Consider the following 115343-nt stretch of genomic DNA (forward strand, 5'->3'; position numbering starts at 1 on the left):
GAATAGCACGTCGATCTCGTGAATGTCGGCATTCACGGGCATGTGGTATTCGGCGAGATTGTGATTCATCTGCCGTCCGAGCACGTGATCGACCTGGCCGTGCTCGTGCAGCGCCATGCTGATGCCCCACACGACGCCGCCCGCGATCTGATTGCCCGCCGTCTTCGGATTGACGATGCGCCCCGCCGCGACCGCGCTGACCACGCGCGTCACGCGCACGGTGCCGAGCGCTTCGTCGACGCGCACTTCGGCGAACACCGCCGAATGCGTGCCCATCGAATATGCCTGCTGCTTGACGTGCGGCTTCACGCTCGCCTGCTCTTCGAGTTCGTCGAGGCCCGCGCGTTCGAGCAGCGTCGCGATCGCGATCGAGTCGTCCGCGTGCGGGCCACACACGAGCCGGTTGCCCTCGCGCCGCACTGCTTCGCGATCCACCGACGCGAAGCGCGCACCGCCATGTTCGCGCGCGAGTTCGACGAGACGATTGTGCAGGCGCGTGCAGGCCGCATCGACAGCGCTGCCCACTGACGACACCGTCCACGATCCGCCCTCGATCGGCGCCTTCGGCAGCCGCGTATCGCCGAGTTCGAAGCTGACGTCCGCGAGCGGCACGCCGAGGGCATCGGCGGCGATCTGCGTCATCGCGGTGTAGGTGCCGGTGCCGATATCGGCGGTCGAGCTCGACACCCTGACGCAGCCATCGGGCGTCAGCACCGCACGGGCGTCCGCTTTGTTCTGCATCGCGTCCCATGCACCGGTCGCCATGCCCCAGCCGATCAACTCGTTGCCTTCGCGGCGTGCACGCGGTTCGAGCGGCCGCCCCGCCCAGCCGAAGCGGGCCGCGCCTTCGCGATAGCAGTCGCGCAGCGCCTTGCTCGAAAACGGCAGGTTCTTGTTCGCGTCGCGCTCCGCATAGTTGACGAGCCGCAATTCGAGCGGGTCCATCCGCAATGCCTCGGCGAGTTCGTCCATCGCGACTTCGAGCGGAAAGAGCCCTTGGGTCGCGCCGGGCGCGCGCATGTCGGCCGGCGTCGGCACGTCGAGCTTCGCGACCTTGTAGCCCATCGACACGTTGTCGCATCGATACAACTGCCCGGCCCAGTTGACTACCACGTCGCAGAACTCCTCATAGCGCGAGGTTTCCGACACCGCCTCGTGGATCACCGCCTGCAGGCGGCCATCCGCCGACGCGCCGAGCGCGACGCGCTGCACCGATTGCGGCCGATGCGCGAAGGTGAACATCTGCTGCCGGGTCAGAGTGACGCGCACGGGTTTCTTCAGTTCGCGCGCGGCCATCACAGCGAGCGCCAGATGATATTGCGGCCGCAAGCCGGAGCCGAATGCGCCGCCGACGAACGGCGACACCACCTGCACTTCGTCGTCTTTCAAACCGAACACGCGCTGCAGATAGCCCTTCGTATTGACGACGCCCTGAGTCTTCTCGTAGACGGTCAAGTGTCCTTGCGCATCGGGCACCACGGTGCAACCGTGCATCTCCATCGGATTGTGGTATTGCGCGGGCGTGGTGTAGAACGCGTCTACGCGCACCTTGGCATCGGCCAGCGCTTTGCGCGGCTCGCCGCGCTCGGGCGGCGGCGGATCGAAGCCGCCCTTCTCCGCCGACGGCGGCACGGCGCTCATCAACGCCGCCTCGATATCGGTCTGATGAGAAGCGACCTCGTAGCGCACCCGCACCAGCGACGCCGCGTAGCGCGCGAGTTCGAGCGACTGCGCGACCACCAGCGCGACCGGCTGCCCGCTGTACCACACGCGCTCGTCCCACAGCGGTCTCAATGGCGTGCCGGCCGGCGCGATCATGTCCTTGAACGCATCGACGTCCGACGGCAGCGCCGGGCGCTTGCGATGCGTGAGCACGAGCAGCACGCCGGGCAGCGCTTCGGCGGCCGAGGTATCGATCGAGACGATCTTGCCCGAAGCGATCGTGCCCGACACGACGACGCCATGTACGAGCCCTTCGGCGCAGAACTCGGCCGCATATTGCGCGGCTCCGGTCACTTTGGCGAGGCCGTCGACACGCGAGTGCGGCACGCCGATCGCGTGCTTCGTGCTGCCTGTCGATGGCAAGGTTTCGGCACGGTTCATCGTGCGGCCTCCTCGAACGAACGTTGTGTGGCCTCGCCGAAGGCGCGCACGATCACGCGCGCCGCGAGTTCGATCTTGAACGCGTTGTCGCGCTGGGGGCGCGCATCGCGCAGCAGCGCCCCCGCGAAATCGCGCAAGGTCCGCGCGTTCAGCGTCTCGCCGCGCAGTGCGGCTTCGGCGGCGGGATCACGCCACGGCTTGTGCGCGACGCCGCCGAGCGCGCAACGCGCATCGACGATGCGCGAGTCGTCATCCAGTTCGACACCGACCGCGGCCGACGCGAGCGCGAACGCATACGATGCGCGGTCGCGCACCTTCACGTATGCGTGATGCGCGGCAAAGCCTTGCGGCGGCAACTCGATCGCGGTCACGAGTTCATCGTCGCGCAGGTTGGTATCAAGATGCGGCGTGTCGCCCGGCAGCCGGTGAAAATCCGCGAACGGCAGCGTGCGTGCGCCTTCGTTGCCGATCAGATGCACGGTAGCGCCGAGTGCCGCCAACGCGACGCACATATCGGACGGATGCACGGCGATGCAGTGTTCGCTCGCGCCGAGGATCGCGTGAATGCGGTTCACGCCGTGCAGCGCCGGGCATCCGCTGCCGGGTTCGCGTTTGTTGCACGGCGTACCCACGTCGTAGAAGTAGTAGCAGCGCGTGCGTTGCAGCAGATTGCCGCCGACCGTCGCGACATTGCGAATCTGCGGCGACGCGCCGGCCAGGATCGCTTTCGCAAGCAGCGGGTAGCGCGCTGCGACGGTATCGTCATACGCGAGCGCGCTGTTCGTTACGAGCGCGCCGATCATCAGGCCGCCTTGCGCCGACGCTTCGATCCGCCTGAGCGGCAAACGGTTGATGTCGACGAGCAAAGCCGGCCGCGCCACGTCTTCGCGCAACAGGTCGACGAGATTCGTGCCGCCCGCGATAAACGCGGCGGCCTCGTCCGACCGATGCCGTTCGAGCGCATCCTGCACCGCCTCGGCGCGCGTGTACGAGAAGCGGTTCATGGCCGCACTCCGCGTTGATTCGCGACTGGACTGGCTTGCCTTGCATCCTCGTCGCCGAAATGCGCCGCGTCGAGAATCGCGGCGACGATATTCGTATATGCGCCGCAGCGGCACAGATTGCCGCTCATCTGCTCGCGCACGTCGTCCGCGCAGCGCGCATGGCCTTCTTCGAGCATCGCATACGCCGAGCAGATTTGCCCCGGCGTACAGTAGCCGCACTGGAACGCATCATGTTCGATGAACGCTTGCTGCAATGGATGCAACGTATCGCCGTTCGCGAGACCTTCGATCGTCGTGATCGATGCACCGTCGTACACGACCGCGAGCGCGAGGCAGGTATTGATCCGCTGACCGTTGACGAGCGCCGTGCACGCGCCGCATTGGCCGTGATCGCAGCCCTTCTTGGTGCCAGTCAGGTGCGCATGCTCGCGCAGCAGATCGAGCAGCGAGGTCCACGCTTGAACGTCGAAGTGGCGCGTCTCGCCGTTGATCTCGAACGTCAATGCATGCGACGCGGGCGCGTCGGCCTGCGCGGTTTCAGCATCGGGGGTAGCCATCGGATTTCCTCCTCACAAGGCGTCGCGCAAGCAACGCGGCGCGCGACGAAACTCCATGCAACTCGAACCCATGCAAAACGGCGGCAGCGCGCGAGCGCGATGCCGCCGCGGCGTGCGGCGCGTCGCAACGCGGCTCGACGCGCCCGGCTGAACGCTTATTGCCCCGCCGCGCTTCCCGCGCGCGGCGGCGTCGCGCCTTTGAAGTGTTTGTTGGTGGTGCGGCCATTGCCGCCGCCGGCGACACCGTTGGTCGCGCCCCCCGACTCGCCGACGTTACCGTTCGCGTCGTTCGTGCTGGTCGTATCCGGCGTGCGCGATTCTTCCAGACTTGCGCCGGGTTGTGCGGCGGACTTGCCGTGTTGCGTAGACGGATTGGAACCGGTCTGCGCGAAGCCCGCCTGCGCAAAACCTAGCGCAAGGCAGCCCGACACGAGCGCGGCCCCCAGTTTGACGGATACATCGATCTTCATGTCGCTCTCCCTTATGACGTTATGGAAACCACTGCGAGAAGCCGCCATGCGCTCGCCGGCAGCCTCGCCGCCTTCGGTTCGACAACCTAAATAATCGGCGCGCCGCCTGTCACGGCAATCGTCGCGCCCGAGATGTAGCTCGCTTCGTCCGACGCGAGCATCACATACGCGGCCGCGAGCTCCGCCGGTTGTCCGGGGCGCTTCATCGGGACCTGCTTGCCGAACTGCTCGACCTTGTCGGGCGGCATCGTCGATGGGATCAGCGGCGTCCAGATCGGTCCCGGCGCCACGCAGTTCGCGCGAATACCCTTTTCCGCGAGCAATTGCGCGAGGCCGCCGGTGAAGTTCTGAATCGCACCCTTGGTGGTCGCATAGGCGATCAGGCCGGGGTTCGGATGATCGGCATTGATCGACGACGTGTTGATGATCGCGCCGCCCGGCTTCATATGGCGGACCGCCGCACGCGTGATCCTGAACATCGCGCCGATGTTGGTATCGAAGGTCTTGTCCCATTCTTCGTCGCTGATCGCGTCGAGCGACGGATAGCTCATCTGATACGCGGCGTTGTTGACCACCACGTCGAGCCGGCCGAAAGCCTCGATCGCCTTGTCGACGATCGCATCGCAATGCTGGCGATCGCGGATATCGCCGCCGACCAGCACCGCCTTGCGACCGCCGTCCTCGACCCAGCGCGCGGTCTCGCGCGCATCGTCTTCTTCGTCGAGATAGGCGATCAGCACATCGGCGCCTTCTCGCGCGAACGCGATCGCGACCGCGCGGCCAATGCCGCTGTCGCCGCCGGTCACGATCGCTGCCTTGCCAGCGAGACGCCCCGAACCTTCGTAGGTTTTCTCGCCATGATCCGGTTGCGGGTTCATGCCGGCCGTGCGGCCGGGCGTCTGGTCCTGCTGCTGTTCAGGAAACGGCGGTGCCGGGCGTTGCTTGTCGCTCATGTCTGATCTCCCTCGTTGCAAATGACCCTCGGCGGCGCGCACGAGCGCGCCGCGTCATCGGTCTTTGAGCAACGAGTGGGCCTGCGTGTGCGAGCGAAGTGAAAGCCCTGCTTGAACTGCAACGTAGGGGCTCGCATGGCTAAGGAAGCTGCGGCGGATAGAACGGTGGCAGCCAGATGGCAGATAAATGACAAATAGATTCGCACCGCGCCGAGTGCGATTTCCGACGACGACCCTGCAGAAATGACAGAACGGTCAGCAAGTTTTCGCTAACAGCCTGATTCAGATGATGGCTCCGCCGCATGCAACGCGGCCGCCGATTCGAGCACGCGCAACAGACGCTCGGGCGTCAATGGTTTCGCGCAATGCGCGTCGAAGCCAGCCGCCTTGGCGAGCGCGCGATCCTCACGCGACGCGAACGCGGTACACGCAACCAGCAGCATATGCGCAGTCTGCGGATGCGCGCGCAGACGCCGCGCAAGTTCGAGCCCGTCGAGCCCCGGCATCTTGATGTCGAGCAGCACCGCAAACGGCTGCCACTCGCACGCGGTCTGACACACGGCATACGGATCGTCGAGCGCACGGCACTCGAAGCCGTCGGCCGTCAGTAGCATTTGCAGCGCGTCCGCTGCTTCCCGGTAATCGTCGACTACCAGCACGCGACGATGCGCGGCCATCGCATAGCGGATCGGCCGCCATACGAGCACGTCGTCGCTGCTGTCCACGTTGTCGTTGAACACAGTCATTTTTTCTCGCCCTTTTTCATTCGCCCTGAAGGGCATCTCGCGCCACGCGCGCAAGATTCGATCCCATTGCGTCTGCCGGACTACGGCCAGGTTTTTGCTATTTCCGCTTCATTCGGACGATGCGCGGCCGGCACGCGTCGTCCCGCACTCCAGCGTTGCAATTACCTGGTATGCGGGATTCAGCGTGCCCATACATCACGGCGTTTGAATGACGGCGACTGCGATGTGCGTGCTGCGCAACATCGTCTGACGCACTGTCGTTGTGCGATCCGCCTCACTCAGGGGCGTCGCACGACATCGGTATTCCAACGGATAGAGGGGCCACGCAATGCATGCCGCGAGCGCTCTTATGGCGCGAATCGATGACGCGGTCATAAACAAAGCATAAGCGACGATGCCGATAAAAAAATGCTCGACGTGTTAGGGGTTTGTGCTCTGCGGGTTATCCCGCACGATTATCGATAAAGCCTTTCAGCATCGCGAGCGTGTCGGCGTCGTCGATATGCTTGTCGGTACGCCAGCGCAGCATGCGTGGAAAACGCACGGCCACGCCTGACTTATGGCGCGAACTCGCTTGTATCCCTTCGAAGCCGATCTCGAACACGAGCGTCGGCGTTACGCTGCGCACCGGGCCGAATTTATCGACGGTGGTCTTGCGCACGATCGCATCGACGCGATGCATCTCTTCGTCGGTAAGCCCTGAATAGGCCTTCGCGAACGGCACGAGCGTGCGCACGCCGTCGGCTTCGTCCCACACCGCGAACGTGTAGTCGGTGTAAAGACTCGCGCGACGGCCATGACCGCGCTGCGCGTAAACAAGCACAGCGTCTACCGCATAGGGCTCGATCTTCCATTTCCACCACGTGCCCGATGCCTTGGTGCGGCCGACGCCATACATCGATTCGCGCTCCTTCAGCATCAAGCCTTCGACGCCGCGCGCGCGGCTCTCTTCGCGCAAGGCCGCGAGCGCGCTCCAGTCCGCGCCGTGGACGAGCGGCGATACGCGCAGCAGACCGCGCGCGAGCGTGCCATCGACCGAAGCGCTCAACGCATCGAGCCGCGCGCGCCGATCAACGAGCGGGCTCATGCGCAGGTCCTGGCCGTTCGCTTCGAGCAGGTCGTACGCGAGCAGCGCTGCCGGCGAATCCGCAAGGATCTTGCGAGTCAGCGTCTTGCGCGCGATGCGCGGTTGCAGCCGCGCGAACGGCAACGGCGCGGCCGCGCCGGGTTCCCACGCGAGAATCTCGCCATCGATCACATACCCATCGGGTAAGGACTCGCCCAATGCCGCGACCTCGGGAAAACGATCGGTGATCAGATCCTCGCCGCGCGACCATAACCACACGCGCCCGCCGCGTTTGACGAGCTGCGCGCGTATGCCGTCCCACTTCCATTCGATCAGCCAATGCGCGGGATCGCCGAGCGTCGCCGGATCGCTCTGCAACGGATGCGCGAGAAAGAACGGGTACGGCAGGCCCAGGTCGCTATCGTGTTGACGCGCATGAGCTTGCGCTTGCGTATCGTCGTCGGTCTGCGGCGCGATCAGACGCAGATAGCGCGCCGCATCGGGCTTCTGTCGCGAATCGGTCCAGCCGACCATTCGTTGCGCGATCCGCTTGTGATCGACGCCGGCCACTTCGGCGAGCGCGCGCACCACCAGTTGCCGCGCGACGCCGACACGAAAGCCGCCGCCGATCAGCTTGGTCAACAGGAAGCGGCCGCCCCAGTCGAGTTCGTCCCAGTAACTGAGTAGACGCGTGCGCAATTCGTCGGGCGGCAGGCCGCGCAACGGCAGCATGCGTTGCTCGATCCATTGCGTGAGACCCAGCTCGGAGTCGCGCGACGCGGGCGGCAGGATATGCGCGATGGTTTCGGCCAGATCGCCCACCGCGTGATACGACTCCTCGAACAGCCACTGGGGCAAGCCGGCGCGCTCGCGCGCGATGTCGGTCAGCAAACGCGTCGGCACCAGTTGACGCGGTTTGCCGCCGGCGAGGAAATACGACGCCCATGCCGCGTCTTCAGGCTCGGCCACCGAGAAATAACTGGTCAGCGCCGCGAGCTTGTCGTGCGTCGACGTGGTCGCATCGAGCGCGGTGTAAAGGGCCGCGAAGCGTTTCATACGGTATCCGTCATGATTCGCTCGCCACCGGCGCTTCGTCGGCGCCGGCCGCATCGGCTTCGACGGTATCGTCGCCGTATTGCGTGTCGAACGCACTCGCCTGCAGGCCCTGCTCGTTGAGCCAGCGCACCATCGGTTCGATCGAGCCATGCGTGACGATCACACGCGAGGCGCCGCTTTCGCGGATCGCCGTTTGCAAACCCGGCCAGTCCGCGTGATCGGACAGCACGAAGCCACGATCGACGCCGCGCCGGCGCCGCGCGCCGCGCAGGCGCATCCAGCCCGACGCGAATGCATCGCTGTAATCGCCGAAGCGCTTGAGCCACGCGCTGTTCTGCGCGGACGGCGGCGCGACGATCAGCGCCTGTCTGAACACGGCCTTGTCTTTCGCGGCGATCTCGCTGACGAGATTGACCGGCGGCAGACGCACGCCCGCGTCGCGATACGCGCGATTGAGCGGCTCGAGCGCGCCGTGGCAGAAGATCGGCCCGATCGCGGCATCGACGCTCGCGAGCACGCGTTGCGCCTTGCCGAACGAGTAGCAGAACAGCACCGACGCGCGCCCCTCGGATGCGTTGTGACGCCACCATGAATCGATCGAATCGAACACGCTTTGCGGCGTATCCCAGCGATAGATCGGCAGACCGAACGTCGATTCGGTGATGAAGGTATCGCAATGCACCGGTTCGAACGCGGCGCAGGTCGGATCGGCTTCGAGCTTGTAGTCGCCCGATGCGACCCATACGCGACCCGCGCGTTCGATGCGCACCTGCGCCGAGCCGAGCACGTGCCCGGCCGGATGCAGCGACACGCGCGCCGCGCCGACCATGAGCGGCTCGCCGTAGTCGAGCGTGTGCAGTGCGATGCCGGGCAGCCGCGCCAGCAGCACGCTCGCGCCCGCGCGCGTCGCCAGATAGCGCTGATGACCAAAGCGCGCATGGTCGGAATGCGCATGCGTGATCACCGCGCGTTCGACCGGCCGCCATGGGTCGATGTAAAAATCGCCGGCCGGGCAATACAGTCCCTCGGGCCGCGCGACCACCAGATCATTGGCTTGCGGCGCGGTGTTGTTCTGACGGGGCGGCTGATCCATCGGCTGTCCTCGGGGATGGCGGGCGATCTTTCGAACGCGGCCAAGCAAACCGTATGCCGCGCCATTGATGGCCCCGTTTCTGCTTACGGTATATAAAGCACACAGGCGTGTCGAGAGCGGCTGCCATCCGGCAGCGCCCGGCGCGCACCGCGAGGCCTCATGCCGATCCTGCTCGACCAGCATGCGCTGTTTATCGCCAGGCATCCCGGGCGCTTCCTGCTGCAAACGCTGAAAGCGTTTCGCGCGAACCAGGGGCTGCTGCTCGCGGGCGCGGTCGCATACTACGCGTTGCTGTCCATCGTGCCGCTGCTGATCCTGGTCGTCATCGTGCTGTCGCGCGTGGTGCCGCAGCAGCTGGTGCTCGAAGCGCTGTCGCATCTGCTACGCTGGCTCGTGCCCGGGCAATCGGCCGCGCTGGTGCGTGAGCTGTCGAACTTTTTGGAGCATCGCGCGGTGATCGGCTGGGTGCTGCTGCTGACGATGCTGTTCTTCAGCTCGCTCGCTTTCACCGTGCTCGAAAACGCGATGTCGCTGATCTTCGTGCACCGCGTCGTCGTGAAGCGGCGCCACTTCCTGGTCTCGGCGTTGCTGCCCTACTGCTACATCATGTTTCTCGGCGTTGGCCTGCTGATCGTCACGTTCGTATCGAGCGCGCTCGACACGATCGGCGCCGAAGGTCTGCAACTGTTCGGCCTGCATGTGTCGTTGCAGGGCTTCACGCGAGTGCTGCTGTATCTGCTCGGGCTCGCCGGTGAAATCTTCGTGCTGACTTCGGTGTATCTGGTGATGCCGGTCGGACGTCCGTCGCTCAAACACGCGTTGATCGGTGGCGTGGTGGCCGGCGTGTTGTGGGAGGTCACGCGGCACGTGCTGGTCTGGTATTTCGCCACGCTGTCGCAGGTGAGCCTCGTGTATGGCTCGCTGACGATGGCGATCGTGATCCTGCTGAGCTTCGAATGGCTCGCCACGCTGCTGCTGTTCGGCGCGCAGGTGATATCGCAGTACGAGCGCTTCGGCACCGAACCGCTCGACGCGCCGCAGCCGAAGATCAAGACCGGCTGAGCAAGCCAGTCGCAAGGAACAGCCCTTGCTCGTTCGATACCGACCAAAGCCGTCCATTCCACGCGGCGGCATCGACTCGATATCGAGGGAGCGAGGATCATGGCTGAAACCGTTGGCGATTTCATCATCGGGCGGCTGCATGCATGGGGCGTGCGGCGTATCTATGGCTATCCGGGCGACGGCATCAACGGCGTGTTCGGCGCGTTGAACCGCGCGCAGAGCGAAGCGAAAAAGCGCCATAGAGGCACGGATCAGCCCGGCCCGATCGAATTCATCCAGGTCCGCCACGAAGAAATGGCCGCGTTCATGGCCGCCGCGCATGCCAAGTTCACCGGCGAACTCGGCGTGTGCATCGCCACCTCGGGGCCCGGCGCTTCGCATCTGCTGACGGGCCTCTACGACGCGCGCATGGATCACATGCCGGTGCTGGCGATCGCCGGTCAGCAGGCGCGCGCGGCGATCGGCGGACACTATCAGCAGGAGCTGGATCTGCCGGCGATGTTCAAGGACGTGGCCGGCTCGTTCGTCGGCTTTGCGACGATGCCCGCGCAGGTGCGTCATCTGGTCGATCGGGCGGTGCGTATCGCGCTTGCCGAGCGCGCAGTGACCGCGCTGATACTGCCGAACGATCTGCAGGACATTCCGTATGAACCGCCGGGGCGCAAGCACGGCACGCTGCATTCGGGCATCGGTTACGCGCGTCCGCGTGTCGTGCCGGGCGACCAGCAGTTGCGCCAGGCCGCCGACGTGCTGAACGCCGGCCGCAAGGTCGCGATCCTGGTCGGCGCGGGCGCGCTGCACGCGACCGCCGAAGTGATCGCGGTCGCCGAGAAACTCGGCGCCGGCGTCGCCAAAGCGCTGCTCGGCAAGGCGGCGCTGCCCGACGATCTGCCGTGGGTGACCGGCTCGATCGGCCTGCTCGGCACCAAGCCGAGCTACGACATGATGACCCATTGCGATACTTTGCTGATGATCGGCTCCGGCTTCCCGTACTCGGAGTTTCTGCCGAAGGAAGGCGACGCGCGCGGCGTGCAGATCGACATCAAGGCCGACATGCTGAGCCTGCGTTATCCGATGGAAGTGAACCTCGTCGGCGATAGCGTCGAGACGCTGCGCGCGCTGCTGCCGCTCATCGAGCAGAAGCAGGATCGGCTGTGGCGTGAGCGCATCGAAGGCTGGGTGTCCGACTGGTGGAAGACGCTGGAAAAACGCGCGCACGAACCCGCGAAGGATGGCCTCAATCCGCAGCTGTCGGTATGGGAGCTGTCGAAGCGCATACCGTCGAACGCGATCGTCACCAGCGATTCGGGTTCGGTCGCGAACTGGTACGCGCGTGATCTGCAGGTGCAGCGCGGCATGATGTGCTCGCTGTCGGGCGGGCTCGCGTCGATGGGCGCGGCCGTGCCGTATGCGATCGCCGCGAAGTTCGCGTACCCCGAGCGGCCCGTGATCGCGCTGGTCGGCGACGGCGCGATGCAGATGAACAACATGGCCGAGCTGATCACGGTCGCGAAGTACTGGCAAGGCTGGAGCGATCCGCGCTGGATCTGCATGGTGCTCAACAATGGCGATCTGAACCAGGTCACGTGGGAGCAACGCGTGATGGAAGGCGATCCGAAGTTCGAGGTGTCGCAGGACATTCCTTCCGTGCCGTATCACCGCTTTGCGGAGTTGATCGGTTTGAAGGGCATCTATGTCGACAACCCCGAGCAGATGGCGACCGCCTGGGACGACGCGCTCGCGTCGAATCGTCCCGTCGTGATCGAGGTGAAGTCCGATCCGAACGTGCCGCCGCTGCCGCCGCACGTCACGCTCGCGCAGGCCAAAGCGTTTGCCGAGACCTTGCTGAAGGGCGATCCCGATCAGGGCAACGTGGTGGTCGAGACGGCCAGGCAGGTGCTCGGTGCGGTGCTGCCGGGGCATCACGACAAATGATGCGGTAGCGGCTCGACGACGTGTGCGCGCGCCAACGGTTCGACAGAGGACGTGACTGGTAAAATGGCGCGCGCTTCGTGCACGCGCTCATTGGGCCTGCTTCAGCGCAGCCCATCACGCCGCCCCTTATCTCATGCTCACACACGTCCTCGCCGTTTTCGCGGCGGCCCATTCTGCGTCATTCGCGCAAGTCGCATCATTTGCATCACCTGGCATGGACGCTCTCGCCCATGCTTGACGAAACCCGCATCGCACGCGCATTGACCGCGCGCGGCATCACGCCCGATCCGCGCCAGCGTGAGGCAATCAGCGCACTCGTCGGGTTGCTCGGCGCGCAGCAGCGGGCACGGCGTGCATGGTCCACCGCCGCGTTCGGGCCGCAAGGCGTCTACTGTCATGGCTTGCCGGGGCGCGGCAAGAGCCTCGTCGTCGATACGCTGTTCGAGCTCGCGCCGTGCCGCAAACGGCGCCTGCATTTCCACGAGTTCCTGCGCGAGATGAACCGCCGGCTCGTCCAGGCGCCGCGGGGCGACGACCGGCTCGGCGACGTATCGCGGCAATGGCTCGACGGTATCGAGCTGCTGTGCTTCGACGAATTCCATGTGCACGATATCGCCGACGCGTTCCTGATGGGCCGCTTTCTCGACACCGCGATCAACCTCGGCAGCCGGATCGTGCTGACGTCGAACTACGCACCGGACGATCTGCTGCCCGACCCCGAGTTTCACGAGCGCTTTGTGCCGACCATCGCGCAGATCAAACGCGCCTTCACGGTGATCCATTTCGATGGCGCGCGCGATTACCGCTTCGGCGGCGAAGCGGCCGAGGTGCCGCGCTTTTTCGCGCCGCTCGATGCGTCGAGCGAGGCCGCGTTGCGCGATATCTTCTTGAGCCATGAAAGCGGCGCTGCGATCGAACCGGTCAACCTGAGCGCGGCGGGCCGTCCGCTCGTAGCGCGCGCGGCCGGCAGCGCGCTGCTGTGGGCGGACTTCGAGCAGCTATGCGTCGCGAGCCGCTCGCACCTCGACTACCTCGATCTCGCCGAGCAATGGCAAGGCTTGATCGTCGATCGTCTGCATGCGGAAGCATTGAGGCAGTCGCATACGCTGCAGCGCCTCGTGTGGCTGATCGACATCTTCTACGACCGCAAGCGCGCCCTCTTCATCGCGTCCGATCAGCCGATCGAGACCGCATTGATCGGCCTCGAAGGCGCGCATGATCTGTCGCGTACGCTGAGCCGGCTCGCCGAGATGCAATCGCGCGCGTATCGCAGCGCGCTCGAGCGAGGCGGCGAGGACGAAGCGCAAGACGGGATCGACGCCGAAGCTTGAAAGCCGGGCATCCACCCTGCGCATTTCTGCAATTCTTGCAAGGCAGCGGTAAAGCGTGCCAACGCCCTTTCGCATCGACGCACGCGCGACGCCGCCGCGCGCTGCGCCGGAGCGACAACGAAGCGACCCGCTGACCCGGCCCGCCGCTTGCGCGGGAATGGGTTCTGCTACCGCCGAGCGCAGACCCCATTGTTCAGCGGATTACCGCCGCTCGCGCCCGTCCATGCTCAGAACCGCTTCCGTAGCCGCCACGTTGTGCGCGGCCTGCCTCACGTCCGCCTGCGTGCATATCGGCCCCTCGCGTCTGAAGGCCGATCAGGTCGACTATGCGCGGGCACTCGGCGACGCTAAGAAACGCGCGATTCTCGCCGCCGTGATCGGTCTGCGCTACGGCGATGCGCCCGCGTTCCTGACCGTCAGCAGCATCATCGCCGCCTACACGTTCGACACCACCGGCGGCGCGACGCTCAACGCCGGCTCGGGCACCATGCCGAACTACGCGCAGGCGACCGGCAGCGTGTCGTACTCGAACCGGCCGACCTTCACGTTCACGCCGACCACCGGTGAAGCGTTCGCGTCCGCCTATATCCGGCCGCTCGCGCCGGCGCTCGTGTTGCCGCTCGCCGAGGGCGGCGTGCCGATCGATCTGCTGTTGCGCATCACCGCGCAGTCGATCGGCGGTCTGCGCAACGGCGATGTGCTCGGCGGCAACAACAGCGCGGGCGCGCCGGGCTTCTTCGAATTGCTGCAGGCGTTGCGTCGTCTGCAACTGGCGGGCGAACTGAACGTCGAGACACGTCAGCTCGATGTGAAGGCCGATCTCAAAGGCGGCCAAAGCCCCGCACTGGCCGTGTTCCTGTCGATCGGCGCGACCACCAGCGGCGAGTCGCCGGACACGGCCGCCGATGTCGCGCGCGTGCGCAGGCTGCTGCATCTGTCTACGAAGACACGTAGCTATGAGGTCGTGTATGGGCCGTCGTCGACGTCCGGGAAGGGCGAGCGCATTACGATGGTCACGCGCTCGGTGCTCGGCATCCTCAGCGATCTCGGCGCGCAGGTGCAGGTGCCGCAGGAGCGCATCAGCGACGGTTCGACGAAGCCGACCGTCGGGTTGGTCGGCGGTGAGACCAGGCCGACGATCATCGTGCACTCGGGCAACGCCGCGCCGGCCGATGCTTATGTGTCGATCGCATATGGGCCTTCGGTGTATTGGGTCGAGCGTAACGACTTCGACTCCAAATACGCATTTACGGTCGTGCAGAATCTGATGGCGCTCGCGGAGTCGGATACGAGCAGTAAGGCGCCGGTGGTGACGATTCCCGCGAATTGACGAGCGAATGTAAGCCGCTCACCCGCCGCTCACCCGCCGCTCTTTCGCGGCAAAGGAGAAGCCATGGAAAAGATCCCAGTTACCACCGCCTTATTCATCGCAGGCTTTGGCCCGATCGTGACCGAGGCCCAGCCAAGCCGTGATCTCTATGGCCGGGCCTTCGGTATCCCCTTCAAGGAAGAGAACGGCGGCTATCTCCATACGGAGAGTCTGAACGGCGCAAACTCTTTCGCGTTGTGGCCGCTCTCTCACGCGTCTCAGTCTTGCTTCGGCACCGAATCGTGGCCTCCCGACGTACCCATCCCGCAAGCCTGGATCGAGTTCGATGTCGACGACGTCGAAGCGGCAACGGCAGAACTTGAATCGCAAGGGTATCGAATGCTGGTCACAAACCGGAATGAGCCATGGGGCCAGACTGTCAGCCGCTTTATCGGGCCGGAAGGATTGCTGATCGGAATCACGTATACGCCCTGGCTGCGAGACAAGGAATGATGGCGGCCGCCGCGCAGATCAGGGACGAGCGCGCATCGAATTGCCCGGTTAATTCCTGAAATCGATATTCACCATTGTGAATAATGCGCATAACTATCAGCCTTCGCTTTCCTAAACTTGGAGTCTCGCGACCCTGACGGAAACGTACGTGAGCATCGTTTGCGTCGATATCGCAATCCATTAAAGGAGAAGCGCTTCATGAACAAGGCAACCAGCACATTGATCGCGGCCGTCGCCGCACTGATGCTGTCGGGCGGCGTATATGCCCAAAGCAACAACACGCTGGCGACTCCGTCCACGAAGTCGCCGGCCGCTCCAACGAGTGGCTACGGCACGCCTGGCGCCACCGGCTCGGACAGCGGCTCGGCATCACCGAACTCGGGCCAGCCGATGAGCACGATGAGCACGGAAAGTAGCTCCACGTCCCGCCAGCCCGCTTACGGGGTCAACAACTCACTGGCGACCCCATCCACGAAGTCGCCAGTCGGCCAATAAGCGGAAGCTCGCGCGACTTCGGTGGACGCTGACCTAGAATAAAAGCATGGTCGCAACCCAACGAGGAGGCTGCCATGACACTCACGCTAACGTCGCAAGCCTTCCGACAGAGCGGCGAGATTCCGGTGCAGCATACCTGCGAGGGCGCCAATGTATCCCCGCCGCTCGCGTGGTCCGGCGTGCCCGCGAACGCAAAAAGCCTGGCGCTGATCGTCGACGACCCCGACGCGCCGGACCCCGACGCGCCGAGAATGACCTGGGTGCATTGGGTGCTCTACAACATCCCGCCGACAGCAACCGGGTTACCCGATGGCGCTAATGCACAGCCTTTGCCGGGCGGCACGCTCGAAGGCACCAATGACTTCAAGCGTGCCGGTTACGGCGGCCCTTGTCCGCCCGTGGGACGCCACCGCTATTTCCACAAGCTGTATGCGCTCGACACCGTACTGCCCGATTTGAAAAGCCCCAGCAAGGCCGCTCTCGAGAAGGCCATGCACGGGCACGTACTCACGCAGGCCGAACTGATCGGCACCTATCAGAAGCGATGAGCGCTGGCATCAGTGCGACGACACATAAGCCGTATCAGCGAATACAGCCGGGATCGCGAAGCTCTCGCGCATCCGCTTAGCCTCCGCTGCCGGCGTCAAGCCAAACAGACGCCTGAATTCCCTGCTGAACTGGGACGGGCTCGCGTAACCCACAGCGTGTCCCGCCGCCTCCGCGGTCAGGTCCTGGCGCACCATTAACAGGCGAGCCTGATGAAGGCGCGTCGACTTCACGTATTGCATCGGCGACACCTGTGTAATGGCCTTGAAGTGGCTGTGGAAACTCGGAATGCTCATACCCGCTTCGTCGGCCAGTCGCCTTACGTCGAGAGGCTGCGCATAGCTTGCATGAATCACGCGGAGTGAGCGGCCTATCTGGCCGAACTGTCCTCGCATCGCCAAGGCCTCGCGCAACGAGCTTCCCTGGGCCCCGGTGAGCACCCGGAAATACAGCTCACGCAGCAGCCCGGCACCCAACACAGCAGCTTCGAGTGGCCGATGCATCGCCTCGAGAAAGCGCAGCACGGACGCTTGCATCGCGTCATCCATCGGCGTCGACATCATGCTCCGAGGTGCTGGTGTGCGCTCAGCCACCCCTTCGCGGTCGATCCGCTCCGCAAGTTCGGCGGCCAAGGCGAAATCGAGGTGCAGATACAGCGCGAGCAGTGGTCGCTCCTCGGTTGCGTCGGTCTCCATGCTGAATGGCACTGGCACCGATACGGCCAGATAGTGATGCTCGTCGTACAGGTACAGCTGGTCGCCGAAATAGCCTCGCTTGCGGCCTTGGCAGACGATCACGATACCGGGGTCGTACAGAACGGGCGTGCGCGATAGCGCCCGGTTCGACCGCAAGATGCGCACGCTCGGCAGCGCCGTCAGGTTGTAGCCCTCGTCGGGCGCCAACGCGCGCAGCAGCGCAACCATGCGTTTCTGGCTGCGCGAGGATAGAGCTGGGTGCTGGGTCGAAGCGCGTAGCGTGCTCATAGTTTTGTGCAAGAAACTCAGCGGAATTCGGCTTATTTTGCCTCGTTTGTCAGATTAGTATGCACTCTCCAATCGACTTTCGGGAGAAGTTTCAATGGCATCCAGCAAAACTCTGCTCATCACCGGCGTCAGCAGCGGTTTTGGCCGCGCGCTCGCACAGGAAGCGCTGGCGACGGGTCACAAGGTCGTCGGCACGGTGAGAACTGCTCAGGCCAAGCGCGAATTCGAGTCCCTGTCCGCGAACGCCGCTTGGGGACGTGTGCTCGACGTGACCGACTTCGACGCGATCGACGGCGTGGTGGCGGAAATCGAGGCCAGCGTCGGACCCATCGATGTGCTGGTCAACAATGCCGGCTACGGTCACGAGGGCATCATGGAGGAATCGCCGCTCCCGGAGATGCGCCGACAGTTCGATGTCAACGTGTTTGGCGCGGTCGCGATGATGAAGGCCGTCCTGCCATTCATGCGTGAGCGCCGCCGCGGTCACATTGTGAATATCACATCGATGGGCGGCTACATCACGATGCCGGGAATCACCTATTACTGCGGCAGCAAGTTCGCGTTGGAGGGCATCTCCGAGGCGCTCGGCAAAGAGGTCAAGCCCTTCGGTATTGCCGTGACGGCGGTGGCTCCGGGCTCGTTTCGCACAGACTGGGCGGGTCGCTCGATGACGCGGACACCCCGCTCGATTCCGGATTACGACGATATTTTCGATCCCATCCGCCAGGCCCGCGAGGAAAAAAGCGGCAAGCAACCGGGAGATCCCAGCAAAGCGGCGCGCGCAATACTGGCCGCCATTGCAGCGGAACATCCTCCCGCGCATCTTTTGCTCGGTAGCGACGCACTCGGTCTCGTTCGAAACAAGTTGTCGGCGTTGAACGCGGAAATCGGTGCGTGGGAGGCTATCACCGTTTCGACGGATGGCTGATGAACGCCGTCTTGTTGACGCGGTCGGGCGGCCTCACTGTCAGGCGGCGTCGATTGGGCTTTTTCGCAGCTGCGACCCGGAACGTCCACTTCGCGTTCCGACAATTTGCACACTGGAACCCGGCCAGTCATACGTCATCGAGCTTTGAAGATCAGTTGCGCTTCGGACGCTTCGGTGGCATTGTCACTCTCGACGCTGGCCGAAGTTGCCGCCGAAGCAGGCACGGTGACAAGCATTGGAGGTAATTCGCGAACGCTTTGAATGTGTGCGATAGCGCACCAAATCGTCCCGACATTCGGGGGGAGCATTGCGAGGCACCCTCTACCCACCGACCGGCGCCGCCGGTTGTGGGCACTCGCGTGTTGTTGTGGCGTTAGGCTCCTCACATAGCCCTGTGCAGGTTGCTACGGAATCGAAATTCAAATGCTGAACATCGATCTCAGGTCACAACTGCAGACGTATTTGCGAAACCTTCGCAGACCCGTCGAATTAATCGTGTCGCCGGGCGGTAGTCAAACATCGCACGAAATGCTGGCGATGCTGAACGAAATTGCGTCGTTGACCGACCTGGTCACGGTCGTCGAGGAGCAGCACGGCGACGAGCGCAAGCCCTCGTTTTCAATCAGGCAGGTGGGAGCAGATGCCTGCATTCAGTTTGCCGCCACCCCAACAGGGCCTGAATTTTCGTCCCTTGTCCTTGCAATACTCCAGGTTGGAGGGCATCCCGTCGTAGCCGACAGTACGACCATCGAACGGATTCGAACACTGGAACGTGACTACTATTTCGAAACCTATATTTCGTTGTCGTGCGGAAGCTGTGTGGACGTTGTGCAAGCGCTGAACATGATGGCGGTGATCAATCCACGGATTCACAACGTTACGATCGACGGCGGAATTTTTCAAAGTGAGCTGTCCGCGCGTGAAATTAGCGTCGTGCCGACGATCTACATGAACGGCGAGGTCTTCGGCGAGGGGCGCAGCAGCTTCGTGGAGCTCGGCGCAAGACTTCTCGACATAGAAATGAGCATGAGAGCGGCACTGCGTGCGGCGAGCAAGTCGTAACCGAGCCGTCGCACAGAAAACCAACCTTTGATGAAACCTCGCGCGCGAAGCCCATTTCATGGATCGCGAGCAGCGTCGTCATGCCCTCGCTCGCGAGATCGCGTACGATCAGATTGATCCACGCGCCACCGAAATGAGCTTCGAGAGCGCCGACGCAAGCACCGCTACCGCGATCCCGTGGATGCAAGCGCCATGATGCGAAGCACGGGCCGACCATCGACGTTCTTCAGCGGGAAGTAAGTGCGGTGTGTCGCGGGATCGACGCCGACGACATGGGCGTTGGGTCCTACCCTGCCCTCACCTGCTTTCGATACGGCAGACCCCGAGACGCGGAACATCGACACGATGCCGGCTTCGCCGGCCACGTAAAGCAGATGCGCGCCCGGATCGTAAGCGAGCACATCGGGCCCGCCGCCGACGTCGAAAGTCTGAGTGACGCGCCTTGTCAGCAGGTCGAGCACGATCAGCTTGTCATTGTCTTCACACGCGATGAACGCGAGATGCACTTGAGGGACGATGGCGAGGCCGTGGTTGCCTTTCGCACCAGGCAGATCGATCCGGCTGATAATCGTGTCGGTCGACGGATCTATTTCGACGAGCTGCCGCCGCGTCTGCACATTGACGAAGATATGGTGCGAGTCGGGGTCGTACTGTGTGTTGCCCGCTTCTCCACCCAACTGGATAGTGCTCTTTCGCTGGTTTGTGTGCGTATCGATCACGGTTACCGTGCCGCCCGTCTCATCCGACACATAAAGTTTCTGGGAGTTGGGCTCATATGCGATGCCGTCGGGGTAGACGCCGCCCGGCACACGTGCCACCACATGCATGCTGGCCTCGTCGATCGCGACGACCTCGTTGGTGCCGGTCGCCGATGCATACACCCGCCCGAGTTCCGGCACGGCCAGTACCCCATGTACTGACGCAATGTCGGCGACGCGGGACACAACGCTCGACCTGAGCGTATCGAACACCACGACTTCACTGTCGCCAAGATGAGCGATGAACAGCAGGTGCCGGTCAGCGTCATGGCTTACGTAGTCCAGACGCGTGGCGCGGCCCGGCAACGGGACGTCGGCGATGTGATCGAGCGGCAGGCGGGCCTCCGACTGCGCGGCGCTCGCTGCTGAAATGACGTGTACCAGAATGCCTGCCGCCGCCGACACTACGAGCAGGATGACGTAAAGCGATATGGCTGGTGGCCCGCAGGGGCGCGTGCGCGTCATGGCGACCCTCCTTCCGGTTCGATGTGGCGAAACGCTGCGAGCAGCGATAGATCGTAGGCAATCTTGAGCACGCCGCAAGCGACAAGCGGAGCGCCCAGCCATCCGAGGCCAAGCAACGTACCCGACAGCACAGGCGCGAGCGCTGCCGCAAGACTTCGCGGGACGGCGGTGAAACTCGCGGCGGCAGGACGTTCCATGGGCGTCACTACCGACATCACATAGGCGCTGCGGGTCGGCACGTCCATCTGCGACAGGGCACTTCTCGCGAGAAGCAGCGCCAGAGTCAGTGGGAGCGACGGCGAGAACGCGGCCGCGATCAGGCAGACGCTGGATGGCATATGCGTGAACACCATCGTGTTCAGCAGACCAATTTTTCGCGAAAGCGGCGCTGCGACGAGTTGGGACCCAGCGCTCAACATGCCTGCCCAGAAGAAGAACTGGCCCACTGTGCCGGGCGAAAGCCCGAACCGCTGGATCAGCCACAGCGCGAGCAGCGAGTTGACGAGAAGACCGCCCGCGAACGCGTCGACACTGAAAAGCAGTGCGAGGCGAATCACGATCCCGCGTGACGGTCCGAGCGGCGCACGCACAACACGCGCCTGCGGCACGCGCGCGGGCAAGCGCAGGTAGAGAAGCCAGATGGCAAACCCCGTCAGCGCATAGACCACGAACATGGCTCGCGTCGCGGACAGTGACGAGACGGCCAGACCCGTAGCGATCCTGTCCGGCAGTGCGGCAGCGAGCGCGCCCACCGCCGCCGACAATGCGCCGATCAGGCTATAGCGTGCAAAGAGCGAAGTACGCGCGTCGCCACTAGCGGATTCCGCGAGCCGTGCATGTTCCAGGGGAAGGAACAGGCTTACGTCGCCGGAACCCGGATTCAGGGTTCCGATAAAAGCGACGACCAGCAGCGGCCACAACGAAGAAAGGCTGGCGAACGCGAGACCTGTACCTATCATCAGCGCCGCAGCAAACAGCAGCAACAAGCGCAGGGCGACGCGATTGCCGACAAAGCCGATCAGAACCGTGGCGAGAGCAGAACCGAATAGCGTTGTGGTGCTGATCAACCCGACAGTCAGTTGGCCGAATCCGAGCCGGAGAAGATAGACAGGCAGCAGCACCGCGACGAATCCATCGCAGATACCCCGCAAACCGCGAGCCGCAAGCAGTGTCAACGCGCCACCTTCCACGCCGCCCGGCAGAACCAGACTGGAGAGCCGGGAGTGAAGCGTCGCCGATGAGACGTTGCATCGCATGACAGTGCTATGCGCGCGTCGCTGCCTTTAGCCGCGAAGCCGCGTTCCCAGTTGGTGATGTTGAAAAGCTGGCTGACGTACTGGCGATTTGACCACGCGTATAGCCGGGCACGTGTGCGCTCGTCGTGCTCATGGGCGCCTTCCCGTATCGCTGCCTTTTTCACTGGCCGCGAAATGCGTGTACATCGCGTCGAGCACGGGGCTCATCGCGGCCAGCAACTGGTCGTCGTCAGCCGTGCGCTCGCGCGAGCCGGCCATGACCGCTTCGAACCCGATGGCTTCCGGCACGCTCACACCGCCGACGTCGAGCGCGTGAACCATTGCGCCGAGCCGCACGAGCGCCGGATTCGTGTCCAGACCGAAGCTCCCCAGTAGTACTTCGAACGTGACGCGTTCTCCGGCATGGGTAAAGGCGGCGCCATCGAAATCGAAACCGAGCGCGTCTGGCGGACAGGCTTCGGGTGACGGTAACCAGATAAAACGCGCGTCGCGGTCGATGAAACGGCGGATCAGCCATGCGCTCGCCACACGGTCGACCCACATGCGTCGCCGGGTCGCCCAACTCCGTCCTTGATAGTCCTCGACAGAAAGCGAGCGGATTACGCGGGCTGCGGCGTGTGGCTCGCCAGGCGACAGCACCGTGTCGACGTGCGCCAGAAAATCCTGCCAGGCGGCCTCGGCACGCGTTGCCGTTTCGCTCGAAAAGAAGTCGATGGCGACGATGGTCTCGTAGTCCTTGCGCAGGCGTCGCGACAGTCTGGTCAGATCTGCGGCGGACTGGCCGGAAACCGTCTTGCGCACGTCGGCGAGCGTGCGGATGAAGCCGTCGTACTCGTCGGTGCGATCGAACAGGGCGCGGAATTCGGCCTCCTGCGATGCGTCCAGGCTGGGCGCGCGCAACAGATGCGCAGTGCCGCCGCTTTCGCCTATCGCGACCGATAGTTCACGCAACGCGCGCTCGCGCTCCTGCGTGTCAGGCAGCAGATATATGCCGTCCCGAAGGACAGCGCAGCCACGGGCTTTCAGCGCACGCCAGTAACGCATCCGCGCGGTGGCGTTCTCTGTCGGAAGAGTCAGCACCAGTAGCAACCAGGTTGAAAGCGTGCTCATGTAGATTACGTTACGCCGCAGTAACGATTTCTACAAGCACGCTTTTGGCTGCCTGCTGCGAGTTTGATCCGTCACCCCAGCAATGGTCTGTAAACTATCTCTTCTGCTGCGAACATGAGGTTGAAGTTGTGAAATCAGGATACGCCGCGATATTCACCGCCTTGGCCGCTGCGGCGCTGTTCGGCGCCGCGACACCGCTGGCCAAGGCGCTGCTCGGCTCGGTCAGCCCATTCATGCTCGCAGGCCTGTTTTATCTCGGTAGCGGCCTGGGGCTTGGCGTCGGCATCGCGTGGCGCGCCTTCCGATCGCGCGGGCGTCAGTCCGGCGCGCACCACCGCATCACCCAAGGCGAGCTACCCTGGCTGATCGGGGCAATAGCGATGGGCGGCGTCGCCGGGCCCGCATTGCTGATGCTGGGCCTGTCCACCACACCAGCGGCAACGAGTTCGTTATTGCTCAACCTCGAGGGCGTGTTGACCGCAGTGATTGCCTGGGTGGTCTTCCGGGAAAATGTCGACATTCAGGTTTTTCTCGGGATGGTGGCGATCGTCGCGGGCGGCGTGCTTCTGTCGTGGCATCCGGGCCAGACAGGCGTGCCGGTAGGTGCGTTACTGATCGTCGGCGCGTGTCTGTGCTGGGCAATCGACAACAACCTGACGCGCAAGGTCTCGGCGAACGACGCGATGGTGATCGCGTGTCTCAAAGGGTTGGTGGCCGGTCCCGTGAATCTCGGCATCGCGCTCGCGGCTGGCGCTTCGCTTCCTTCAGCAGGAACCATGGCGGCGGCGATGCTGACCGGGCTCAGCGGTTACGGCATCAGCCTCGTCTTGTTCGTTATCGCGCTTCGGCATCTCGGTACGGCGCGTACAGGCGCGTACTTTTCTGTAGCGCCGCTTTTCGGTGTGATCCTTTCGCTGATCATATGGCCCGCCCTGCCCAACCTGTCTTTCTGGATTGCCGCGGCCCTGATGGCGCTGGGTATCTGGCTGCATGTGCGCGAGCGGCATGAGCATGAGCACAGTCATGAGTTTCTCGAACACACGCACCGGCATCGTCATGACGAGCATCATCAGCACGAGCATGATTTTCCTTATGCCGGTGACGAGCCGCACACGCATCCTCACGTGCATCTGCCTGTGACCCATTCGCACGCGCATTTCCCCGATATTCATCATCGGCATCCGCATTAGGGATGCGCACGGTTTGAAGACCGCATATGGCTCCCACGCCAGGTATCGGCAACAGGACGTTCAGGGTCGGATTGAGGCGGACGCTGTGGGGTTTGGTAGGGCCAGGTAGGGTCATTCGCTCGTACCGCCGGTCGGACATTCCGACAGCGGCTCAGAATCTGCAAACGGTCACTCGTCGCACTCGGAGCCGACTGTGCGAACGACATGGAACCCGGCGCCCCGATGGGAGGCCCCCCGCTGACGCGACTACAACAAACTACCCTACAGAGTTGCCGTGCGGGTCGGGCTAGCGCCGTCGCATGCCGCCGAAGCCGCGCATGCCGCTGGGCGCTTGCATGCCGCCGAAGCCACGCATGCCACCGGACGCTTGCATGCCGCCGAAGCCGCGCATGCCACCGGACGCTTGAACGCCGCCGAAGCCACGAATGCCGCCGCTCGGGAAAGGTCCGCGGTGAAAGCCCGCGCCCATCGGGTTGCCGAAGTGGTTGTGATCCAGTTGATGGAAATGACGGAAGTGGTGGAAGTGATGGAAACGATCGACGAAGATGAAGCTCACACCCGCGCCGATGAAAATCGGCGGCCCCCACCACCACGGGTCAGGATATGGGTAGGCGGCAACCGAATACCACAACACCCCGCCATCGGGACTCTGCTCGAACTGCCATGTCCCGTCACTTTGCAGGCACGCGCGCCCGATGATCTGTTGCATCGAACCGTCGATGTTCGCCTGCCCGGCGACCGCGCGGCAATTGGTGCTGTTGGCCTGTATGGGTAAACCGTCATATGCTTGCGCGAACGCGGGGGCAGAAAAGCTGACGTAGACGAGTAATGCCCCAAAGCCAAGTATCTTGTCCATGATGGACTCTTGCATGTATCGCCGACGTTTCGACGCGCGAAGTCGTCGGCGTCGCCCGGCACATCGGCGTGCTTCACAAATTCAAACCGCCACGAAAAAACGCGCGGCCGAGGACGTGGTTGCCTCACGATTAAACGATGCAGCAAGCTGGGTTATTCCGGAACGAAAGTCTGTCCGGCAGGGTCAGTTTATCCAGGTGATTCAATAGTTGAAGCCATCAAGCGAACTTCCGCACCGACATGAAGCGCGTTATTAAGCTCCTTGTTCACAACGGCTGACTGAGACGTTGCAAGGTAACGCCGCCAATCTGACGGCGCTGCCGTTTCCAAGGGTGCCAATTTATTCAATCGGTCCTCCGTTCCCGAGATTAGGAGCCTTGAAAGCGACGAACGCCGCCATGATCGGGGCCCCTCAGTGTTTTCACACAGTCTTTTATGGACACCGCCCGGCTTGCCATCCCGCGCTGACGCACGAATGTCTGCTCGAGTCATGGCGGTGCCCCCCACGCTGTGGCTTAGGACATCGTTGTATTGACGGTTCATGACAGATCTTAAGCGTTGAATGTGATTGAGAAGTCGCCTACAAATCGAACCGGAAAGCCAAAAATGCAACTCGAACCCCGAAAAGGCTCATTCGCGCGCGCTATGTGCAGAGCGTTACTGACGGATCTAATTGAAGGTAGAGCGGCTGTATAGCGCAGACATCCTCACGCGATCGACATTAGTTATTTCGCTCTTCACTCTCCCGCGCAGGCGGCGTAGCAGGCTGTGATTGACCCGGTGCGACCAACATCGACGTCAAGCGAAACCGGCTTTACTTCTGGCTAACCCGTCATGCTGAACCACGCTGACGTGGCGGACGCCCAAATTGCGCAGCCAAAAGCAAGACGCTGGAAGAAACAGTGACCGCCGACTGCATCCGGATCGGGACCTTTCGCGTATATCCCAATGCAGAAGGGGAAGGTCGATGTTGGGTTGGCGATTCGTACCGTTGGTAGCCGCGCTTGTCCTGCTCTCATGCGAGAGTTGGGCGAAACCGTATGTACCCGAAAGCGACGGCGTGGTGCTCGAACACCTTCCAGAGAAAAACGATCCGGCGCTTGCGCAACTGAAGCGCATGCGCGCGACGCTGATGATGAACCCGCGCGATCTCAATCTCGCAGCGTCCGTCGTGCGTCGCGCTCTCGAAGCTGGGCGGAGGCTGGGCGATCCGCGCTTCTTCGGCCAGGCGCAGGCGGCGCTGGCGCCGTGGTGGGGCGCGGAGGATGTGCCGCCGACCGCGTTATTGCTGCGCGCGACGCTCAAGCAAAGCCAGCATGATTTCGAAGGCTCGCTTGCCGATCTGGATAGGTTGCTGGCCGCGCATCCAGCGCTCGCGCAGGCGCGACTGACGCGCGCCACAGTGCTCAGCGTGCGCGGGCGCTACGCGGACGCGCGGCACGATTGCGAGCAACTGAAGGGACTCGTTGCACCCATCGTCGTCATGGGGTGCGATGCGACACCGGCGAGCCTGACCGGCAACGCAGCGAGCGCATACGGGGCGCTCGTGCAGGTGCTTGCGCAAGGTGCCGGCAGTCTCGATCTGCGCGAGTGGGCGTTGACGCTCGCCGCGGAAATTGCCGCTCGCCGCGGCGACTTCGATGCAGCCGAGCGACATTTCCGCGACGCACTTGCGCTCGACCCGCATGACGCTTATCTGCAGGGGGCATACGCCGATTTTCTGCTGGATCGCGGTCGTCCGCGAGAGTTGTTGCCGCTTTTGCGTGACGCTACAAAAAACGACGTGTTGCTGCTTCGTTTAGCGCTGGCCGAGCAACAGCTGCCGGAATTGCGCGAGTCATTCGCTGCGCACCGTGAGGATCTTTCGGCGCGCTTTGACGCTGCGCGTCGCCGCGGGGATAGCGTGCATCGCAGGGAGGAGGCGCGCTTTCGTCTCACAGTGGAACATGACGCCAAAGCGGCACTCATTCTCGCGCGCGAAAACTGGTTGGTCCAACGCGAGCCGTCCGACCTGCGGATTCTGATCGAAGCCGCACGCGCAGCCGGCGATGCTGATGCCCTAAAGAACGCATCCGATTGGGTCGCCGCAATGCATCTCGAAGATGCGGCGATCGTCACGCTGCTGCAGGTACGGCAATGAAACGGGTCCTCCTCGCCTTAATGCTCGCGTTGCTGATAGCGCCCGCGTTTGCGCATAAGGCAAGCGACGCCTACCTCACGCTGGAGCGCAGCGGGCAAGCGCTGCGCGGTCAGTGGGATATCGCGCTACGCGATCTCGACAACGCGCTTGGGCTCGATGAGAACGGCGACGGGGACATCACGTGGGGAGAAGTACGTGCGCGAAAGCGCGATATCGCGGCATATGCGCTTGCACACCTCAAGGTGTCCTCTGCTGGCAAGCTTTGTGCGCTCGAACCGGCTGGGCAACTGATCGACTCGCACACTGATGGCACCTACGCAGTGCTGATGTTCACAGGACAATGTCCGCGGGCGAGCCCAACGCTTTCTATTGATTACCGGCTGTTCGAAGGCCTTGATCCCCAGCATCGGGGACTTCTCAACTTCGTCGAGAATGGCCAGAGCCGAAGCGTCATATTTAGCGCTGACGCGCCGCACCGCATTGTCGGTACCGATACCGGCGGGCCGTTGACGCAGTTCGCGATATATCTGAACGAAGGCGTCTGGCACATCTGGACCGGATACGATCACATCCTGTTCCTGCTCTCGCTGCTGCTGCCTGCGGTGCTGATTCGTGAGGGGCGTGCATGGCAGCCGGGCGCATCGTTTCGCCAGGCATTCGTCGATGTCACCAAGGTTGTGACCGCATTTACGGTGGCGCACTCGATCACACTCACGCTGGCGGCGCTATCGATCGTCGTGCTGCCTTCGCGACTCGTTGAATCGGGCATCGCCTTGTCGGTAGTACTGGCGGCGCTGAATAACCTGTTTCCGCACGTGACGAACGGACGCTGGATGGCGGCGTTCGGTTTCGGGCTGCTGCACGGATTGGGTTTTGCGGGCGCGTTGCACGACCTCGGCTTGCCGGCAGGTTCGCTTGCGTTGTCGCTCGCCGGATTCAATCTTGGCGTCGAAGCAGGACAACTCGCCATCGTATTGGCTTATCTGCCACTGGCGTTCTCGTTGCGGGCAACCTGGACATACCGGCGCGTGGTACTTGCCGGCGGCTCAGCGGTGACCGCGACGATCGCCATGATCTGGCTAGTCGAGCGCGCACTTAACGTCGCCATATTTGGCTCGTTGGCCGCCCCGTTATAACCTGAAGGAGAACACCATGAGATCTGTTGCCCGCATCATGGCAGCCGTCGCGCTTTGCGCGGCGGCGCTTTGGAGCAGTGGAACACTCGCTGCCAGTCACCGCGAGGCCCCCCTGATTGCGAACGACCCGACCGCCGACAACACCGACTTTTACATGTTCCGGAGTTGGACGAACCCTAACAACGTCGTTTTCATTTTGAACGTGATTCCTATGCAGGACCCTGACGCCGGACCGAACTATTTCAATTTCGGCGATGACGTGATTTATCGCATCAACGTCGACACCAATGGCAACGGCAAGGCCGACGACCTCGTCTATGAAATCCGCTTCAAGACCGAATTGCGCGGGGATCTGGCGAACCAGCAACTGCCGCTGTCATATGCCGCGCTACCGCCGATCACTGCGCTCGACGGCCCGGGCTCGGACGGTCTGATCCTGCGCCAGAGCTACACGGTGACGCAAGTGCGTCACGGCGAGCGCACCAATCTGGGTACCCAGACGATGTTCGCGGTCCCGTCCAACGTGGGACCGCTAACGATGCCGAATTACGAAGCCCTGGCCGCACAGGGTATCTACTTGCTGGCGAACGGCGGCAAGGTCTTTGCCGGCCAGCGCGGTGAGACGTTCTACATCGACCTGGGCGCAGTGTTCGACACGGTGAATCTGCGCCGCACGCCACCTGTGTTGACACCGGCGGAGGATGCCAACGATCACGTGAATCCTTTTGGCAATGACACGTTCTCCGGCTTCAACATCAGCACCATTGCGATCGAAGTGCCAATCAGCACGGTGACGTCCAGACCCAATGCCGTAATCGGCGCGTACGTGTCCACATTGCGTCAGGAAGGCCGCGGAATGGACCGCGATGAGGACAAAGCCGGCCGTTGGGTGCAGGTGTCCCGCATGGCCAATCCACTCGTCAACGAATTGATCATTGGGACCGACACGAAAGACAAATGGAACGCGACCGATCCGGCTAACGAAGCGCAATTCCTGGGTTTCTATCACAACTCCAGGCTGGCGACTGCGCTCAACCTGCGGTTCGGCTTGACGATTCCCACGACTAACCGGACCGATTTGGTCAATGTGCTTCTCAAGTATCCGTCCCAACCGCAGACTGGGACGTGCGGCGCACGCGATTGCTCGGAGCTTCTGCGGCTAAACCTGGGTGTTTCTCCCACACCACCTGCGCAGCAGCGTCGTCTCGCCGTTCTTGCTGGGGACAACGCCGGCTGGCCCAATGGGCGGCGCCCGAATGACGACGTGACCGATATCGCACTGAGGGTCGTTGCCGGCCGGCTGATAGGCGCGCCGACGGGCAATCTGTTGCTGGGTGATGGCGTGAACTTCAACGTCGGTGCCGAAGGCAGCAACTTGACCCCGAACGGCATCTACACGATCTTTCCCTACCTGCCGACACCGCACGCAGGGAGAAATCGCCGCCACATCGACTGCGGTGAAGCAGGTGCCAATCCCTGCTGAATGGTGATTGAGGTCCGCCGCGATCCGGCACAAGGTGTTCGCGGCGGTCGGCAATTGCACAAAACATCACCAATGCTTAAGCAGAGAGACCTGGCAGGCACTGTGATCTGGAAGATCGTGCGCGCGGCGAGTTCGCGCTGGCCCACAATTGACTGCGGCCGGGCAAGTCCACACCGGCCGTTCCAACGAGCGCCCGAGGAAGACGCTGGACTACGAAACCCCGGCTGAACGATTTCATCGAACCGTTGCGTCGACCGGTTGAATCCTCATCCGTAACCGGCCGTTCGATCCGTGACGATGCAAGCCTATTCATCGGCCAATGCCGGGGACCGTGCCTTGCGGCCAATCCAACTTTGAACGGCTGCGCGGTAGGCTGATGGCTAGGCGGCTGCAACTGGTCTGTGCGTTCGATCCGTTAGTGAAAATGTGCAGCCGCCCAGGGTTTCCGAGCTTGTGGGCACGTAACGCCTTGACTAGAAAAAAAGTGCTCACCACTCACTCCAGTCGGAATCGTCCACGGCGCCCGGAGCCCTCGCCCACGACAATGTCATTGCGATGGGCATCGCCGTCGGGCCGCCTGGCACCACCGCTTTCGACGATCTCGCGTGAAGTTTGCCATTCATCCTGCGGGGGAGGTCATCATGTATCACAAGCAGCTAATAACCGCATGCCTGCTCGCGGTCCTCGCATTCGCTCCCGCGCTCGCCCAGCACGAAGAACACCCCGCTGCGCCGCCGACTGGCGGCAAGTTCGGCACCGTGAAGTTCCCCACTTCGTGCAGCCTTGCGGCACAAAGCCAGTTTGAGAAGGCATTGGCGATGCTCCATTCCTTCTTTTACCCTTCGACACTCAAGGCGTTCGAGGCCGTGACCCAGATCGATCCGCAATGTGCGATTGCATACTGGGGCATTGCAATTGCCCAGCGTCCTAATCCGCTGGTCCCGCCGTTTGACGAGACGGCACTCAAGCGCGGATGGGAAGCTGCGGAGAAGGGATTGGCGCTGGATCCGAAGACCGAACGGGAGCGCGATTGGCTGCTGGCTGCCGAAGCATTTTACAAAGACTACGACAAAGTCCCACAAAGCCAGCGCACGTTGGCATACGAGCATGCGATGGCGCGCCTGACGCAGAAATATCCCGACGATACGGAAGCCGCGATTTTCTATGCGCTTGCGCTCAACGAGGCCGCGGACCCCAGCGACAAGACGTACGCCAACCAACTCGAGGCTGCAACGATCCTGGAGAAAATCTACCGTGAGCAGCCCGACCACCCCGGTGTCGCGCACTACCTGATCCACAGCTACGACTACCCGCCGCTCGCGAAGCGCGGACTGCCGTTTGCCAACAAATACGCGCAGATCGCCCCGGCGGCGCCGCACGCCCTGCACATGCCCTCGCATATTTACTCGATGCTCGGCATGTGGGATGCATCCATCAAATCGAACGAAGCGGCGCTGAAGGTGATGCAGGAAGAAGCCGCCAGAAGCTGGCCGGGCGCCACCCATACAGGGGCGCCCCATTCCTGGGATTTCATTGAGTACGCCTATCTACAGCTGGGCCAGGACGCGCATGCAAGACAAGTGCGCGATGACGCCAATGCTGCCACGAAATTTCCATTTGACCGACTGGCAGTCTACACGGCGCTGGCTGCCATCCCGGCGCGCTATGCGCTCGAGCGCGGCGACTGGCAGGAGGCTGCCACGCTCGAGCCGCGTGGCAGCCGCTGGCCGCAAGCTGAGGCAATCACGTATTTTGCCCGTGCACTAGGCTGCGCTCGCAGCAGCAAGGCGGACATGGCGCAGACCAATATCGACATGCTCATGCAGTTGCGCGCCAAGCTCGAAGAGGCCAAGCAGCCATACTGGGCCGATCAGGTCCAGATTCAAATCCTCGCCGCCTCGGCGTGGCTGGATCATGTTCAGGGCAAGGACGATCAGGCGCTCAAGCAGATGCACGCCGCCGCCGATCTGGAAGACGGCAGCGAAAAGCAGGTCGCGATGGAGAACCGGCTTTACCCGATGCGGGAGTTGCTGGGCGAAATGTTGCTCAATCTGAAGCGACCTGCCGATGCGCTGAAGGAGTACGAGGCATCGATGCAAGCAACCCCGAACCGCCTGCGTGGCCTGTATGGTGCGGCGAAAGCAGCAGACCTGGCGCACGATAAGAAGGCGCAACTCTACTACGCGAAGCTTGTCACGCTCACGCAAAACGCGGACACGGTCCGGCCGGAGGTACGACTGGCCAAGCTGTACTCGACCAGCATTGACCGATGCACCTTGAAAGCTGTCGTTAAGGCGGTGTTGCATCGAGCGTCAGAAACGGGTCGAATTGTGCGTTTGCATCGAACGCACGCGGCGATCATCCTTGCGCTCGGTCGTCGGGCTCTGGTCGGCCAGGAAAGGACCTTCGACACCAGCGCGAAAATCGTCAACAATCGAGTCGATCCAATAGTTCTCGCAGAAGAGGTAGCCTCTTCGCGACAATCCTTTCAGGGACCGCTCCCGGTGAACATTTCCTTCTGTAATGCAACCCTATCGGATGCAGATACACTCGTCGCCATTCGTATCGCCGCGATGCGCGAGAGCTTGGAACGAATCGGTCGTTTCGACCCGCAACGTGCTCGCGAGCGCTTCCTCGCGTCGTTCGACCCCGCGCTGTGTCGATTCATAGAGGTCGATGGTGTTCAGTCAGGTTTTGTCCAGATTCGCCCACAGGAAGATCACTGGCTCCTGGACCACTTTTACATTCTGCCGGAGCACCAAGGAAAAGGAATTGGCGCGGCCGTCTTGCACGAAGTATTCGCGACCGCCGACGTGCAGCGCATGCCAATCCGCCTACTTGCGTTACGCGGCAGTGATTCAAACCGCTTTTACCAGCGTTATGGCTTCATACGTACGGGCGAAGCAGAATGGGACATCCACTATGTGCGCCAGCCAAGCTAACCTGAATTCGGAAGCTATTATGCATCGGCAGTCATAGGGCGCGGCCGGGCGTCGGTGCAAATCAAAGGGCACAGATCAAGCAGTCGATGGACCGCAACATCGTCGCTCCGCTAGTGCAATCGGGCAAGGTCACGAGGTACAAAGCTACGCCAGAGTATCAAGGGACTAGCTTTATTCCGATAGCCATCAACGTAGAAGCGAGTGAGCCTGGGCAGTTCTCGTCCACGATCAAGATTTGGGGCGAAGCGCTTCGTCGCCAAGATTGATGACCGTTGCCGGTGTGACCGAGGTCCGCTCGGGGTGGGCACGGGACCGGTGCATCAGGCAGACGTCGGCCAGTATCGGCCGTTCGCACTGGGGGCGCCCGGGACCCTCGAACGGCTGCCTTACTCTGAGAGGCGTCCTACCCACGGCTGGTCGGTCAATCATGCCAGTGTGGCACGACGAGCCCAGGCCGGACGCAAGCCCCGCTGTACGGGAACTAGACTTCTCCGAAACCACCGCCCCCCGGCGTTTCCACCACGAACACATCTCCCGCCTCCATCTCGACGCTCGCAATATGACCTAAAGCGACGATCTGACCATTCGCGCGCTCGACGCGATTGCTGCCGCGTCTTCCCGCCCGTCCGCCACCCCCGCCGAAAGGCGCATGAATGCGGTTATTCGACAAAATCGAAGCCGTCATCGGCGTGAGAAAGCGAATGCGCCGGATCGCACCGTTACCTCCGTGCCAGCGTCCCGCGCCACCCGATTCCGCACGGATCATATGCGATTCGAGCCTCACCGGGTAGCGCCATTCGAGCACCTCGGGATCGGTCAGGCGCGAGTTGGTCATGTGTGTCTGCACGGCATCGACGCCGCTGAAACCGTTGCCCGCGCCGCTGCCGCCCGCAATCGTTTCGTAGTACTGGTAGCGGGCATCGCCGAAGGTGAAGTTGTTCATCGTCCCTTGGCTCGATGCCACGATACCGAGCGCCCCATACAGCGCATTGGTGATTGCCGACGACGTCTCCACGTTACCCGATACCACCGCCGCCGGATACACCGGATTGAGCATCGAGCGGTCGGGAACGATTACCGACAGCGGCCTGAGGCAACCTGCGTTGAGCGGGATATCGTCGCCAACGAGCGTGCGGAACACATAGAGCACCGCCGCCATGCAGACCGCCTTCGGCGCATTAAAATTGTTGGGCAACTGCGCGGACGTGCCGCTGAAATCGACCGTGGCGCTACGCGTCGCGGCATCGACACGAATCGCGACCTCGATCACCGCGCCGTTGTCGAGTTCGTAGCGATAGCTGCCGTCCTTGAGCGCGCCGATCACGCGGCGCACCGCTTCCTCTGCGTTGTCCTGCACGTGGCGCATGAAGGCGAGCACCACGTCGCGGCCGAATTGCGCGACCATGCGACGCAACTCGTCCACGCCTTTCTGGTTCGCTGCGATCTGCGCGCGCAGATCAGCCATGTTCTGCGCGATGTTGCGCGCGGGATAGCGACCCGACGCGAGCAGCGCGCGCGTTTCGGCATCGCGCAGCACCGCCGCCGAGACGAGCTGCCAGTTGTCGATCAGCACGCCTTCTTCTTCGATATGCGAGGAGGCCGCCGGCATCGAGCCCGGCGTAATGCCGCCGATATCCGCATGATGACCGCGCGAGCCCACATAAAACAGCGGTTCTGCCGAACCGTCGGCGAACACGGGCGTGATGACGGTCACATCGGGCAAGTGCGTGCCGCCGTGATACGGGTCATTCAGCATGAACACGTCGCCGTCGCGCATCGCGCCGCGATTGCGCTCGATCACCGTCTTGATGCTCTCGCCCATCGAGCCGAGATGCACCGGCATGTGCGGCGCGTTGGCGATCAGGTTACCTGCGTCGTCAAAGATCGCGCACGAGAAGTCGAGACGCTCCTTGATGTTGACCGAATACGCCGTGTTCTGCAGGCGCAAACCCATCTGCTCGGCAATCGACATAAACAGGTTGTTGAAGATTTCGAGGCGCACGGGGTCGGCCTCGGTGCCGATCGAGCGGCGAGTGGGCAGCGGTTGTACACGCGTCATCACCACGTTGCCGTGTGTGGTCAGAACGGCTTGCCAGCCCGGCTCGACCACGGTGGTGCCGTTCTTTTCAGCGATGATCGCCGGGCCATCGAGCGTGTCGCCGGCGCACAGCGTGTCGCGCTGGTAGAGCGACGCGTCGTGCCACGCGCCACCCGAATACATGCGTACGACCGTCTGCGCGCGAAGCGCGTCGTCTGCCGCGCGCGGCGCCAGGTTGCCGGCATCGACGGGCGCATCGGAATGACCAATGGCTTCGACGGACGCAAGTTCCGCGATGAGCGGCGTATCCGCCATCAGGAACGCGTAGCGCTGGCGATAGGCCGCTTCGAACGCGGTGCGCATTGCGTCGACGCTGCCCGCGGGCACGGCAAGCGACGAATCGGTGCCTTGATAACGCAGATGCACACGCCGCTCGGTCGTGATGCGCGCCGCATCGACGCTCTGTTCGAGCAAGGCGCGGGTTGCGTCGGCCGCGAGGGCATCGAGTGTGGCTTCGAGCGTTGGCAGCGAGGCTGCGTCGAGCGTGATTTCCAGCGCCCGTTCGCGCATGGCGGTTTGATCCGCGAGACCCATGCCGTACGCGGAGAGCACGCCTGCGAGCGGATGCGCGAACACGCGCGTCATGCCGAGCGCGTCGGCCACCCCGCATGCGTGCTGACCGCCTGCGCCGCCGAACGTCGTCAGCACGTACTGCGAGACGTCATGGCCGCGCTGCACGGAAATTTTCTTGATCGCGTTCGCCATGCTGCCGATGGCGATCTCCAGATAGCCTTCCGCGAGTTCTTCGGGCGTGCGGCGTCGTCCATTCGCCGCGAAGATTTTGTCGGCGAGCGCCTGAAAGCGTTGCGCGACGGCATCGCGATCCAGCGGCTCGTTCGCATGCGGACCGAACACGCGCGGAAAATAGTCCGGCTGGATCTTGCCGAGCATCACGTTGCAGTCGGTGACTGCGAGCGGGCCGCCGCGACGGTACGCGGCGGGGCCGGGATTCGCGCCAGCTGAGTCGGGGCCGACACGAAGCCGCGCACCGTCGAAGCCGAGCACCGAGCCGCCGCCAGCCGCTACCGTGTGAATGCTCATCATCGGCGCGCGCATGCGCACGCCTGCTACCTGTGTTTCGAACACGCGCTCGAACTCGCCGTTGAAGTGCGAGACGTCCGTCGACGTGCCGCCCATGTCGAAGCCGATCACGCGCTCGAAGCCCGCCGCCTGCGCCGCGCGCACCATACCGACGATGCCGCCCGCCGGACCGGAAAGGATCGCGTCCTTGCCCTGGAACACGTCGGCGCGTGTCAGTCCGCCGCTGCTCTGCATGAACTGCAGGTTCACGCCGGGCATTTCGTGCGCGACCTGATCGACGTAACGGCGCAGGATCGGCGACAGATACGCGTCCACGACGGTCGTATCACCGCGCGGGACCATTTTCATCAGCGGCGAAACTTCGTGCGACACGGAGATCTGCGTGAAGCCGATACGCCGTGCCAGTTCTGCCAGTTCACGTTCATGCGACGTGTGGCGATAGCCGTGAATCAGCACGATGGCGAGCGCGCGAATGCCCGCGTCGTAAACCTCGTGCAGTGCGCGTTCCGCCGCAACGCGATCGAGCGGCGCGACGACTTCGCCTTGCGCGCTTACGCGTTCGTCGATTTCGACTACGCGCTCATAGAGCGCTTCCGGTAACGCGATGTCGAGATCGAACAGGCGCGGGCGGTTCTGATACGCGATTCGCAACACATCGCGAAAGCCGCGTGTGGTGACGAGCGCAACCGGTTCGCCCTTGCGTTCGAGCAAGGCATTAGTCGCGACCGTTGTACCCATCTTGACCATTTCGACGTCGTGCGGGGTGATCGCTTCGCCGGCTTGCAATCCGAGCAGATGACGAATCCCTGCGACGGCCGCGTCGCCATACTGCTCAGGGTTTTCAGACAGCAGCTTGTGCGTGGTGAGCGTGCCGTCCGGGCGGCGCGCGACGATATCGGTGAAGGTGCCTCCGCGGTCGATCCAGAACTGCCAGCGGGACGGTGTACAAGAATCGGAGCTGTGATCGTGCTTCATGGCGTCGAGGTCTTTGATGCGAAATATGTAAGAGATGCGAGAGAGGCTAATCAGGCGGATTCGAGTTCGCGGCCGCGCGTTTCGGGCAATGTGAGCGCGGCGACAATCAGCACGCCGTATGCAGCCACCGCGAATATCCCGATGCTCGTGCCAAGGCCAAACCGGCTCGACAGTGCGCCGATCAGCACGGGGAACAGCGCCCCGATCGCGCGGCCGACGTTGTAGCAAAAGCCCTGGCCGGAGCCGCGTACGCGGGTCGGAAAGAGTTCGGTGAGGAATGCGCCCATGCCGGAGAAAATGCCCGACGCAAAGAAGCCAAGCGGAAAGCCGAGCCACAGCATCGACGCATTCGTGAGGGGCAACGAGGTGTACGCGAAAGCAATCGCCATCGAGCCGAGCGCGAACAGGATGAAATTCGGCTTGCGGCCGATGCGGTCCGTGAGCCACGCACTGCATAGATAACCCACATACGAACCGGCGATGATCATCGCCAGATAGCCGCCGGTGCCCAGCACCGTGAGATGACGTTCGGTCTTGAGGAACGTCGGCAGCCATGTCGTGATCGCGTAGTAGCCGCCCTGTGCGCCGGTGGTGAGGAGTGCGGCGCGCAGCGTCGTCGAAAGCAGCCGGGGTGCGAAGATTTCGGTGAAACGTGGTGTGTCCTGCGCGTCCTGCTGCGCAACCCTGGCTTGCTCGAACACTTCGGGTTCTTTCACGTAGCGGCGAATGAAGAGCACGAGGAGCGCCGGCACGAGCCCGATCAGAAACAACGCGCGCCACGCGATTTCAGGCGCCATCACGGAGAACAGCACGGCATAGAGCAGCGCGGCCATGCCCCAGCCGAGCGCCCAGCCGGATTGCACCAGACCGACCGCCTTGCCGCGATCGCGTGCGCGGATCACTTCGCCGATCAGCACGGCGCCCGCTGTCCATTCGCCGCCGAAGCCGAAGCCCATGAGCGCGCGAGCGGCGAGCAGCTGGCCGTAATTTTGCGCGAGACCGCACAACGCGGTGAACACCGCGAACCACAGCACGGTGAGTTGCAACGCGCGTACGCGGCCGATACGATCGGATAGTATCCCCGCGATCCAGCCGCCAAGCGCGGACGAAAGCAGCGTCATAGTGCCGATGAAGCCGGCGTCGGCAAGCGAGATGCCCCACGTGGCCACGAGCGTCGGAATGACGAAGGACAGCATCTGCGTGTCCATGCCGTCAAGCATATAGCCGACCTTGCAGCTCCAGAACGCGCGGCGTGCGTGCGGACCGGCTTCCGCGTACCAGGAAAGCTGCGGGCTGCCTGCCGTTGCCTTCATGTCGGTGACATCGTCGACGCTTGCCGTGAGTGTCTTGCTGTCCATCTGCTGCTCCTGTGGATAGACGCATGAGTAACGAGCGAAGCCACGCAAGAGCGTAGGGATGCGTCATTCCCTTCGGGCCGGTCGGCCGGATGGCTTCGGGATGCTGTGATTGGGTTGTGGCTCGGCGGCGCGGTGTCAGGCCACGCGCGCCGAAGAAACGGTCAGAAGATGGCCAGCGATGCGTTGGTAATGTCCGTCATCAGCATATGTCCCGGCGCGTGGGCGATGGCGAGCGGTAGCTTCGCGGCCATCAACGCGGTTTGCGGCGTCACACCGCACGCCCAGTAGACCGGCAGTTCGCCCGGGTGGATCGTCACCGCATCGCCGAACTCGGGGCGCGCGAGATCGGCGATACCGAGTTCCGCCGGGTCGCCGATATGCACGGGTGCGCCGTGTACGCCTGGAAAACGGCTCGTGATCTGCACGGCGCGGACTGCGTCGGCGCCGCGTAGCGGGCGCATCGATACAACGAGTTCGCCGCCAAACACACCGGCGCGCTGGTTCGGAATGTCCGTGCGATACATCGGCACGTTTCGGCCTTCTTCGACGTGGCGCAGTCCGATGCCTTCCTTCGCGAGCATGTGTTCGAACGAGAACGAGCAGCCGATTGCGAACACGACGAAATCGTCCTGCCAGTGCGCTTCGATCGAGTCGACGCATTCGCTCAACTCGCCATCGCGGTAGACGTTGTAGGCCGGAACATCGGTGCGGATATCGATGTCGCGCCCAAGCACCGGCACGCGAAAGTCGCCGGGCTCACCCACGCCGAGCAGCGGACACGGCTTCGGATTCGCATGACAGAAGCGCAGGAAATCGTGCGCGTACGCGGCGGGCAGGATCGCAAGATTGGCTTGCGCGTAGTCGCCGCAATGGCCGGCGGTCGGGCCGCGGAAGTCGCGATGTCGTACGGCTCTGCGGAATTCGAATGGCGTCATGGTGTCAGCGTGCTCGTGGGGTTTGCTCTGGTTTGTCGTCGTCTGCGTACAGGTGAGATGCGCGAAGCGATGTTTGTGCGCTCAGACAAAGCATAGAAAAGAAGAAAATATGACGCCAACTAGTTTTATTTGCGACAAGTGGATAGAATTTCTTAACGGAATCGCGGGTTTTCCCGAGCTACGATGAGTTTTTTGGAGCAATTCTCCCCGTCGCTTTTGCCACCTCGGCCTATGAACACGCGCTTTCTCGAAACCTTCGTCACGCTGGCGAAGCTGCGCAGTTTTCGCACCACGGCGACGGCTTTGCACGCCACGCCCGCGGCGATCTCGCAGCGTCTGAAAGCGTTGGAAGACGAATTGCAGACCACGCTCGTCGATCGCGAGAGCCGTGATTTCCGGCTCACGGCGAACGGCGAATATCTGCTGGGCTATGCGAAGGCCGTGGTGGAAGCGACGCGCCAGTTGCAGGCCGCCGCGTCGCATGAAGGCGCGATGCGCGGCAAGCTGCGGCTCGGCGTGATCGAGACGGTCGTGCATAGCTGGCTCGCCGATTACATGCGGCGTCTCGCGGACGACTTCCCGCAACTCGAAGTCGAGCTGACGGTGGACGTGAGCGTTGTTTTGCAGCGGCGGCTGATGGCGGGCGAACTCGATCTCATCATTCGCGTGGAAGGCAGCGACGAGGAATCTGTGGTGTGCGACGCGCTTGCGAACTATCCGGTGCACTGGATCGCGCGCGCGGGTCTGTTGCCGCTTTCGCGCAGCGGGCTCGCGAAACGCGTACTGCGTCATCCGATCCTGACGTTCGGGCGCGGAACGGCGCCGCATCGCGCGCTGGAGGACATCGTCGGCAAGCTGGCGCTCGCCAATGGCGTGCCGCTCGCGGATACGCGCATCACAGGCTCGCCGTCGATTTCGGTGATCGTGCAACTCGTGCGCGATGGATTTGGCGTGGCGGCGATTCCGCGTCTATTTGTTGACGATCTGATCGCCCGCGGCGAGGTGGTGGAGTTGCCGTTGCAGCCCTCGCCGCCGTCCATCGTGGTGTCGATGTCACGCCGCGCGGATGCGCCGCTGCTCGTACACGGCGCGGCGAACGCGGCGCGTGCGGCATGTCATGGGTATTGCGAGTTGGGAGATCGGCGCTTGATTGAACGCTTGTAAAGCCGGCGCGTTGCTGACATCCGTTGAGGATATGCGATGGTACGACCCTGCGGATCAGTGCGTCAAATACGGCGCCATGCGCCAACGAGCGCCGCTCGCCATCGCAGGATTAGTGTCATTCATACGACCGCTTCGCTCAGATATCTGCCCTTGGACGCGAACGGCGCGAATGGCAGCAGCGGGTCGACTACGGGCGTACGCCTCGGTAGTCGTTCACCTCTTCCGCAACTGGATATGTGGGCGATGACTCGCCCGAAATAACGGAAAACGACCAGACTGCCGCGCAGCAAAAGGAAATAACTGGACTGGCAACGCGAGAGGCAAGCGTTCGCCGAAGTCAACGGGACTATACTCAGGCGGGGTCGCCGTCGGAAACGCGACGGATGCCATGCAGGCCACTGTTGCCGTGCCTCTGAGAGAGAGACCGCGAGATGTCGGCCGCCTCTCGCGACGCATCCAGCGCGCCGGCATCATCGCCGACATCCATAAGGTGGGCCGACAAGTTGTTGAGGCTCCTAACAAGATCAGGTGCAAAGCGGTCTGGGTTCTCGTGTGCGAGACGCCTACGGATCTCCACCGCCTCGCGAATCGCATCCAGCGCACCCGCGCCATCGCCCGTGTCTTTGAGGCGGTCCGACAGATTGTGGAGGCTCTTGGCAAGACTGGGCGCAAAGCGGCCCGGATTCTCCTTTGCGAGCGAGCGATAGATGTTGACCGCTTCGGCTATCGCGGCAAGTGCTCCCGCGCTATCGTTCGCATTGTGGAGACAGCTCGCCAGGTTGTGGAATGTGGCGGCGAGATCGCGAGCGAAACGGCCCGGGTCCTCTTTTGCGAGAGGACTATAGATTCTTACCGCCTGACGGATCGCGTCGAGTGCCCCCGCACCGTCGCCGGCATCGCCAAGGCGGAGCGACAGATTGTTGAGGCTCATGGCGAGAGCGGATGCGAAGCGGCCCGGGTCCTCTATTGCGAGAGGACTATAGATATTCACCGCCTCACGGATCGCGTCCAGTGCCCCCGCACCGTCGCCGGCATCGCCAAGGCGGACCGACAGATTGTTGAGGCTCATGGCGAGATCGGCTGCAAAGCGGTCCCGGTCATCCTGTACTAGCCGTCGCCGGAGCTTCACCGCCTCGCGTATTGCAGCCAATGCGCCCGGGCCATCGCCCTCAGTATCAAGACAGTTCGAAAGGGCTTGGAGGCTCGCGGCAAGAGCAGGTACGAAGCCGCCGGGGTTCTCCTGTGCGAGACGCCGCCGGATCTGTACTGATTCGTGGATCGCCCCCAGCGCGCCCGCTCCATCGCCAGCATCCGTGAGGTGGAGCGAGAGGTTGTAAAGGCTGGTGGCGAGGTCGGGCGCGAAACGGTCTGGATTCTCCTGTACGAGATGCCACTGGAGTTCCGCCGCCTCGCGGATCGCGGCCAGCGCGCCCGCACCATCCCTGGCATTACCGAGAAGGAGCGACAGGTCGTTAAGGCTGTTGGCTAGATCGGAAGCGAAGCGGCCCGGGTTCTTCTGTGCGAGACGCCGCCGGATCTCCACCGCCTCGCGCATCGCGACCAGTGCGCCGGCGCCATCACCGGCATCGGCCAAGCGGCGCGACACGTTGTGGAGGCTGCTGGCGAGATCGGGCGAAAAGCGGTCTGGGTTCTCCTCTGCGAGAAAACGATGGATGTTCACTACCTCGCGCATCGCGATCAGTGCGCCGGCACTGTCGCCGGCATCGTCGAGGCGGAGCGACAAGTCGTTAAGGCTCACGCTTAGATCAGGAGCGAAGTACCTCGCGTTCTCCTGGGCGAGACGCCGCCGTATCTCCACCGCCTCGCGGATCGCGACCAGCGCGCCTACGCCATCACTGGCTTTGGCCAGGAGGAGCGACAGGTTGTGGAGGCTGCCGGCGAGCTCGCGCGAAAAGCGGTCCGGGTTCTCTTCCGCGAGAAAACGATAGATTTTCACCGCCTCGCGGATCGCGGCCAGCGCGGCGGCGCCATCGCCGGCATCGCCGACGGAGCGTGAAAGGTTGTTGAGGCTCATGGCGAGATCGGCTGCGAAGCGGCCCGGGTTCTCTTGTGCGAGACGCCGCCGGATCGTCACCGCCTCGCGGATCGCGGCCAGCGCGCCTGCGCCATCGCCAGCATCGTGAAGGCGGACTGACAGATTGTTGAGATTCATGGCGAGATCGGGTGCGAAGCGGCCCGGGTTCTCCTGCACGAGACGCCGCCGGATTTCTACCGCTTTGCTGATCGCGGCCAGTGCGCCTGCGCCATCACCGGCATTGTGAAGGCGGAGCGACAGGTTGTTAAGGCTCATGGCGAGATCGGGTGCAAAGCGGCCCGGGTTCTCCCGCATGAGACGCTGCCGGATCTCTACCGCCTGACGGATCGCGGCCAATGCGCCCACGTCATCGCCGACGTTGCCCAGGAAGGCAGAAAGATTATTGAGACTCATGGCGAGATCGGGTGCGAAATGACTTTCGTTCTCCTGCGCGACAGACTGAAAGATATCTACTGCCTCGCGGGCTGAAGCTACCGCGCCCGCGCGATCACCTGCATCACTGAGACGGACGGACAGGTTGTTGAGGCTCGCAGCAAGACCGGGGGCAAACTGGCGCTGGTCCATCTCTACGAGACGCCGCCGGATTTCTACCGCTTCGCGGATCGCGGCTAGCCCGGGCCCGCCATCGCCGGCGTCGCCGAGGCGATTCGACAGATCGTTGAGAATTTCTGCGCGTTCGGCAGCTGGAAGATCAGCCATACCAAGCAGCGCCTGGCCAACTGCGATACCAACCGGACTTAGCCGGAAGCCGACTGCGTTGGCCTCAAGAAAGCCCCGCCATGCTTTGGCACGTTCAGGTTTCCCCGTGACCGCTTCAACAAGCGAGTCACGCAATATCCGTTCAGCAGGTCCATGCAGAGTAACCATGTCGTGCATACGCCTGCTCAAGAGTTCGATGTGATCCGCTCCGGTTTCAGACAGTGTCGCCCATACCCAGTCAGCGCGACGGTCCTGAGCATCGATGAGCACCTGTCGCAGCAGTTCGGCTGCAACGATGTCAGGCGCTGGCGATGGAAATCGATTGTCTCTGCACCAGCCCAGCAGACGCACCCCATCGACCACATACTGAGGAGCCGGCAGCCCGATCCCGAGCTCAGGTGCAGCAAGTCGCCGCATCGTTGAAGCGTCGAGGCCGTCAAGCAAAGCCGCGAGCCCGACCAACCGGGAGGCGGCATGCTCTCCCCACCCTGTATTGCGTCCGACTCGATTTAGCTGGGTGCGCTCACGATCGATCAGAGCGGCGACGATGTCTGGGGCTGTCAGGTCGAGCGTCTCGTCAGGCGAGTCCACGAAGTGGACGGCCGCGGCCGTGATCAGCAGGGGTAATGCATAAAGCTCCGGGCTTTGGGAGAGCCAATTGTCGATTGCAGCACCATCGAGCTGTGGCTTGCTGTAGCCACGATGCTGGGCGAGTCGAGAGGCGACACGCTTGAACAAAACCGTCGCTGAGACTGTGGGAAGCGCGCGGATTGCCACCTCATGCGCGTCACAGACGTGTGAAGCACGGGCATCGAGGACGTCTTGTCTCCACTCGTCGAAAGGGCGACGGCTTAACAACAGAATCCGAACCGGCGCGGACGGCTTTTGCCGGTCTTCCCGACCTGCTTCACGAAGCAGACTCCTCACCTGCTCGCGCCATGCTTCGGGATAATCCAATATGACCAATAGCCCCTTGTCAGAAACAGGAAGGGACGCGCCTTGCTCAAGTGCAGAAAAGCCGGCATACCAGCCCTGCGCTTTCAGTCGTTCGGCAAGTTCGGCGGCCAGGCGAGACTTGCCACTGCCTCCGGCACCCACAAGAAACCTGATGCGCAAAGGTTGTCCCGATCGAGCCCAACTGAGGAGTTCGTCGAGTTCGGGACCCCGGCCGATCAGGTCGTCCGCAAGCCTGCACCGCCAGGAGAGTAGATTGAAAACTTCAAAAGGGTCGCCCTGCTTGGGCAAGCCCGATGCCCAGTCCACAATAGGCGGTGGTGATGGCTGCCGGCCGTCGTACACCTGATAAACAAGACCGGAATTCGAACCGACGAAGACGTTCCCAACGATCTTTTCGGAGGACACCGCATAGCTGCCCCAACGAAACAGGCGGGGGAATTTCATTTGCGAATATCGTGAACCAGTTGAGCCGCCGCGATCAATGCGCCCACGATTCCGATCACCCACGCAACGCGGTCACCGTGCGGGGCAGTCCGGCTTGGACCTTCTTTACCCGATGGCGCGGCCATTTCCGAATAGGTTTGCGTCAGGTGGCCTGATTGGTTCCCGACAACGATGTTTCCCTGGACCTTACTTGCCTTCAGGACGTTCGAGCGCCTCAGTCTTGCAAGTGCGACGACAAAGAAAATCGCTGCAAGGCCGTAGACAAGGAATCGTTCGATAGCCATTGCCCGCTCCAAACGTGCGTCTTGTCGAGAATAGTCGATGGCTGGGTGTAATGCCAGCGTCCGCCCAGAGTTTGCCTCGCCCTCGACAATGCGACCCATTCCGACAGTTGGCTGGGCGTTGCACGGCAACCGGACGCATTCGACCACCGGCGCGCTGATCGTGACACAGAATACGTACCCCCGCGAAGACCTCGTGGAGACCATCTTGCGCTACGTGGAAGAGCAATTGGCGGAGCCCACCAGGTGAACCCTTTTGCCGCCTGCGGGTTCAGCCATGTTACCGCTGCCGCCTCGCTCAAAACCGATGCCGCAACCCCGCCAGCACCGCAATCTGACTATTGCGCCCCGCCCCAGCCGGTCCGAAGAAGTTGATTGCGACGGTGCTCGCATCGCCGGACAGACGCTGATAGACCATCGACATATGCAGATCGGTGCGCTTCGACAGCAGGTAACTGATGCCCGCGTCCACCTGATGCCATTTTGGCCGCTCGCCGGTTGCAAACGACGTCGCGCCGCTGCCGGTATAGCCATCGCCATCGGTGAAGATGTAGCCGACCCCCGCCATCAGCGCCGGCGTGAAGTAGTAGCGCCCGTTGATCTCGTAGTTATTGACACGCAGGCTGTGGCCGCCACGATAGTCGAGCAGCGTGTTGGTGAAGATGAAGTTCACGTTTGCAGCGCCGAACGTATAGCCGGCGCCCAGCGCCGAGATCCGCTGACGCTCGACGAAGCCCGCGTTATAGAAGATGCTGGTCGAGCCGCTGTACTCGTCGCCGATCGCGCCGTTCGGATTGTTCCCCGACGCGAGCCCCGCCGACGGATTGTTCAGCTGCAGGTAGCTCGCGACCACATGCAACGGCCCGCGCAGGTAGTCGACCCCGAAGCCGTACGCGCGGTTGTTGGCAAAGCCCTGGCCGGCGTCGCCGCCCGCCTGGTTGCTGAACGCGTAGAGCGCGCCGAGCTTCAGACCCGCGAGCGGACTCACCTCGTACTTGACGCTGTTGTTCAGGCGAAACGTCTGGAAACTGTCGTCGACGTCGCCGATGTGCGCGCCGTAGATGCTGCCGAACATCAGCCAGGACATCAGCGGCGCGACGTAGTCGAACGTGTAGTCGTACTGGCGGCCGAGCGTCAGCTTGCCGTACTGCTTGCTCGCCAACCCTACGTACGCCTGTCGCCCGAACAGCCGGCCGCCCTGCGACGACGTGCCGTTCAGTCCGCTGAAGCCCGCTTCGAGCTGGAACACGGCGGACAGGCCACCGCCGAGGTCCTCGCGTCCGAGGAAGCCGAAGCGGTCGCCGCTGCCCCAGCCGGTCGCCATCGACCAGCGCGAGGCCCCTTGCGCCTTGATCGACGACGCGACCGTATTCGTCCAGGCAATGCCCGTATCGATGATGCCGTACAGCGTGACCGAGCTTTGCGCGTCGGCCGTGAGCGGCGCCGCGAAGGCGCAAACCACCGCAGCAGTGCAGACTGCTGTTTTCATTGTGCTTCTCCGGTTTCGATGTAATTGGGTGATGCGGATGAAAGGCGGCAGCGAGCCTCGTGCGCGACGGTGCGCCGCGCACAGCCGGCCCTGCCGCTGCTGCTGGTCCTACCGCTCGGCCGCGGACAGCGGCGGCTCGGCGCCGTGCGCGAGATCGTGGTCGGCGAGGCCGTCGTCGTGCGCATCGCCCGGCCGGTACATGCGACCCAGCACGAACATCAGCGCCGCGACGCTGACGACCGGCAGCGCCGCGACCTGGAACAGCTCGCGCACCGGCAGATGTCCGGCGAGCAGCATCCCGCCGATCATCGGGCCCGAGATCGAGCCGATCTTCGCGACGCCGATCGCGGTGCCGGTGCCTTTCGAGCGGAAGCTGGTCGGATAGACGATCGATGCGACCGCATTAAGACCCGCCTGGGTGCCGGCTACGCAGAAGCCGACGCCGAACACGGCGGCGGTCAGCAAAGCCGTATTCAGGTCCATGCCGAGCGCCGCGACGAGCGGAAAGCCGACGAGCGGCAGACAGGTGACGAGCCTCACGCCGTGGCGATCGATGAAGCGCATCAGCACGAGGCCGCCGAGCGTGCCGCCGACCGAGAACAGCGTCGTCATCAGCGCGGCGCGATGCGCGGCGACGCCGGTCGCCTCGATCAGCACGGGTAGCCAGTTCTGCAGGAAGAACAGCGCCATCGAATTGGCGATGTACGCGAGCCACAACGCGGTCGTCACGTAGCGCAGGCGGCCGGCGAACAGCATTCGTGGCGAGAACCTGGCGACGCGGCGCTCGTCGGTCACGACGAACTGCGCGCCGGGCACCAACGCGAGTTCGGGCCGCACGCGCGCGGCGGTCGCCGCAATGCCGTCGCGGGGCCAGCCTTTCAGCACCTGATAGCGCAGCGACTCCGGCATCACGAACGACAGCCCGGCCGCCACTACGAGCGGCGCGAGCCCACCGACCACGAATACCGCGGGCCAGCCAAAGTGCGGCACGAGCCACACGGCGACGCCGCCGCCGAAGCCCGCGCCGAGCGTGTAGCCGGTGAACATCAGCGTGACCCAGGTGGCGCGCAGCCGCTTCGGGGCGAATTCCGACACCAGCACGAACGCATTCGGCACCGCGCCGCCGATGCCGATGCCCGCGGCGAAGCGCAGCCACAGCAGCTGGTCGACACTCGCCGCCCATGCGGTCGCGAGCGTGATGAGCCCGTACCAGCACGCACCGAGCAGGATCGCGCGCTTGCGCCCGATCCGGTCGCCGATATAGCCGAACAGGATCGAGCCGATCATGATGCCGAAGATGTTGGCGCCGAACACCGGACCGAGCACGCTGCGCTCGATGTGCCACGCGCGAATCAGCGAAGGCGCGGCGAACGCCAGCGCACTGAGCTCGTAGCCGTCGGTCAGCATCACGAGCCATGTGGACGCGATCAGCAGGATCGCGAAGCGGCCGATCTTCTGTTCGTCGATCAGGCGCGACACGTCCACCGTGCGCGCATCGGGCAGGGTTTGAATCATCGTCTCCTCCAGAGGTGCCGCGTCGGCGGCCGGGCAGATCCCGGCGCGTCGCGCGGTTCCGTCATATCGTCTCTGGCCGGCGCGGCAGTGGGTGCTCGTCGCGAGCCTCCTCGCGGAGCTCGCGCTGCACCTCTTTGATATTGCCGCGCCGCCGGCGGATCATGCGTCAGTTCTTCAGATGCGGCGGATCGATGCGATCGACGTTGTCGGCGAGCCGCTCGCGCAGCATGCCGCGATCGATGTCGTGAACACTGCCGCCGTCGGCGAGATCGAATGCGTGCGCGGCCGCCGCGCCCATCGCGATGCACGGCCCCATCACCCGCACGCTCGACAGTGCGGTCGCATCCGCGTCGATGCAGCGGCCGGCCGCGATCAGGTTGTCCGCGTCCTTCACGACGAGGCTGCCGAACGGCACGGTATGCAGATGGTCGTCGCCGAACGGCTTCCATTCATAGCCTTCGGCGCGATCGTGCAATTCGATCGGCCACGACGTGCGCGCGACCGCGTCGGGAAACTGCCGGGCGGCGATCACGTCTTCCGAACTCAACTGCTGCGCGCCGACGATCCAGCGCGTCTGCCGGATGCCAGGCAGGCCATAGCTGCGGATGTGCGCGTTGCGATAGATGTGCGGATACTCGCCGCGCAGGAACTCGAACGCGCGGTCCGCCTGGTCGCGGCCGACGAGCGCCGTGTGCGACGCCGCCATCGGTTCGAGCGGCGTCTCGATGTGCGTCATGTTCGCGATGCCGATATTGCGGCCACGGAAGTAGAACACGAGCCCGTCCTTGCGCTCGAGCCCATAGGCGTGCGCCTTTTCCTCGACGCGCTCGCGAAACGCGGGCGGCGTCGGCAGATCGGTTTCGTCGAGGTTTTCGAGCACGATCATCTGCGTGCCGCGAATCGGCGTTTCCGGCTCCTGGCAGTCGAAGCCTGCGAGCCACGTGAGCGCCGCATCGCCGCTCGCATCGACGAAGCCGTTCGCCGCGATGCGCACGTCGCCATAGCGCGTCGCGACTTCTAGCTCGCGCACCCGCCGCTCTTCACGTACGACGTTGCGCAGCACCGCGCCGAGCACGACGGTGATGCCGGCGTCGAGAATCTTCTGCTCGATCCAGCGCGCGAGCGCAACTTCGTCGTACAGCACGACGGTCGTCAGCGGCCCTTCCTTGTAGTGCAGCGCGCCCTTCTCGCCGAGATCGCGCAGGATGCCGTCCGCGATGCCGTGCGTCACCTGGAAACGCTGCGGCCCGTTCGAGAACAGCCCGCAGAACGTGCCGATGATCGAGTTGACCGCCTGGCCGCCGAGCGCGGGCAGGCTGTCGACCAGCACGACTTTGCGGCCAAGCGCGGCCGCTTCGAGCGCAGCCGACGTGCCGGCGATGCCCGCGCCGACGATGCACACGTCGGCGTCGAGTTTCCAGCCCGTCGGTTGGCCGCCGCGGCGGACGATACGAGTACCAGTCTTCAAAACATTTCCTCCTTGAAAAACCATCGCGGTTGCGCGCGGACCGTCCCGCGCAGCAAGATCAGGCGCGGCCGCGTTTGAGCACTTCGACGACGCCGCGCTCGGCATCGACGCGCACCCAGTCGCCGGTTTCGATCACGTCGAGTGGATCGATGTCGAAGTCGGTCAGCGACGGCGCATGGCTCACCACCGCGCCGAGCGCAATCTTCGTGGTCATCTCGTTGAACAGCATCGCGGCCGGCGCGGTGCCGGCGATCCGCGCGATATGGAACTGGCTCGACCAGCCCGACGAACCCTTCGCGCCGGGAAACACCAGCACCTTGTTCGCGAAGCTCTGGCCGCGCAGTTCGTGACGGGTTTCGATGATCGTGCCGGTGCGCGGATCGATGCCGCCCCAGCCCGAGATGCGATCGCGCGTGACGAGCGCCTCGCCCTCGACATAGCCGCCGACCACCTTGCGCCCGCGCAGTACGATCGGTGCGGCCGGCTCAGGTGTGCCTAACGTGTCTGTCGTCTCCTGGTTCGTGCTCATGCGGCCAGCCCTCCTGTCCAGCGGCCGCTCACCGCGGCCTCGATGCAATCGGCCGTGGTGCCGAACCAGGCCTGCACGCCCATGATCGCGGGCAGGTAGTGCGCCTGCTTCGCCGAGTCGAGTGCGACCACGCGCGTGCCCTTCGGCATCACGCGGCCGATCGCCGAGCACGTGTCGGTCATCAATACACCGCCCGCGTCCTCGATCAGCTTCGTATAGCCGGCCTGGTCCGCGAGCTGACGCGTCGCGCGCGCGGTGAAGATCCACAGTTCGGTATTCGCGCCGATGCGGCGGCCTTCGAGTAGCTGGCAGACCTCCCAGATCTGCTCGATCGAATAGTGCGGACAACCGAGCATCACGAAGTCGACCTGCGCGTCTTTCGCGGTGGTGTTCACGCGCTCGTACGCGAGGCGCCGCTCGGCCGCACCGTAGCGGATCGTGTCGAGCGGCTTGCGGCCGCGGAACGCTTCGTCGCGCGTGCGCGCCTCCGGCGTCTGGCCGACGATGTGATACATCTCGACACCGCCCGAGGACGCCGCGGCCGCGCCGAAGTGCTTGAGCTTCGGCAGGTTCGGCACGTCGCGCAGCCCGTCGATCACCGGAATGCGGTCCTGCACGAGTTCGCCGACGTAGTAGCCGAGCAGCCCCCAGTCCTGCACCGTCTTCACGTCGATGCCGAGCTCGATCAGATGCGTGCCGCTACGGTTTTCATCGAGGTGCAGACCCCAGTACGGAATCTTGCCGGTCAGCATCGCGGCGCCGGTGCTCTCGCGCCCTTCCGCGTTGGTACGCGCGCCGAGCACCGCGTTGATGTATATCACCGCCGAGGACTCCATCCATGCGCAATGCTCGCCGCGCACCGGCACGTTGCCGGTCAAATATGGCGCGCAGGTGTTCAGCGGCTGGATGCCGAGCCGTCCCGTGAATGCCTCGCCCTGGCGGTACAGCTTCACGACCTCGCCTTCGATGCCCTGACGCTGCGCATGCTGCGGATCGAGCCCCTGCTGCAGATGGCTGCTGAACACCTTGGCCTTCGGCACCTCAACTACCTCAGGGCTATCGAGGTTGAATTCGGAAAATACCGCGTCGAGGCCGCCGTGCTTCGCCGCGTAATCGCGCAGGAACGGCATCGTCGCGCCGACCGTGCCGCATACGTTGTTCGTGTCCACCAGCCTCGGCGCGCCGAGTGCTTCGCCGTAGCGCACCAGCAGATCCATCGCGCGCTGCACGGCCGCACCGTCGCGGCCGTCGAGCATCGCCCGTTCGTCGTCGTTCAGCTGCATTTAGCGCACTCCGTGGACAGATTCGAGTTGCTCCGCTTGCGGCGCCGCGTGCCGGTCGATGTCGACCGTCGTCGCGCGCCGCAGCTCGCGGCGCACCGACAGATCGTGACGGCGACCCCGGTGCAACGTGCAGCGGTTGTCCCAGATCACCAGATCGCCGGGCTGCCAGCGATGCGAATACACGAAGCGGCGCGCGGTCGCGTGTTCGAGCAGGTCCATCAGCAGCACGCGTCCTTCGGCGAGCGTGCGATCGGCGATATGCGTCGCGTGCGCGCCGATGAACAGATGCCGGCGTCCCGAACCGGCGTGCTCGCGCACGAGCGGCCAGCGCACCGGCGGCAGCGCGTTGCGCTGCTCGTCGCTGTAATCAGTGTCGCCGAGCAGGAAGCGCGAGTGCAGCGCGTAGTGCTCCGCTTCGAGCCCTTCGAGTTCGCGCTGCTCGCGCGGCTCGAGCGCATCCCACGCGGCGCGCATGTCCGCGTACTCGGTCTCGCCGCCCGACTCCGGCACGACGACCGCATGCAGCATCGAATAGCGCGCGGCCGGCTGCTGAAACGAACTGTCGCTATGCCACAACTGGTTCGCCAGATTGCCGACGATGCGCCGGTGCGCGCGCTCCGCGATCTGTCCGGACTCGTCCACATTCGAAATGTCCGCGAGCTCCTGATACGCGAGCCGCGCATGCGGACGCGCGACGCGCTTGAAGCCGAGATCGAGCGGCCCGAGCGAGCGCGCGAACGCGAGCTGCTGGTCCTGCGTGAGCGGCTGTCCGCGGAACACCAGCACCGCGTAGCGGTTCATCGCGGCATCGATCGCGCACGCGAGCTGTTCGGAAACGGGCGCCGTCAGATCGATGCCTCTGGCGAGGCCAACGAAGTCCGGATGCGCGGCGTCAATGGGAACGACTTCAGCGGCATGGGCTGCTCCTGTTTGAGGGTTGTCCGGCGCTGCATCGTCGCGGCGACGATGCAGACGGCCGAGAGCGAACGCGAGCACCGCGACGAACGCGACCGGCACCGCGCCGAGGAAGAACAGCTGCTCGACCGGCAGATGCGCGGACATCAGCATCCCGCCGATCACCGGCCCGGCGATCGCGCCGATCTTCTGGATGCCGACCGCCGCGCCTGTGCCTTTCGCGCGCAGCGCGGTCGGATAGACGAGCGCCGCGACCGCGTTCAGGCCGAACTGCGTGCCGACCACCGTGAAGCCGGTCAGGAACACGGCTGCCACCAGCATCGGGCCGGGCAGTCCGGTGCCGAGCAGCGCGACGAGGGGCGTGCCGACAAGCGGCAGCGCGGTGATGATGATGGCGCCGCGCGTGTCGACGAAGCGCATCAGCGCGAGGCCGCCGAGCGTGCCGCCAAGCTGGAACATCGTCGATACGAGCGCCGCCTCGCGCGGCGCAAGGCCCACGCTTTCGATCAGCACCGGCAGCCAGCTGCTGAGGAAAAACAGCCCCATCGAGTTCGCGACGTACACGGCCCACAGCACCGGCGTCAGCGCGCGCAGCCGGCCCGCGAACAGCAGCCGCAGCGAGCCGTCGCGGCCGTCGCCATGTGCGTCACCACCCGAAGCGCCGCCGGTCACGAAGCGCGCCCCCGGCGCGACGTGGAAACCCGGTGCGATACGTGCGACGATTCGCGCGACTTCGGCGTGACGGCCCTTGAGCGTCAGGAAGCGGATCGACTCGGGCACCGCGAAACACAACATCGCGCTCGACACGAGCGGCGCGATGCCGCCGATCACGAACACTACCTGCCAGCCGAACTTCGGCACGAGCCACGCGGACACGAGCCCGCCGACGCTGCTGCCGATCGTGTAGCCGGTGTACATCAGCGTGACCCACGTCGCGCGCCAGCGCTTCGGCGCGAACTCCGTCGTGTACGCGATCGCGTTCGGCACCACGCCGCCGATGCCGATGCCCGCCAGGAACCGCAGCACGAGCATCTGGTCGAGCGCGGTTGCGCGCGACGCCGCGAGCGTGAACCCCGCAAGCACGACGCTGCCGATCACGATCATGCGCTTGCGGCCGATCACGTCGCCAAGGTAGCCGAGCACGAACGCGCCGATCATCGTGCCGAACACGAATGCGCCGAACACCGGGCCAAGCACGCCGTGTTCGAGATGCCACGCGCGGCTCAGCGCCGGGGCCGCGAAGGCCATTGCGGCGAGGTCGTAGCCCTCGGTCATCATCATCACGCCCATCGCGACGATCAGCAGCACACCGAAGCGGTTCGTCTGCTGCCGCTCGATCACCGTGCCGATGTCGATTACGGTTTGCTCGCCCATCTCAGCGCTCCCGCGCCAGGCGGTCCGCGCCGAGCACCGCGCCTTGCGGCATCGTGCCGACCGTCGCGCGATAGATTTTCAGCCAGCCGGTGTCGTTGACCGGCGCGGGACGCTGCCACGCGGCGCGCCGCCGCGACAGCTCGGCTTGGTCCACCTTCAGATCGCAGACGCGCCGCTCGAGGTCGATCTCGATCGTGTCGCCGTCCTCGACGTACGCGAGCGGTCCGCCGGTCGCCGCCTCCGGCGACACTTCCGCGACCACCAGCCCCTTGCAGACGAGGCCCGACAGATGCCCGTCGGTCAGCATCGCGACCTGCTCGGACAGGCCCGCGCCGTCGATCGCGAACACCACGCGTGATGCGCCGCCGCCCATCGCCGGGCCGCCGCACACGCCCGCGCCGCGCATCACGACGACTTTGCCCGGTTGCACGCGGCCGTCCTTGATCGCCGCGATCGCATCGTCGGAGGTGGAGAAGCAGATCGCTTCGCCGGTGAACGCGCGCTGCTTGGTCGGCGAGATGCCGAACTTCACGATGCCGGCCTGCGGGGCCAGGTTTCCGCGCACCAGCACGATCGCCGGATGGTTCGCGAACGCGCGCTCCGGCGGGCGGATCACGTCGTCGTCGGCGATCCGGACCTCGGCCAGGTTGTCCTTCACCGTGCGGCCGGTCACCGTCAGCGCGCCGGTGTCGAGCCACGCTTCGAGCCGCTTCATCACGCCGCGCCCGCCGCCCGCCGCCTCCAGTTGCTCGATCGTGTGCGAGCCGACCGGACGCACGCCGGTCAGCACCGGAATCTGCGCGGCGAATGCCTCGAACAGCGCGTACACGTCGACGTCGAGCTGGCCCTCGGCCGCGACCGCCTGCAAGTGCTTGACCGTGTTGATCGAGCCGCCGACCGCGAGCACCGTCTTCACCGCATTCGCGAACGCGCCGGGCGTCAGGATGTCGCGCGGCTTCAGGTCGTCGCGCACCATCTCGACGATGCGCGCGCCCGCTTCGTGCACGAACGCGAACATTTTGTCGCTGTTGGCGGCGACCGGCGTGCTGCCGGGCAACGACATGCCGAGCGCCTCGCTGACCATGTGCATCGAGTTCGCGGTGCCGAGACCCGAGCACACGCCCGGCCCGCGAATCGCGTTCTGGCTCATGCCGATCAGGTCCTCGACCGGCAGCGTGCCGGTCAGCGTATGCATCGCGCCGACGAACACGTCCTCGATGTCCACATGCTCGCCGCGGAATTCGCCGCTCGGCTGATAGCCGCATGCGACGACGATGCTCGGGAGGTTCAGCCGCGCGGCGGCCATCAATTGGCCCGGCACGGTCTTGTCGCACGAAGCGAGGCACACCATGCCGTCGAGTTGCGCGCCTTCGACGGCCACTTCGATGTCGTTGGTGACGAGGTCGCGTGCGGCCAGCATGTACGCTCCGCGCGCGCCCGCGCCGGTGATGAAGTCGCTCGGCGCCGCGGTGCGGATTTCGAACGGCAGCGCGCCCGCCGCGCGGATCGCCTGTTTCAGTTGTGCGGCGATGCCGTCGAGATGGCTGAAGCAGGTAGCAAGTTCGGACGAGGAATTGACGATGGCGATCTTGGGCTTGTCGAGGTCTTCCTCGCTGATGCCGAGATTGCGCCATTGGGCGGCGCGCACCGCGCCGAGATACGAACCTCGCGGGAAATTGCTGCGCAACGGGCGTTGCGGCTTGCGTCCATCGGACATGGCGTCTCACTCCTTTGTTGTGGAAACGATGTTAGGAAGCGCGATAAAATCCGTCAATTATGTGACATCGATAGGCATCATCCAAACCATGGATATTCGTCAGGTCGACCTGAATCTGCTGAAAGTGTTCGATGCGTTGCTGAAAAAGCGGCATGTGACGCAGGCGGGCGTGAGCATCGGGCTCAGCCAGCCGGCAATGAGCTATGCGTTATCGAAGCTGCGTGAGCTGTTCGAGGACCCGCTGTTCGTGCGCACCGGCCGCGGCATGGAGCCGACGCCGCGCGCGCAGGCGCTCGGCGATCCAGTTGCGCGGCTGCTGGATCTCGTGCAGACCGAAATCCTGCCGATGCCCGAATTCCGTCCGGCCGCGTCGTCGCGCAGCTTCGTGCTGTGTATGTCGGACATCGGCGAAATGGTGTTCCTGCCCCGCTTGCAGAACTTTCTCGACAAGACCGCGCCGCACGTGACCATCAAAACGGTCGCGCTCAGCATGCCGGAGCTGGAGGAAGGTCTGGCGAGCGGCGACGTCGATCTCGCGATCGGCTACTTTCCGGGTTTGAACAGCGAATCGCTGAAGCGCAAAGCGCTGTACCGGCATTCGTATGTGTGTATTGCGCGCGAAGACCATCCGGAAATCGGCGACACGCTGTCGCTCGATCAGTACCGCGCGGCCGCGCACGTGATGGTGCATCCCGAAGGCCGCGAGCAGGACGTGCTCGCTCGCACGCACGAACGCCTCGGGATTCGCATCAACGTGCGCTTCAGCGTGCCGCGTTTTATCGGCGTACCGTTCGTCGTCGCCGGCTCGGACATGATTGCAGCGGTGCCTCAGGCGGTCGGGCGGCGCTTCGCGGAGTTCGTGAACGTCAAGCTGCTGCCCTTACCCTTCCCCGCGCCCAAGTACGACTTTTATCTGCACTGGCATCCGCGCTTTCATCACGAGCCGGCCAACCGCTGGATTCGCGACGCGATGAGCGAGCTCATCAAGGGGCCGATGCAGCACGAGCCGTTGCCGAATACGAAACGGACGCGCTCGAGCGCAGCGCCACAGTCCAGGCTGTAGCACCGCTACTCGCTCACGATGCCGAAGTGGCGTCGCTGGCGTGGATCAGCAGAATTGGCGTTTGCGTGATTTGCAGGACCCGCCCAGCGACGCTGCCGAGTATCCAGCGTGTGATGCCGCGCCTGCCATGCGTACCCATCACGATCAGTTGCGCCTCCCAGCCGCCCGCCTCGCGCACGATCGCATGAGCAACATCATCGTCGGTTCGGTTCGTCCTGACGAGCGCTGTCGAGACCCGCGCCGACACGCGCGCCAGAACCGGCTCGGCAGCGGCTATTGCCTCCTTGCCTTCGCCGACGAACGAGTCCTCGAGCGAATCGATCGGGATCCAATCGGAGAGCCGCACGGCGCGATCGATCACATAGACCGCTCGCAATTCGGTCTCGGACGTAGCGAACCGTATTCCATACTGCAACGCGGATATCGACAGAGAACTACCGTCGACCGCGAACAGGATGCGCTCGGGCGGCTCGCCATGCGTCGTGCTGTAGCTCTGCGGGACGACCAGCATCGGGCAGCGCAGACGTCTCGTCAGCCGTTCGGACACCGTACCCTCGGCCCAACGCTGCAGCCCCTGGTGTTGACGCGCGCCTATCACCATCAGGTCGGCTCTCCATGTGTCGGCCGCATCGATCAGGGCATCCACGACGTCGTTGCCGCGCTTCGCGAGGTCGATGATTTCCGAGTCGATACGCGCATCACACGCGGCTAGCGATTGCGTCGCCCGATCGAGCGCCTCGAGCGCATCGCGGAGCAATTCATCGCGCGCCAGATCCAGCATGTGGCCGACGCGCCGGCCCGTCGGAAAAAGCTTATGGGGATTCTCGGCCACGCTCACGAGGCGGACGTCGCATCCGGCGGGAAGGAGGTTTCGCGCGTAGTCGAGCGCCCGTCGGGATGCTTCCGATGAATCGACTGCGATCAGCACTCTGCGCGGCAGCGTCGAGATGGCGTCGCCTGAATGGGGGGAATTCATGGTTGGCTCCGTACTCGCAGGTTTGGCGGCGTGGTGACGAATGGCGTCGACTACGAGATCTACGCGAAACGCGACGCCTGAGCGGCCCCTCTGCGATGCCCCGCTCATCACAGAGGGCCGTCTACGATCAAGCCGGGGGTGCCTGCCGTTCCTCCGACGTCGTCATTTCCCCAGGGCGGCGCAACATCTTGTCGACCTCGCCCGCGTGCATCTCTTCGACGTGGATCATCTGACGGGCGAATTCCTCGAGTGCAACCGAGCGGTCTTCCACCAGCGCCAGCAGATCGCGATACAACTGCAACGCGACATTCTCGGCTTGCAACGACTCGCGGAGGATCGAAGCGATATCGAAGGTATGCGAGTCGAGCAGAGGACCGATCGCCAGCGACGGATAGGCGCCCAGCGTGGTAATCCATTCGCCCGCCTGCTGTGCGTGCAACAACGATTCGTCCGCCTGAGCGCGCAACCACTCCCGGATCGGGATGCGCCCGAATCCGAAAACAAGCAACGAATAGTGCGTATAACGGACGACGCCGGCCAACTCGGATTCGAGAATCCGGTTCAGCACCGCAACCACGTCCTCCTTATTGATCTCGGCCATTTGATGTCTCCTTTCACTCAAACCGTCGCCGCACGCTCAAGCGCCCTTCCCCTTCTTCACCCGCTCGATCTGCTGCTTCGCCGCCTGATACACCGCTTCCGGCGTGAAACCGAACTTCTTCTTCAGATCCGCAATCGGCGCCGACGCGCCGAACGTATGCATGACGACCTGCGCGCCGAGCCGCCCTGTATACCGATCCCAACCGAGCGACGCAGCCTGCTCGACCGCGACGCGAGCCTCCACGTCCGCCGGCAGCACCGACTCCTGATACGCGCCGTCCTGGCGCTCGAAGATGTCCCACGACGGCATCGACACGACGCGCGCCGCGATGCCCTCGCTCTTGAGCTTCTCGTACACGTCGGCGCAGATTGACAGCTCGCTGCCGGTCGCCATCAGGATCACCTCGGGCTTCTTGCCATCGGGCGCATCGGCGAGCACATACGCGCCGCGCTTCACGCCGCTCGCGGACGCATAGCGGCTGCGGTCGAGCGTCGGCAGCGGCTGGCGCGACACGACGATGCACGCCGGCCGATGCGGCTGCGTCAGCGCGACCCGCCACGCCTCGGCCGCTTCGTTCGCGTCGCCGGGACGCAGCACCGTGAGGCCGGGCACGCCGCGCAACGATGCGAGCTGCTCGATCGGCTGATGCGTCGGACCGTCTTCGCCGACGCCGATCGAATCGTGCGTGAACACATAGATGGCCGGTACTTCCATGATCGCGGACAGGCGGATCGGCGGCTTCATGTAGTCGCTGAAGATCAGGAACGTCGAGCCGTACGCGCGCAGATTCGATAGCGCGAGCCCGTTGACCACCGCGCCCATCACATGTTCACGAATGCCGAAGTGCAGATTGCGGCCGCCATAGCTATCCGCCTGGAAGCTGCCGGCGCCTTCGAACTTCAGGTTGGTCTTCGTCGACGGCGACAGGTCGGCCGCGCCGCCGATCATCCACGGCACGCGCGCGGCAATCGCATTGAGCACCTTGCCCGATGATTCGCGTGTCGCGATCCCCTTAGGATCGGCGTCGAAGCTCGGGATGTCGCTGTCCCAGCCCTCCGGCAATTCGTGCGCCTGCATCTGCGCGAATTCGCGCGCGAGCTCCGCGTACTGCTTTTTGTAGCTGTCGAACTTCGCCTGCCATTGTTCGCGCGCCGCCTTGCCGCGCGCGCCGATGCCTTGCGCGAAGCGTTCGTGCACGCCCTCGGGCACGTAGAAGAACTTGTCCTCGGGCCAGCCGTAGAACTTCTTGGCCAGCGCGACTTCGTCGACGCCGAGCGCTTCGCCGTGCGCGGACGCGGTGTCCTGCTTGTGCGGCGCACCCCAGCCGATGATGCTGTGGACCACGATCAGCGTCGGCCGGTCGGTCACCCTCTTCGCTTCGACCAGCGCCTTTTCGAACGCGGCGGTGTCGTTCGCATCCCCGACATTCAGCGTGTGCCAGTTGTAGCCGTGAAAGCGGCTTGCCACATCGTCGCTGTATGCGAGGTCGGTATGGCCTTCGATCGTCACGCGGTTGCTGTCGTAAATCCAGATCAGGTTCGACAGCTTCAGATGCCCCGCGAGCGAGGCCGCCTCGTGCGAGATGCCTTCCATCATGTCGCCGTCGCCGCACATCGCGTACACGCGGTAATCGAACAGCGGCGCGTCCGCGCGGTTGAAGTGGTTCTCGTGCCAGCGCGCGGCCATCGCCATGCCGACGCTATTGCCGAGCCCCTGGCCAAGCGGCCCCGTGGTGGTCTCGACGCCGGTCGTCATCCGGTACTCGGGGTGGCCCGGCGTATTGCTGTCGATCTGGCGGAAATGCTGGATGTCGTCGAGCGACACGGCCGGCGCGCCGGTCGGCTTGCCGTGTTCGTCGACGGCTTTCACGTTGGCCAGATGCAGCAGCGAATACAACAGCATCGATGCATGCCCGACCGACAGCACGAAGCGGTCGCGGTTCGGCCACAGCGGCTCGTCAGGGTCGTAACGCAGATGGTGTTGCCACAGGTGATAGGCGATCGGCGCGAGCGCCATCGGCGTGCCGGGGTGGCCGGAATTGGCCTTCTGCACGGCGTCCATCGACAGCGTGCGGATCGTGTTGATGCACAGCTGATCGAGGGAGGGATCGTTTTGCATGGGACGCTCCTTGTTCGGCATTTCGGGAGACGGCCGACGCACACCGCTGAGCGCGCGGACGGATCGGCGCATCGTGTCGTCATGGAAAACGCGCGCGTCCGGGCGTGACCACGAGGACACGAAGCGGGACGCAAAGCCGCACGTGGAACCGCACACGTGCCGACGTTACTGCCGAAAGCGCGCGGGAAAATCGCGGCGAAGCCCACAGATGATGCGCCTAACCGCGCAACTCTGCACGCCACCCCGCAGCAGACCGGCTGCTTCGCGAACGACGAAGTTCACGCCGCCTGCAGCCAAAGCTCGACCACCGGACCATGCTTGCCGTCGATCGGATCGAGCGGCGGAAACGGCAGCGCCAGCATCTCGGTGAGTTCCTGCGGCGTCAGCGCTTCGCGGCGAATGTCCCACTGCTGCCCCAACGGATAGCCCGCCACCACCTGAAAATGCGGCTCGAACGATTGCAGACAATGGCCTGTGCCGGCCGGCAGCAGCAGCACGTCGCCCGCATGCAGCCTCACCACCCGTCCGCCGGGTCCGCCGACGATCACTTCGGCGCTCGCGTCGGTCACGCCGAGCACCTCGTGCGCGGTCGCGTGAAAGTGATGGAAGTCGAAGATGCTGTTGCGCCACTGCGCGGGCCATGCATTGCGCTCGAACAGGATTTCGAACGCGGCGGGCAGATTGCCGCTGCCGGGCGACAGCGCGCGCCGGTACAGCACGACCGGCAGCTTGCTGTTGTTCGGCACCCAGCCGTGCGGTTCCAGCATGAAAGCTTCGTATTCGGTCTGCGCGGCGTCGAAGCCGTGCTTTGACTCGTTGAACATGATTGCTCCTGGCTTGTGATGCGGTTGCCGCGAACCGGCGCTCCAGCGCCGGCTAGCCTCCGCCGATGCCCTGCAGCACCTTGCCCGTGCCGCCGCACACGGTGCAGCGAGCACCGTCGACCTTGCCGGTGCCGTGGCAGGCGCGGCAAATGTCCTCGCCCGCGCCTGGTGTGTTGGGCGGCGCTTCGTCGCCGGGGTTCATCGATTCGGTTGAGTTGTCCGGTTGCATGCGCTTTCTCCGGTTGAAGGTTGACGGAATGGATGCACGGGCTGGCTCACAACGCGCCGCGTCATTGCTCGCCCGGCTGCTTGCGATGCGATTCGCGCCCGCCGCCCCCTGGCGGTTCGGCGTGCTCGCCGGTGCCGAGCGGCACCTCGGCGCCGTGCCGCGGGCTCTCGCTCGAACGTGGCGGATTGGTCGCTTTATCCACGCCGGTCTGCACGACCGGTTCGATGCCGAGCGGACTCGGCTCGACGTAGTGCGTGCCACTCGGCCTGTTGCGGGCTTTGACTTCGTCGGATATCGCGGGCGCGGCGCGCTCATCCGGCCTCGTGGACTGCTCGCCGCCAGGTGTGGCGGCCTGCTGCCGGGTGTCGGCGTTGGTCGATTGGGAATCTGGCATCACGCCCTCCTCGTGTGTTCGGCCGTCGATTCGCGTCGTGACGCGGCATCTCGAACGGCCACCTGGTTCATGCAGCAACATTCGAGCCTTGCCGATGAAGTCAAGCGCAGCGCGACAGGCACGGCCATTGCGATCTCTCGCTTTGTAAAAAGGAGAACCCAAAGGAGAACCCTATGAGCATCACGACTATTCGCGTATCCGGCACCGAGGTGCAGGTCGAGCGCACGCTGTACACGTTCGCGCAAAAGAGCGACGCCGATGCGTTCCAGAACTGCCTCGTCGAGGGTTCGGTCGACACCTGCTATCGCGATCACCCGCCGCTCGCGACGCGCCCCATCGAGCCCGACGAACATCCGGACGAGCCTGCGCGTGGCAGCACGATTTCGCCGTCGCTCGGCGGTATGCCTTGATCGCGTCCGCACGTGTCGCGGAACAAGCACCGCACCGGCCGCGCGCGCTCAGCCTTCGGGTGCGGCGCGATCGGCCGCGACGATCTCGCGGCCATACGCAATCGCGGCGCGGCGAGCTTCCTCGGCGGTCGCATAGGGGCCGATCTGCGGTGCGCCGTCGAACGGAAACAGAATCCGCCTGTCCGCTTTCCTCACGACCTTCAGTCCACCTATGTATCGGCCGTCGCCTGTTCCGTGATAGCTGGCGAAGATCTCGAAGTCGTCGTCAGCAACGTCGGCCTTGTGTCGCGCCATATGCGTTCCTCTTCCTGTGCTTTGCGTGGGTGATGTCCAATGCGAGCCGGGCGCGCGCGGGCATCGCGATTCGGCGTGTGCGGGTTTTCAGCAAGTCACGTTCCACGCAACGACATCCGTCGTCATGCGGCACGAGCATTGCGCGTCTGAACGAAGACTTTGTGGAGACCCTGATGGATTTACCTGACACGAGCCGGCAAGCGCCCCGTGCAATCGGCACATTCGACCTGGACGCACCCACCCTGGCGCGAATTTCGACGCAGACGCTGCCGCTGCCGCTGCATCTACATGTGCCGACGCCGCCCGAGGTCGACCCCGAGATCCCGCCCAAGGCGCCGCCGCCGAACATCGACCCCGATCCGATCCCGGACGATCCGCTCGACGATCCCAACGAACCACCGGAAGGCGACCCGCCCGCGGCGCCGCCGCCGTTGCACGCATGGCGCCGGCGGTTGCCGTGCGTCGCGGATTGAGTCCATGTGGAGACGGCCAATATGGGAGGATCGACAGTTATCCTCATTGCCATGAGCGCGCCCGACCTTATCGAACACGAAGACGGCAACAAGGACGACGACCTCGGTCTTTATCGGCGCGCGACGCGTCGCTACGGGGTAGTCGCCCGCATCGTCGCGATCGGAGTCAGGAATTCCGACACGCCGGTCAGGATGATCTGCACGCCGATGCACAGCAGCAGGAACGCCGATACCCGCAATGCGACCTTGGTGCCCTCGACGCCGAGATAGCGCGCCAACACCGTCGCGCGGCTATAGATCAGATATACGCAGACGGCCACCGCGAACGTGATCGCGACCGAAGCGATGCTCGACATCACGAACGCCGACAGCTTGTGCGTACGATTCGCGGACAGCGCGATCGCGGTCGCGATCGAGCCGGGCCCGGTGGTCAGCGGCACGGTGAGCGGAAAGAATGCACGGGCCTTCGCGGTCTCGGCATCGACGCGCTTGACGTCCGTCTGCTCGGCCGGCGTGTCGGGCGCATTGAGCATCTGCCAGCCGCCGACGGCGAGCGCGAGCCCCCCGCCGATGCGCAGCGCCTCCATCGAGATACCGAAGAAATGCAGGATCGGCGTGCCGATGAAGAATGCCACCAGCAGCACGCAGGCGGCGTTGATCGCGACCTTGCGGGCAAGCGCGTCGCGCTCGTCGAGCGTCAACGATGCGGTCCGATCCAAAAACACGAACGCGCCGCCGAACGGATTGATGATGCTGATCATGCCGATGAAGCCGAACATAATGTCCGAGATCAGACTTTCGACCATGTGCGTGTCCGTGTGTCTGCGTGTGCCTGCATGTGCTCGCGGGGGTTCGCGCCTGGGCGCGGTGCCGGTCATGAATCCGGCACGCATCGCGCGGACCAGAAAATGCTGGAATGGTCGCAGATCATATCGCGGCGCGCCAGTCGCCCAGTAAAAAAGCCCCGCGATACATGGCGCGTCACGTCGCGTCCCGCTTTGCACCGCAGCAATCCGTGCGGGAAAGATGCAATTGCAACGGTCGAAATCCTCGCATTTATTTTGACCTACTTTACGGGAGCGAAGTATCCGGCATACAGTCATCAGCGAAGCCGGAAGTTCAACGACACATAACTACCCGTTCGAGGAGTTGCCCGCATGCTTCTTCGTGTACTTGCCGCGTTGCCGTTCATCGGCATTCTGGTCGGCGTTACGTTTGTCAATCGGGTCGAGCCCATCGTGTTCGGCATGCCGTTCGTGCTGGCCTGGATCGTCATGTGGGTGGTGTTGAGCGCGATCATCATGGCGATCGTCTACAACCTCGATCCGTCCAACCGGCGCGTCGCCGCCAATGGCGAGGAGGTTCGCCCATGAGCGCACTCGTCATCATCGCTGCCGTTACGCTGTTCGCGCTGTTCCTCGGCGTGCGCGCGAGGCGCGGCCACGACATGAGCCTCGAGCAATGGAGCGTGGGCGGCCGCAGCTTCGGCACCGCGTTCGTGTTCCTGCTGATGGCCGGCGAAATCTATACGACCTTCACGTTCCTCGGCGGCAGCGGCTTTGCATACGGCAAGGGCGCACCGGTCTACTACATCCTCGCGTACGGCACGCTCGCGTACATCCTGTCGTACTGGATGCTGCCGCCGATCTGGCGCTACGCGAAAACGCACCGCCTCGTCTCGCAGCCGCACTTCTTCACGCGCAAATACGAAAGCCCGGCGCTCGGCACGCTGGTCGCGCTGGTCGGCGCGGCCGCGCTGATTCCGTATCTGGTGCTGCAATTGAAGGGCCTCGGCATCATCGTCGCGACCGCGTCTTATGGCGTGATCTCGTCGACGGCGGCGATCTGGATCGGCGCGATCGTCGTGACCTCCTACGTGATCGTGTCGGGTGTGCGCGGCTCTGCATGGAACTCGGTGGTCAAGGACCTGCTGATCCTCGCGATCGTGCTGTTCCTCGGCATCTATCTGCCGCTGCATTACTACGGCGGCTTCGCCGCGATGTTCCGCACCATCGACGCCGCCCGTCCCGGCTTCCTGACCTTCCCGGCGCACGGTTCGAGCGTCGTATGGTTCCAGTCGACCGTGCTGCTGACCGCGCTCGGCTTCTTCATGTGGCCGCATACGTTCGGTTCGATCTTCACGGCGAAGGACGAGCGCATCTTCCGCCGCAATGCCGCGATCCTGCCGCTCTATCAGCTGATCCTGCTGTTCGTGTTCTTCGTCGGCTTCGCGGCGACGCTGCGCGTGCCGGGTCTGAAGGGCGCCGACATCGACCTGTCGCTGTTCCGCCTGTCGCTGCAGACGTTCGATCCGTGGTTCGTCGGCGTGATCGGCGCGGCCGGCATCCTGACCGCGCTGGTGCCGGGCTCGATGATTCTGACCTCGGCCTCGACGCTGCTCGCCAACGACGTCTATCGCGGCATGGTGAACCGCAACGCGTCGGATGCGTCGGTCGCGATGATCGCACGCGTCCTCGTGCCTATCGTGGCGCTGGTCGCGGTCTTCTTCACGCTGAACGGCGGCGAAACCATCGTCGCGCTGCTGCTGATGGGCTACAGCTTCGTCACGCAACTGTTCCCGGCCGTGATCTGCAGCCTGTTCCCGCGCAACCGCGCGACGAGGCAAGGCGCGTTCTGCGGGATCGTCACCGGCGTCGCGGTGGTCACGCTGACCACGACGCTGCACTGGAGCGTCGGTCAACTGATGCCGTTCCTGCCCGAGGCGCTGAAGGACGTCAACATCGGCTTCCTCGCGCTCGCGGTGAACGTGATCGTGTTCGTGATCGTCAGCGCGGTGACGCAGCCGAGCGCGGCCGAGCAGGAGAAGCACGCGTCGGCGCATTGAAAGACAGCTAGCGCCTGATGCATCTGAAGGGGCTGTTCGCTTCGGCGACAGCCCCTTATTCTTCCGGTTCACGGTTCGACCGCTCATCCCTCGACCCACGGAGCCCGACATGTCCTACGTTCTCTACTACTCGCCCGGCGCGGCCAGCATGCCCGTGCACTGGATGCTGCTCGAAATGGGCGTGCCGTTCGAAGCGCGCCTCGTCGATATCGACGCGGGCCAGCAGCACGATCCCGAGTATCTGCGTTTGAATCCGGCCGGACGCGTGCCGACCCTGGTCGTCGATGGCGTGCCCCGGCATGAATCGGCCGCGCTGCTGATGCTGCTCGCCGAGCGCCACGCCGACGCCGGGCTCGCGCCCGCGCCGGGGTCGGCCGCGCGCGGCGAATGGTTCGAATGGATGATCTACCTCGCGAACACGCTGCTGCCCGCGATGCGCGACTGGTTCTACGCCGGCAGCGACGGCGACCCGGCCGGCGCCGACGCGGTGCGCGCGCTCGCGCAACGCCGCATCGAAGCGGCGTGCGAGCGGCTCGACGCGCATTTCGCCGGCGGCCACGCGTACCTCGCGGGCGACAAGCTCAGCACCGCCGATCTGCTCGCGCTCGTGCTGATGCGCTGGACCCGCAACATGCCGCACCCGGCGACGGTGGGCTGGCCGCATCTCGCGGGCTATATCCGCATGCTGCGCGCGCGGCCGGCGTTCATCGAACTCAATGAGCGCGAGAAGCTGACGGAGTGGCGCAACGAGGCTCAGTGACGCTCGACAGGTTCACATCGTCGCTTCCCTGCCCGTCTGCGCCGCGAACGCGAAACCGTTCTTGCCGTCGCGCTTGACCTGATACATCGCGGCATCGGCGGCGGCGATCAGACGGCGGTGATCGTCGACATCGTCGGGATAGCTCGCGATGCCCACGCTCGCGCGCACGCGGCCGATTCCCATCTGCTCGTCGGTCTCGACCACGCAGGCCATCAGCCGGCGCGCGATCTCGGCGAGCTCGTCATCGCCGGCGAAGGTGCGCACCAGCACCGCGAACTCGTCGCCGCCGATGCGCGCGACCAGATCGCCTTTGCGCACCGACGCGCGAAACCGCGCGGACACCGCGGCGAGGAATTCGTCGCCGGTGCGATGCCCGAACGAATCGTTGACCTGCTTGAAGCCGTCGAGATCGATATAGAGCACGGCGAGGCGCGGCTCGACGGCCGCGGTCCGCGCGTTTCTGGCGGCGGCGTCGAGCGCGCCGAGCAGCTTGCGGCGGTTCGACAGGCCGGTCAGCGAATCGTGCAGCGACGCCAGTTCGAACTCGTGCGACTGCCCCGCGAGCTGGCGGTTGCGCTTCGCGTACATGCCGAGCGCCGTGATCAGCATGCAGAACAGCAGCGCGGCGAGCGCGATCAGCGTGCGCGCGACGTGCGCGACGCGCAGCCGCACGTCGGCGCTCGACGCGTCGCGTTGCGCGCGCCAGTAGGCCGAGACGCTGCCGAGCACCGCCGCGACGGCTTCGGGCGTCGCCTGGGCCGGTGACATCGACGGAATGGGCGGCGCCGGCGACGGACTCGCGTTGATGAGCGCCGCGAGCGACGCGAAACGCCGCGCGAGTTCCGCGCGCGCCGCATCATAGGCCGGCACGAACGACCCGTCGTGGCTGGCCGGAGTGTTGGCCATGTGCTGCCACGCGGCCAACTGTTCGCGCGCGCTGTCGACGCGCCCGGCGGCTTCGAGCACGAGGCCCGCGTACTCCTGCTTCAGCTGATCGGAAAACACCGTGCGGATCTGCATCGCCACATACAGCAGGCCGAACAGCAGACACAACAGCGCGGCCACGGCGACGCTCGCGGGCCCTGGCCGGAAGCGCCACACCGGCCCGCGCGCGCGTGCGGCGCCGCGCAGCCCCGCTTGCCCCGCTGACCCGGCGACCCCGTGCTCAGGGATGGGAGTAGGGATCTTGCTGTCGGCCGTTGTCATGTTGACGATAGCTCACGCGTCGAAAGAACTGTCCGATCCGCGCAAACAGACCGCCGTTGTGCTGCGACGACGCGCGCCGCTCCTGCTGCGCGACGCGTGTTTCTTTCGCATGTTGACTGCCCGCGGGCTTCGCGGTCGAATTCGCGACGTGCCGCATGGAGCGCGGCGGTGGCGTCGGAACAATCGGGGCGGTGGGTGGGTGGTCCGACAGACCCGCCGACAGATCCCCCGAGGTATCCACCGGTGCATCGGCCAGCGCGGCGGTGAGATTCGACTCGGGCGTACTCGGGTGGACCTGCCCGGACCACACGGCCGGGTTGGTGTCCTCGAAGCCGCCGTTCGAGCCGGCCGTTGCGAGCGCGACGTCTGACGCGGTGGGGTGGGTGGCTGACTGCGCGATGGCGGGCGTGGCGGCCTCCTGCGGCGCGTGCGCGACGGCTACTGTCGGCACCGCGGGCGCCGATGAACCGAGCGCCTGGCGTGCGCCCGCAATGGCATCCGCGTAGGTCTGCTGATCCTGGTTGAACCAGACGCCGTAGGCGACGGTACCCATCACGCCAAAGGTCAGCGCGCCGGCCGCCGCGAGGCATAGCGCGAGGCGGCCGAAGCGCGGCGGCGGGACGCCCGATTCGTCCGTGCCGTCGGGTTCGAAGGAGGAACGGCCGTCCGTTGTGGAATGACGCAAGTCGGTATCGTCGGGATCGGTAGCCATCGCAATACGCTCCGGGTATGCCACTTCCTGCTGACCAGCTGGCGCCCTGACGAGCCGCCGCGTAAGCCGCGCTCGCGGGCTGCCGCCGCACGCAATGCTCAATGAATGTAATCCTGTCGCGAACCGCCGACAACACAGCAGCGTTGCGTTTCCGCGTCGCTTCCAGGGTGTTTCGAACGACGCCGCCGGACACCGCGTGAGTTGGCAAAAAAGTGCGCAAAGCTGGTAAAAACTCCAACTCCGCTAATCGCTCGACAGCCAGCCGCGCGCCTGCCGTCACCGCGACGCCCGATGCGACACAGGTTCCGCGAAACGCGCCATCGGGGTGGCCGTTTCGCACGCAACAACCGCGCCTGAACGCGCACTCATGCGCGACCCCGACAGCGCCGTTTGAAACCCTCGTGGGATTGAGCGCCGCGCGCCCTTAAGCGGCATCTCGCGAACCTGATAGCGTGCGAATTCCCGAAACCGTTCGCGCCCGGTGGTAAGGTCACCTGCGCGCATGTCGCGAACGCGCGCCGTGCCTGACGCGGCCCGGCCTGACGCGGCCCAGCCCCACCTCATCGGTCAGCATGAGAATCATGTCGAACAGGTATCAGCACCAACCCCTCACGCCGCTGCGCCGTGCGCTCGCGCGCTTTTCTCTTTCGGAAACCGCCAGGTACACGAAGCTGACGCTCGGCCTGTGGATCGGTTTCGGCATCCCGTACCTGCTCGGTTTTCCCGACGCGGCGGTGCCGCTCGCCGGTTCGACGATGCTGACGCTGGCGCTCGGTAGCTCGATTTCGGCGGCGCGAAGCTACTTCTACAAGCGGGTGTTTTCCAACGTGGTGGCGATGCCGATCGGCACGCTGCTGATCTGGCTGAGCACGAACCTGAAGCAGGCTCACCTGCTGCTGAAGACCGACCTCGAGCAGGCGTGGGTGTCGCCGCATCTGAAGCGCAACGCGGCAAGGCTGCCGATGTTCGCGTGCTATCAGGAGACTTTCGATTCGCTGGTCAATTTTCTGGAAACGATGGACACGTTTCACGATCAGTTCGCCGCGCTCGATGCCGCGTGGCGCGAAATGTTTCTCGCGCGGCTCGCGCGGCTCGTCAGCGCTCACCGGCAACTGGCCGAGGCGGCGGACCTGCGCGTCGAGCGTCCGCCGCTCGACGCCCCGCCTCTGCATATCGAGGACCTGCGTCAACTGACCGAGGACCTGCCGGCGTCGAACGTGTTTACGAGCGTGTACCTCGGACATCTGACCGGCTACGGGATTCTGCTGTGCCGGTTGAGCGAGCTGCATACCGCGTGAGCGGCGCGGGTTGCCAGGTTCGCCTCGCCGCTCATGGCACCGCTCATTGCACGGTAATGGTGGCCCTCATGTTCGGATGAATGCCACAGAAGATCTTGTACACGCCCGGTTTATCGAATTTGAATTGATAGGTGTCGTTCTGATCGAGCGCGGCCGAGCGGAACAGCCCCGCGTCGTTGACCACGGTGTGCGGCTCGCCGTCGAGATTTTTCCATGTGACCGTCGTGCCCGCCTTGACGGTCAAATCCGTCGGCGTGAAATTAAAGTTTTTCATGAACATCGCGTTAGGTGTCGCCGCGACGGTCTGCTGCTGCGCCGGCTTCATCGGCATCTGCATCGGCATGGTGGTTTGCGCGAAGCCGAGCTCCGCCGACATCGCCAGAATCGCGGCACTGCCGAGCGCAACTGCGAGTACTCGGCCCATCAGGTTGGTTGGCATCATTGATCTCCTCGAGCGTAAAAGTAGCGCGTGCGCTCAGGCGAGCGTCGTGTCGTCGAGCGTCGCCTTCAGCGGATGACGCGCGATGCTGACGCTCGTCACGCCGAGCATCTTCGGCAACTGGTCGCTCGCGACCTTCAGCGGCCCCGGGCCTTCGCCCTGGCCGGCGGTCGGTTGCGGATAGGCGGTCGAGCGCGCGGTATGGAACGTGACGTTGCCTTCGACCTTCGTCACGATCTGGTGAATGTGACCGTTCAGCACCGTCACCGAACCGAAGCGCTTCAGATAGTCCATCGCCTGTCCCGCGTCACCCGTGCCCCAGCCCCACGGCTCGTAGATCGTCCACATCGGCATGTGCGCGAACACGACGACCGGGGTGCTCGACGTGCGGCCTTTCAGATCGTTTTCGAGCCATTCGAGCTGCTCGCTGCCGAGACCGCCGAGGCCATTCGGCTTGAAATGCATCACGTTGACGAGGCCGACGAAATGCACGCCCTGATGATCGAAGCTGTAATAGCCGCGGTTATCCGACGCCTTGCCGAATCGGTTGAAGTACTCGGTGCCGGGGCCGTCGGTGACGTCATGCTCGCCGGGGACCGTGTGCAGCTCGGTGATCTTCAATCCCGACATCAGCTGCGCGGCCAGATCGAATTCCGCGGGCTTCGACAGATGCGTGATGTCGCCGGTGTGAATCGCGAGCGGCGGCCGCGACGGCATCGCGTTGACGTAATCGATCGTCTGTTTCAGCGTGCCCGCGACGTCGGGATTCGCTTCCTTGTTGAAGCCGATATGCGTGTCGCTGATCTGCAGGAAAAGCGGCGTACCCGCGGCGGGCGTCGCGGTGTTCGCGTCGGCCGCGAGCGCGAGTTCGACCGGCGTCAGCACGCCGCCCGACAGCATGAACACGGTGCCCAGGCCACCGAACGCAAGACACTTCAGCGCGCCGCGACGCGCCGGATCGAATGAATGTTGTGACGACATGATGACCTCACGATAGGGATTCGCCGAACCGAACCCGGTTCGTGAGGCATGACTGTCGTGTGGCGGGTTTTATTCCCGTGTCGTGCGGCGTTTGCGGGACGCGGCGCGTGTATGTGAATAGAAAGCAGCCCGTAAACGCCGTGACGGATTGTGCAATGGATTGCGCATCACGTCAGCCGCCGACCGCCGCGACGATCCGCGCGCGCATCGCGGCGTCGGGCAGCGGTCCCGATCCCGCGCGCACGTTGTCCGCCATGTATTGCGGCCGGCCGGTGCCGGGAATCACAACCGTCACCGCAGGCTGCGCGAGCACGAATTTCAACAGAACCTGCGCCCAGCTCGTGCAGCCGATTTCGGCGGCCCATGCGGGCAGCGGCGTTTTCATCACGCGCGCGAGCAAACCACCGCCGCCGAACGGCTGATTGATCACGACGCCGATGCCGAGATCGGCCGCGAGCGGCAGGATGCGTTGCTCGGCCGCGCGATCGTCGGCGGCGTAGTTGATCTGCACGAAGTCGGGCTTCTCGCTGCGCATCACCGCCGCGACCTCGTCGAACGCGCTCGACGTGTAATGTGTGATGCCGAGATAGCGAATCCGGCCGCGCGCTTTCCAGTCGCGCAACGTCGCGAGCTGCGTGCGCCAGTCGAGCAGATTGTGGATCTGCATCAGATCGACATGCGGCTGCTGAAAACGCCGCAGCGATTCCTCCATCTGCGCGATGCCGGCTGCGCGTCCCTCGGTCCAGACCTTGGTGGCGACGAAGGCCTTGCGATGCGCGTCGAGCTGGGTGAGCAGCGCGCCCGCGACCGCTTCCGACGAACCGTACATCGGCGAAGAATCGATCACCGAGCCGCCCGCTTCGAACAGGATGCGCAGCACGTCGGCGAGCTGAGCGCGCGCGGCGGCATCGTCGCCGACGTCGAAGGTGCGCCACGTGCCGCAGCCGATCACGGGCAGCGCTTCGCCGGTGGACGGGATCGCGCGGCGGTTCATGCGGGGTAAGGAGGCACCGGATTGCGCGGGTGTTTTAGTCTGTGCGGACGTGACGCGCGACCACGCGAGTGTTGCCGGTAATCCGAGCGCCGCGCGCAAAAAGCGGCGGCGGTGAGCGTGGTTCGACGCAAGTGCCATAGCGGTTATGGTGCCCTCGTGCGTGGAAGTTCGACCGTCATCGCAGCGGCTAAAGCACACCCCGCCGCGCGAATTCGACCGCCAGGCCATCCGCGTCGACGAACCGGTAGGCCTGCAACCCAGCCGCGAGCGCGCCGTCCACGTTGGCCTCGCTGTCGTCGATGAACAGCGTCTCCGTTGGGGCCGCGCCGAGCCGTTCGACGCAGCGCAGATAGGTTTGCGCGGCGGGCTTCGCCGCGCCGAACACCGCCGACGAATACACGTGCGGCCCGAACAGCCGCGCCACGGGCGGATTCAGATAAGCGATGTGGTCGGTCAGCAGGCGGCAGTTGTTGGTCAGTATCGCGATGCGGCAACGCTGCGCCGCGCGCGACGCCAGCGCGAGCGCCGCTTCGTTCGGAGTGATCGACGCGAGCCGCGCGTCGAGCCATTCGGCGCGGCTCACCGGATAACCGAGCAGCGCGCCGAGTTCGCGCAGATATTCGTCGTCGCTGATTTCGCCGCCGTCGGCGCGCGCCTCGAGTCCCGAGCCCCAGATCGCATGACGCACGGTCTCTTCCGCGCAGCCCGCGATCGCCGCGAGACGCTCGACACGCGCGGCGCGGTCGTAGTGCGACAGCACACCTTCCAGGTCGAACAGAAGCAGCGTGACGGGTGCGCTCATGCCGTCGGTCTCCGGGGTTGAAGTTTGCGCCGCGCGCCGTTCGCCATGCGCTTTTTGCGCGCTACGCTGCGGCCTAACGTGTTTTCTGCCGCAACGGCCTGAAGAACTTGCGAATCTCGGCCGCCAGCAACTCTGGCTTTTCCATCGCCGCGAAGTGCCCGCCGGCCGGCATTTCGCTCCACTGCACGACGTTGAAGGTTCGTTCGAGCCAGCTGCGCGGCGGATGATTGATCTCTTTCGGAAACAGCGCGAAGCCGACTGGCGTGTCGATGCGCTCGCCGTCGGTGAAACGCATCGGCTGCAGGCGGTTTTCCCAATACATCTGCATCGCCGGGCCGATGCACTGCGTGAACCAGTACAGCGAGATATTGGTTAGCAGCTCGTCGATCGAGAACACGCTTTCGACGTCGCCGTCGCAATCGCTCCACGCGCGAAACTTCTCGCCAATCCATGCGGCGAGTCCCACCGGCGAATCGTTCAGCGACGCGGCGACGGTCAGCGGTTTGGTGCTGTGCTGATGCGCGTAGCCGCCTTCGAGTGCGGCCCAGTCGTTCTTCTCGCGCAGATAGTCCCGCTCGGCCGGGGTCAGCTCCCGCTGCGCCGCGCCGATCGCCGGCTCGTAGGAACTCGGCAGGAAGTTCAGGTGGATGCCGTCGACCACCCGCGGATGATGCGCGGCCAACGCGATCGACACGCCCGCGCCAAGATCGCCGCCCTGCGCGCCGAAGCGCTCGTAGCCGAGCCCGCGCATCAGCGACACCCACAGGTCCGCGACCTGGAACGCGGACATGCCGGCCTGCGCGGGCGCAGGCGAAAACGCGAAGCCCGGCAGCGACGGCGTGACGACGTCGAAGGCGTCGGCGGGATCGGCGCCGAACGCGGCCGGATCGCACAACTGATCGAGCAGCGCGTGAAACTCGAAGAACGAACCGGGCCAGCCGTGCGTGATCACGAGCGGATAAGCCTGGAATCCCGGTGTGACGCTCGCGGCGCGCCGATGCGCGAAGTGCACGGTCTGGCCGTTCACGTCGGCGAGAAATTGCGGCAGCTGGTTCAACTTGCGTTCGGCCGCGCGCCAGTCGAACTGCCCAGCCCAATAGGTCGCGAGTTCGCGCAGCCAGGCCGGGTCGGCGCCCTGCTGCCACGCGGGCGCGGGCGTCGCGGGCGCCCAGCGGGTCGCACGGATGCGTTGGCGCAAATCGTCGATGTCCTGATCGGCGATCGCGATCTCAAACGGGTCGATCTGCATGGCGGGTCGTCCTGGGTCGGTTAGCGGCTCAACGTCATCGTACGCGCGTCGAATGAAAGCCGGATAATGGGTGTCCCTTCCCTACGATCCATTGACCGACCCACAGGAGATTGAATCGATGTCCGCTTACGAATCCAAGGTGCCGCGCGTGCTGCTGACGAACGACGACGGTATCGACGCGCCCGGCCTCGCCGTGCTCGAAGCGGTTGCCGCCGAGCTCGCGCACGAAGTCTGGGTGGTCGCGCCCGAGCACGACCAGAGCGGTACGTCGCATTCGATCAGCCTGCATTCGCCGCTGCGCGTGAGCCGCCAGGGCGAACGCCGTTTCGGCGTGACCGGCACGCCCGGCGATTGCGTCGTGATGGGCGTGCGTCATCTGATGCGCGAGGCGCCGCCGACGCTGGTGCTGTCCGGTGTCAATCGCGGCGGCAATCTCGGCATCGAAACGATGTTCTCGGGCACGGTCGGCGCGGCGATGACGGGGCTGCTGCTCGGACTGCCGTCGTTCGCGCTGAGCCAGGTATTCACCGATCGCGAGCGCGTGCGCTGGGAAACCGCGCGCACGCTCGCGCCCGGCGTGATCCGTCAGTTGCTCGCGATCGAGCATGCGGCGCCGACCTGCCTGAACATCAACTTCCCGGACGTCGATGCAGCCGATGCCGGTCCGCTGACGCCGACCCGCCAGGGCGTCGGGCTCGTCAGGGACATCGAGGTGCTGCCGGAAGTCGATCCGCGCGGCATCGCGTACCACTGGCTGCGCTTCGATCGCGGCCCGCGCGAGAACGACGCCGACAGCGAAACGGCGACGGTCGCGGCGGGCCGCGTATCGGTCACGCCACTGGCGTTCGATCGCACCGACGAGACCACCTTCGCGCGGCTCGCCGCGTCGTTGATCTAAAGGTTGATGGGACGCGGCGCGGGGCCCTGTTTCAGTGCGCTCCAGGTCCCGACGGTGCGGGTCTGCCGAACGCGGGCATCGTGCCGTTCTCTCTCGCGCGCACGAGTTCGGCCTCTACCTCGGCGCGGGTTTTGGGGCCGCTGTTGGCAACCGCTTGAGTCGCGGCCTCGCTGCTCTGCCCCGCGCGCGGCATCGACCACGCCGATTCGACGCCTTGCGTTGCATGTGGCGGCGACGGCCGCGCCTCTAGCATCACGCCAGCCGCTTTCTTGCCGGAGCGCTCGGCAGTAGAACTTTTTCGGTAGCTGCTGCCCCGTGCATGAGTACCCGATGTCGTCACAGCGCTTTGCGCTGAATGCGGTTTCGTCGTGGTGCCCGATGCAATCCGGCTATGGTGTGCGCGCACGGTCTTTGCCGCGGGCGGCGCCTGGGTCCGGTTCGAGGTGACCGCGGGCTGTGGCGGCAAATTCGTCGGCTGCGGCTGCGGTTGCACCTGCGGTTGCGGCTTGTTCGACTCCCGCGCGAACTGCAGCGCCGCGATGGCCAGTGCGTCGCCCGCCTGCGCTCCGATCGACGCGGCCGGCTGAGACCGCAGCGCAGTCACGTCGTCGCGCAGCGCATGGTGCCGCGTCGGCGCCGCGCCCGTCGCGCCGACACCCCGTTCGCCATCGGCGACGAGGCTCGCGTCCCGGCCGGACGACCAGTCGTTGTCCAACTGCGACACGTAGGCCCCAATCGTCACCGCGCCGAAGACGAGGCCCGTCAACACGATCATTCTCGGTTCGCTGTACAAGGCACGCTCCCCATTCCGACAGTTCGACGACCCATTAGTCAAAGTGTCGGCGATCCGAAGGACAGTGTTTTCCTTTTTAGACCCAACAACTGACGAATCGGCGGATCTGGTCGTGGGTGTGTCCGAATCCGACGGGTATTCTTCTGTGCAAACGGGCCCTGTAATCGGAGTCCCAAGCAAGTTTTCCTGCGCCTTTCGCGACCCTGTTCTCAGCGGGACGCGAAGCCGGCTCAAACGAGCGGCCCTTCCTGGGATTTGCCGCGCATCGCGACGGCAACCGAACTGCCGACGATCAACGCGATACGATCAAGGTCGAGTACATGCACGGCAGCGGAGCGGCGAGCATGCATCTGTTGTGGTCGAACCCGGCTGCGAAGAGCCCTGATGTGTTGAAGGTCGTGCCGTCGGATTCGCTGGTGACGTCGAGCTGACAGGGATGGTCGTGCCGGGCGGCGCGGTGGGATCGACGCCGCGCCACGGCGCCGGCCAACCCTCAAAAACAACGCGGCGCACCGGAAAATCCGTTGCGCCGCGTTCATTTTTAGGCAAGGCTTTTAGCAAGCTCGGGCTGTTGATTTCTCAAAGCAAAACCCCGTTTCAAATGCCACGTCAACCCGCATAAATTTCCGGATTCTCTGTAAGCGACAAAAAGTTACCGGTATTCCCATCGAGCGCGAGCATTTCGCCGCTTTCGATATCGAAGATCCAGCCATGCAGCCGCAGCGTCTTGTTCACGAGTCCGACCGCCACCGACGGATGCGTGCGGATATTGGCCAGCTGCGCGATCACGTTGTCCTTGACCAGCGCCGCGAGACGCTCCGCATCCGAGCAATAGTGACGCGACGCGTTGATCGCTTTCGCCGCATCCGCGTGACGCAGCCAGCTCGCGACCGCCGGCATGTGCTCAAGATTCGTGCAGGACGAGATCGCCGTCATCGCGCCGCAGTTCGAATGGCCGCAGATCACGATGTCGGTCACGCCGAGCACGGCGATCGCATATTCGACGGTTGCCGACACGCCGCCCGGCTCCGGGCCGTACGACGGCACGATGTTGCCCGCGTTGCGGATCACGAACAGTGAGCCCGGCTCGGTCTGCGTCAGCAGTTCCGGCACCACGCGGCTGTCCGAACAGGTCACGAAGAGCGTGCTGGGATTCTGCGCAGTCGATAAACGCTTGAAGAGCGCGCTTTGCTGTGGAAAGACCTCGCGTTGAAAGCGGATCAGACCTTCGATGATTTCCTGCACGATTTTCTCCAGAGAATCGAAGAGACGGATTTAAAGTTTGCCGCGACTATACCGCAGCCTTTCACTCGTCGCGCGAATCACCGTGCTAATCGTCGGACGCTCCAGCGTCGAATTGCCAGCGAAATAATGGTGTGCCTGGACGCGCCCATAAAAAAAGACCCGGCTGCCGGCAGCCGGGTCCAACTCTCTCGCTCACACGCATGAAGCAATGTGTGCGTCGATACTGTAGCCGCGCCGGCGTCGCGGATATAGTCGCCGCGGTGGAAGAGTCCTTTCCACCGCGGCGCGAATCAGTTGACCCGATACGCGCAAGCGGGCCGCTCAATCGAAGTCGCGCGTTTCGAGTTCCACGGACCGTCCCCCGTTGCGTTCGAGCACCCGCCGCGTAGCATTTTCAATGCGGGCGCGGTTCGCCTCGAACGTTCCCACCAGATCGTGAGCCGACGGGGCGCCGTTGCCGAGGCTGCCGTTGCCGAAATGGTCATTGAGCGCGTCGAGCGACACGCTGCACCATACGTCCTTCCCGTCCACATTGGCCTCGTAGGCGACGCGCGCAGCAGCCACCACTTCCCGCCGTCCGGTGAATTCGATCCTCATGATTGTCCTCCGTGTGTCAAAGGGAAATCCGAATACGCAACGCTCATGCCCAAACCGGCCGGCTGGCCGGCTGCGCTGGCGCGAGCGCATTCTGCGCAAGGTGCATACACCTGAGCGGCCGTCACGCGCGGCCGCGCCGATGCGCCGCAGCAAGGCCTCCTCCGGGCCGTCGACGCAGTCAACATACCGATACTACGCCCTTCATGTCCCGCGATACTCAATCTTCACGCCCGCGCGCCGGCAGCGTCGCCGCGAAGAAATCACGTACCTGTGCCGCGGTTCGCGCATGAATCGCGGCGCGATCGACGCCCGGCCCGTCCTTGCAGATCGGCGCCAGACGCTCCATCAGCTCGGGCTCGCACACATCCATGAAGGTGTAGTGCGAGGCGCCCGGCACCATCGTCACCGTCGCTTGCGGCATGAAGCCCGCGATGCGATGAATATTGGTGTTGACGGGCGCCGTCGTGTCCGCCTCGCCCGCGAGCAGCGCGACCGGAATCGTCACTTCCTTGAACGACGAACTGTTGAACGCCTCGCCGAGCGCGGGCGCAATCGCGAACGCCGCCTTGACGCGCGGATCACGATACGAGTCGCCCGAACGCGCGCGCGATGCATTCGTTTCGGCCGATAGCCCGTCGACCGTCAACGCCGGCGCGTCCGGCGCGTGCGCGAGACTCGCGGCTTCGGGCGGTGAGCAGATCGCATCGGCTTCGGGCGACGTGCAAAAACGCTCGAACGCCGCGCGATCGGTACGTGCGCCCGCGACTTCGAGCACCGTGTAGCCGCCGAGCGAAAAGCCGAGCGCGCCGATCCGCGTCGTGTCGATGCGCGGACCGAAACGCGGGTCCGCGAGCACGCCGTCGAGCACTTCGCTCAAGTCGGTCGCACGCTCCCACCAGAGGATGAACCCGTCGCGCGTGCGCGGCTCCAGCGCGTTGTTGCCCGGATGATTGACGCCCGCGACGATATAGCCCTGCGCGGCCAGCGACGCCGCGAGCCAGTCGAGACTGTCCGCGCTGCCGCCGGTGCCATGCGACAGCAGCAGCAACGGGTACTTCGGCTGCGCGGTGGACAGCGGCGCATCGTCGGCGGCGGCGTGGCCGACGAACATCGGATGGCCGGGCGCGCCGATATCGTGTGGCGTCTCGGCTTGCGTCGCATCGGCCGGATACCAGATGCGCGTGATCAGCGCCTGCGTTTGCGCGCCGCGCCAGTTGCGGGCCACGTCGGGATGAAACACGCGGCTCGTCTCGCCGACATGCCAGTCGGCGGATGCGGTTCGCGCGTCGGCATGCGCCGGCGACGCAGCCCACATCGCGCCGCCCAGCGCCCCCGACAACGCCACGCTCAACGACACCACCACCGCGCTCGACAGCGCGGCACAGCTTCGACGCATCATGGTTAGTCCTCGCGAATGGGGAGCAGCAGATCGGTAATGCAGGGGTGCAGCGCGCCGCGATCGGGCGCGCTTCGATACAGTTCGAGCCCCGGCCGCTGATCGCGCCGGTAGCCGCTGCGGGGCAGCCAGCCGCTGTACAGCGCCCTGAAAGTCGGCGAGATCAGCGCATAAGGACCGACGAGGCGATGCACCGCGTACAGCCCGCCTTCGAGGCGCAGCGGCTCGATGCCCGGTGGCGGCCCCGCAACACGCGAGCGTTGCGCGGCATCGTCGAGCCGCCGCATCGCATCGCTGAACGCCGCCGGCGACCCCGCGACGACTCCCGCGTGGTAGCAAAGCCCGCCAGCCATCGACGGATCGGGCGCGCAGATGCCGACGCGCTGTTGCAACACCGGGTTCTCGTCACAGCGCAACGTCGTCATCAGCGTGTGGAAGGTCTGGCCGATCGTCACGACCGGGCCGTCATGGCGAAGGCATAGCACGTCGAGCGGCGCGATCTCGATGACTTCGACGGATGGTAATGCGGGCGTGCTTTGGTTTTCAGCGTATTCGTCGCGGCTGCCGTCAACGCCTATGCAATCGCCTTCGCGATGCTGCGCGATGCGCGCATGCGCGGTTCGCCGCGTCCGCGCCAAAGCCGCCGAAGCCGCCGAAGCCGCCGAAGCCGCCGGATTCCCCACCAGATGCCGCTGCCGGGTCCTGAACTCGCTCGGCGACACGCCGGCGAAATCGCGAAACGCACGCGCGAACGCCTGAGGGCTGTCGTAGCCAGCGTCGTGCGCGACCGCCGTGACTTGCGCGGCGTCGGTCAGCCGCTGCGCCGCCTCGGCGAGCCGCAGACGCTTGACGGTATCGACGACGCTCTCGCCCATCAACGCGCGATAAATCCGGTGGAAGTGGTATGGCGACATATGCGCGACGGCCGCGAGGCTGTCGAGCGTGTGTCGCGCGCCGGGTTCGACCAGAATGGCCTCGACCACGCGAGCGATCCGTCGACGGTAATCACGTTCGGTGCTGGGCTTCATCATGGCGCCACGATAGCGGTCTGCGCGCCGCGTGGCGGTGCAGAACTTGCGGATTTTCGCGCTTTTGCGCTTTCGCGTTTTGCCAGGAAACGGGCGGACAGGCTCGCGCGCTGCGTCACATTATGATCGACAACGCACGCCGCTTTCCGGCACCCAAGAGGCTGTCACGGCGCCGTCAACTGCCGCTCCCATACAGCGTCGAATCGGCGAAACCTTCGGCGGCCAGCACCTGCCCGACCAGAATCAGCGCGGTGCGCTCGATCGCGCTGCCCTGCACTTTCGCGACGATATCGTCGAGCGTGCCGGTGATCTTTTCCTCGTCGGGCCAGCTCGCACGATAGATCACCGCAATTGGACACGCGCCGCCGTAATGCGGCCGCAATTCATCGACGATGCGAGCAAGATGCCGCACGCCGAGGTGAATCGCCAGCGTCGCGCGATGCCGCGCGAGATCGGCCAACTGCTCGCCTTCCGGCATCGACGTTTTGCTCGCGTAGCGCGTGAGGATCAGCGTTTGCGACACGCCGGGCAGCGTCAGCTCGCAGCCGAGCGCCGCCGCGCATGCGGCCGTCGCGGTCACGCCGGGTACGATTTCGTAAGGAATGTCCAACTCGCGCAAGCGGCGGATCTGCTCGCCGATCGCACCGTACAGCGACGGATCGCCCGAATGCACGCGCGCGACATGCTGGCCCTTCGCGTGTGCCGCCGCCAGCAGCGCGACGATCTGGTCGAGATCAAGTTCCGCGGTATTGATCACCTGTTCGGCGCTATGACCTTCGAGCACCGCCGCCGGCACCAGCGACCCCGCATACAGGATCACCGGACAACTGCGCACGAGACGCTGCCCTTTCACCGTGATCAGTTCCGGGTCGCCCGGACCCGCGCCGATAAAAAACACTGTCATTCAGTACTCCAGTTATTTGCTCACTGATCCGAAGCCGAAGCCGAATCCACCTGCGCGGGCAACGCATCGAGAAGATCGGCAACGCTGCCAAACTCGCGATCGACGTCGGGCAACACCGGCCGTCGCAGCATGATCACCGGCAAGCCGCGTTCGCGCGCAACGTCGAGCTTGGCCTCGGTCGCGCCGCCGCCGCTGTTCTTGCTGACGACGACGTCGAACGCCTGCAGCGCGAACAGCGCGCGTTCGCCGTCGAGCGTGAACGGTCCGCGCGCGGCGAGGATGCGCGAGCGCGCGGTGTCCGGATGCGAATCGAGCACGCGCACGGTCCAGAATTGATACGGCGGAATCTCGTCGAGATGCGCGAGCGGTTCGCGTCCGAGCGTGAATAGCGGCCGTCTGAAAGGCGCGAGCGCATCGATCAGTTCGTTCCAGTCATCGACCATGCGCCAGTCGTCGCCGGCTTGCGGCTGCCACGCCGGACGCCGCAACGCCCAGCACGGCACCTTCGCGACGCGACACGCCTCGACGGCATTCGCGCTGATCCGCGCCGCGTACGGATGCGTCGCGTCGATCACGAGGCCGATCGCTTCGCTTGCGAGGTAACGCGCCAGCCCCTCACTGCCGCCGAAGCCGCCGACGCGCACCGCGCACTTCAGGTCGTCGGGCACCTTGCCGAGCCCCGCGAGACTGTACACATGCGCGCGACCGAATTGGCGCGCAATCTTCAGCGCATCGCCGGTGCCGCCGAGAAGCAGGATGCGGGTCATCGGGCGACTCCGACGAACTTGCCCTGCCGGTCGATCGCAAAAATTTCGACGCTGACCTGCGGCGGCACGATACCGCGTGCAACGGCCAACGCGTGCTGACAGACGATATCGCCGAGCGGCACCTGTTGCGCGTGCGCGAGCGCGAGCGCCTGCTGGCTCGTGTTGGCCGCGCGCATCGCCGCTTGCAGCTCGGCGTCGGCGCCATGCTGGGCGGCCCAGCCGGCGAGTTGTTCGAGATCGATGCTGGAGTTGCGGCTATGCAGGTCGAGATGGCCGGCCGCGAGCTTGCTGAGCTTGCCGAAGCCGCCGCAAATGCTCAGACGCTCGACCGGCGCGCGCTTCACATGCTTGAGCACCGCGCCGACGAAATCGCCCATTTCGATCAGCGCGATATCGGGCAGGCCGTAGTGCGCGCGCATCGCGTCCTCGCTCGCGTTGCCGGTGCAAGCGGCCACATGCATGTAGCCGTTCGCGCGCGCAACGTCGATGCCCTGATGAATCGACGCGATATACGCGGAACACGAAAACGGCCGCACGATGCCGGTCGTGCCGAGTATCGACAGTCCGCCGACGATGCCGAGCCGCGGGTTCATCGTTTTCAGCGCGAGCGCCTCGCCGCCTTCGACGCCGATCGTCACTTCGAAGCCGCCGTGATACGCGTGGCGCGCGGCGAGTTCGTCGAGGTGCTGCGTGATCATCTGGCGCGGGACCGGATTGATCGCCGGTTCGCCGACCGCCAGCGTGAGCCCCGCGCGCGTGACCGTGCCGACGCCCGGCCCCGCGCGAAAAATCACACCGGGCTCGGGCACGAGGCGCACGCGCGCGAACAGGAGCGCGCCATGCGTCACGTCGGGATCGTCACCGGCATCCTTGATCGTGCCGGCTTCGGCGATCCGCTCGCCGTCCGTCTCCGCGAGACGGCAGAACGTGAGCCGCATCGGCACATGCTGGCCCTTCGGCAACACGATCTCGGCGACCTCGCTGACCTCGCCCGCCAGCAGCAGACGCGCGGCCGCCAGCGACGTTGCGGTCGCGCAGCTGCCAGTCGTATAGCCGCTGCGCAGCGGCGCCGGCTGTTCGGGGGTTTCGTCGCGCATCACGAATCGGCTGACGGTTTGGCGGGTTTGGTCACGTCGAGCAGCGTGATCGGCAACGCCTGGCGCCATGTATCGAAGCCGCCCAGCGGTTGCGCGTGCGCGAGCGCGATGCGTGTCAGCGTGCCGCCATGCTGCTCCCGCCACGCGGCGAGCACCGCCTCGCCTTGCAGCGTGACCGCGTTCGCGACGAGCCGCCCGCCGTCGCGCAATTGCGCCCAGCAGGTGTCGAGCACGTCCGGCACCGTCACCCCACCGCCGATGAACACCGCATGCGGCGCGGGCAGCCCGCGCAACGCATCCGGCGCGCGGCCGGCCACGAGTTGCAGACCGGGCACGCCCAGAGCATCGCGATTCTGTTCGATGAAGCGCTGCCGCGCGTCATTCGCTTCGATCGCGATCGCGCGACAGGTGGGATGCGCGCGCATCCATTCGATACCGATCGAACCGCTGCCCGCGCCGACGTCCCACAGCAACTCACCGGGCGCGGGCGCGAGGCGCGCGAGCGTGATGGCGCGCACGTCGCGCTTGGTCAACTGGCCGTCGTGGATAAAGGCGTCGTCGGGCAGGCCGCAGGTCAGCGGCAAACGCGGTGCTTGCGCGGACGCGCGGCAGTCGAGCGCAATCAGATTGAGCGCGGCCATCTCGCCGGCCGGCCATTGATCGGCGCGGCCATCGACGCGCCGTTCGCGTTCGCCGCCCAGATGTTCGAGTACCGTCATGTGAGTCGCACCGAAGCCGCGCGCATCGAGCGAGGCCGCCAGCGCCGCAGGCGTGCGCCCGTCCGCGCTCAGCACGAACAGACGCGCGCCGTCATGCAGATGCACATTCAGCACGGCAAGCGGCCGGCCCACCAGCGACACGGTCGCGACATCCTGCAACGGCCAGCCGAGCCGCGCGGCCGCGAGCGACAGCGACGACGGCGCGGGCAGCACGCGCAATTCGCCGGCCGGCAACTGCCGCGCGAGCGTCGCGCCAACGCCGAACAGCATCGGGTCGCCGCTCGCGAGCACGCACACCGCATGCGGACGCTCGGCGAGCAACGGCGCGAGATCGAACGGACGCGGCCACGCGGCACGGCGCGCGGCGAGCCGCGCGGGCAGCATCGCCAGATGGCGCTCGCCGCCGTACACGACCGACGCGCCCAGCAACGCACGCCGCGCGGGCCGCCCCAAACCGGCGAAGCCGTCGTCGCCAATGCCCACTACGGTCAGCCATGCCGGCATGCATCCATCCTCATCAGTTGCGTCGATTTTTGAGCGATTGCACCGCGCCGCGTCATGCATGCGGCTGCGCGCAAGCTCGGACCGCGGGTTGCGAAAGTCCGCATGATACCGCCGCCATGCGGCCCGCGGGTCCGCGGCACGGCGCCGTGCGTCGCGATCGGCGGCATCGCGCGATGGCCGGCAAACAGGCGCTGCGGCCATTGCGTAAAGATATAATGGCCGCTTTCATTGCCCACGGTCAGCCCGAAGCGCTTTTCGGCCGCATGGTTCACGCCGGCCCTCATCGGGCAGCATGCAGCGAGGCCGCCACCATGCCGTCGCGCGACGCTAAACCCGGTGCCCCATTGAATCGAGCTTCGCCTCCCACCGTTTCGTCCCACGCGGTCACGACACCGCGGTCCTCCGCATGTCCGGGGTTGTTGCGCATCGTCCCCGCGCGCGACGGCGGCATCTGCCGCATCAAACTGCCCGGCGGCGTGCTGAGCGCGGCGCAGGCACACGCGATCGCCGATGCGAGCACGCTCTATGCGAACGGCGTCGCCGAGTTGACCAATCGCGCGAATCTGCAACTGCGCGGCGTGCGTAGCGGACACGAAGCTCCGTTGAGCGCGGCGCTGATTGGCGCGGGGCTTGGACCGTCCACCGCGAACGACCCTCACACCACCGTCCCCACCGCGCTCAGCTACGCCGACGACGTCCGCAACGTGATGATCAGCCCCGCCGCCGGCCGCGATCCGCACGCGCTGATCGACACGACGCCGCTGTGCGCGGAGCTGCTCACGCTGCTGCAAAGCGATGCGCGTTTCGCCGCTTTGTCGCCGAAATTCGCGCTGCTGCTCGACGGCGGCGAACGACTCGCGCGAGTCGATCATCCGCATGACGTGTGGCTCGCGGCGTCGGCGGAGGAACAAGGCGTGCGCTTCGTGTTCGGCCTCGCGGGGTGCCCCGGCTCGACAGGCAATAAAGCGAACGCCGGCGACGATCCCGATGCCGACGGCACGGGCGCCCTCGCGGCCGTCCCGCCGTCGCACGTGCCCGCGCTCGTGCGCGCATTGCTGCACACGTTCCTCGACCTCGCCGCCGCCGACGCGACCCGCATGCGCGACCTGCTCGCCACGCACTCCGCCGATGCGGTGCTGCGACACGCGCAACGCTACGTCGATTTCCCGCTCGCGCGCGACGCATCGCTGCGCCGCTGGCAACGCCACATTGGCGCCGACGCATCGCTGCGGCTTGGCGCGCACGCACAGCGCGGCGACGGCATGTGGCACGTCGGCGGCCAGCCACCGCTCGGCCGAATCGACGCGGCCACACTGCACGGCCTTGCCGCGCTCGCGCAACGACAAGGCAACGGCATGCTGCACGCAACGCCGTGGCAAAGCGTACTGCTGATCGACATCGCGACGAACGCCGTGCCCGCCGTGCTCGCGAAGCTGAGCGCACTCGGCCTCGCCTGCGATCCCGCGCAGGCCATCACGCATGTGATCGCCTGCGCCGGTTCGGCCGGCTGCGCGAAGGGCCTCGCCGACACCAAGACCGACGCGCTGCAACTCGCCGAACGCTTACCCGCAGGCGTCGACGTGCATCTGACCGGCTGCCCGCGCTCGTGCGCGGCCGCGCATCGCGCGCCGTACACGCTGCTCGCGGCCGCGCCCGGCCGCTACGACCTTTATCGACGCGACGACCGCCCCGGTTTCGGCCAATGCGTCGCGCCCCAACTGACGATCGACGAGGCCGCCGCGCTGCTCGCGCGCCTCGCCCGGAGTACTCCACATGCTTGATTACATTCGCGACGGTCAGGAGATCTATCGCCAATCGTTCGCGACGATCCGCGCCGAAGCCGACCTCGCGCGCATCCCCGCCGACCTCGAAAAACTCGCGGTGCGCGTGATCCACGCGTGCGGCATGGTCGACGTGATCGACGACCTCGCGTTCTCCGCCGGCGCCGGCAGCGCGGGCCGCCGCGCGCTCGCGCAAGGCGCGCCGATCCTGTGCGACGCGGGCATGGTCGCGCAAGGCATCACGCGCGCGCGGCTGGCCGCGAACAACGAGGTGATCTGCACGCTGACGCACCCGGACGTGCCCGCGATGGCGCGCGAGATCGGCAACACGCGCTCGGCCGCCGCGCTCGAATTGTGGCGCCCGCATCTGGCGGGCAGCGTCGTCGTGATCGGCAATGCGCCGACCGCGCTGTTCCATCTGCTCGACATGCTCGATGCCGGCGCGCCGAAGCCCGCGCTGATTCTCGGCTTTCCGGTCGGCTTCGTCGGCGCGGCGGAATCGAAAGCGGCACTCGCGCAAAACAGCCGCGGCGTCCCCTATGTGGTGGTGCACGGACGGCGCGGCGGCAGCGCGATGGCCGCCGCCGCGGTCAACGCGCTTGCGACGGAGGTCGAATAAATGACGAGCCAGATAACGAGCCGCGGACGGCTATACGGCATCGGTGTCGGTCCCGGCGACCCGGAGTTGCTGACGTTGAAAGCGCTGCGGCTGCTGAAAGCGGCGCCGGTGGTCGCATATTTCGTCGCGAAGGGCAAGAAGGGCAACGCGTTCGGCATCATCGAGGCGCATCTGCACGACGCGCAGCAGCATCTGCCGCTCGTCTATCCGGTCACGACCGAAGCGCTCGAACCGCCGCTGTCGTACGAAGCGATCATCGCGGACTTCTACGACACCGCCGCCGAAGTCGTCGCCGGCCATCTCGACGCGGGCCACGACGTCGCCGTGGTCTGCGAAGGCGATCCGTTTTTCTACGGCTCGTACATGTATCTGCACGACCGGCTCGCGGCGCGCTACGACAGTGAGGTGGTGCCCGGCGTGTGCTCGATGCTCGGCGGCGCGGCGGTGCTCGGCGCGCCGCTCGTGTATCGCAACCAGAGCTTGTCGGTGCTGTCGGGGGTGTTGCCCGAAGACGAATTGCGCCGCCGTCTGGCCGATGCCGACGCGGCGGTCATCATGAAACTCGGCCGCAACTTCGACAAGGTGCGGCGCGTGCTCGACGAACTCGGACTCGCGCAGCGCGCGCTGTACGTCGAACGCGCGACGATGCGCAATCAGCGCATCGTGCCGCTCGCCGAGGTCGATCCGATGGCGTCGCCGTATTTCTCGCTGCTGGTCGTGCCGGGGCAGAAATGGCAAGGATGAACGCGCCCGCGATCGTGATTCTCGGTACGGGCGCGCTCGCGACGGCGCGGCGGATTCAGGCGCTGTATGTCGAGCGTGGCGCGCATGCCGCGGCCGGCGTTGCCACGGCATGTCGGGTCCACGCGCTGCAAGGCCGGGTCGAGGCCGACGTGTCGTACAGCGAACTCGGCGCGCATCTGCGCGAGCTGTATGCGCGCGGCACGCCGATCGTCGCGTTGTGCGCGGCCGGCATCGTGATTCGCTGCCTCGCGCCGCTGCTGTCGAACAAAGGCGCCGAGCCGCCGGTGCTCGCGGTTGCCGAGGACGGCAGCGCGGTCGTGCCGCTGCTCGGCGGCCTCGCGGGCGTCAACCTGATGGCGCGCGACATCGCCGCCGCGTTGGCCGTGCAGCCCGCGATCACGACGAGTGGCGAACTGCGCTTCGGCACCTGCGTGCTCAATCCACCCGATGGCTATGCGCTCGCCGATCTCGGCCAGGGCAAGCGCTTCGTGTCGGATCTGCTCGCGGGCGAAAGCACGCGCATCGAAGGCGACGCCCCGTGGCTCGACGACGCGCAACTGCCGCGCTCGGACTCGGCGCGTCTCGCGATTCGCGTGACGCCGCTCGCGTGGGATGGGCGCGAAGACGAGCTCGTGATTCATCCGCGCAGCGTGGTGGCGGCTGTCGTCAGCGACGATGCCGACTGCGCCGATGCGATCGTCGCACGCGTGCGTGCGGCACTGAGCGCGCACGGTCTCGCGATGCTTTCGCTCGCGGCCTTGCTCGCGCCGTCGCCGAGCATGGCCGACCCGGCGCTCACGCAAGCGGCACGGCTTCTCGATGTGCCGCTACGTTTCGCCGATGCCAGCGCCGAACCGGGCGAATCGAGCGCCGCACGCTTGCTGCATACCGCGCTACGCGTCCCCCATGAAACGCTGCACGACGACGCATACCCGAACGTCGCGCTCGCCCTCTCCTCACTCGCCATCGACCCGGCGACGCTCGGCCGCCCCCGCGGCCGTCTGACCGTGATCGGCCTCGGCCCCGGTTGTGCCGAACTGATGGTCCCGGCCGCGCGCACCTCGTTGAACGAAGCGACCGACATACTCGGCTACGACACCTACGTGAAAATGGCTGGCCCGCTGCGCGCCGATCAGCGTGTGCACGGCACCGACAATCGCGAGGAATTGCAGCGTGCGCGGCACGCGTTCGAGCTCGCGAGCGAAGGCCGCTCGGTCGTGATGGTGTCCTCGGGCGACCCCGGCGTGTTCGCGATGGCGGCCGCCGTGCTCGAAGCGCTCGAAGCTTCGCGCAACGACGCATGGGCCGCCGTCGAACTATCGATCGTGCCGGGCGTGTCGGCCGCGCTCGCGACCGCCGCGCAGGCCGGCGCCCCGCTCGGCCACGACTTCTGCATGCTGTCGCTGTCGGACAATCTGAAGCCGTGGACGATCATCGAAAGTCGCCTGCGCCATGCGGCGCAAGCCGATCTGGTGATGGCCTTCTACAACCCGATTTCGCGCGCGCGTCCGTGGCAACTCGACAAGGCGCTCGATATCGTGCGGGAATATCGCGCGCCATCGACCCAGGTAGTGCTTGGGCGCGATATCGGCCGGCCCGGTGGCACGCTGCGCACGCTGACGCTCGGCGAGCTGCGCTCGGCCGACGTGGATATGCGCACGATGATGATCGTCGGGTCGTCGCTGACGAGAAAATTCGCTTGCGGCGACAACGGCGCGCAGTGGGTGTACACGCCGCGGTGGTACGAGTAAGCGGGCCGTACCGGGTGGTGCCAGCCCGCTCCGCTCATGCCATCTTCAGATCCTGCACCGCCCGCTGCCTGACGCCCAGGTCGTCCCACAACTCCGGATGACACGTGAACACCAGAATCTGATGCCGCGTCGCCGCGTCGATCAATACGCGTTTGAGTGCGTCGCGGCGCGCGGCATCGGTGTGGACCGCGGCATCGTCGAGCATCAGCAGAGTCGGCCGGCCTGAGGCCTGCAACAGGTCCGCGTAGGCGAGTCGCGTCAGGATGCCGAGCTGTTCGCGCGTACCGAAGCTCAGCGCGTCGAGCAGTTCCGCTCGGCCGTCGCGATCGAGCATCGCCGGAATCAGATCGTCGCCGAGCGCGAGGCTCGACTGCGGAAAAATCCGCTTCAGGTAGTGACCGAGCCGCTCGGTCAACGGCGCGCGCAGTTGCGCGAGCGCGGCGTCGCGTTCGTCGACCAGCACTTCGTCGAGCAGACTCAGCGCGCTCGCGCGCAGGCTCAGTTCGTCCTTGCGGCGCGTGGCCTGCTCGACCTGCGCTTCGAGCACGGCAAGCCGTTCGCCGAGACCCGATGCGCCCATCGTTTCGAGCTGGCTACGCAGCTCCGCGATCCGCAGTTGACGCTCATGCTGCTCGTTGCGCGCGAGTTCCGCCGATGCGCGATAGCGCTTTGCCTCCGCCACGGGATCGTCCAGACGCGCCGCATCGAGTTCGCGCTCGCGCTCGCCGCGCTGGTTCTTCAGCACATCGACCTTCACGCGCTGCTCGACGATATGCGTCTGCCACTGTGCGCGGTTGCGTCGGAACGCTTCGTCGTTCAGCTGCGCTTCTTTACGCTGCAGCTGCGCCGTGAGCGAATCGGCCTTCGCGACGCCGGTGGATTGCGCGCCCGCCGCCTGCGCGAGCACCTTGCGCGCGGCCTCCAACGCGTCGCGCGCGATTTCGGCATTGCGGCGCGCGTCGTCGAGCGGCGGCGCCGCCGACACGTCGGGCAGACCGGCAAGGCGCTCGCGCGACGTCTGCAAGCGCGCAGCCGTCGCTGCCAGCGCCGCGCGCAACGCATCGATGCCTTGCGGCGCATGGACCGCGAGTATCCCGGTCTGGCTCTTCTGTTGCGCGACCAGCGTTTTCCATTGCTCGTAGCGCGCCTGCGCATCGCCCACCGACGCGACGCCGAGCGTGAGCAGCAACTGCGCGTGCTGCGCCTCGAGCGACGCCAACTCCGACAATCGCGCGGACAGATCGGACACGCCCGGAATCACGCGCAATTCGCCGAGCTCGCCGAGGCCGATGCGCTTTTCTTCGTCGACACGCAGCACGCCTGTGCCGCTGATCGTCTGATCGCCGACGCGTAACCCGCCGTTCAAGCTGTACTCGATGCGCGTCATCGCCGCTTCGGTCCGCGCGCGCAGCACGGTCAATTCGCTGTCGAGCGTGACGAGGCGCTTGAACTGCGCGTCGTCGAGTTCGAGCGCCGCCGCGTCGCGCGCGGCCTGCAGCACCGCCGCGTTCGCCTTGTCCGCCTCACCGATCGACGCTTCGAGCCGCTGGCTCTCCGCCCGATAGAAATCGACCTGGCTGCGCAGGTCGGCGGCGGTCACGGCCGCGTTCGCGAGTTCGAGCGCGCGGTTCGCCTCGGCGGCTGCCTGCTCGAATTGCGCCACGCGGCTTTGCGCCTGCGCATGCGCGGTTTGCGCAGCCGCGACTTCGGCGCGCGCCGCGTCGAGCTGCTCGCGTTCGCGCGCGATGGCCGCCTCCAGTTCGAGCGCACCCTGCTCCTGCTGCACTGACAACGCGAGTTCCGCCTCGCCGATCTTCAGCGACTGCGCGAGCCCTTCGAGACCGCGTTCGAGTTGTTCGACCGCCGCGGCACGTTGCTGCGCGAGCGCGGCCTTCTGCTCGTGAAGCTCCCACGGACGCCGGCGCTCGGCGTCGTCGAATGCCTGCTGTTGCGAGGCGAGGCGCGCAATGTTGTCGTCGAACTGCTGGCGCTGCTGTCGCAGCTCGTCGCGGCTCGCGATCAGCGTGGCGAGCTTCTGCTCCGCCTCGGCAAGCGGCCCCGTCGGCTTCTGCGTGCGCGCGGTCAGCAGTTGCCGCAGCTCGCGCTGCACGGCCGCGATCAGCGCGTCCTCGCCGCCCGCTTCGCGGCCGCCGGACAGTTGCGTGAGCGCGTCGCGCAGATACTGCGCCGCGTGCCCGGTCGAATCGCGCATCTCTTGCGTGCCGCCTTGCTGCACCCACAACAGACCCGGCACGCCGGCGTTCTCGGCTTTCATCGGACCGCGCGCCGCGCGCGAGAAGCCGAGCAGCGCGGCGAGCTTGTCTTCGGCTTCGTCCTCGCTATACACGGCCTGGCCGATTCTCAGCTCGCAGCGCTGACGCGACACGAACTGCTTCGACAGACGGCACGCGACACCATCGAGTTCGAAGCTGACCTCGACCGACGGCTGCCCGTTCGCGAGCCCCCACGGCAACAAGTCCTTCAGATGGGAGGCCTTGTAGCGTTCGAGGAACACCGTGCGCACCGCTTCGGCAATCGTGCTTTTGCCGGCCTCGTTCGGGCCGACGAACAGGTTGAGACCGGGCTGCAGATCGTCGATCACGATCTGCCCGCCGAACTGCCTGAATTCCTGAATCGCGATACGTTGCAGCTTCATGCGCAGGCTCCTTCACGCGGCGCTTCAGGTTGCCGATCGCGCGCCTGCGCGGGTGGTGCGGCATGGGAATCGCGGTGCCACTGTTCGCGCTGAAAGCGCGCCAGCAGCAGCAACGCTTCGGCCGCGCGCCGCGCCTGTTGCGGATCGGCCTGCGCGTCTTCCTGCAAGGCGCGCAGCCGTGCCACCACCTTCGCGAGATAGCCGCTTTGCGCGCCGAGTTCGGCGAGATCGTCGGCGGTGGGCAGCACGTGCAGGCTGCTCAGATCGGCACGCAACGCGCGCACCCGGGCGCGAGCCTCCTCGACCGCGACATGCAGCGCCTCGGCATCGGCGAGTGCCGCCGTGCCACCGACCTCGATGCGCAGCACGTCATTCGCGCCGAGTTCGGCGAGGCGGGCTTTCAGTGCGTCGATATCGGTCGGCACCGAAATCGTCTCGTCCCAGCGATGCCACCGGTATTGCCCGACTCGCACCGCGTCGACCTGCGGCATCGCGCCCGGCTCGCTGATCGTGACGTCGAGCACGAAGCCCGGCTCGTTCGCGCGGAAGCGGTCCTGTTCGTGTGTGCCCGCGTACCACGTGCGTGCGTCGACACGCAGATGGCCGTGCCAGTCGCCGAGCGCCAGATAGTCGAGCCGCGCGCTCACGGCGCGCGTCGGCGCGATCGGGTTCGACGAATCGATGCCCTCCTGCAGGATGCCGCCGACGCTGCCATGCGCGAGCCCCACGCGGTGATAGCCGGGCGGCGTCTCGGTGGAATCGAAGAATGCGGTGGTGTCGTCGTAGGTGATGCGCTGCGTGAGCGGCGCGCACAGCAGCGCGCAACGGCACGCGTCGAGTAGCACGACGCCGGTTTCGAGCACGACGCGCACGTTCGGCGGCACGCAATTGAGCCGCTGCGCGCGAGTCCACACGCTTTCGACCAGCGCCGCGTCGTGATTGCCCGGCAGCATGATCCACGTTCCGGAAAACGCTTGCAGCGCGGCGAACAAACGCCGGATCACGGTGTCCGACACCGTCTGCAGATCGAACACGTCGCCCGCGACGAGCACCGCGTCGACGTTGCGCGCGGCCGCTTCTTCGGCGATGCGGCGCACCGTGTCGAAGCGCGCCTGCGCGAGATGCGCGGCCTCGTCCGCTTCGAACTGGCCGAACTGCGTGCCGATCTGCCAATCCGCGGTGTGCAGAAACCTGATCACTGTGCCTCCATTGCGATTGCGTTGCGTCGTCTTGCGTACGGCACGACGACGAGCCCAACCGCGAATGTTACCTTGCCGAAGCCCCGGCGCGTATTGCGCGCGCGCATCCAGGCTGGACGCGTGCGCGGGCCGTACCGCATCATTGCAACCGAACCGGCTGCCGCGCCACCTTTCAGCCGCCCGCCGCCCGACACGATCAACCGCGCCCGATGGACAAGACCACCGAACTGAAGAAGGCCAAGCGCACGCCTTTACTGCTGCTGCTTGCGGCCGCCTGCGTTTTCGTCGTCACCGCGTTCCTGCCGCGCGGCTTGTGGGTCGACGGCATCAAGGCCGTCGCCGAGGCCGCGATGGTCGGCGCGCTCGCCGACTGGTTCGCGGTCGCGGCGCTGTTTCGCCGCGTGCCGATTCCGGTCGTGTCGGCGCACACCGCGATCATCCCGCGCAACAAGCACAAGATCGCCGACAACCTCGCGCACTTCGTGCAGGACAAGTTTCTCGACGTGCCGTCGCTGGTCGGTCTGATCCGCCGTCACGATCCCGCGCAGACCATCACCGCGTGGCTCAGCGAATCGGCCAACACCGAGCGTCTCGGCGACTACGTGGTGCGCCTCACCGGCGGCATCCTCGAGGTGGCCGACGACGCGCGCATCCAGAACTTCATCAAGGTCGGCTTGCGCGACGTGCTCGCGAAGGTCGATCTGTCGCAATCGCTCGGCGCGATCCTCGACACGCTGACGCGCGACGGCCGTCATCAGGAACTGCTCGACACCGCGATCGATCAGGTGATCGCGGTGCTGCGCGAGGCGCCGGCGCGCGAGTTCATTGCCGCGCGCATCGTCGATTGGGTGAAAAGCGAGTATCCGACGATGGAGAAGTTTCTGCCGTCGGCGTGGATCGGCGACAAGGGAGCAGAGGCGATCGCGAGCGCCGCGAACCGTATGCTCGAACAGATCGCCGAGAACCCCACGCACGAGCTGCGCGACAAGTTCGACCGGGTGGTGCAGAAGCTGATCGTGCGGCTGAAGACCGATCCGGTTTTCCTGCAACAGGGCGAAGCGCTGAAGCGCAATCTGGTCGAAGGAGAGGCTTTCAGCAGCTATGTGAAGGACATGTGGGGCGAACTGCGCGCGTGGCTCAAGCGCGATCTGCAAAGCACCGACTCGGCACTGCATGCGCGTGTCGCCGCGATGGGCGCGTGGGTCGGCCGCGAACTCGCGCGCGACCCAGCGCTGCGGCAATCGCTGAACGATCACCTCGAAGAAGCCGCGCGCGCGATGGCGCCGGACTTCGCGCAGTTCCTGACGCGCCATATCAGCGATACCGTGAAGAACTGGGACGCGCATGAGATGTCACGGCAGGTCGAGATGAATATCGGCAAAGATCTGCAGTACATCCGCATCAATGGAACGATCGTCGGCGGATTTATCGGCTTGCTGCTGTATGTGAGTTCGCAGTTGCTGGAGATATTGCGGGTGCATGTAGGCTGACGATTCGAGCTCATCGAGCGACCCGCCGCGCAGCCGCGCCTGAGCCCTGGTCCCACCAAACCGCCTACAATTCGGGCATATGTCTTGCGGACGACCAGTGCTCCGCTCGGTCGTCAACGCGTCCCAACCGGAATTGTGTTTACATGAAAATATCGCTACCGCCGCCGCATGGGCGCCCCAATCGCGTTTATCCGCCGGGCACGCCGGGCCTGCATGGCCTCGTGTCGCTAATCACCGGCGTGGTGGTCGTGTGCGCGCTGTACTTCGGGCGGGAGGTGCTGATTCCGATCACGTTGTCGGTGCTGCTGAGCTTCCTGCTCGCGCCGCTCGTGCAGATGCTGCGGCGTCTGCACATGGGCCAGTTGCCGTCCATCTTCATCGCGGTGCTGTTCGCTCTCGCGTCGCTGCTCGCGATAGGCGCGCTGATCGGCGCGCAGCTCGTGCAGCTCGCGAACGCCCTGCCGCAGTACCAGGAAGCGATCGAGCAGAAGATCGAAACCGTGCAGGAAAAGACCGTGGGCCGCGCCGATTCGCTGATGAGCAGCGCTGCCAGCGCGTTGCAGCGCATGGCGCCGTCGCGTCCCGCGCCGCCGCGCCCGACCGGCCGCGCCGCGCGCAACGCGCCGCAGGTGCCGCAACAGGTTGAGGTGCACGAGCCCGCGCCGACGCCGGTGCAGCTCGCCCAGCGCGCGCTGACGCCGGCCATCGCGCCGATCGAGACGACCTTCATCGTGCTCGTCGTGACGATCTTCATCCTGCTGCAACGTGAGGATTTGCGCGACCGTTTGATCAGCCTGTTCGGCTCGCGCGACCTGCACCGCACGACTACCGCGATCAACGACGCCGCCGGGCGCCTGTCACGCTATTTCGTCGCGCAGCTCGGCGTGAATCTGAGCGCGGGCGGCATCATCGCGATCGGGCTCGCGATCATCGGCGTACCGGGCGCGCTGCTGTTCGGCGTGATCGCCGCTTTGCTGCGCTTCGTGCCGTACATCGGCATCTGGATCGCCGCGATCCTCGCGGTATTTCTCGCGGCCGCGATCCAGCCGCAATGGACGATGGCGGTCCTCACGCTGATCCTGTTCATCGTCGTCGACGTGGTCGCCGGGCAGATCGCCGAGCCGCTGCTGTACGGTCATCGCTCGGGCCTGTCGCCGCTCGCGGTGGTGGTCGCGGCGATTTTCTGGAGCTGGCTGTGGGGGCCGATCGGCCTCGTGCTGTCGACGCCGCTCACGCTGTGCGTCGTCACGCTCGGGCGCTACGCGGACCGCTTGAACTTCCTGACCGTGCTGCTCGGCGATCAGCCCGCGCTGACTCCCGCGCAGAACTTCTATCAGCGCCTGCTCGCCGACGATCCGCACGAGGCGATCGTGCAGGCCGAGCGGCTGCTGCGCGAGATGTCGCTGATCGACTACTACGACAAGGTCGCGCTCGAAGGCCTGCGGCTCGCGCGCAACGACGCGCAGCGCGGCGTGCTGATGCCCGGGCAGTTGCAGCGGATCAACGACGCGCTCGCCGATATCGTCGAGAACCTCGAAATCGCCGACGGGCTGCGCGATACGCTGTCGCCTGCCGAACCGGCTGACGCGGGTAACGCGCTGCTTGCGGGGGCGCCGGAGCTGGCGTCGCCGGGCGCGGGCGCTTCGGAGCGCTACGGCAGCGATCCGCTGTCGCGCTCGCCACAGGCGGACGAAGCGGGCAAGCCGGCGGTGTTGTGCGTGCCCGGCCGCGGCGCATTCGACGAAGTGACGACGGCCATCGCCGTGCAACTGCTGAACCGCCAGGGTTTCGCGCCGCTGATGGCGACGCACTCCGGCTATCGCAGCGCGCGCGCCGATGAGCCGAGCTTCAAGGACACCTCGATCATCTGCATCGTGTCGCTCGACGCGCCCGAGTCGCCGCCGTATCTGCGCAACATGCTGCGGCGCACGCGCGAATGGCGGCCGCGCGCGACGCTGGTGGTCGGCGTCGGCGACGCGCCGGACGACAGCGCCGAACTCGATGCGGGCGGCGAGCTGCATGCGTCGCCGACGTTCCGCGCGATGATCCAGGCATGTCACGCGGCGACGAGCGGGCAGCCGATGCGGCAGCAATCGCAGACGGCCAGCGCGGGCTGAGGCTGCTGGCCCGAAGCAGGCCAGGTCGAAAGACCGCGATTTTTGCTTCAAGCATCCATCTGCGGCTGTGGCTAGCGCGCACCGCCCCGCCCCGCTCAGGGCTTATGCTAAGCCTCGCTCGAATCCCATTCTCATGGTCCGTCGAGGCTTGCCTTAAATCCGTGCTGGGAGAACTCGGCTTCAATATCCTGGGTACGTTGAAGCTCAACGGCTTCGAAAACCATACGCGCATCAACGATACGACCGCAGGAAATCGCAGGCCTGATCGTCGAATTCCTGAAGGCCCACTGACGCAAGCCTGGACGGGATCAGCTCGCGTCGCGGCGTCGTACCCAAAATGCGGACAGCCGCGCACGCACGCTGCCGCATACTGCGCCGATAACGCAAGCAAACCGGAGACACGCATGACCCGTCCGTTCAAACCCTATCCGTTCGCGCCGCGCCGTTATCCGGCCGCGCTGCCGCCGCTCGTCAACGGACGCGATCCACAAACGCGCGCCGTCGCGATCGTCGGCGGCGGTCCGGTCGGCATGACGCTCGCGATTGCGCTCGCGCGCCAGGGGGTGCGCTCGGTGCTGATCGAGGCCGACGACAGCGTCTGCACCGGCAGCCGCGCGATCTGCATCTCGCGACGCAGCCTCGAAATCTTCAAGCGGCTCGGCGTCGTCGAGGGGTTTCTGCAAAAGGGGCTGGCGTGGACCGGCGGGCGCAGCTTCTATCGCGACACCGAGGTGTTCCGCTTCGCGATGCATCAGGACGACGAGCAATCGCTGCCGCCGATGATCAATATCGCGCAGTATCAGATCGAGCAACTGCTGCTCGACGAGATCGAACGGCACGCCGATCTGATCGACGTGCGTTGGCAAACGCGTGTGACGGATCTCGCGCAACGGCCGCAAGGCGGCGCGACCTTGACGCTGCGCAGCGCCGAATCTGCCGATTCGCAAGGCACGGTCTGGCAGATGGACGCCGCGTGGGTCGTCGCCTGCGACGGCGGACGCAGCACGATCCGCGACCTGCTCGGATTGAAGCTCACCGGCACGACCTACGAAGGCCGCTACGTGATCGTCGATATCGAACTCGACAGCACGCGCGCGACAGAACGCCTCGCTTATTTCGATCCGCCGTCGAATCCGGGCTCGACGGTGCTGGTGCACAAGCAGCCCGACAACGTGTGGCGCATCGACTATCAGTTGCGCGACGACGAAGACCCCGACGCCGCCGTGCTGCCAGAGAACGTGATGCCGCGCGTGCAAAACCTGCTCGACTCGATGGGCGAAACCGGCGCGTGGTCGCCGATCTGGATCACGATCTACAAGGCCAATGCGCTGACGCTCGAACGCTATCGGCACGGCAACGTGCTGTTCGCGGGCGACGCTGCGCATCTGGTGCCGATCTTCGGCGTGCGCGGCGCGAACTCCGGCATCGACGACGCCGACAATCTCGGCTGGAAGCTCGGCTGCGTGATCAATGGGAACGCGTCGCCAGCGCTGCTCGATAGCTATAGCGACGAACGTGTGTACGCGGCGCGCGAGAATCTGAGCTATGGCATGAAAAGCACCGAATTCATGGCGCCGCCGACCTTCGCGTTCGATCTGCTGCGCACGGCCGTGCTCGGACTCGCCGAAAAGCATGCGGCGGTGCGGCCGCTGATCAATCCGCGCCAGACGCATGCGATCGCGTATCGGCAATCGCCGCTGAACTTCGTGGGCGACAAGGCCGATGCATTCGATCGCGGCCCCGCGCCGGGCACCGTGCTGCCCGAGTGCAGGCTGCTGAAACAATCGCAAGATGGCGCACGGCTCGGCATTCACCTAACCGACCTGCTCGGACCGTGCTTCACGGCGCTGCGCTTCGACGCAGACCACGCGAACGACGGCGAGTCGTGGCAGCAACTGCAAAGCATGCTAGCCAGCCAGGACATTCCGTTCAGCCTGATCGATATCGTCAGGGCCGAAGCTCAATCGGCGAACAGCCCTCGAGCGATCGATCCAACCGGCCGCCTGCACGACATGCTCGACGCACAGCCCGGCACCGTCTATCTGATCCGCCCCGACGGCCACGTGCTGGCGCGCTGGCGCAACGGCAGCGCGGCCGCCGTGCGGCACGCGCTCGATGCCACGCTGACGCCGCAGAACTAACGCGCAAGGACCCTCGACACCATGACCGATTCCGATCTCGACCTCGTCTATACGACGCTGTGCAACACGCTGACCCACGAAGGCGAAGCGCAGGCGTCGCTGTATCTGGCGCGCCTCGCGCTGTTGTGTCTGACCGAACTCGACGACCCGCGGCGCGCGTTGTCGTTGATCGAAGCGGCGAAGCTGCCGGCTGCCGTCGCGGCTTAGCACGGGCAAAAGAAACCGCCTCCCAGGAGGCGGTGGCAAGAGGATTATTTTTCCGCGAGCCGATGACCGCCGCCATGCGGCTCGATGCGATAGCGCTGGCGAATCTCCTTCAAATGATCGAGATCGCCGGGATGCTTGCCGTCGGGAAAATCGACTTCGGCGATGCTGTGGCCAGCGCTCGCCTTGAGCATCCCGCGCTTTTGGCCGCCGCTGGCCAGCACGGCGATCGCTTTGATATTGCCTTGCTGATCGTATTCGATATGTACCTTCATGGGGGACTCCTCGTCATGTTCGATGGAATTGAGCGGATGCACAGCGGCCAGGTTCAAATTGCGTCGGTCCATGCAATGAAGAGTCCGTAGGAAGCATAGTCGGTTGCGCTCTTGTTATGCACTTCCAGCAGCACCACGCGATTGCCTTCGGCGTCGCAATCGTTGGAAAGGTTGCGGACTTCGACGTTCTTGTCCCACGGCGGTCCCGACAGGGGGATCGCTGCCGCCCACAGGATTTCGCCGTAGTTCATCGGACCCACCCACCAGAACGCGGAGTCGCCCGCATTCAGATCGACTCCGCTGCCGAGCAGTTGGCCATTTACATTGATACCCATCGCTGTCTCCCAGTTGCAGACGGCCACAGCGACGCGTAATTGCCCGTGTGCCCGTGGCGGTCGTTACACCGCTGACTAAAGAACGGCGACGTTCGATGCGTTTTGAAGGCAGCCTGTTATTCTGCGAATGCCCACAAAAAAGCCGCGCGATCAACGCGCGGCATTTCTTCCTTCTTCGAAGCGAACGCGTTACGACAACAACCTCACTGCTTCGGATACAAGCCCAACGTACTGGCATGCAGCCGCGCGAGCCCGAGCAACGCATCCGTATAAGGCGTGGGCACGCGCGTCAGTTGCCCAAGCTCGCGCACCGCGCCGACCAGCGCATCGAGTTCGACCGCCTTGCCGGCCTGCACGTCCTGCAGCATCGACGTCTTCATCGCGCCGAGCTTCAGCGTGACCGCGTGACGGTCATCGGGCGCCTGGTCGATCGGGATGCCGAAGCGCGCGCCGATTTCCTTTGCCTCCAGCATGATGTGCGTGACGAAGCCGCGCACGAGTTCGTCGCCGAGAATCCGGTCGGTCGTTGCGCCGGTGATCGCGCTGACCGGGTTCATCGTCATGTTGCCCCATAGCTTGAACCAGACGTCGCGCTGGATCTGCGCGGAGGCCGTCGCATGGAAGCCCGCCGCCTGCAGCAGCGCGGCAAGCAACTCGACACGCTCGCTCGCCTTACCCGACGCCTCGCCGACGATCAGCCCATTGCCCTGGTGATGTCGGATCACGCCGGGTGCGTCGGTCAGGCAACTGGCATGCACGACGCAGCCGACCGTCTGCGCGGCCGGGATCGCGGCTGCGATCGCACCGTCGGGATCGATCGTCTTCAGGCGCTGGCCGGCGAGCTCGCCGCCGAGGCCGTCGCAGAACCACCACGGCACGCCGTTCATCGCCGTCAGCACGATGGTCTCGGGCCCGAGCAGCGGTTTGATATGCGCGGCCACCGCCGCCATCGCCGGGCCCTTCACCGCGATTACCACCAGTTCCTGCACGCCGAGATCGGCCGGCTTGTCGCTCGCCTTCACCTGCTCGGCGTAGATCACGCCGCCTTCGATCAGCCGCAGACCGTGCTGGCGCACCGCGTCGAGCGTCGCGCCGCGCGCGACCACGCTGACCTGATGCCCCGCCTGCGCGAGCTTCACTCCCATCCAGCCGCCGATCGAGCCGGCACCGTAGATCGCTACTTTCATCGCCTGAATCCTTGCCTGTTGCTGTGTTTATCGCAGCGTTGATTGTCGCGCTCTTTTATGCGTGGCTTCAATCATTGCCGGTAGCTCGCATCGATCCGGTCGACCCGCCGCACCAGCGCATCGAACACGTCCTGCCCGGCGCCGTGGCGCGGGTCGAACTGCAACGCGTCGCGCGAGCAGCGGATCGCGACCTCCTCCGGCACCGGCCGCGCGCGCCCCATCGAAAACGTCGCCATCTGGATTTCGCACGCGCGATTCAGCGTCCACAGAATCGCGAAGGTCTGCGGCAACGTCCGTCCCCACGATAGCAGACCGTGGTTGCGCAGGATCACCGCCTGTTTGTCGCCGATATGCGCGAGCAGCCGCGGGCCCTCTTCCGCATGAATCGTAATGCCTTCGAAGTCGTGATACGCGACCCGGTCGTGCAACTGCGCGCTATAGAAGTTGGTCTGCTGCAGGCCCTCTTCGAGACAGGCCACCGCGACGCCCGCTGTGGTGTGCGTATGCATCACGCAGTGCGCGTCGGGCAAGCCTTCGTGAATCGCCGCGTGCACGACAAAGCCGGCCGGATTCACCGGATACGGCGAGCCGTCGAGCACCCGCCCCTGCGCATCGATCTTCACCAGATTGCTCGCGGTGACTTCGCTGTAGTGCAGCCCGAACGGGTTGATCAGGAAGTGGCGCTCGGCGCCGCTGACGGTTTCGGGCACGCGCAGCGTGATGTGGTTGTAGATCATCTCGGTCCAGCCGAGCAGATCGAAAATCCGGTAGCACGCGGCGAGCTGCACGCGCGCCTGCCATTCGTCCGGATGCATCGCGGCCGGTCTGGCCGGGCTTGTCGGCTGCGCTTCGAGGGTCGTGGCCATCGTCAGTGTCTCCATGATTGTGGTTGTGACGGCACGCCCGTGCGCGCCGCCACCCTATTCACGCGTGCCGCAACAGCGGCTGGACCGCCGGACGGCTTCAGTCGCCCGACACCACCGCCGCGATCGACGACGCGACATAGTCCGCGTTGCGCGCGTTCAGCCCGGCGACGCACATGCGGCCCGAGCGCAGCACGTACACCGCGTATTCGTTGCGCAGACGCTCGACCTGGCTTTCGGACAGACCCGTGTATGTGAACATGCCGCGCTGAGCGACATAGCGCGCGCGCATCACTTCATCGACGCGTCCGTCGAGCCCCGCGTGAATCACGTTGCGCATCGCGAGGATGCGCTCGCGCATCGCGCCGAGCTCGGCTTCCCACGACGCGCGCAGCGTCGCATCGGCGAGCACGTTGGCGACGAGACGCGCGCCGTGCGTCGGCGGATTGCTGTAGTTCGCCCGTACCGCCGACATCAGCTGACCCGCCACGCGCGCCGCTTCGTCGGCGCTCTTGCAAACCACGCTTAGCGCGCCGACACGCTCGCCGTACAGCGAGAAATTCTTCGAGAACGAGTTCGCGACGATCAGCGGCACGTTCGCGTCGGCGAGCAGGCGCGCCGGTGCGGCGTCTTCTTCGAGACCCGCGCCGAAGCCCTGGTAGGCCATGTCGACGAACGCGATCAGCTTGCGGCGCTGCAAAACCGGCGCCAGTTCCGCCCATTGCACCGGGCTCAGATCGACGCCGGTCGGGTTATGGCAGCACGCGTGCAGCAGCACGACGCTCTTTTCCGGCAATGCGTCGATTGCGGCGAGCATCTCGGCGAAACGCAGGCCGCCCGTTTGCGGGTCGTAGTACGGATAGGTGTTGACCGTCAGGCCCGCCCCTTCGAATATCACGCGATGATTTTCCCAGCTCGGGTCGCTGATCCACACCTGCGAGCCGGGGAAATAGCGCTTCAGGAAATCTGCGCCGACTTTCAGCGCACCCGAGCCGCCGAGCGTTTGCAGCGTCGCGATCCGGCCTTCGGCGCGCGCCGCGCTATTGGCGCCGAACACCAGCGCCTGCGCGGTGTCGCGATAGAGCGGCAGACCCGCCATCGGCAGATACGAGCGTGGGCCGATCGCGTCGAGCAGCGCGGTTTCGGCGCGGCGCACCGCGTCGATCACCGGCAGCTTGCCGGCGTCGTCGAAGTAGATGCCGATGCTGAGGTTGACCTTGTTCGGCCGGCGGTCCAGCTGAAAGTCTTCGTTCAGGCTCAGAATCGGGTCGCCCGGATAGGCGGGAATATGGTCGAACATGACGGTCCTTGAAGGCGGCCTGTGCAGGCCTGTTGTAGCGGTCGTCCGCGCGCCGCGTGACGACGGGGCAAACCTTAAGTCTAAGCGGGTTTGCCGGGCTAAGTCGACCCGCACGAGTGTCGGTCGCCGCCGGGCCGCGCACAATCAATCGATTTTTCACGATTCGTAAGTTTTTCTTTAGAATCGATCGTATGCCTCTTACCCGCGTCACGATCCGCCAATTCGAAGCGTTCCTCGCCATCGTCGATCTGCACAGCATCGGCGCCGCGGCAGAGCGGCTCGGGCTGACTTCGTCGGCGGTCAGCCAACTGCTTGCCGAGCTCGAAACGGAGCTCGGCTTCCGGCTATTCGATCGCACCACGCGGCGTGTCGCGCTGTCCAGCGCGGGGCAGGACTTTCTGGCGTCGGCCGAATCGGTGCTGCGCCACGTGCGCATGGCCGCCCAATCCGCCGACGACATCCGCAACCGCGCGGCCGGCATCGTGCGGGTCGGCGCGCCGCTCGTGCTCGCATCGACGGCGCTGCCCGCGGCGATCGCCGCGTACGCGCGCGGCAAGCCGAAGGTGGTCGTGCGGGTCTGCGATACCGTGGTCGAGCAACTGGTGGAGCGCGTGGAGAGCGGCGATATCGATCTCGCGATCGGCCCGGACCGGCAAAGCGGGCCGCGCGTGCGCTCCGAGGCCGCGTTCGCGAGTCCGTGGGTCATGTGGTGCGCGGCCGCGCATCCGCTCGCCGCTCGCCGCCGCGTGCAGTGGCAGCATCTGCGCGACGTGCCGATCGTCGCGACCGGCCGCGACCACGAGCGCGCGGTCGATCAGATGCGCGCCAATCTGCCGGTCGAGGCGCGCATCATTCCGGTCGATGTCGTCGATAACGTGACCACCGCGTTCGGCCTCGCCGCGCAAGGGCTGGCGGTCACGCTCGCGCCGGCCTATGTGGCGCCGCTCGCGCGCACGTTCGGGCTCGTGATGAAGCGCATCGTCGATCCGGAAACGATTCGCGAGGTGTGCGTGTATCGCTCGACCGAACGGGCGCTGTCGCCATCGGCCGATGGTTTCGCGGATTTCGTGATGCCGTGGTTGAAACGCTGGGATCGGGAGACGCAGGCCGACGCGCGGGGTAAGCGGAGTTGAAGCGGGCTTGAAGCGGGTCTGAAGCGCCAGGCGACTCGCGCATCGCGCATCGTGCATCTAGGGCTGCATACACAGCGCGAACAACTGCCGCTGATTCGAAATGCCGAGCCGCGCATATGCGCGCTTCTGATACGTGACGACGCTCGCCGGCTTCACACCCATCTGCCCGGCGATCTCGGCGGCGCTTGCGCCTTCGAGCGTGCCGCGCAACGCGTCGAGTTCGCGCGGCGTCAGCGCCGGACATGCGCGCCGCACGCGCGCGAGCATCGCCGCGCCGGTGCCCTGCTGATGCTGCCCATTCAGCGCGTAATGACCCTTGGCCGCATGCGCGAACAGCGGCGCGACGCTTTCGATCCGCTCCAGATCGCCCGGCGTGAACACGCCGTATGCGCGGTCGCGATACAGGTTGATCGACAGCCACACGCTATCCGCGGGCTGCACCAGCAACGACAGCCGGTCCGATACGTTCGGCTGCGCGTAGCAGACCGCGCGATACGCTTCATTCTCGATTTCGTCGCCGCGCTGCTGATGCAGCACCAGCGCATCGCGTGAAGCGCTGCGCCGTTTGTGGTCGGTCTGGCCAATGATCGCGCGATTGCCGTCCAGCGCATAAAAATGCGCGGCGTAGCGTTCGGCGACGTCGCGCAGAAAATGCCCGCCGCGATGATCTGCTGCCGACACCGTACGCGGCCGCGCATCGAACTCGTACGCGAAGATCGTGCACTGCGAAACGGGCAGCGACAATGATTCGCCCACCGTCTGCAGAATGCTCGCGGCGAGCGCGTCGGCATCCGGGTGCGAAATCGCCATGACGAGGTCGGTGGCGCGCGCGGTGCTGATCTGACCGCTGCGCTGCGATAATGCGAGGCGCCAGGAACGCATGATGGGGATTCGTGCTTGCGCTGCGTGGATTGGGTTGCGGCAAGCGTAGCACAGCCGGCGCGCGGCGCAGGTCCGCCGCGTTGATCGACTCGTCAGCGACGCGTTATCGCCGGGTGAATGACCCCCGCTGCAACGCCACCACCCTCGGCAATTCGATCGTAAAGGTCGTGCCGGCCTCGTCGCTGGATACGACGCTGACGTCGCCGCCATGCATGCGCGCGATCTCCTGCACGATATGCAGACCGAGCCCGAGCCCTTCGCGCGAGCGCGCGCCGTTGCCGTTCGACCCGAACGCCTTGAACAGATGCGGAAACACCTCGGCCGGAATCGTGCCGCGATTGGACACCTTCAGCCGCACGCAATCCTCGGCGTCGCCATCGACCTCCACGCCGATATCACCCTCCGGCGCGCCATGATGCAGCGCATTGCTGACGAGATTCGACACCGCCTGCCACACGAGATCGGTATCCCACGCGCCGGCCGTATTGCCGGTGCAGGTGAATACGATCTGCTTGCCGCTCTTCTGCGACGCGAATTCGTCGATCACCGAGCGGCACAGCGTGGCGAGGTCGATCGAGCGCGGCTGCAACGGCAGACGTCCGCCTTGCAGGCGTGCGAGGTTCAGCAACTGATCGACCATCCGCGCCATCCTCAGCGAACTGTTCTTCACGCGCGCGGCAACGGTCGCGGCCTGCTCGTCGGCGGCCGTGCGCATCAGGTATTCGGCCGACGCGAGCACCGCGCCGAGCGGCGTGCGCAGATCGTGACTGAGCACCGCCATCAGCATTTCGTTCGCTTCGAGCATCTGGCGCGTCGTCACCAGTTGCGCGGCGAGCTGGCGCTTCTGCTGCTCCAGCTGCACGAACACGTCGACCTTCGACTGCAGGATGCGCGGATCGAACGGCTTGTACAGGAAATCGACCGCGCCCGCCTCGTAGCCGCGGAACGTGCGCGACGCGTCCTGCGCGGTCGCGGTCAGGAAGATGATCGGAACGTGCGAGGTGCGCGGGCTGCCGCGCATCAGCGCAGCCAGCTCGAAGCCGTTCATGCCGGGCATATTGACGTCGAGAATCGCCAGCGCGACTTCGTGCTTGAGCAGCAGATCGAGCGCGGCGGTGCCGGAGTCGGCGACCAGCACCGCGACGTCGGGCCGGGCGAGCAATGCTTCGAGCGCGGTGATGTTGTGGGCGATGTCGTCGACGATCAGGATGTTCACAGGTGAGTTCGTCATGGCACCGGATCAGAGGGAAGTCGGCAGCGCGGCAAGGCGCCTGGCCAAGGTTTCGGGATTGAAAATCGCATCGGCGGCGCCACGCGCGATCGCCGCGCGCGGCATTTCCGCCGAACCGGCGCTGGCGGGGTCCTGCACCCATGCGGTGCCGCCGAGCGTGCGCACGCGTTCGAGGCCGAGCGCGCCGTCGTCGTTGGCGCCGGACAGCAGGATCGCGAGCAGCCGCTCGCCGTACACCGCGGCGGCCGATTCGAACAGCACGTCGATCGACGGCCGCGAGAAGCGCACCGCCGCATCGGTCGATAGCGCGACCGTGCGGTCCACTTCGACGAGCATGTGGTAACCGGGCGGCGCGACGTGCACGCGGCCCGGCTGGATCAGCTCGCCCGCATCGGGTTCGAGCACCGGCAGCGCGCAGCGATGCGCGAGCGCCGGCACCAGATAGCTCGGCGAATCGGGCGGCAGATGCATCACGATCATCACGGCCGCCGCGAAGCGCGCGGGCAACGCGGCGAGCAGCACGTTGAGCACCTCGATGCCGCCCGCCGACCCGCCGATCACGACCAGCTCGTAACCGCGCGGCGCGTGCGTGTGCGCGGCGCCGCCGGCATCGGCCGTCTGGGTCATCGCAGGTTCGACGTTCAAGGATGGCATCGCGACCTCGCTAACGCTTCTGATAAATGCGCTCGGCCGCGCGGAACTCGTCGAACGCCGGGTAGTGACGCGAAAACCGCAGGCTTTCCTTGCTGCCCAGGCCGAGAAAGCCGCGCCGCACCAGCGCGTTCTCGAACAGCCCCAACGCGCGATCCTGCAAGCCGCGGTCGAAATAGATCAGCACGTTGCGGCACGACACCAGATGCGCTTCGAGGAACACTTCGTCGGTGGACAGGCTGTGATCGGCGAACACCACGCGCTCTTTCAGCGAGCCGGCAAAGCGCGCGCCGCCATACGCTGCATGATAGTAATCCGACAGCGAACGGGTGCCGCCCGCCGCCAGATAGTTCTGCGTGAAGCCCTGGATGCGTTCGAGCGCATAGATGCCCGCCTCCGCGCGCGCGAGCGCGTCGGGGTTGATGTCGGTCGCATAGAACAGCGTGCGCTCGGTGAGGCCCTCCTCGTCGAACAGGATCTTCAGCGACCACAGCTCCTCGCCGGTGCTGCATCCCGCGACCCACACCTTGATCGACGGATAGGTGCGCAGACGCGGCAGCACATGTTCGCGCAGCGCGAGGAAATACGACGGATCGCGAAACATGTCGCTGACCTGCACGGTCAGGTACCGGAACAGCCGCGAAAACTCGTTGCCGTCGCGCATGATGCGGTCCTGCAATTGCGACACCGTCTCCACGTTGAATTCATCGAGCGCCTGCGTGAGGCGGCGGCGCAGCGACGACATCGCGTAGTGGCGAAAGTCGTGCTGATACTTCAGATAGATCGCCTCGAGCAGCAGCCGCAGCTCGATGTCGAAATCGCTGAGACGCTGCGGTACGTCGGATGCGGACGGTTTCATCGCGTTTCTCGCTTGCGTGCTTGCGCTCGCGCTCTCAGCGCTGCCGCAGCCACACGCGGCACAGCGCGACGAGCTTGTCGACGTCGATCGGTTTCGACACGTAGTCGTCGGCGCCCGCTTCGAGGCAGCGCGTGCGATCGTTCGCCATCGCCTTCGCGGTCAGCGCGATGATCGGCAGATGCGCGAAGCGCGGATTGCGGCGAATCTCGCCCATCGCGGTCAGGCCATCCATCTCGGGCATCATCACGTCCATCAGCACCAGATGCACTTCCGGTCCGCTCTCCAGTTCGTCGAGCGCCTCGCGGCCGTTGCGCGCGATCAACAGCTTCGCGCCGAGCGGTTCCAGCACGTGCGACAGCGCGAAGATGTTGCGCACATCGTCTTCGGCGAGCAGGATCGTGCGGCCCTCGAACGCATTGTCGCGTTGGCGCACGGTGCGCAGCATGCGCTGCTGCTCCGGCGCGAGCGACGACTCGACGCTGTGCAGGAACAGCGTGACTTCGTCGAGCAGACGCTCCGGCGATTTCGCGCCCTTGATGATGATCGACTTCGAATAGCGGCGCAGCCGGTGCTCCTCTTCGTCGGACAGCATGCGGCCCGTATAGACGATCACCGGCAGCGATGCGTGCGCAGTGTTGGCGGCGAGACGTTCGAGCAGATCGTAGCCGGTGCCGTCGGGCAGCGCGAGATCGGTGACGACGCAGTCGAACGCCACCGTCGACAGTTGCTCGAACGCCTCGGCGAGCGTCGCGACCGCGACGATCTCGGTGTTCTCGCTTTGCAGCAGCGCGCGGATGCTTGCACGCATCGGCGCGTCGTCCTCGATCACCAGCACGCGCTTCAGGCGCTGTTGCAGCCGCGCTTCGAGGCGGCGGATCGCGGCCTCCATCGTCGAGCGCGCGGTCGGCTTCAGCGTGTAGCCGATCGCGCCGAGGTGCAGCGCCTTGTCGGCGTGATCGGTAGCCGACACGATATGAATCGGAATGTGGCGCGTCAGCGGATCGTTCTTCAGCCATTCGAGCACCGTGAGGCCCGAGCGGTCCGGCAAACCGACATCGAGCAGCACCGCGGCCGGCCGCATGTCTCGCACCAGCGCGAGGCCGCTGGCGGCGTCGCTCGCGTGCACGAAATCGAAGTCGAGTTCGTGCACGAGATCGCGCAGAATCGCGGCGAACGGCGGATCGTCTTCGACCGCGACGATCAGACGGCCTGCGCGGGTGCGGTTGTCGCGATCGTCGGCAATTGGCGCAGCAGCGGGCTCGACGGTGCCGGGCTGCAAAGCGTCGCGCGAAGCGACGGGCGAGGCCCGGTTTGCCAGACCATTCGCCGGCGAGATCACCGCGGCGGGCGCGGCGTCGAGCGGCGTGTGCAGCAACGGCGCTTCCGCCGTCGCCTGCGCGCCCATGCCCATGCCCATGCCCGCGTTGATCGCGCTGTCCGCGGCCTCGCCCGCATCGAGCGGCAGCCACAGCGAAAACACGCTGCCCTTGCCGACTTCGCTCGCGACCGTAATGCGCCCGCCCAGCAGCCGCGAAAACTCGCGCGAAATCGACAGCCCGAGGCCGCTGCCGCCATATTGACGGCTCGTCGAACCATCGGCCTGCTGGAATGCCTCGAAGATCATGTCGAGCTTATCGGCCGGAATGCCGATGCCGGAATCGCGCACGTCGAAGCGCAGCACGTTGTCCTCGACCTTGGCGACCTCGAGCGTGACCTCGCCGCGCTCGGTGAACTTCACCGCGTTCGACAGCAGGTTGCGCAGAATCTGCGTGAGCCGCTGACCGTCGGTGACGAACGTATCCGGCGTACCCGGCAACTTGTCGAAAGCGACCCGCAAGTGCTTGGTCGCCGCGATCGGCCGGAACATTTCGTCGAGCGATTGCAGCGTCGCCTCGATCGACACCGTTTCGGGTTCGACCGTCAGCTGCCCCGCCTCGACTTTCGACAGGTCGAGAATGTCGTTGATCAGCACGAGCAGATCGCTGTTCGACGCGTGGATCGTCTCCGCGTAGCGCACCTGCTCTTCCGTCAGATTGCCGCTGCGATTCTGCTGCAGCAGCTTCGCGAGAATCAGCGAGCTGTTCAGCGGCGTGCGCAATTCGTGCGACATATTCGCGAGGAATTCGGACTTGTAGCGGCTCGACTGTTCGAGGCGCTCCGCGTTGGCCGCCAGATCGTTCTGCGCGCGCAGCAGATCAGATTTCTGCCGCTCCAGCCGCTGCGCGTATTCCTCGAGCTGCACGTTGGTCTGTTCGAGCTCGGCCTGCTGTGCTTCGAGGCGCCGTTGCGATTCCATCAGCGCGCGGCCGCGTTCCTCGAGACCTTCGTTGGAGACCCGCAACTCCTCCTGCTGGACCTGCAACTCCTCGTTGAGCTGCTGCGTCTCGGCGAGCGCATCCTGCAGGCGCTCGCGATACAGCGCCGCTTCGAGAAAATCGCCCATGCTGTGGCGGATCAGCTCCATGAACTCTTCGTCGCGCGGCCTCACCTCGCGCAGAAAGCCCATTTCGATGACGCCGTTGACCTGGCCGTCGTTGTCGATCGGCAGGATCAGCAGATTGCGCGGCGCGCCGCTGCCCGTCGCCGACATGACCCGCACATAATCGGGGGGCACGTCGCGCAGCACCAGCGTGCGGTGCGAGCGCGCGGCCTGGCCGACCAACGTTTCGCCCTCGTCGAAACTCAGAGCGGCGGTCTGTTCGCTGTCGCGGCTGTATCCATACGCGGCGATGCGGCGCAGCGTGCCGCTTTGCCGGTCGCGCACGTACAGCGCGGCGACGACCGCATCGAGATATTGGGCGAGAAACTCGAGCATCGCGCGGCCGACGAGCGGCGCGCTCGTCTGGCCGACGACCTTGTCCGCTAGCAGGCGCTGGCCCGAGCGCAACCAGACCTGCTGCTCGAGCAGCGTGGTCTGCTCGGCCTGCTGACGCAGCACGTCGTCGTAGGTCTGTGACAGGTCCAGCAGTTCGCGACGACCCCGCCATGCGAGCAGGCCGCTGACGCCGAGGCTGAACAGCAGGAACAGGCCGACCAGCGTCGCCGTCACATTGCGCGTCGCTTCGGCGCGCTGCTGGCGCAGGCGCAATTGGACATCGAGAAAATCGCCGAATTCACGGCGCATTTCGTCGAATTCCACCTTGCCGCGCCGCGCTGCGATCGCGCTCTCATAGTCCAGATTGCGGCGGCGCGCGTCGATGATTTCTTCGGCGAAGCGGGTCCAACGCTGCTGCAACGCCTCGATCTGCTTGAGCCGCGCGATTTGCAGCGGGTTGTCGGCGACCTGCTTCTGCAAGGTTTCGAGCTGCGCCTTGAATTTTGGGCCGCCGTTTTCATACGGCGTGAGGAAACTCTCGTCACCGGTGATCAGGAAGCCGCGCATCGACGATTCACGATCGACCGCGAGCCGCAGCATTTCGTTGGCGTCGCCGATCACGCGCTCGGAGTGCTCGGCCCAACTCATTGTCGACACGAGATAAGCGATCAGGCCGACGAACAGCGCCATCGTGACGAGGCCGACGCCCAAAGGCAGCGCAATATTGCGGCGAAGGATGCGGCGGAAACGGAGTTGATCGACGGCCTGCGATGCGGTCATTTTTTCTGTAAGAGGCATGGCGAATCGGGTCGATGCGGAATATTTTGCGGGGTCTGCGCACGGTGTTGAGTACCGCGAAGCGACCGCCGTCATCATACAAGGACGACACTCATCCTGTAACGGAAGGCGGCTGGTTGAGCTTGCTGGCAGGGCGCGGCACGCTCGCGCGATCGGTCGCGTTCGGCGCGCGATGCAATAAAGAAACCTGGTCGGCTCGCACCGGCCAGGTTCCTGCATCGAACACACATCATCGACACGCCGCATTGCGGCTACGCTCAGCGCCGTTTAGCGGCTAACGCGGCAGCGTAACCTGCCCGGCCCGCTCAGGCCGGCACCGATTCCGCCTGCGCCGCGCGCGACCACACGCGATGCTGCCCGGCGGCCTTGATGAACGCCTTCAACACATCGGCGGACTGAGAGTCCTCGCCGGTCGCGACGCCGTCCGGCTGCGCCGGCAACTGCGCGGCCGTGAGCAGATCGCGCCCCGCGCCGAGTGCCGCGATCGCCTTCAGATGCTTGAACGCTTCGAGCACGAAGTGCCTCGCATCGCCCGATTGCGACAGCGCCTTCGCCCCCTTCTCGCCGCCGACGACGATCACCGCGTCGAACATCACCGACGGCAGCCCGGCGATCGTCGCGTCGGGTGCGAGGTCATCGATCCCGGCGAGCGTCGGTGCGATCAGCATCGGCGTCGCGCCTTCGCCCTTGAGCGCCTGCTGCAGCTGTTTGATCGCCGCGGCATCGGAACCGGGCGCGGCGAGCAGCGCGATCTTGCGGGTCTTGATGCCGGGCTTTACGCGATTGAGCAAACTCAACGCCGGCGATGCCTTCGGCCCAACCAGCCTGGCCGTGCCCTGCTTCGGCGCCGGCAGACCGAGTCCTTCGGCCACTTTCGCGGCGAGACCGGCGTCGAAGTTCGCGAGAATCTCGTTGACCTGGCGCGCGCGAATCTCGGGCTTCGTCACCTTACCCAGTTCGAACAGATAGGCCGCCGCGATATGGTCTTTTTCTGGCTGCGACATGCTGTTGTAGAACAGCGCGGCCTGCGAGAAATGATCGGCGAACGAGTCGCTGCGCACGCGAATCTTCGTGCTCTCGACGCGTTCCTGATAGCTGTCGAAGCCGCCATCTTCGGCGGCCGGATCGGTTTCCTTCGGCCAGCCGTCGTTCAGCGAGTTCGGCTCGTACGACGCCTGGCCGACGTGAATCGCCTGTCGATGCATCGCATCGCGCTGATTGTTGACGGACGCACAGACCGGCCGGTTGATCGGAATCTCGTGAAAGTTCGGGCCGCCGAGGCGGCTGATCTGCGTGTCGGTGTAGGAGAACAAGCGCCCTTGCAGCAGCGGGTCGTTGGTGAAATCGATGCCCGGCACGATATGCCCCGGATGGAACGCGGCCTGTTCGGTCTCAGCGAAGAAGTTGTCCGGATTGCGATTGAGCGTCATCTTGCCGATGATCTTCAGTGGCACCAGCTCTTCAGGAATCAGCTTGGTCGGATCGAGCAGATCGAAATCGAACTTGTGCTCGTCGGCTTCCTCGACGATCTGCACGCCTAGTTCGTACTCGGGATAATCGCCGCGCTCGATCGCTTCCCACAGGTCGCGCCGGTGAAAGTCCGGGTCCTTGCCGGCGAGCTTCTGCGCTTCGTCCCACAGCAGCGAATACGAGCCGAGCACCGGACGCCAGTGGAACTTGACGAAGCGCGCCTTGCCCTCTGCATTGACGAAGCGGAACGTGTGGACGCCAAAGCCTTCCATCGTCCGGAAGCTGCGCGGGATCGCGCGGTCCGACATCGTCCACAGCACCATGTGCGCCGATTCGGGCACGAGCGAAACGAAGTCCCAGAATGTGTCGTGCGCGGACCCGCCGGTCGGCATTTCGTTCGGAGCTTCCGGTTTCACCGCATGCACGAAATCGGGAAACTTGATCGCGTCCTGGATGAAGAACACCGGCATGTTGTTGCCGACCAGATCGAAATTGCCTTCCTGCGTGTAGAACTTCGTCGCGAAGCCGCGCACGTCGCGCACCGTGTCGGCCGAGCCGCGCGGACCTTGCACCGTCGAGAAACGCACATAGACCGGCGTCTCGGTGGCCGGGTCCTGCAGAAACGCGGCCTTGGTGTACTCGCGCATCGATTCGTAGACCTTGAAGACGCCATGCGCGGCCGAGCCGCGCGCGTGCACGATCCGTTCGGGAATGCGCTCGTGATCGAAATGCGTGATCTTCTCACGCATGATGAAGTCTTCGAGCAGCGACGGGCCGCGTGGCCCCGCGCGCAACGTGTTCTGGTTGTCGGCGATCTTGACGCCCTGATTGGTTCTGAGCGCCTCGCCTTGCGGCTTCACGCGATTGCGTTCGAGATCGTTCGATTTCGCGTCGTTCGACTGCGCCGCCCCGTTTTCGTGAACCGCGGGCTTCTGGGTATTCGCTTTACCTGCCATGGGAATCGACTCCTTGTGTTCGGGCGCGCGGCGACGAAGGCGTCGCGGCGCGCGATTACGGAGTCAGCAAGGGCTATACCTACGAAGTCGCGGCGCAAGGGCTGCGCGGCGGCGCTACGTCAGAACCGGTAGTTGATCGACACGTCGGCGACACCGGTCGCGCGGCTGCGCGTAATCGGACTGTTGCCCGCGCTGCCGACGAGCTGCTCGAACGCGCCGTCGGCGGTCGCGAACCAGTGCTTGCTGAACAGCCAGATGGCGCTGACACCGAAACCCACCGACTTGAAGCCCGCGCTCGCGTGATACTGCGGATACTGCGAGTGAGCGGCCTGCTCCTGATTGACGCCGAACCAGCTGTTCATGTACTTCGAGTCCGCGAGCACCACGTTCGGCCCAGCGAACCAGAAGAACTGCCTGGTGCTGCCGGGCATCGGCATATAGGCGCCGAGATCGCCGATCCAGCCGTTCGATCCGCCGAAATAGCGGCGGATATCGGCGCGCAGCACGAGCGGAAAATCCTTCGAAATGACGTACTCGCCCGAGAGCTTCAGACCGACCGCCGGGTTGATGTTGCCGAGCCCGTTGAGTTCCTGCGGATCGTCCTGGGCGCGCCGGCCGAGATCGTAGACTGCGGCGAGACTCATGCGCCAGTTCTCGCCCTGCGCGAAGTTCACGCCGAAGCCTTCGCCGCTCGACAGAAAGAGCAGATCCTTGTAACGCACGTCGATGCTCGGACCGGCCACCAGGTGATAGCGGTCCGATCCCTCGAAGCGCGGCTGGAACGACGTGGCCACGCCGAAGCGCAATTGCCAGTCGGGAATGTTCGGCTGCCACATCTTCTGCAGCGGAACGCCCACCGAGTATTGCCATTCGCCGAGCGGCGACGGCGTCTGCGCGAAGACCACACCCGGCACGCAGGCCATCGCACTCAAGGTCGCGGCGACGAAGAAGCTCGCCGCGATGCCGGTTTGTTTATGGCGGGGCGTGGCGCCCCGCTTCTTTCTACGGCTGTTCACCACCGGAAGCCTCCGATCCCGCTCGTCGCGAGGAGGTTAGGTTCTCGCCCGGGGTCCAGCGCGGACCCAAAAAGCACGGACGACCGCCGCACTGCTACTTACGGCGTGTAATTTTTCCAATCGATGACGCGGGCGGCGCAATGCGCACGAGGCGCGGCGAGCCCGCGTGACCCACGCGGTCGTGTGGCCAGTGCGCATGATCCTTGCGCGCCGCGGTGACACGGACAACGGCCCACGGGGCATGGCCTCGCAAGATATGCGCCAAGTCTGTGGAAGATTGATGACGAGCGCGACGCAACCGTTCGGCGGGGTCATTGCCCTGCTTGAACGAGCACCGGCTTGTCGCGATACAGGTTGGGGAACAGGCGCTTCAGGTTGGCGATTTTCGGCATGTCATTGAACACGATATAGGCCGAATCGGGATGCAAGGTCAGATAGTTCTGGTGATACGACTCGGCCGGATAGAAGCCCTTGTACGGCTCCGTCTTCGTGACGATCGGCGCGGGGAACACATGGGACTTGTCGAGCTGCGCGATGTAGCTTTGCGCGACGCGCCGCTGCGCGTCGTTCAGCGGAAAGATCGCGGAGCGGTACTGCGTGCCGCTGTCGGGCCCCTGACGATTCAGCTCGGTCGGGTCCTGAACCACCGAGAAATACACCTGCAGCAACTGGCCGTAGGTGACCTTGCCGGGATCGAAGGTGACCTGCACCGATTCCGCGTGCCCCGTGTCGCCGCCGCTGACGGTCTCGTACTGCGCGGTGTCGCGTGAGCCGCCCGAGTAGCCGGACACCGCCCGCGTCACACCACGCACATGCTGGAACACGCCCTGGACGCCCCAGAAGCAGCCACCCGCGAGCACTGCGGTCTCCTCGTGTGCGGTGCTCGCCGGGAGCGGTTCGTCGAGCGCGGGCGGTGCGATGACGACGGCGTTCTCCGCCGGGAACGCGACGCGCTGCGCAAGCGGCGACGCGAAGACGGCGGCGCCTAGCAGCAACGACAGTGCGGCCGTACGCGAGCGTTTCGAGTTGCCGCCGGGCGATGTAAGGGATTGCGGTCTGTTGCCAGTCATGATGGTCGCTCCGAAAAAGTGCCGACGCGCGCCCCCGCTGTGCCACCGTGCTGCCAAGCCGCACGCGGGTGCGCAAAGCTTGGTCGCGCGGGCGCGGCGTTTATGACAGCATGCGCGTTTTTGCGGCCGGCTGCGCGGCCGGGTGGCCGAGCGGCTTACAGCGGAAATTTCGTGGTCGACAGGATTTCCTTCAGCACCATGAACGAGCGGATCTGCCGGACGCCCGGTAGATACAGCAACTGCTCCGCGTGGAGGCGATTGAAGCTGTCGCTGTCGCGCGTGCGGATCACCATGAAATAGTCGAACTCGCCGGTCACCACGTGGCACTCCATGCAGCCG

General features: G+C 65.1%; 94 protein-coding genes and 4 pseudogenes (2 of these 98 cut by a window edge). 32 read left to right on the forward strand and 66 right to left on the reverse strand.

Annotation, left to right across the window (positions count from 1 at the left end):
* The 8 genes from AB3X95_RS20905 to AB3X95_RS20940 form a co-directional block, all read right to left on the reverse strand.
* Positions 1 to 2103, reverse strand: partial view of a xanthine dehydrogenase family protein molybdopterin-binding subunit gene (locus tag AB3X95_RS20905; RefSeq protein ID WP_368622432.1) — the 5' portion only. Its footprint begins 159 nt before the window's first position; the window shows 2103 of its 2262 coding nt (coding positions 1–2103); its start codon is at positions 2101 to 2103; its stop codon lies beyond the left edge, outside the window.
* Positions 2100 to 3107 carry a xanthine dehydrogenase family protein subunit M gene (locus AB3X95_RS20910; protein ID WP_368622433.1) on the reverse strand — a complete coding sequence of 336 codons (1008 nt, stop codon included), beginning with the start codon at positions 3105 to 3107 and terminating at the stop codon, positions 2100 to 2102. Before AB3X95_RS20910 ends, AB3X95_RS20905 begins: the two co-directional genes overlap by 4 nt.
* The gene (locus tag AB3X95_RS20915) at positions 3104 to 3664 is read right to left on the reverse strand and encodes a (2Fe-2S)-binding protein (RefSeq protein ID WP_176125711.1); all 561 of its coding nucleotides are present in this window, start codon (positions 3662 to 3664) and stop codon (positions 3104 to 3106) included. The genes AB3X95_RS20910 and AB3X95_RS20915 overlap by 4 nt, the downstream gene beginning before the upstream one ends.
* A gap of 155 nt (positions 3665 to 3819) precedes the next feature.
* Entirely contained in the window at positions 3820 to 4134 is a 315-nt protein-coding gene (locus AB3X95_RS20920) for a hypothetical protein (protein WP_176369117.1), read from the reverse strand.
* 86 nt (positions 4135 to 4220) lie between these two features.
* Positions 4221 to 5087, reverse strand: a complete 867-nt coding sequence (locus AB3X95_RS20925; protein WP_368622434.1) for a glucose 1-dehydrogenase — start codon at positions 5085 to 5087, stop codon at positions 4221 to 4223.
* Positions 5088 to 5356: 269 nt separating this feature from the next.
* Positions 5357 to 5833 (reverse strand): response regulator, encoded by a 477-nt coding sequence (locus AB3X95_RS20930; protein ID WP_176125708.1) that lies wholly within the window; start codon positions 5831 to 5833, stop codon positions 5357 to 5359.
* Positions 5834 to 6275: 442 nt separating this feature from the next.
* Positions 6276 to 7955, reverse strand: coding sequence for an ATP-dependent DNA ligase (locus AB3X95_RS20935; protein ID WP_368622435.1), 1680 nt, complete (start codon positions 7953 to 7955; stop codon positions 6276 to 6278).
* Positions 7956 to 7965: 10 nt separating this feature from the next.
* The gene (locus AB3X95_RS20940; RefSeq protein ID WP_368622436.1) at positions 7966 to 9048 is read right to left on the reverse strand and encodes a ligase-associated DNA damage response exonuclease; all 1083 of its coding nucleotides are present in this window, start codon (positions 9046 to 9048) and stop codon (positions 7966 to 7968) included.
* Positions 9049 to 9207: 159 nt separating this feature from the next.
* Between AB3X95_RS20940 and AB3X95_RS20945 the strand changes: the two genes are divergently transcribed.
* The 7 genes from AB3X95_RS20945 (at position 9208) to AB3X95_RS20975 (ending at position 16241) form a co-directional block, all read left to right on the forward strand.
* Positions 9208 to 10110: a YihY/virulence factor BrkB family protein gene (locus AB3X95_RS20945; protein ID WP_176369114.1), complete on the forward strand. Its 903-nt coding sequence runs from the start codon at positions 9208 to 9210 to the stop codon at positions 10108 to 10110.
* A 99-nt stretch (positions 10111 to 10209) separates the two neighbouring features.
* A complete protein-coding gene (locus tag AB3X95_RS20950) occupies positions 10210 to 12045 on the forward strand; it encodes a thiamine pyrophosphate-requiring protein (protein ID WP_368622437.1) in 1836 nt (611 codons plus the stop codon).
* Between the two features lie 230 nt (positions 12046 to 12275).
* Positions 12276 to 13376 (forward strand): cell division protein ZapE, encoded by a 1101-nt coding sequence (gene zapE / locus AB3X95_RS20955; protein ID WP_368622438.1) that lies wholly within the window; start codon positions 12276 to 12278, stop codon positions 13374 to 13376.
* Positions 13377 to 13599: 223 nt separating this feature from the next.
* Entirely contained in the window at positions 13600 to 14706 is a 1107-nt protein-coding gene (locus tag AB3X95_RS20960; protein WP_368622439.1) for a hypothetical protein, read from the forward strand.
* A gap of 63 nt (positions 14707 to 14769) precedes the next feature.
* Entirely contained in the window at positions 14770 to 15198 is a 429-nt protein-coding gene (locus tag AB3X95_RS20965) for a VOC family protein (protein WP_176125701.1), read from the forward strand.
* Between the two features lie 198 nt (positions 15199 to 15396).
* Entirely contained in the window at positions 15397 to 15693 is a 297-nt protein-coding gene (locus tag AB3X95_RS20970; protein ID WP_368622440.1) for a hypothetical protein, read from the forward strand.
* Positions 15694 to 15767: 74 nt separating this feature from the next.
* Positions 15768 to 16241 (forward strand): YbhB/YbcL family Raf kinase inhibitor-like protein, encoded by a 474-nt coding sequence (locus AB3X95_RS20975; protein WP_368622441.1) that lies wholly within the window; start codon positions 15768 to 15770, stop codon positions 16239 to 16241.
* 9 nt (positions 16242 to 16250) lie between these two features.
* Here the strand turns inward: AB3X95_RS20975 and AB3X95_RS20980 are convergent, their stop codons facing one another.
* Positions 16251 to 17222: an AraC family transcriptional regulator N-terminal domain-containing protein gene (locus tag AB3X95_RS20980; protein ID WP_368622442.1), complete on the reverse strand. Its 972-nt coding sequence runs from the start codon at positions 17220 to 17222 to the stop codon at positions 16251 to 16253.
* A 94-nt stretch (positions 17223 to 17316) separates the two neighbouring features.
* Here AB3X95_RS20980 and AB3X95_RS20985 point away from each other — a divergent pair, with 94 nt between their 5' ends.
* On the forward strand, positions 17317 to 18150 hold the full coding sequence (locus AB3X95_RS20985; RefSeq protein WP_176125697.1) for an oxidoreductase: 834 nt from the start codon (positions 17317 to 17319) through the stop codon (positions 18148 to 18150).
* A gap of 423 nt (positions 18151 to 18573) precedes the next feature.
* Entirely contained in the window at positions 18574 to 19212 is a 639-nt protein-coding gene (locus AB3X95_RS20990; protein ID WP_184227453.1) for an alkyl hydroperoxide reductase, read from the forward strand.
* Positions 19213 to 19376: 164 nt separating this feature from the next.
* Here AB3X95_RS20990 and AB3X95_RS20995 read toward each other — a convergent pair whose 3' ends face one another.
* The 3 genes from AB3X95_RS20995 to AB3X95_RS21005 form a co-directional block, all read right to left on the reverse strand.
* Positions 19377 to 20435: a hypothetical protein gene (locus AB3X95_RS20995; RefSeq protein ID WP_368622443.1), complete on the reverse strand. Its 1059-nt coding sequence runs from the start codon at positions 20433 to 20435 to the stop codon at positions 19377 to 19379.
* Positions 20432 to 21691: an MFS transporter gene (locus AB3X95_RS21000; protein WP_368622444.1), complete on the reverse strand. Its 1260-nt coding sequence runs from the start codon at positions 21689 to 21691 to the stop codon at positions 20432 to 20434. Before AB3X95_RS21000 ends, AB3X95_RS20995 begins: the two co-directional genes overlap by 4 nt.
* A gap of 129 nt (positions 21692 to 21820) precedes the next feature.
* Positions 21821 to 22801 carry a chromate resistance protein ChrB domain-containing protein gene (locus tag AB3X95_RS21005; RefSeq protein WP_368622445.1) on the reverse strand — a complete coding sequence of 327 codons (981 nt, stop codon included), beginning with the start codon at positions 22799 to 22801 and terminating at the stop codon, positions 21821 to 21823.
* A 128-nt stretch (positions 22802 to 22929) separates the two neighbouring features.
* On the opposite strand from AB3X95_RS21005, the gene AB3X95_RS21010 reads away from it, so the two are divergent.
* Positions 22930 to 23991, forward strand: a complete 1062-nt coding sequence (locus AB3X95_RS21010) for a DMT family transporter (RefSeq protein ID WP_368622565.1) — start codon at positions 22930 to 22932, stop codon at positions 23989 to 23991.
* Positions 23992 to 24277: 286 nt separating this feature from the next.
* On the opposite strand, the gene AB3X95_RS21015 is transcribed toward AB3X95_RS21010, so the two are convergent.
* Positions 24278 to 24847 carry a hypothetical protein gene (locus AB3X95_RS21015; RefSeq protein ID WP_368622446.1) on the reverse strand — a complete coding sequence of 190 codons (570 nt, stop codon included), beginning with the start codon at positions 24845 to 24847 and terminating at the stop codon, positions 24278 to 24280.
* A 966-nt stretch (positions 24848 to 25813) separates the two neighbouring features.
* On the opposite strand from AB3X95_RS21015, the gene AB3X95_RS21020 reads away from it, so the two are divergent.
* The 4 genes from AB3X95_RS21020 to AB3X95_RS21035 all read left to right on the forward strand — a co-directional run bounded on the left by AB3X95_RS21020 (position 25814) and on the right by AB3X95_RS21035 (position 32547).
* On the forward strand, positions 25814 to 26986 hold the full coding sequence (locus tag AB3X95_RS21020) for a tetratricopeptide repeat protein (RefSeq protein ID WP_368622447.1): 1173 nt from the start codon (positions 25814 to 25816) through the stop codon (positions 26984 to 26986).
* Positions 26983 to 28122 carry a HupE/UreJ family protein gene (locus AB3X95_RS21025; RefSeq protein ID WP_176126560.1) on the forward strand — a complete coding sequence of 380 codons (1140 nt, stop codon included), beginning with the start codon at positions 26983 to 26985 and terminating at the stop codon, positions 28120 to 28122. Before AB3X95_RS21020 ends, AB3X95_RS21025 begins: the two co-directional genes overlap by 4 nt.
* A gap of 16 nt (positions 28123 to 28138) precedes the next feature.
* Entirely contained in the window at positions 28139 to 29605 is a 1467-nt protein-coding gene (locus AB3X95_RS21030; RefSeq protein ID WP_184227446.1) for a DUF4331 domain-containing protein, read from the forward strand.
* 2504 nt (positions 29606 to 32109) lie between these two features.
* Complete coding sequence (locus tag AB3X95_RS21035) at positions 32110 to 32547, forward strand: GNAT family N-acetyltransferase (RefSeq protein WP_176367147.1); 438 nt, start codon at positions 32110 to 32112, stop codon at positions 32545 to 32547.
* Positions 32548 to 33028: 481 nt separating this feature from the next.
* Here AB3X95_RS21035 and AB3X95_RS21040 read toward each other — a convergent pair whose 3' ends face one another.
* The 3 genes and pseudogenes from AB3X95_RS21040 to AB3X95_RS21050 form a co-directional block, all read right to left on the reverse strand.
* On the reverse strand, positions 33029 to 36661 hold the full coding sequence (locus tag AB3X95_RS21040) for a hydantoinase B/oxoprolinase family protein (RefSeq protein WP_368622448.1): 3633 nt from the start codon (positions 36659 to 36661) through the stop codon (positions 33029 to 33031).
* A gap of 50 nt (positions 36662 to 36711) precedes the next feature.
* Positions 36712 to 37974 carry an MFS transporter gene (locus tag AB3X95_RS21045; protein WP_254905994.1) on the reverse strand — a complete coding sequence of 421 codons (1263 nt, stop codon included), beginning with the start codon at positions 37972 to 37974 and terminating at the stop codon, positions 36712 to 36714.
* 206 nt (positions 37975 to 38180) lie between these two features.
* Positions 38181 to 38957 (reverse strand): annotated as a pseudogene (locus tag AB3X95_RS21050) (putative hydro-lyase); the annotation flags it as partial.
* Positions 38958 to 39185: 228 nt separating this feature from the next.
* Between AB3X95_RS21050 and AB3X95_RS21055 the strand changes: the two are divergent.
* Entirely contained in the window at positions 39186 to 40118 is a 933-nt protein-coding gene (locus tag AB3X95_RS21055; protein ID WP_176123825.1) for a LysR family transcriptional regulator, read from the forward strand.
* 352 nt (positions 40119 to 40470) lie between these two features.
* Here the strand turns inward: AB3X95_RS21055 and AB3X95_RS21060 are convergent, their stop codons facing one another.
* From AB3X95_RS21060 to AB3X95_RS21105, 10 genes and pseudogenes are all read right to left on the reverse strand, one after another.
* Positions 40471 to 44274 carry a tetratricopeptide repeat-containing protein gene (locus tag AB3X95_RS21060; protein WP_184227443.1) on the reverse strand — a complete coding sequence of 1268 codons (3804 nt, stop codon included), beginning with the start codon at positions 44272 to 44274 and terminating at the stop codon, positions 40471 to 40473.
* Positions 44271 to 44558, reverse strand: a complete 288-nt coding sequence (locus AB3X95_RS21065; protein WP_176367138.1) for a hypothetical protein — start codon at positions 44556 to 44558, stop codon at positions 44271 to 44273. Before AB3X95_RS21065 ends, AB3X95_RS21060 begins: the two co-directional genes overlap by 4 nt.
* Positions 44559 to 44853: 295 nt before the next feature.
* Positions 44854 to 46044: a porin gene (locus AB3X95_RS21070; protein ID WP_184227442.1), complete on the reverse strand. Its 1191-nt coding sequence runs from the start codon at positions 46042 to 46044 to the stop codon at positions 44854 to 44856.
* 108 nt (positions 46045 to 46152) lie between these two features.
* A complete protein-coding gene (locus AB3X95_RS21075; protein WP_184227441.1) occupies positions 46153 to 47559 on the reverse strand; it encodes an MFS transporter in 1407 nt (468 codons plus the stop codon).
* A gap of 166 nt (positions 47560 to 47725) precedes the next feature.
* Positions 47726 to 49051 carry an FAD-dependent oxidoreductase gene (locus AB3X95_RS21080; RefSeq protein ID WP_176105974.1) on the reverse strand — a complete coding sequence of 442 codons (1326 nt, stop codon included), beginning with the start codon at positions 49049 to 49051 and terminating at the stop codon, positions 47726 to 47728.
* Between the two features lie 34 nt (positions 49052 to 49085).
* Positions 49086 to 49556, reverse strand: a complete 471-nt coding sequence (locus AB3X95_RS21085; RefSeq protein ID WP_176105975.1) for a DUF126 domain-containing protein — start codon at positions 49554 to 49556, stop codon at positions 49086 to 49088.
* Positions 49553 to 50839, reverse strand: coding sequence for an aconitase X catalytic domain-containing protein (locus AB3X95_RS21090; protein WP_184227440.1), 1287 nt, complete (start codon positions 50837 to 50839; stop codon positions 49553 to 49555). The genes AB3X95_RS21085 and AB3X95_RS21090 overlap by 4 nt, the downstream gene beginning before the upstream one ends.
* Positions 50840 to 51792, reverse strand: a pseudogene (locus AB3X95_RS21095) (TauD/TfdA dioxygenase family protein).
* Between the two features lie 37 nt (positions 51793 to 51829).
* Positions 51830 to 53128, reverse strand: a pseudogene (locus tag AB3X95_RS21100) (MFS transporter); the annotation flags it as partial.
* Between the two features lies 1 nt (position 53129).
* Positions 53130 to 54845 (reverse strand): dihydroxy-acid dehydratase, encoded by a 1716-nt coding sequence (locus AB3X95_RS21105; protein WP_368622449.1) that lies wholly within the window; start codon positions 54843 to 54845, stop codon positions 53130 to 53132.
* 88 nt (positions 54846 to 54933) lie between these two features.
* On the opposite strand from AB3X95_RS21105, the gene AB3X95_RS21110 reads away from it, so the two are divergent.
* Positions 54934 to 55908, forward strand: a complete 975-nt coding sequence (locus AB3X95_RS21110; RefSeq protein WP_176123814.1) for a LysR family transcriptional regulator — start codon at positions 54934 to 54936, stop codon at positions 55906 to 55908.
* A 13-nt stretch (positions 55909 to 55921) separates the two neighbouring features.
* Here AB3X95_RS21110 and AB3X95_RS21115 read toward each other — a convergent pair whose 3' ends face one another.
* The 6 genes from AB3X95_RS21115 to AB3X95_RS21140 form a co-directional block, all read right to left on the reverse strand.
* Complete coding sequence (locus AB3X95_RS21115; protein ID WP_368622450.1) at positions 55922 to 56884, reverse strand: universal stress protein; 963 nt, start codon at positions 56882 to 56884, stop codon at positions 55922 to 55924.
* 127 nt (positions 56885 to 57011) lie between these two features.
* A complete protein-coding gene (locus AB3X95_RS21120; protein ID WP_176123812.1) occupies positions 57012 to 57485 on the reverse strand; it encodes a bacterioferritin in 474 nt (157 codons plus the stop codon).
* A 36-nt stretch (positions 57486 to 57521) separates the two neighbouring features.
* The gene (tkt, locus tag AB3X95_RS21125) at positions 57522 to 59603 is read right to left on the reverse strand and encodes a transketolase (protein ID WP_368622451.1); all 2082 of its coding nucleotides are present in this window, start codon (positions 59601 to 59603) and stop codon (positions 57522 to 57524) included.
* A gap of 278 nt (positions 59604 to 59881) precedes the next feature.
* On the reverse strand, positions 59882 to 60427 hold the full coding sequence (locus AB3X95_RS21130) for a cupin (RefSeq protein ID WP_176123810.1): 546 nt from the start codon (positions 60425 to 60427) through the stop codon (positions 59882 to 59884).
* A 52-nt stretch (positions 60428 to 60479) separates the two neighbouring features.
* Positions 60480 to 60656, reverse strand: coding sequence for a hypothetical protein (locus AB3X95_RS21135; RefSeq protein WP_176123809.1), 177 nt, complete (start codon positions 60654 to 60656; stop codon positions 60480 to 60482).
* Positions 60657 to 60717: 61 nt separating this feature from the next.
* The gene (locus tag AB3X95_RS21140; RefSeq protein ID WP_176123808.1) at positions 60718 to 61050 is read right to left on the reverse strand and encodes a hypothetical protein; all 333 of its coding nucleotides are present in this window, start codon (positions 61048 to 61050) and stop codon (positions 60718 to 60720) included.
* A 173-nt stretch (positions 61051 to 61223) separates the two neighbouring features.
* Between AB3X95_RS21140 and AB3X95_RS21145 the strand changes: the two genes are divergently transcribed.
* Positions 61224 to 61460, forward strand: coding sequence for a hypothetical protein (locus AB3X95_RS21145; protein ID WP_184227432.1), 237 nt, complete (start codon positions 61224 to 61226; stop codon positions 61458 to 61460).
* Between the two features lie 48 nt (positions 61461 to 61508).
* Here the strand turns inward: AB3X95_RS21145 and AB3X95_RS21150 are convergent, their stop codons facing one another.
* Positions 61509 to 61754, reverse strand: coding sequence for a DUF6723 family protein (locus AB3X95_RS21150; protein ID WP_176123806.1), 246 nt, complete (start codon positions 61752 to 61754; stop codon positions 61509 to 61511).
* Positions 61755 to 61915: 161 nt separating this feature from the next.
* On the opposite strand from AB3X95_RS21150, the gene AB3X95_RS21155 reads away from it, so the two are divergent.
* Entirely contained in the window at positions 61916 to 62227 is a 312-nt protein-coding gene (locus AB3X95_RS21155; protein WP_368622452.1) for a hypothetical protein, read from the forward strand.
* Positions 62228 to 62358: 131 nt separating this feature from the next.
* Here AB3X95_RS21155 and AB3X95_RS21160 read toward each other — a convergent pair whose 3' ends face one another.
* The gene (locus tag AB3X95_RS21160; RefSeq protein ID WP_176105989.1) at positions 62359 to 63033 is read right to left on the reverse strand and encodes a MarC family protein; all 675 of its coding nucleotides are present in this window, start codon (positions 63031 to 63033) and stop codon (positions 62359 to 62361) included.
* Positions 63034 to 63384: 351 nt separating this feature from the next.
* Between AB3X95_RS21160 and AB3X95_RS21165 the strand changes: the two genes are divergently transcribed.
* From AB3X95_RS21165 to AB3X95_RS21175, 3 genes are all read left to right on the forward strand, one after another.
* A complete protein-coding gene (locus AB3X95_RS21165; RefSeq protein ID WP_368596210.1) occupies positions 63385 to 63600 on the forward strand; it encodes a DUF3311 domain-containing protein in 216 nt (71 codons plus the stop codon).
* Positions 63597 to 65072, forward strand: coding sequence for a sodium:solute symporter (locus AB3X95_RS21170; RefSeq protein WP_368622453.1), 1476 nt, complete (start codon positions 63597 to 63599; stop codon positions 65070 to 65072). The genes AB3X95_RS21165 and AB3X95_RS21170 overlap by 4 nt, the downstream gene beginning before the upstream one ends.
* Positions 65073 to 65181: 109 nt before the next feature.
* Entirely contained in the window at positions 65182 to 65832 is a 651-nt protein-coding gene (locus tag AB3X95_RS21175; protein WP_368622454.1) for a glutathione S-transferase family protein, read from the forward strand.
* Positions 65833 to 65844: 12 nt separating this feature from the next.
* Here AB3X95_RS21175 and AB3X95_RS21180 read toward each other — a convergent pair whose 3' ends face one another.
* On the reverse strand, positions 65845 to 67038 hold the full coding sequence (locus AB3X95_RS21180; protein ID WP_368622455.1) for a diguanylate cyclase: 1194 nt from the start codon (positions 67036 to 67038) through the stop codon (positions 65845 to 65847).
* Positions 66998 to 67750: a hypothetical protein gene (locus AB3X95_RS21185; RefSeq protein WP_368622456.1), complete on the reverse strand. Its 753-nt coding sequence runs from the start codon at positions 67748 to 67750 to the stop codon at positions 66998 to 67000. Before AB3X95_RS21185 ends, AB3X95_RS21180 begins: the two co-directional genes overlap by 41 nt.
* Before the next feature lie 581 nt (positions 67751 to 68331).
* Between AB3X95_RS21185 and AB3X95_RS21190 the strand changes: the two genes are divergently transcribed.
* Positions 68332 to 69048 carry a hypothetical protein gene (locus tag AB3X95_RS21190; RefSeq protein ID WP_184227426.1) on the forward strand — a complete coding sequence of 239 codons (717 nt, stop codon included), beginning with the start codon at positions 68332 to 68334 and terminating at the stop codon, positions 69046 to 69048.
* 43 nt (positions 69049 to 69091) lie between these two features.
* On the opposite strand, the gene AB3X95_RS21195 is transcribed toward AB3X95_RS21190, so the two are convergent.
* The 5 genes from AB3X95_RS21195 to AB3X95_RS21215 form a co-directional block, all read right to left on the reverse strand.
* The gene (locus AB3X95_RS21195) at positions 69092 to 69487 is read right to left on the reverse strand and encodes a cupredoxin domain-containing protein (RefSeq protein WP_176123799.1); all 396 of its coding nucleotides are present in this window, start codon (positions 69485 to 69487) and stop codon (positions 69092 to 69094) included.
* A 36-nt stretch (positions 69488 to 69523) separates the two neighbouring features.
* Positions 69524 to 70468, reverse strand: coding sequence for a metallophosphoesterase (locus AB3X95_RS21200; RefSeq protein ID WP_176123798.1), 945 nt, complete (start codon positions 70466 to 70468; stop codon positions 69524 to 69526).
* 172 nt (positions 70469 to 70640) lie between these two features.
* A complete protein-coding gene (locus tag AB3X95_RS21205; RefSeq protein ID WP_368622457.1) occupies positions 70641 to 71600 on the reverse strand; it encodes an aldo/keto reductase in 960 nt (319 codons plus the stop codon).
* 49 nt (positions 71601 to 71649) lie between these two features.
* Positions 71650 to 72264 carry an HAD family phosphatase gene (locus tag AB3X95_RS21210; protein ID WP_176367130.1) on the reverse strand — a complete coding sequence of 205 codons (615 nt, stop codon included), beginning with the start codon at positions 72262 to 72264 and terminating at the stop codon, positions 71650 to 71652.
* Positions 72265 to 72337: 73 nt separating this feature from the next.
* Positions 72338 to 73513: an epoxide hydrolase family protein gene (locus tag AB3X95_RS21215; protein ID WP_368622458.1), complete on the reverse strand. Its 1176-nt coding sequence runs from the start codon at positions 73511 to 73513 to the stop codon at positions 72338 to 72340.
* A gap of 118 nt (positions 73514 to 73631) precedes the next feature.
* Here AB3X95_RS21215 and surE point away from each other — a divergent pair, with 118 nt between their 5' ends.
* Positions 73632 to 74411 carry a 5'/3'-nucleotidase SurE gene (surE, locus tag AB3X95_RS21220; RefSeq protein ID WP_176123794.1) on the forward strand — a complete coding sequence of 260 codons (780 nt, stop codon included), beginning with the start codon at positions 73632 to 73634 and terminating at the stop codon, positions 74409 to 74411.
* 31 nt (positions 74412 to 74442) lie between these two features.
* Here surE and AB3X95_RS21225 read toward each other — a convergent pair whose 3' ends face one another.
* The 9 genes from AB3X95_RS21225 to cbiE all read right to left on the reverse strand — a co-directional run bounded on the left by AB3X95_RS21225 (position 74443) and on the right by cbiE (position 83461).
* Positions 74443 to 75204, reverse strand: coding sequence for a DUF4148 domain-containing protein (locus AB3X95_RS21225; protein ID WP_254905990.1), 762 nt, complete (start codon positions 75202 to 75204; stop codon positions 74443 to 74445).
* Between the two features lie 609 nt (positions 75205 to 75813).
* Positions 75814 to 76449, reverse strand: a complete 636-nt coding sequence (locus AB3X95_RS21230) for a carbonic anhydrase (protein WP_176123793.1) — start codon at positions 76447 to 76449, stop codon at positions 75814 to 75816.
* A 321-nt stretch (positions 76450 to 76770) separates the two neighbouring features.
* Entirely contained in the window at positions 76771 to 77046 is a 276-nt protein-coding gene (locus tag AB3X95_RS21235) for a DUF1488 domain-containing protein (protein ID WP_013091756.1), read from the reverse strand.
* Between the two features lie 217 nt (positions 77047 to 77263).
* Positions 77264 to 78445, reverse strand: a complete 1182-nt coding sequence (locus tag AB3X95_RS21240; RefSeq protein WP_184227423.1) for an alpha/beta hydrolase — start codon at positions 78443 to 78445, stop codon at positions 77264 to 77266.
* Between the two features lie 2 nt (positions 78446 to 78447).
* On the reverse strand, positions 78448 to 79470 hold the full coding sequence (locus AB3X95_RS21245) for a GyrI-like domain-containing protein (protein ID WP_368622566.1): 1023 nt from the start codon (positions 79468 to 79470) through the stop codon (positions 78448 to 78450).
* 175 nt (positions 79471 to 79645) lie between these two features.
* Positions 79646 to 80374, reverse strand: a complete 729-nt coding sequence (cobM, locus tag AB3X95_RS21250) for a precorrin-4 C(11)-methyltransferase (RefSeq protein ID WP_368622459.1) — start codon at positions 80372 to 80374, stop codon at positions 79646 to 79648.
* A gap of 20 nt (positions 80375 to 80394) precedes the next feature.
* A complete protein-coding gene (locus AB3X95_RS21255) occupies positions 80395 to 81141 on the reverse strand; it encodes a cobalt-precorrin-6A reductase (RefSeq protein WP_368622460.1) in 747 nt (248 codons plus the stop codon).
* Positions 81138 to 82238, reverse strand: coding sequence for a cobalt-precorrin-5B (C(1))-methyltransferase (locus tag AB3X95_RS21260; RefSeq protein ID WP_368622461.1), 1101 nt, complete (start codon positions 82236 to 82238; stop codon positions 81138 to 81140). Before AB3X95_RS21260 ends, AB3X95_RS21255 begins: the two co-directional genes overlap by 4 nt.
* The gene (gene cbiE, locus AB3X95_RS21265; protein ID WP_368622462.1) at positions 82238 to 83461 is read right to left on the reverse strand and encodes a precorrin-6y C5,15-methyltransferase (decarboxylating) subunit CbiE; all 1224 of its coding nucleotides are present in this window, start codon (positions 83459 to 83461) and stop codon (positions 82238 to 82240) included. Before cbiE ends, AB3X95_RS21260 begins: the two co-directional genes overlap by 1 nt.
* Before the next feature lie 311 nt (positions 83462 to 83772).
* Between cbiE and cobG the strand changes: the two genes are divergently transcribed.
* The 4 genes from cobG to cobJ are packed head-to-tail and all read left to right on the forward strand — an operon-like array spanning position 83773 to position 88356.
* Entirely contained in the window at positions 83773 to 85242 is a 1470-nt protein-coding gene (gene cobG, locus AB3X95_RS21270) for a precorrin-3B synthase (protein WP_368622463.1), read from the forward strand.
* Complete coding sequence (locus tag AB3X95_RS21275) at positions 85235 to 85861, forward strand: precorrin-8X methylmutase (protein ID WP_184227416.1); 627 nt, start codon at positions 85235 to 85237, stop codon at positions 85859 to 85861. Before cobG ends, AB3X95_RS21275 begins: the two co-directional genes overlap by 8 nt.
* Before the next feature lie 12 nt (positions 85862 to 85873).
* Positions 85874 to 86605 carry a precorrin-2 C(20)-methyltransferase gene (locus AB3X95_RS21280; RefSeq protein ID WP_368622567.1) on the forward strand — a complete coding sequence of 244 codons (732 nt, stop codon included), beginning with the start codon at positions 85874 to 85876 and terminating at the stop codon, positions 86603 to 86605.
* Positions 86602 to 88356 carry a precorrin-3B C(17)-methyltransferase gene (gene cobJ / locus AB3X95_RS21285; protein WP_368622568.1) on the forward strand — a complete coding sequence of 585 codons (1755 nt, stop codon included), beginning with the start codon at positions 86602 to 86604 and terminating at the stop codon, positions 88354 to 88356. Before AB3X95_RS21280 ends, cobJ begins: the two co-directional genes overlap by 4 nt.
* A 34-nt stretch (positions 88357 to 88390) precedes the next feature.
* On the opposite strand, the gene AB3X95_RS21290 is transcribed toward cobJ, so the two are convergent.
* Positions 88391 to 91012: an AAA family ATPase gene (locus AB3X95_RS21290; RefSeq protein WP_368622464.1), complete on the reverse strand. Its 2622-nt coding sequence runs from the start codon at positions 91010 to 91012 to the stop codon at positions 88391 to 88393.
* Complete coding sequence (locus tag AB3X95_RS21295) at positions 91009 to 92211, reverse strand: DNA repair exonuclease (protein WP_176123785.1); 1203 nt, start codon at positions 92209 to 92211, stop codon at positions 91009 to 91011. Before AB3X95_RS21295 ends, AB3X95_RS21290 begins: the two co-directional genes overlap by 4 nt.
* Positions 92212 to 92420: 209 nt before the next feature.
* Between AB3X95_RS21295 and AB3X95_RS21300 the strand changes: the two genes are divergently transcribed.
* The 4 genes from AB3X95_RS21300 to AB3X95_RS21315 all read left to right on the forward strand — a co-directional run bounded on the left by AB3X95_RS21300 (position 92421) and on the right by AB3X95_RS21315 (position 98166).
* On the forward strand, positions 92421 to 93701 hold the full coding sequence (locus tag AB3X95_RS21300) for a DUF445 domain-containing protein (protein WP_368622465.1): 1281 nt from the start codon (positions 92421 to 92423) through the stop codon (positions 93699 to 93701).
* 143 nt (positions 93702 to 93844) lie between these two features.
* Positions 93845 to 95818, forward strand: coding sequence for an AI-2E family transporter (locus tag AB3X95_RS21305; RefSeq protein WP_368622466.1), 1974 nt, complete (start codon positions 93845 to 93847; stop codon positions 95816 to 95818).
* 404 nt (positions 95819 to 96222) lie between these two features.
* Positions 96223 to 97959: an FAD-dependent oxidoreductase gene (locus AB3X95_RS21310; RefSeq protein WP_368622467.1), complete on the forward strand. Its 1737-nt coding sequence runs from the start codon at positions 96223 to 96225 to the stop codon at positions 97957 to 97959.
* A 21-nt stretch (positions 97960 to 97980) separates the two neighbouring features.
* On the forward strand, positions 97981 to 98166 hold the full coding sequence (locus AB3X95_RS21315) for a hypothetical protein (protein ID WP_013091772.1): 186 nt from the start codon (positions 97981 to 97983) through the stop codon (positions 98164 to 98166).
* A gap of 44 nt (positions 98167 to 98210) precedes the next feature.
* Here the strand turns inward: AB3X95_RS21315 and AB3X95_RS21320 are convergent, their stop codons facing one another.
* The 5 genes from AB3X95_RS21320 to AB3X95_RS21340 form a co-directional block, all read right to left on the reverse strand.
* A complete protein-coding gene (locus tag AB3X95_RS21320) occupies positions 98211 to 98480 on the reverse strand; it encodes a hypothetical protein (protein ID WP_309235064.1) in 270 nt (89 codons plus the stop codon).
* Positions 98481 to 98491: 11 nt separating this feature from the next.
* On the reverse strand, positions 98492 to 98773 hold the full coding sequence (locus AB3X95_RS21325; RefSeq protein ID WP_176106015.1) for a hypothetical protein: 282 nt from the start codon (positions 98771 to 98773) through the stop codon (positions 98492 to 98494).
* A 203-nt stretch (positions 98774 to 98976) separates the two neighbouring features.
* Positions 98977 to 99960: a 2-dehydropantoate 2-reductase gene (locus AB3X95_RS21330; protein ID WP_368622468.1), complete on the reverse strand. Its 984-nt coding sequence runs from the start codon at positions 99958 to 99960 to the stop codon at positions 98977 to 98979.
* A gap of 71 nt (positions 99961 to 100031) precedes the next feature.
* Complete coding sequence (locus AB3X95_RS21335) at positions 100032 to 100826, reverse strand: class II aldolase/adducin family protein (protein WP_176123780.1); 795 nt, start codon at positions 100824 to 100826, stop codon at positions 100032 to 100034.
* 97 nt (positions 100827 to 100923) lie between these two features.
* On the reverse strand, positions 100924 to 102123 hold the full coding sequence (locus tag AB3X95_RS21340; RefSeq protein ID WP_368622469.1) for an amino acid aminotransferase: 1200 nt from the start codon (positions 102121 to 102123) through the stop codon (positions 100924 to 100926).
* Between the two features lie 191 nt (positions 102124 to 102314).
* Here AB3X95_RS21340 and AB3X95_RS21345 point away from each other — a divergent pair, with 191 nt between their 5' ends.
* Positions 102315 to 103256 carry a LysR family transcriptional regulator gene (locus AB3X95_RS21345; RefSeq protein ID WP_176123778.1) on the forward strand — a complete coding sequence of 314 codons (942 nt, stop codon included), beginning with the start codon at positions 102315 to 102317 and terminating at the stop codon, positions 103254 to 103256.
* A 57-nt stretch (positions 103257 to 103313) separates the two neighbouring features.
* On the opposite strand, the gene AB3X95_RS21350 is transcribed toward AB3X95_RS21345, so the two are convergent.
* The 9 genes and pseudogenes from AB3X95_RS21350 to AB3X95_RS21390 form a co-directional block, all read right to left on the reverse strand.
* Positions 103314 to 104138, reverse strand: a complete 825-nt coding sequence (locus AB3X95_RS21350; protein ID WP_176367122.1) for a helix-turn-helix transcriptional regulator — start codon at positions 104136 to 104138, stop codon at positions 103314 to 103316.
* 103 nt (positions 104139 to 104241) lie between these two features.
* Complete coding sequence (locus AB3X95_RS21355; RefSeq protein ID WP_184227403.1) at positions 104242 to 105369, reverse strand: hybrid sensor histidine kinase/response regulator; 1128 nt, start codon at positions 105367 to 105369, stop codon at positions 104242 to 104244.
* A 9-nt stretch (positions 105370 to 105378) separates the two neighbouring features.
* Positions 105379 to 105996, reverse strand: a complete 618-nt coding sequence (locus AB3X95_RS21360) for a chemotaxis protein CheB (protein WP_176123775.1) — start codon at positions 105994 to 105996, stop codon at positions 105379 to 105381.
* Positions 105997 to 106033: 37 nt separating this feature from the next.
* Complete coding sequence (locus AB3X95_RS21365; RefSeq protein ID WP_368622470.1) at positions 106034 to 106879, reverse strand: protein-glutamate O-methyltransferase CheR; 846 nt, start codon at positions 106877 to 106879, stop codon at positions 106034 to 106036.
* 34 nt (positions 106880 to 106913) lie between these two features.
* A complete protein-coding gene (locus AB3X95_RS21370; protein ID WP_368622471.1) occupies positions 106914 to 110474 on the reverse strand; it encodes a response regulator in 3561 nt (1186 codons plus the stop codon).
* 323 nt (positions 110475 to 110797) lie between these two features.
* Positions 110798 to 112930 (reverse strand): annotated as a pseudogene (katE, locus tag AB3X95_RS21375) (catalase HPII); the annotation flags it as partial.
* 107 nt (positions 112931 to 113037) lie between these two features.
* Complete coding sequence (locus tag AB3X95_RS21380; RefSeq protein ID WP_176367116.1) at positions 113038 to 113937, reverse strand: MipA/OmpV family protein; 900 nt, start codon at positions 113935 to 113937, stop codon at positions 113038 to 113040.
* A gap of 308 nt (positions 113938 to 114245) precedes the next feature.
* Positions 114246 to 115004: a peptide-methionine (S)-S-oxide reductase MsrA gene (gene msrA, locus AB3X95_RS21385; RefSeq protein WP_368622472.1), complete on the reverse strand. Its 759-nt coding sequence runs from the start codon at positions 115002 to 115004 to the stop codon at positions 114246 to 114248.
* A 155-nt stretch (positions 115005 to 115159) separates the two neighbouring features.
* Positions 115160 to 115343, reverse strand: the 3' portion of a protein-coding gene (locus AB3X95_RS21390) for an Lrp/AsnC family transcriptional regulator (protein ID WP_217710841.1). The gene runs 329 nt beyond the window's last position; 184 of the gene's 513 nt are visible here — the last part of the coding sequence; the start codon falls outside the window, past its right edge; the stop codon is at positions 115160 to 115162.

Source organism: Paraburkholderia sp. BR13444 (assembly GCF_040948755.1).
GTDB lineage: Bacteria > Pseudomonadota > Gammaproteobacteria > Burkholderiales > Burkholderiaceae > Paraburkholderia > Paraburkholderia youngii.

Excerpts from the sequence above, each read along its gene's own strand:
- AB3X95_RS20910 (WP_368622433.1), bottom strand. The coding sequence starts at position 3,107 with ATGAACCGCTTCTCGTACACGCGCGCCGAGGCGGTGCAGGATGCGCTC.
- AB3X95_RS20915 (WP_176125711.1), bottom strand. The coding sequence starts at position 3,664 with ATGGCTACCCCCGATGCTGAAACCGCGCAGGCCGACGCGCCCGCGTCG.
- AB3X95_RS20920 (WP_176369117.1), bottom strand. The coding sequence starts at position 4,134 with ATGAAGATCGATGTATCCGTCAAACTGGGGGCCGCGCTCGTGTCGGGC.
- AB3X95_RS20925 (WP_368622434.1), bottom strand. The coding sequence starts at position 5,087 with ATGAGCGACAAGCAACGCCCGGCACCGCCGTTTCCTGAACAGCAGCAG.
- AB3X95_RS20930 (WP_176125708.1), bottom strand. The coding sequence starts at position 5,833 with ATGACTGTGTTCAACGACAACGTGGACAGCAGCGACGACGTGCTCGTA.
- AB3X95_RS20935 (WP_368622435.1), bottom strand. The coding sequence starts at position 7,955 with ATGAAACGCTTCGCGGCCCTTTACACCGCGCTCGATGCGACCACGTCG.
- AB3X95_RS20940 (WP_368622436.1), bottom strand. The coding sequence starts at position 9,048 with ATGGATCAGCCGCCCCGTCAGAACAACACCGCGCCGCAAGCCAATGAT.
- AB3X95_RS20945 (WP_176369114.1), top strand. The coding sequence starts at position 9,208 with ATGCCGATCCTGCTCGACCAGCATGCGCTGTTTATCGCCAGGCATCCC.
- AB3X95_RS20950 (WP_368622437.1), top strand. The coding sequence starts at position 10,210 with ATGGCTGAAACCGTTGGCGATTTCATCATCGGGCGGCTGCATGCATGG.
- zapE (WP_368622438.1), top strand. The coding sequence starts at position 12,276 with ATGCTTGACGAAACCCGCATCGCACGCGCATTGACCGCGCGCGGCATC.
- AB3X95_RS20960 (WP_368622439.1), top strand. The coding sequence starts at position 13,600 with ATGCTCAGAACCGCTTCCGTAGCCGCCACGTTGTGCGCGGCCTGCCTC.
- AB3X95_RS20965 (WP_176125701.1), top strand. The coding sequence starts at position 14,770 with ATGGAAAAGATCCCAGTTACCACCGCCTTATTCATCGCAGGCTTTGGC.
- AB3X95_RS20970 (WP_368622440.1), top strand. The coding sequence starts at position 15,397 with ATGAACAAGGCAACCAGCACATTGATCGCGGCCGTCGCCGCACTGATG.
- AB3X95_RS20975 (WP_368622441.1), top strand. The coding sequence starts at position 15,768 with ATGACACTCACGCTAACGTCGCAAGCCTTCCGACAGAGCGGCGAGATT.
- AB3X95_RS20980 (WP_368622442.1), bottom strand. The coding sequence starts at position 17,222 with ATGAGCACGCTACGCGCTTCGACCCAGCACCCAGCTCTATCCTCGCGC.
- AB3X95_RS20985 (WP_176125697.1), top strand. The coding sequence starts at position 17,317 with ATGGCATCCAGCAAAACTCTGCTCATCACCGGCGTCAGCAGCGGTTTT.
- AB3X95_RS20990 (WP_184227453.1), top strand. The coding sequence starts at position 18,574 with ATGCTGAACATCGATCTCAGGTCACAACTGCAGACGTATTTGCGAAAC.
- AB3X95_RS20995 (WP_368622443.1), bottom strand. The coding sequence starts at position 20,435 with ATGACGCGCACGCGCCCCTGCGGGCCACCAGCCATATCGCTTTACGTC.
- AB3X95_RS21000 (WP_368622444.1), bottom strand. The coding sequence starts at position 21,691 with ATGCGATGCAACGTCTCATCGGCGACGCTTCACTCCCGGCTCTCCAGT.
- AB3X95_RS21005 (WP_368622445.1), bottom strand. The coding sequence starts at position 22,801 with ATGAGCACGCTTTCAACCTGGTTGCTACTGGTGCTGACTCTTCCGACA.
- AB3X95_RS21015 (WP_368622446.1), bottom strand. The coding sequence starts at position 24,847 with ATGGACAAGATACTTGGCTTTGGGGCATTACTCGTCTACGTCAGCTTT.
- AB3X95_RS21020 (WP_368622447.1), top strand. The coding sequence starts at position 25,814 with ATGTTGGGTTGGCGATTCGTACCGTTGGTAGCCGCGCTTGTCCTGCTC.
- AB3X95_RS21025 (WP_176126560.1), top strand. The coding sequence starts at position 26,983 with ATGAAACGGGTCCTCCTCGCCTTAATGCTCGCGTTGCTGATAGCGCCC.
- AB3X95_RS21030 (WP_184227446.1), top strand. The coding sequence starts at position 28,139 with ATGAGATCTGTTGCCCGCATCATGGCAGCCGTCGCGCTTTGCGCGGCG.
- AB3X95_RS21040 (WP_368622448.1), bottom strand. The coding sequence starts at position 36,661 with ATGAAGCACGATCACAGCTCCGATTCTTGTACACCGTCCCGCTGGCAG.
- AB3X95_RS21045 (WP_254905994.1), bottom strand. The coding sequence starts at position 37,974 with ATGAAGGCAACGGCAGGCAGCCCGCAGCTTTCCTGGTACGCGGAAGCC.
- AB3X95_RS21055 (WP_176123825.1), top strand. The coding sequence starts at position 39,186 with ATGAACACGCGCTTTCTCGAAACCTTCGTCACGCTGGCGAAGCTGCGC.
- AB3X95_RS21060 (WP_184227443.1), bottom strand. The coding sequence starts at position 44,274 with ATGAAATTCCCCCGCCTGTTTCGTTGGGGCAGCTATGCGGTGTCCTCC.
- AB3X95_RS21065 (WP_176367138.1), bottom strand. The coding sequence starts at position 44,558 with ATGGCTATCGAACGATTCCTTGTCTACGGCCTTGCAGCGATTTTCTTT.
- AB3X95_RS21070 (WP_184227442.1), bottom strand. The coding sequence starts at position 46,044 with ATGAAAACAGCAGTCTGCACTGCTGCGGTGGTTTGCGCCTTCGCGGCG.
- AB3X95_RS21075 (WP_184227441.1), bottom strand. The coding sequence starts at position 47,559 with ATGATTCAAACCCTGCCCGATGCGCGCACGGTGGACGTGTCGCGCCTG.
- AB3X95_RS21080 (WP_176105974.1), bottom strand. The coding sequence starts at position 49,051 with ATGGTTTTTCAAGGAGGAAATGTTTTGAAGACTGGTACTCGTATCGTC.
- AB3X95_RS21085 (WP_176105975.1), bottom strand. The coding sequence starts at position 49,556 with ATGAGCACGAACCAGGAGACGACAGACACGTTAGGCACACCTGAGCCG.
- AB3X95_RS21090 (WP_184227440.1), bottom strand. The coding sequence starts at position 50,839 with ATGCAGCTGAACGACGACGAACGGGCGATGCTCGACGGCCGCGACGGT.
- AB3X95_RS21105 (WP_368622449.1), bottom strand. The coding sequence starts at position 54,845 with ATGTCCGATGGACGCAAGCCGCAACGCCCGTTGCGCAGCAATTTCCCG.
- AB3X95_RS21110 (WP_176123814.1), top strand. The coding sequence starts at position 54,934 with ATGGATATTCGTCAGGTCGACCTGAATCTGCTGAAAGTGTTCGATGCG.
- AB3X95_RS21115 (WP_368622450.1), bottom strand. The coding sequence starts at position 56,884 with ATGAATTCCCCCCATTCAGGCGACGCCATCTCGACGCTGCCGCGCAGA.
- AB3X95_RS21120 (WP_176123812.1), bottom strand. The coding sequence starts at position 57,485 with ATGGCCGAGATCAATAAGGAGGACGTGGTTGCGGTGCTGAACCGGATT.
- tkt (WP_368622451.1), bottom strand. The coding sequence starts at position 59,603 with ATGCAAAACGATCCCTCCCTCGATCAGCTGTGCATCAACACGATCCGC.
- AB3X95_RS21130 (WP_176123810.1), bottom strand. The coding sequence starts at position 60,427 with ATGTTCAACGAGTCAAAGCACGGCTTCGACGCCGCGCAGACCGAATAC.
- AB3X95_RS21135 (WP_176123809.1), bottom strand. The coding sequence starts at position 60,656 with ATGCAACCGGACAACTCAACCGAATCGATGAACCCCGGCGACGAAGCG.
- AB3X95_RS21140 (WP_176123808.1), bottom strand. The coding sequence starts at position 61,050 with ATGCCAGATTCCCAATCGACCAACGCCGACACCCGGCAGCAGGCCGCC.
- AB3X95_RS21145 (WP_184227432.1), top strand. The coding sequence starts at position 61,224 with ATGAGCATCACGACTATTCGCGTATCCGGCACCGAGGTGCAGGTCGAG.
- AB3X95_RS21150 (WP_176123806.1), bottom strand. The coding sequence starts at position 61,754 with ATGGCGCGACACAAGGCCGACGTTGCTGACGACGACTTCGAGATCTTC.
- AB3X95_RS21160 (WP_176105989.1), bottom strand. The coding sequence starts at position 63,033 with ATGGTCGAAAGTCTGATCTCGGACATTATGTTCGGCTTCATCGGCATG.
- AB3X95_RS21165 (WP_368596210.1), top strand. The coding sequence starts at position 63,385 with ATGCTTCTTCGTGTACTTGCCGCGTTGCCGTTCATCGGCATTCTGGTC.
- AB3X95_RS21170 (WP_368622453.1), top strand. The coding sequence starts at position 63,597 with ATGAGCGCACTCGTCATCATCGCTGCCGTTACGCTGTTCGCGCTGTTC.
- AB3X95_RS21175 (WP_368622454.1), top strand. The coding sequence starts at position 65,182 with ATGTCCTACGTTCTCTACTACTCGCCCGGCGCGGCCAGCATGCCCGTG.
- AB3X95_RS21180 (WP_368622455.1), bottom strand. The coding sequence starts at position 67,038 with ATGACAACGGCCGACAGCAAGATCCCTACTCCCATCCCTGAGCACGGG.
- AB3X95_RS21185 (WP_368622456.1), bottom strand. The coding sequence starts at position 67,750 with ATGGCTACCGATCCCGACGATACCGACTTGCGTCATTCCACAACGGAC.
- AB3X95_RS21190 (WP_184227426.1), top strand. The coding sequence starts at position 68,332 with ATGTCGAACAGGTATCAGCACCAACCCCTCACGCCGCTGCGCCGTGCG.
- AB3X95_RS21195 (WP_176123799.1), bottom strand. The coding sequence starts at position 69,487 with ATGCCAACCAACCTGATGGGCCGAGTACTCGCAGTTGCGCTCGGCAGT.
- AB3X95_RS21200 (WP_176123798.1), bottom strand. The coding sequence starts at position 70,468 with ATGTCGTCACAACATTCATTCGATCCGGCGCGTCGCGGCGCGCTGAAG.
- AB3X95_RS21205 (WP_368622457.1), bottom strand. The coding sequence starts at position 71,600 with ATGGCACTTGCGTCGAACCACGCTCACCGCCGCCGCTTTTTGCGCGCG.
- AB3X95_RS21210 (WP_176367130.1), bottom strand. The coding sequence starts at position 72,264 with ATGAGCGCACCCGTCACGCTGCTTCTGTTCGACCTGGAAGGTGTGCTG.
- AB3X95_RS21215 (WP_368622458.1), bottom strand. The coding sequence starts at position 73,513 with ATGCAGATCGACCCGTTTGAGATCGCGATCGCCGATCAGGACATCGAC.
- surE (WP_176123794.1), top strand. The coding sequence starts at position 73,632 with ATGTCCGCTTACGAATCCAAGGTGCCGCGCGTGCTGCTGACGAACGAC.
- AB3X95_RS21235 (WP_013091756.1), bottom strand. The coding sequence starts at position 77,046 with ATGAGGATCGAATTCACCGGACGGCGGGAAGTGGTGGCTGCTGCGCGC.
- AB3X95_RS21240 (WP_184227423.1), bottom strand. The coding sequence starts at position 78,445 with ATGATGCGTCGAAGCTGTGCCGCGCTGTCGAGCGCGGTGGTGGTGTCG.
- AB3X95_RS21245 (WP_368622566.1), bottom strand. The coding sequence starts at position 79,470 with ATGAAGCCCAGCACCGAACGTGATTACCGTCGACGGATCGCTCGCGTG.
- cobM (WP_368622459.1), bottom strand. The coding sequence starts at position 80,374 with ATGACAGTGTTTTTTATCGGCGCGGGTCCGGGCGACCCGGAACTGATC.
- AB3X95_RS21255 (WP_368622460.1), bottom strand. The coding sequence starts at position 81,141 with ATGACCCGCATCCTGCTTCTCGGCGGCACCGGCGATGCGCTGAAGATT.
- AB3X95_RS21260 (WP_368622461.1), bottom strand. The coding sequence starts at position 82,238 with ATGCGCGACGAAACCCCCGAACAGCCGGCGCCGCTGCGCAGCGGCTAT.
- cbiE (WP_368622462.1), bottom strand. The coding sequence starts at position 83,461 with ATGCCGGCATGGCTGACCGTAGTGGGCATTGGCGACGACGGCTTCGCC.
- cobG (WP_368622463.1), top strand. The coding sequence starts at position 83,773 with ATGCCGTCGCGCGACGCTAAACCCGGTGCCCCATTGAATCGAGCTTCG.
- AB3X95_RS21275 (WP_184227416.1), top strand. The coding sequence starts at position 85,235 with ATGCTTGATTACATTCGCGACGGTCAGGAGATCTATCGCCAATCGTTC.
- cobJ (WP_368622568.1), top strand. The coding sequence starts at position 86,602 with ATGAACGCGCCCGCGATCGTGATTCTCGGTACGGGCGCGCTCGCGACG.
- AB3X95_RS21290 (WP_368622464.1), bottom strand. The coding sequence starts at position 91,012 with ATGAAGCTGCAACGTATCGCGATTCAGGAATTCAGGCAGTTCGGCGGG.
- AB3X95_RS21300 (WP_368622465.1), top strand. The coding sequence starts at position 92,421 with ATGGACAAGACCACCGAACTGAAGAAGGCCAAGCGCACGCCTTTACTG.
- AB3X95_RS21305 (WP_368622466.1), top strand. The coding sequence starts at position 93,845 with ATGAAAATATCGCTACCGCCGCCGCATGGGCGCCCCAATCGCGTTTAT.
- AB3X95_RS21310 (WP_368622467.1), top strand. The coding sequence starts at position 96,223 with ATGACCCGTCCGTTCAAACCCTATCCGTTCGCGCCGCGCCGTTATCCG.
- AB3X95_RS21315 (WP_013091772.1), top strand. The coding sequence starts at position 97,981 with ATGACCGATTCCGATCTCGACCTCGTCTATACGACGCTGTGCAACACG.
- AB3X95_RS21325 (WP_176106015.1), bottom strand. The coding sequence starts at position 98,773 with ATGGGTATCAATGTAAATGGCCAACTGCTCGGCAGCGGAGTCGATCTG.
- AB3X95_RS21330 (WP_368622468.1), bottom strand. The coding sequence starts at position 99,960 with ATGAAAGTAGCGATCTACGGTGCCGGCTCGATCGGCGGCTGGATGGGA.
- AB3X95_RS21335 (WP_176123780.1), bottom strand. The coding sequence starts at position 100,826 with ATGGCCACGACCCTCGAAGCGCAGCCGACAAGCCCGGCCAGACCGGCC.
- AB3X95_RS21340 (WP_368622469.1), bottom strand. The coding sequence starts at position 102,123 with ATGTTCGACCATATTCCCGCCTATCCGGGCGACCCGATTCTGAGCCTG.
- AB3X95_RS21345 (WP_176123778.1), top strand. The coding sequence starts at position 102,315 with ATGCCTCTTACCCGCGTCACGATCCGCCAATTCGAAGCGTTCCTCGCC.
- AB3X95_RS21350 (WP_176367122.1), bottom strand. The coding sequence starts at position 104,138 with ATGCGTTCCTGGCGCCTCGCATTATCGCAGCGCAGCGGTCAGATCAGC.
- AB3X95_RS21355 (WP_184227403.1), bottom strand. The coding sequence starts at position 105,369 with ATGACGAACTCACCTGTGAACATCCTGATCGTCGACGACATCGCCCAC.
- AB3X95_RS21360 (WP_176123775.1), bottom strand. The coding sequence starts at position 105,996 with ATGACCCAGACGGCCGATGCCGGCGGCGCCGCGCACACGCACGCGCCG.
- AB3X95_RS21365 (WP_368622470.1), bottom strand. The coding sequence starts at position 106,879 with ATGAAACCGTCCGCATCCGACGTACCGCAGCGTCTCAGCGATTTCGAC.
- AB3X95_RS21370 (WP_368622471.1), bottom strand. The coding sequence starts at position 110,474 with ATGACCGCATCGCAGGCCGTCGATCAACTCCGTTTCCGCCGCATCCTT.
- msrA (WP_368622472.1), bottom strand. The coding sequence starts at position 115,004 with ATGACTGGCAACAGACCGCAATCCCTTACATCGCCCGGCGGCAACTCG.